The sequence below is a fragment of the Corynebacterium sp. AOP36-E1-14 genome (assembly GCF_052377495.1).
Taxonomy (GTDB): Bacteria; Actinomycetota; Actinomycetes; order Mycobacteriales; family Mycobacteriaceae; genus Corynebacterium.
The window spans coordinates 1-115,343 of sequence record NZ_JBQSWV010000005.1; the positions used below are offsets into that span (position 1 = coordinate 1).

Consider the following 115,343-nt stretch of genomic DNA (forward strand, 5'->3'; position numbering starts at 1 on the left):
GTTGCGGACTTGAAGAAGTCCCAGATCGCGCCGGGGCCGTCGTAGCGGGCACCGCCGGAGTTGCCCCAGTTGCCGGTGGAGGTGGGGAAGGAGTGCCCGCTGTGGTCCACGGCGATCAGCCGGACAGTGCTGTCGTCGGGAGAGCCACCGGGAGTGATACCTGAGGCGTCGCCCCAGGTCGTTACCTTGGCGTCTCCGTCCTGCACGGTGGTGGGTGAGCCGGTGTCCGCGATGCCGTTGCGCTGGGCGAACCATTCGGCACTGTCCTCGGCGGAGCGGACGTTCCCACGGCTCACGGCGTTGGCACCGGATCCGAGCACCACCTCGCCACCGTCGAAGGGGTTGATCGGGTCTTCGCGGCCCTGCAGGAACAGTATCGGCACCGGCTGGTGCTCATCGCTGCAGGTGAAGTTGTCGTCTGTGGGTACGTTGCCGTTCACTGAGGCCACGGCGCTGACCAGGTCGGGCGCCTCGTAGGCCAGGCGCTGGGCCATGTGCGCGCCGCTGGAGTACCCGATGGCGTACACGGGGGCAGCGACATCGGAGGCATCGGAGTCGCCGGAGTCGCCTGAATCCCCGTGGATCGTCTCGACCACGTGACGCATCAGGCCTACGTCGTCGAGATCCTGCTGCTTGGCGGGCCAGTCGCCGGCCGCGCGGCACTCGTTCCAGTTGTTGGCATACCCGTCGACGTAGGCCACGATGAACCCGTCGCGATCGGCGAGACGCTCCAGGTCCCGCCCGATCCCCGAACGGATGCCCGCGCCGGTGTCGCCGGTGCCGTGGATGACCAGCACCACCGGCAGCGGGGCCTCGTCTGATCGACCGGATCCACCGCTCTCCGGCGTGTAGACGTCCCAGGTGCGGTTGACCCCGTCGAGCGTGGCGGCGTGGGAGCTGTAGCCACCGTCGGAGGAGGCCTGCGGTGTCGTGCAGGACGTGAGCAGCAGGGCGCACGAGCCGACAACGGTGCCGACACTCGCTGTCACGGCGCGAAGGGTCACTCGTCGGCGGGTCATGGGCCCCAGTATGCCGAGCTTGGCGGGGACGCGGTGGCGCACCGAGCACCCGGAGCACCCCGGGTAACCCGCCGGACTCAATGTTTCTGGCATGTTTCAACTGGACCGCCCGTACTGCCCGTCCCGTGGATATTCAGGTCCAGTCGTCGGCACAGCAGGCTGGGGGAGTCCCGCACAACTGGGGCGGCGCGCCGGAGTGACCCTCCGCGCCCCCGCCGCCCGACGACGAGAGGCCAGGATCCCCATGGCACACCAGCAGCGCGCACCCCGCGCCTCCCGCGCACACCCCGCACATCTCACGGACCGGGGGTGCTGAGCATGTGCACCGCACTGCTGCTCACCGTCGGCATCGTGGCCGCGGTGATCCAGGCCGTCACCGGCTCGGGGTTCGCCCTGGTCGCCGCGCCCCTGGTCGTGCTCGTCGCGCCGAACCTGCTGCCCGGGCCGTTGCTCACGATCACCACGGTGCTGATGATCATCTCGGTGGCCACGTCGAAGCGGGCGAACCTGCGCAAGGACGCCCGCCTGCTCCTCCCCGCCGGGGTGGGCATCATCGTGGGAACGGTGGTCAGTGTGCCGTTCCTGGCGTGGATCGGGGAGCACCAGAAGGCGGTGAACGTGGTGGTGGCCCTGGGGGTGATCGTGGCGTTGCTGCCGCCGTTGCTCGGCAGGGTGATCACGACCTCTCCCACGCGCATGGGTGTGGGCGGGTTCGTGGCGGGCACGATGACGGCGACGGTGGCGTTGCCCGGCCCGCCGTTGCTGATGGTCTACCAGGCGCCGGACGCCCGCAGGTACCGCGAGGGTCTGGCGGTGATGTTCCTGGTCGCCTCGGTGTGTGGGCTGGTGGTGCTGGCCCCGACGACGGGACTGGCCCCGGACGGGTGGGACGGTATCGGCACGTTCGTCGTCGGCATCGTGATCGGTTCGGTGCTCGGCGTGGTGCTGGCCAGGCGTGCGCCGATGGGGCTGGTGACGATGCTCGGGCGGGTGGTGGCGTTCGTGGCGGCATGTCTGCTTCTGGTGTCGGGGTTATGCTGACCCGGTGCACAGCTTCACCGACGACTGGGCGGCCCTGGCCCACGTCACCCCGCTGCACGCGCGGGTGGGCGCGTTCCTGCGCCAGGGGCTCTCGCGGGGCGACTACCCGCTGAACCGCGCCCTGCCGTCGTCGCGTCAGCTCGCCGAGCAGCTGGGGGTCTCGCGCACCACGGTGCAGACCGCGTTGGAGCGCCTGGTGGACGACCGGCTGATCACGGCGAAGCCGCGCAGCGGCATGTACCCGGCCACCGCGCCCACCCTGCCACCGCCCGCGCCGGGGCGCGCAGCCGCGGACGACCCCGCAACCGCCCCCGCAGCGTCCTGCGTGGACTGGGACGAACTGTTCTACCGTGACGCCCCGCCGGTCACCCGGATCGTGGTGCCGGACCAGCGGCGCTACCCGTTCCCGTTCATGAGCGGGCAGGTGGAGGAGAACACGTTCCCCACCCGCTCGTGGCTCAAGGCGGTGAATGCGGCGATGTCGGGACGCAACCTGCACGTGGCACTCGGCGATCCCCGCGAGGGCGACGACCCGATGCTGGTCAACGCCCTGGTCGAGGAGGTGCTCGCCCCGCGTGGGGTGCGTGCCGGCCCGGACGAGGTGATGATCACCGCGGGCACGCAGCAGTCGCTGTCGTTGTTGTCGCTGGCGTTGGTCGGCCCCGGCGTGCGTGTCGCCTTCGAGAACCCCGGCTACGTCGACGCGTACCAGGTCTTCGCCGCCAGTGGGGCGCGCATGCAGCACATGCGCGTGGACCGGGAGGGCGCGGTGGCCCACGACGCCGCGGGTGCGCACCTGGTCTACCTCACGCCCAGCAGCCACCACCCGACGTCCGTGGCGCTGAGCCCGGAGCGTCGCCGCAGGTTCCTGGCGCTCGCCGAGTCGTCCGACGCGGTGGTCGTGGAGGACGACTACGACGCCGAGATCCGCCTGCAGGGTCCACCCCTGGCGCCGATGAAGTCCATCGACCGTTCCGGGCGCGTGGTGTACCTGGGCACGTTCTCGAAGTACCTCGCGCCGGGGCTGCGCATGGGCTACGTGGTCGCCGCCCCGGAGCTGATCGCCGCGTTGCGACGCTTCCGGCACTTCTCCACGAAGACGCCCTCGCCGATGCTGCAGCGCAGCCTGGCGTTGTTCGTGCGCTCCGGTGACTACGCCCGCCAGCTGCGCAGCTACCGGCTGCGGGTGCGGTCGAAGTACGAGCAGTTCCGCGAGGCGGTGGGCACCTACCTGCCGGACATGGCCGGGCAGCTGGTGGTGCCGCAGATGAACATGTGGATGCACGACCCGCAGGGGGCGGACACGGCCGACTGGTCGGTGCGTGCCCGCGGCAGGGGAGTGCTGGTCAGTCCCGGTGAGCTGTACTACGCGCCGGGTGCGGTGGTGCGCCGCGACGAGGTGCGCGTGGGCCTGGCCTCGATCTCGGAGGTGCGCATCGCCACGGGCGTGCGCGAGTTGGCCGCGGCGCGCGGGGGTCTGCGGTGACCCGACGCATCCTGCTGGTCAACCCGAACACCAACCAATCCACCACCGCGATGATGGCGCGGCGGCTGCGCGCCGCCCTCGGGCCGGACGCTGCGCTCGCCGAGGCTCCCGGCTGCGTGGTGACCGCCGTGACCGCTGCGCGCGGCCCGGCGATGATCACCACGCCGGACGCGCTGCAGGACGCCGCGGGGCATGTGGTCGACGCCGTGCGTGGTGCGCTGCAGGATGCTGCACAGGACGGTTCGCAGGACGGATCGAGCTTCGACGCGGTGCTGGTCGGCGCCTTCGGCGACCCGGGTGTGCGGGAGCTGCGCCACCTGCCGGCGTTGGACGGGGTGCTCGTCACCGGCATCGGCGAGGCCGCCCTGCTCGCCGCCACGGCCGCGGGAGGACGTTTCGCCATCGCGACGACCACCGGCGAGCTGGCGGGGTCGTTGGCAGAGCTGGTGGCACGGGTGGGGGTGGCGGAGTCGTACACGGGACTGGAGCTCACACGCACCGACCCGTTGGTGCTGGCGACCTCGCCACAGGCCAGCCGGTGTGAGCTGGCGGTGGCGGTGGAGCGCGCGGTGACGAAGGGGGCCGACCGTGTGGTGATCGGCGGCGGTCCGCTCAGCGACGTGGCCGCGGAGCTGGAGTCGACCTACCCGGGAGTGATCGTGGAACCGGTCGTCGCGGCGGCGCGGTTGATCCGCGGGGCGTGATCCCCGCCTATGTGTCTCCGACGTCCGCACGCCACCGGCGCAATCCCTGCATTTCGGTCCGATCTCTGACAGCGACCGGACCGAAATGCCGGGATTGCGCCGGGCAGCAGAGGTGTTGGAGCCACCACCTCCCAGGGCTTGACCGTCGTGGCGGCGCGGTTGATTCAGGGGGAATGGAACGCTTCCACCAGGTAGACTGAGTTGTCTATCTTCGGTGCATGACGACACACACCAGCGAGGACACGGCGAACAGCGGACCCGGCGAGTCAGACGAGTCGAACGAGGCCGTCAGGCAGGTCGCCAGGTTCGCCCTGTCGGAGGACTGGGCTGCCGTGGTCGCTGGGCTGGGGATCCTGGTCCTCGTGCTGGCCGGCGTGATCACCGAGAGTTGGCTGGTCCTGTGACCGCCACGGTCGGTGGCGTCGGTGAAGGCAGCATCGAGCGGGCAAACCTGCAGGACGGTCGGCGTCTCGAGTGGCGCTGGGCCGTCGCCGGGCTCGTCGTGGTCCTCGGCGGCGGGGCGCTGACCCGCTACCTCACCGAGAACGTCCCCGAATGGTCCGAGGGCACGGCGGTGGCGAAGCTCGGCGGGGCGGTCGAGTTCCCCGTCTACGCGATCCTGATCGGGCTGTCGCTCAACGCGGTGCTGTCCGCCCTGGGGGTGCGGGGGCGCCTCGCCGCGGGGTTCCGCACCGAGTTCTTCATCAAGACCGGGCTGGTGTTGCTCGGCGGCACCGTGGTGCTGTCGGTGATCCTGCGGGCCGCAGGGCCGGCGGTGCTCCAGGCACTGGTGCTGATCACCGGGGTGTTCTTCTTCACCTGGTGGGTCGCGGGCAGGCTGGGGGTGGACGATCACCTTCGTGCGCTGCTGGCTTCGGCGGTGTCGATCTGCGGGGTCAGCGCGGCGATCGCCGCGGCCGGGGCGGTGAAGGCGAAGAAGGAGCACCTGGCGTACACGGCGACACTGGTCATCGTGTTCGCCCTGCCGTCGATCTTTCTTCTCCCCTGGTTGGCGCAGGTACTGGGGTTGCCGGACGCGGTGGCGGGTGCCTGGATCGGCGGCAACATCGACACCACCGCCGCGGTGAGCGCGGCCGGTGCGTTGGCGGGGGAGGACGCCCTGCAGATCGCCTCGATCGTGAAGCTCACCCAGAACGCACTCATCGGATTCGTCGCCGTGGCTCTGACCGCGTGGTTCGCGGTGAAGGTTGATCGGGGAGAGGGCGCCCCGAGGTTGCGTGCCATCGACTTCTGGCACCGTTTCCCCAAGTTCGTGATCGGCTTCGTGGCGGCGTCGGTGATCGTCACGGTGGCCGCGGAGTTCCTCGACGAGGCGACGATGGAGGGTGTGGACGCCACCGTGAAGGGCTTCCGCGACTACTTCCTGATCCTGGCGTTCGTCTCCATCGGCCTGGAGTTCGAGGCACGCACCCTGAAGGAGGCGGGGGCCCGCCCGGTGGCGGTGTTCGGACTGGCCACCGTGTTCAACCTCGTGCTCGGCCTGCTGCTGGCCACGGTGCTGTTCGGCAGCTTCGAGGTGTGAGCGAGCGTCCGCGGTTGATCCACGGGGCGTGATCCCGCCTATGCACCTTCGACCTCCGCCGTGTCAGCGTTCCTCGGTGCTGTAGGCGACCTCGGCCACGGCGAGGTCCTGCCAACCCATGCCCACGGTCTTGAGGAGCACCGGGCCGGGGGCGTCCACGGGTCCGTCGTTGACCAGCTCGCTGAGCGTGTGCAGGTCATCGGTGCTGATCGTGGTGTTGTCGACGGCGATGCGCACATCACCGGCCTCGCGCATCGCAGTGTCCACGTCCTCGACGTACACCGTGGCCCGTGACAGCAGGACGTCGTCGGTCTCCCGGGCGTCCGGCTCGTGGGATCCCATCGCGACCACCAGGGCGTCGTCACGCACCAGGGAACCGTCGAAGAGCGGCGCCCTGGCACTGGTGCAGCACAGCACCAGGTCGGCCTGCGGGACATGGTCGGCCGGATCGGTGCCGGCGACGGCGCTGACACCGTCCTGCGTGAGTCGGGCGACCAGCTCGTCGACCTTGCTCTGGCGGCGACCCAGGACCGTGACGGAGTTGATCGGTCGCACCGCGGCGGTGGCGTGGACGTGGTTGTAGGCCTGCGGGCCCGTGCCGAACAGGACGACGTCCACCCCGTCACCGGTGCGCCCACGCCCGGGGGCGAGGTGGCGCACACCGACCGCGGAGAGCGCTGGGGTGCGGATCTCGGTCAGTGAACTGCCCTCCAGGACCGCGCTCGGCTCCAGGGTGGTGGCGTTGAACAGCAGGTAGAGGCCCTGGATCTTCGGCAGTCCGGCCGCGGGGTTGTCGGGTGCCACGCTGGCGACCTTCACCCCGGCGGAACCACGGGTCTGCGCGGGCATCAGCAGGAAGCTGCCGTGGTCGAGCGGGACGCTGCTGCGGGCGGGTGTGCCCGCGGGGTCGAGGCCGTCGCGCAGGGTCTGCTCGATCGCGTCGACGGCGGAGAGCATGGGGACGCGCTGACGGACCTCGTCGGCGGTGATGAACGGTAGCGGCATGCCGCCCAGTCAACCATCCGCCCGCCGTCCACGTGGCGGCCGGCCGCAGGAGAATGCCGGCGCGGTTGGCGGGGGAGTTTTACGTCGAGGGGCAAACATAACAATTATCCGGAACCTACAATTGCAATAAATGAGCGGTCGTAAATGGGGGAACAATTAACGTTTATCGCTAACTTTCGAACAGTGTTTATCCTGGTAGCTAGTTTGATTCACTATGCATATAAGTCTCCACATTGCGAACCTGGTGATCTATATTCGGTCCACTCCTCAACACTGGGGAGGTCCGAAAGGAGAGGAAATGCTCGACGCAATTCTGGAACTGGCTGTCGTTCCAATCAATCTAGCCCTTGGCTTGGCCACCATTGTCATTGGTGTCATTCCGGCGGCAATCATCGGAATCATCGGAAGCTGAGGGGACTGGCAATGACCACCACCATGAGCACCACCACCAAGAAGTTCGCCGTTTCGGCGTGCCTGACCATGACCGTCATGGCCGGCGGAGTCGCGACCGCGGCCGCCGACGACGTCTCGACACCCACCATCGGGTCCGCCGAAGGAATCATCTGGAACCCGAGCCACGACGAGGACCTCCGGAACTGGAACGTGTGCAGCGGTCCGGCAGCGTCGTGGGAATGGCTGCTGGCCAATTTCCGTGACCACGGTGCCGACATCCGCGAGTCGCTGTCGCCGAACAGTCTCGCCGAGCTGATCGGCCTGCCGATCAGGCTCCTCGTCCAGATCCCGGTGTACGCGATCCAGGACACCCTGTTCCACCTGCCCACCACGATCGGGGACATCCTGTCCTACTGCTCGTCCGCCCGCCCCATCACCTCCGGGTCGATCAGCGGTTCGTAGGACCGTAGGACGATCCCCCGGGACCAACCCACCTGTTGTCGACACCCCGAGCACGGCCGCACGGCCGGGTCTCGGGGTGTTTCAACCTCCAGAAGAAGGACAGGACATGTCAGACTACGACGTCACACGAAGGAACTTCGGGAAGCTCTCGGCCCTCGCGGCCGCCACAGTCATCTTCTCGCCCATGGGCCGTGCCGCGGCGGTGACCCGCGACCCGGAACTCATGTCGAACTTCCCCGAGGGGATCAAGCTCACCCAGGCGGTGTTCAGCAACTGGGACAACACCATCGTCACCGGCAAGATGTGGACCGCGGTGCCCGGGAGTGAGGACGACGTCCTCGCGCTGGCCAACTGGGCCGCGGCGAGCGGCGTGAACCTGCGTCCGTTCGGGTACCAGCACAGCTGGTCGCCGGTGGCGACCGTCGGACGTCCGCACCCGCGGACCGTCCTCGTCGACGTGCGCGAACTCGCCGGCGTCACCGCGACGACGGACTCCACGGTCACCGCGTGGTGCGGGACCAGGATGGACGACCTCCTGGAACGGATCCACGGGGTCGGAAGGACGCTGCTCTCCGTCCCCGCCCCGGGGGACATCACCGTGGTGGGTGCGGTGGCGGTCAACGGCCACGGCACGGGACTCTCCACCGTCGACGAGCCCCACACCGACGGCCGGACGCTGTCCACCATGAGCAACCTGATCACGCAACTGAGGTTCCTCGAGTGGGACCACGACACCGGGACCTACCGGGCGACCACGGTGAACAGGGACGATCCCCGATGCGCGGCGCTACTGACCTGCCTGGGGTCATGCTTCATCATCAGCGTGACGCTGCAGACCACCCCGGACGTCAACGTCCACTGCATCAACAGGACCGACATCGACATCGACGACATCCTGGCAGCACCGGAGGACGCGGGGGAGAACTCGTTGACCTCCCTGCTCGAGGTCAACGGACGGGTCGGGTTCATCTGGTACTGCTTCACCAGGACACCCTGGGTGCAGATCTGGCGGCGGGCGGACCAACGCCCCGCCGGGGCCAGGTGGGTCACCGGGCCGTACAACTACCCCTTCGCCGACACCCTCCCGGACGTCGCCGCGAACACCCTGGAGAAGATCGTCTCCGGGCAGGACCGGCTCGCACCGGCCTTCGGGAGCTTCATGTTGTCCGCCACCAAGGCCGGGCTGACGGCGACGGGGGCGCGCAACATGTGGGGGCCGAACAAGTGCTTCGTCCACTTCGTGCGGCCGACCACGCTGAAGGTCGCGGCCAGCAGCATCGGTGCCGTCGTCCCACGCAGCGAGCTCCAACGGGTCGCCCACGACTTCTCCGCGGTGTACACCAGCCTCCTGGACACCTACCGGGGTCAGCGGAAGTACCCGATCAACGGCGTCGTCGAACTCAGGGTCAGCGAGGTCGACGACCCCGCCCACAGCGTGGTCGCCGGCGCCGTGGCGTCCTCGCTCTCCGGCGCCTCCCGTGTACCGGGGAGTCCGGAGAAGGACACCGTGATCTGGTTGGACGTCCTGACCCTGCCGGGCACCCCGCACGCCGACGAGTTCTACGCCGAGCTGGAGGAGACCCTGCGCTCCCGAATCGGCGGCTACGCGACACTGCGGGGTGAATGGGCCAAACGGTGGGCGCACACCCCGGCCGGCCCCTGGACCAACAGCAGCCTCTCGGACCTCTACGTCGACTCATTGCCGGACGCCAGGGACGCCGTCGCCGAGCTGCGCGGCAACGACCCGAAGGGCGTCTTCGCCTCACCGTTCGTGACCACCCTTTTCGCCTGAAGAAAGTAGACCACCATGTTTCTCGATGCCGTGTACGGAATCGTCCTGTCCTCGCTCGACGCGATCGCCTCGTCGGTCCGGCTGGACTTCCCGACCTTGTCCGACAGTCTCGTCTCCCTCACCGGCGGCCTCGTGGCCCTCGGCTCGTCCGTCACCGCCCTCGGATCGACCGGGCTGAGCCTGTCGATCCTGGGCAGCTGACACCCCACCCCGCCGTACAACCGGAAGGACAACCATGAGAATTCGCCCGATCACCACAGTGACCACAGTGACCTCAGTGACCACCGTAACGGCCGCCGCCGTGCTGGCCGTCGGCCTCGTCGGCTGCTCCGCCCCCGAGGACGCAACCGCGGTGGCCGACGCCTCGACACAGCAGGTGTCGGCGGTCAAGGACTCCTCGAACCTCGACACCGTGACCACGTTCTACGAGGACTTCTTCAACGGGCACGACCCGGCGGCGGCCGACGTCATCGCGCAGGACTACATCCAGCACAATCCCGAGCTCCCCGACGGCCGCGCCCCGTTCGTCGACTTCTTCACCGACTACTTCGAGCAGAACCCCGCCTACCGCAGCGAGATCGTGCGCACCGCGGAGGACGGAGACCTGGTGTACCTCCACGTGCACTCCACCAACGGCCCCGACGACCGGGGCCAGGCAGTGGTCGACATCTTCCGCGTCGTCGACGGGGAGATCACGGAGCACTGGGACGTGATCCAGGACGTGCCGGCCACGTCAGCCAACTCCAACACCATGTTCTAGCGCGACCTGTCCTAGCGCCACGTGACGGAGGCCGGTCGCGTCCGGTCGGCGGAGGCGCCGGGGACGCCGCCGCCGTAGTCGAACCGCAGGCCGACCGGCACGCTCGGCCAGTCGGGGTCGGCGGGGGCGTGCGACAACACGCCGCGGGCGTAGTGGCGTCCTGCGACCAGCTCGCTCTGGATGACGGGGAGACGGCTGACCGGGGGGATCCCGCAGCCGTCGTCCACGCTGCCGACCACCTGGTTCCCGTTGAGGCCGTCCCGGCTCATGGGGACCATCATCGGTGTGGGGACCGCCGACGTGGCGTCCGGCAGCGCGGTGAGGACGACGGGGTCGTCGGTGAAGCGGGGGACCGCGCCGAGGTACACGATGTCGAAGGCGAAACACAGGTAGTGGTCGACGCTGTCACCGGCGAGGGGGTCGAGCAGGCTCACGCTCTCCCGGCCACGCGGGACGCCGTCGTGGGCGGTGATCGACCACACGAGCAGCCTGCCCTCCTCGTCCGCCGTGGCGACCGTCGCGGCGTCGCCGAACGCCAGCGACGAGCCGGGCGCGGTCAGCACGACCTCCCGGCCGTTGGGGTAGAGGTACACCGGCAGCGGCACCTCGTCCTGGGAGGGATTCTGGGAGGGTCCCTGCGTGGGGTCCTGACTGGATTCTTCGGACGGTGTCGCGGAGGCGGACTCACCGCCGCGGCCCGTGCCGCCGATCGTCGAGGGCGGGCGGACGTGCTTGCCGCCGCCGTTGCCGACGGGATCACTGTTCCCGTCGTTCCCGCCGCCGTCACCACCGCACGCGGACACGGAGAACAGCAGGGAGGCGACGAGACAGGTGGACACCACGCTGGTTCGCTTCACGGAACGTCCTTTCTTCATGAGCTCGGGGTCGGGTTCGGTGTCGGGGTGCGGCCCACGCCCCGTGTCGCGAACCGGCAGATCCGTGACACGATCTCCTCCAACGGGCCCCGGCCCCGCACCAGGGTCCAGACGACGGCGAAGAGAACCGCCCCCACGATCTGGACGATGAGGAGGGTGACCCTGTTGTCGCAGTCCGCGTCCAACGCGAACTTGAGGAACAGCAGGTGCGAGACGTAGATGGTCAGGGTCATCGAGCCGACGGCGATGAGGGGGGTGAGCAGTTCCCGCACACCACTGGCGATCAGGAGGAACACGCCGATCGCCAGCACCGCCAGCCCGGCCGCGGAGACGACGGACAACGTGGTGTTGGTATGGGGACCCGAGGTCGCCAACCACCACCACGTGTCCGTGGGGAGGCGTCCGTCCGGCCCGTAGTCCAGGACCTCCTGGATGTCGGTCGCGTCGTAGCCGTCCGTCAGTTCGTAGATGTTGCGGAACACCCGGCCGTAGTCGAGCAGGAACGTCGAGAGCAGGATGCCGAACGCGGCCGTACCGCCGCCGACGACGACCAGCCAGATGTGCGTGACCACGGAGCGCAGGTCCAGCCTGCCCAGGGTCATCCCGACGCAGATGTAGGCCATCCAGGTCACGGCCGGGTAGGTTCCACCGACCGTGAGGGTGATCAGCATGTCGAGCGGGCTATCGGCGACGTCCGTGAAGCTGGGGTTGAGCGTCGTGGTGTAGCCGCCCCACGCGGCCACCAGCCTGATGACCACCGGCCCGAGGGCGGTGAAGAGGAGGGCGAAGGCCAGGAGATGACGGATCCGCAGCCCCGTCAGCGCTATGGCCACCAGGAACATCAGGGCGTAGTAGGGGAGGATGTTGTACACGGGGACCCCCACCTGGTCGAGGAGGAGCCCGATAGCCAGGATGATGAGGGCGCGCACGGCCAGCGACACCCTGTCACGGCGCAGGCGCAGGCCCGTGTGCGGGTTGTTGGCCCCGGTGATGAGGGCGATGGTGACACCGGCGAGCACTCCGAAGAGCGCCGACGAATGCCCTGCGAACAGTCTCCACACCATCGTCGGCTCGCCGGTCAGCTCGTTGTAGGCCGGCATCGTGTGGACCGCGACCATCCCCAGGAGCGCGAAGCCCCGCGCCGCGTCCAGTCCTGTGATCCGGCGCGGGTCATCGACGGGTCCGAAGGCGGCCCGCCTGCTCCACCGTTGCGCGGATCCGTGGGACTCGCCCAGCGGCGGGGGAGGTGCGAAGGACGTGGGGTCCAGCTCGTGTTCACCGTCCCAGATGGGACGGACCCGCGCCGGGCCGGGCAGGGGCCGGACGCTGTCGGCGGCGGCCTCCTTCGGGACGCCCGGTGCGTCCGGCAGTGCTCCGTTGCCGGATGCGGGCACCAGGGATGCAGGTCGGCTGGGCCAGGTGTCGGGGCGGGCTCGTGCACCGCCTGTTTCGGGGGAGGTGTCCAAGGTATTTTCCTAACGGTTGACGTGGGTGACGGGATTGACGTGGGTGACGGGATTTCCGGCCCACACGGAGTCGGAGGGGATGGCGTCCCCACGCAGGACCAGGGAGCCGGGACGCACGGTCGTCCGGGCGCCGATCGAGGCCCCGGGGAGCAGGAAGCTGTTCGGTCCGAGAGTGGAGCCCGCGCCCAGGGAGACGTGGTCCAGGGACATCACGCGGTCGTGGAAGAGGTGGGTCTGCAGGACGGTGCCGCGGTTGACCGTCGCGTGGTCGTCGATGGAGATGATGTCGAACTCGGGGAGCCACCACGTCTCGCACCAGACCGCCCTGCCCACGCGGGTTCCCATGAGCCGGCACCACCAGTTGTAGAGCGGGGAGCCCAGGGAGACCCGGATGAGGGAGGGGACGGCGAGCATCTCGACGAAGTTGTCCACGAGTTCACTGCGCCACACGAAGGTCGAGTACAGCGTGCGTTCCCCTGCGGTGAACCGGCCCACGATGAGCCACTTCGCCAGCACCGGAACGAGGCAGGCCACCACGCCTGCGACGAGCACGATCGGCACCGACCACAGGCAGACCGTCCAGATCCCGGGCCAGCCGGGTTCCGACCGCATGTAGACCGTGGTCCCCGCCCAGACGATGAACAGGTCGAGGTAGGCGGCGATGACCGGTGGGACGAGGCGGAGGAATTCCACGCTGGCACGCGCGCCCCTGAGCCCCGGCCCCGGGTTGAAGGTCTTCGACAGGTCGGCCTCGACATGACGGCGGGGGATCTCCCTGGTCTGGCGGCCCAGCCACGAGGTCCCGCGCTCCGCCCGGTAGGGCGTCGAGGAGAGCACGGCGATCAACGACTTCTCCGGGAGGTCGTAGTCCGGCCCGACGATGCCGGAGTTGCCGACGAAGGACCCGTTGCCGAGGACGGTGGTCCCCACATGGATCCAGCCGGCACGGTGCCGCGAGGCGGTGCACATGGAGTGGTCGGCGAGGAAGCACCTGTCACCGATGGAGGTGAGGTGCGGGATCGTCTCGACCGTGGAGATCTCGTTGCCCTGGCCGACCCTCGCCCCGAGCAGTCGGAGGAATGCGGGCGTGTACCACGCCGCGTAGAGGAAGTAGGTCGAGGTGAGCGTCTTCTGCATCATCGTGTGGGTGAGCCACAACGCCCAGCCCGTGGTCGATTCGGTCGGGAAGTACCCGGGGCGGATGAGCAGCGAGGACAGCCGCACGGTCACGATGACCAGCGAGATCCACGTGAGGATGGTGAGCAGGGTGAACACCGGGACCCAGGCGGCGAAGGTGGGGAAGACGTCCTCGTAGCGGGTGCGTTCCACCACGTGCGGCAGAACCAGGAACGTCCCCGGCAGGATCGCCAGGAGCGGCAGCAACCCCATCCATGCGAGGCCGACCATGTAGAGGAGCCGGTGCGGCAGGCGCGAGAGTGTCCCCACCGCGCCGTCGCCGGCCGTGTCCTCGGGGCTCTGCTCCGGCCACGTGAGGCCCGCCTCCCCCCAGTCGGCCGGGGGTGAACCACCGTAGAGCCGGTGGGCGGGCACCCATCCAGCGACGGAGGAGCCTGCGAGGATCTCGCACCCGTCGCGCAGGTCGGCGCCGGGCCCCAGCCAACTCCGCATGCCGACCCGTACCTCGTCGCCGACCCGGATGACCCCGACATGGAGCGTGTCGCCGTCGAGCCAGTGGCCGTTGACGTCGACCTCGTGCTCCAGGATGGTGTCGTCGCCCACGGACAGCAGGCCGGTCACCGGCGGGAAGGTCTGGAGCTCCGTGCCGCGTCCGACACGGCAACCGAACAGGCGGAAGAGCACCGGCGTCACCGGTGTGCCCAGCAGCGGTTCCAGTTTGAGGTAGGTGAGGACGCGCTCGGCGGCCCATATCCTCAGGTGGACCAGCCCGCCGCGAGGGTAGGTGCCCGGCGTGATCCGGTGGGTGAGCAGACGTGCCACGACCGTCGCCTGGACGACCTTCCCCGGCAGCGAGAACAGGACGAGCCAACCGACGAGAAGTGGCGCCAGGGGCGGGTAGGGGACCCAGCCGGCCTCGAAGAAGAAGGCGAGGACCCAGATGACCAGGATGGAGCCGACGATGTAGCGGGCCGCGTTGAGGACGTAGATGCCGCAGACCACGAGGAACTGGACGACGCCGGACCACCAGGGCATTCCGGCCGGCATCGGCCGGGACTCGTTGCTCTCCCGGAGACCGGCCACGTAGTCCGCCATGCCCGTCAACGTGGAGTGGTCGTAGAGCGCCCCGATGTTGACGGCCGGGTGCGTGGCGCGCAGCGAGGTGGCGAGCTTGGCGATGGCCACGGAGGACCCGCCGAGGTCGAAGAAGTCCGAGTCGGCGTCCAGGGGTACCGGCCCCAGCAGGTCGGTCCACATCTGCCCGAGCGCGTGCAGTTCCGCCGGCAGCGTGGAGATCCCTCCGCCGTCGTCCGGCAGCGGCCAGGGCAAGGCCGAGCGGTCGACCTTCCCGGAGGTCTTCAGCGGCAGTTCCGCCACCGTGCACAGCGTGGGGGAGATGCCTCCGGGCAGTACGGCCCGCAGATGCTCCCGGGCGGCCCTGAGGTCGATCTGCTCACCGGTCTGCTGGTGCCGGTCGTCCGGGACGACGTAGCCGACGATGACGTCCGACCCCGCCGGGGTCGTCTGTTTGGCGGCCGCCGCCGCCCCCACACCCTCGATCGTCGCGAGCGCCCGGTCGATCTCGCCGAGTTCCATGCGGCGTCCGCCGAACTTGATCTGGTCGTCGGCACGGCCGGCGAAGACGAGCCCCTCGCGGTCGGCGACGACGAGGTCGCCGGTGCGGTAGGCGCGGTCCCAGCCGAGGGCGGGGAGCGGCGCGTAGACCTCGGCGTCCTTCACCGGGTCGAGGTAGCGGCCCAGTCCCACCCCGGCGACGACGAGTTCGCCGGACTCTCCCCAGCGCACCGGCTCACCGGTGGACGGGTCGACCACGGCGAGCCTCCACCCGGGTGTCGCCCTGCCGATACGTACCGGCTGACCGTCCTGGACCTCGTCCATCAGCTGGCCCGTCGATATGACCGTGGCCTCGGTGGGGCCGTAGGTGTTCCACAACTCCCTGCCGTCCCTGGCGAGCCGGTTCACGAGCTCGACGGGGAGGGCCTCGCCCCCGAAGATCAGCAGGCGGACGTTGTCGAGGGCGTCGACCGGCCAGAACGACGCCAGCGTGGGCACCGTCGACACCGCGCTGATCCGGTTGTTCGTGATCCAGGCTCCGAGGGAGTCGCCGGAACGCACCACGTCCCGCGGCGCGGCGACGAGGGCGGCGCCGTAGCGCCAGGCGAGCCACATCTCCTCACAGGAGGCGTCGAAGGCGACGGACAGCCCCGCCATGACCCGGTCACCCGGATGCAGGGGGTCGCGGGTCAGGTACATCCTGGCCTCGGCGTCGACGAGGGCCGCCGCGGCGCGGTGGGTGACGGCCACGCCCTTCGGTGTCCCCGTGGAGCCGGAGGTGAAGATGATCCAGGCGTCGTCGTCCACCGTGGGGGAGGACGGAGCGTCCGCTGTGAGCGTGGCCGGGCGCGGTTCCCGCGCCGTTTCTTGCGCGGGGTCCTGTGCCGGTTCCAGGGCGAGGCCGGCGCCGAAGACGGCGGCGACGTCGGCCTCGGCCCAGATCTTGCGTGCCCGCGCATCGGGGTCGTCCCAGTCCACCGGGACGTAGGCGGCTCCGGCCGCCAGGGTGGCGAGGATCGCCACGTAGAGGTCGGTCGTGCCGGACGGTACGCGCACACCAACCCGGTCCCCGGGCCGGATGCCTGCCCGGGTCAGCCGCTCGACCTGCTCGGCGATGCTGGCGGCCAGTTGCTCGTAGGTGAGTTCGGTGTCCCCGCCCACCAGGGCCAGGGCGTCGGGGTGGGCGACCGTGGTGCTGTTGAGGATGTCGATCAGCGTTCGCGGGGCCGGTGCCTGCGCGACACCGAAGATGGCGGACGACGGATGGTCGGTCGCGCTGTCATGGACCGGCCTGTGTACGTCCTGTGGTGAACTACGTTTCATTGATGTCCCTACCGTCGAGGATTCTTCCTTTTTCTCCCGTGACCGACTGGCGGGGCATCCGGGCGCCCGGATGTCCCTTTCTGAATGGCGAGGTGCATGGATCTGGCGGAAACGGACACAGATGGTTGGCACGACAAGTACGTTGTTAATTGACGTAAACTCGTCAGTTCCAGCGGGTCGGATGACCTCTGTTCTCATTCAGTTAGTCGGCGTTTTTCTGGAAGGACCGTTACATGTCCTTCGGTGGGCGCGACTATAGAAGTCATGTGACCGGACCCACCACTTTTGACGGTGGCTGATTTATGGCACGAGGGAAACGCTTATGGATATCGGGCAATTAAGATCAGCGCGAATGAAATTGAGCAGACCGGGAGTAATTCTGCGCATTCTGACGGATTCGCGCACGTCAACGAGAGGTATTTGCCAAGAAAATGCCCCCACGCTATATAGCCGAGCATTGCTGAAGTGTAGGGGTGGGTAACGAACGAATGTCGGCATCGTGAGGGTTTGTTTCCGTACTCACATCAAATAATTCTCGCGGAGGCGGCGGTGCCGGCGGTGCCGGTGCCGGGGTCAGGCGCCCAGTCCCGTCCACGTGGTGAAGTCGGGCAGCGTCATGTCGGCGGACGTGGAGTGGGCGACCAGGGTGAGGAACTCCCGCGCCGCCGGCGAGAGTGTGCGGGTGGTGTCCTGCAGCACGCCGATCGTCCTGGTGACCGGTTCGCCGCGGAAGGGGCGCAGGACCACGCCGGCGACACGGGTCATGGGGATCACGAAGCCGGGGACGGCGGAGATGCCGAGGTTCGCCGCGCACAGGCCCGTCACCGCCGAGATCGTCCCGGCGGTCACGGTCTGGGACGGGCGGATGCCACGGGCGGCGAGCTCGCGGTCGGTGATGCGTCGTACGGAGCTGGCCTCGGTGAAGGAGACGAAGGAGTCGCCGGCGAGGTCCTCCCAGTCGATGGCGTCCCGGTCGGCCAGGCGGTGGGTCACGGGCAGGATGCAGGCGAAGTGTTCCTCGGCGATGGGGGAGAAGCGGAAGTGGTCAGGGAGGCTGTCGAGCAGCTCGGGGTCCTCTGCGGTGATGGCCAGGTCCACCGTGCCGTAGCGGCACTGCTCGATGATGTTGGCGGCCATGAGGTCCTGCAGACTGACGCCCACGTTGGGGAAGGTGCGGCGGAAGCGGTCGATGAACGGCGGCAGCAGGGTGGCGGCGAGTGAGGGCAGTGTGGCCAGGCGCAGTTCCCCGCTGGGCCCGCGCAGGTAGCTGGCGAGGTTGTTGATCTCCCGGTCGTAGGTCTCCAGGACCACCCGGGCGGCGCGCAGGAACTCGGTGCCGGCGTCGGTGAGGGCGAAGCTGCGGGTGGTGCGGTCGAACAGGCGCGCGCCGGTGGCCTTCTCGACCTGGGAGACGGTGCGGCTCAGCGAGGACTGTGACTGCCCCAGGCGGTCGGCGGCGAGGGTGAATCCGCCCTGGTCGGCGACGCAGACGGTGGCGCGCATCTGCTCGACGGTGATGTCAGTTATCCGCATACCGCAAGAATCTATGCAAGATTATTGTTTGACGCAACTAAATGTGGCGGCTCATAATCGGATCATCCACGCGACCCAGGTCACAGGACGGCCATCTCGGCCGACCGACCTGACCAGGGTCCGCACCCCTTCCGCCGACAAAGGAGAGCCTCGTGCTTGCTCTGTACGGATTCCTCACCGTGGGGATCTTCCTGGCACTCACCCTGTTCACCCGCACCTCCGTGCTGGTGGGCCTGGTCCTCGTGCCGATCGTCTTCGCCGTGCTCGCCGGCCACGGCGGTGACCTGGGCGACTTCATCGGCGCGGGCCTGCTGCAGGTCGCCCCCATCGCGGTGATGATGACCTTCGCCATCCTCTTCTTCTCGGTGATGATGGAGGCGGGCCTGTTCGACCCGCTGATCCGCCGGATGGTCGCCTGGGCCAAGGGCGACCCGGTGAAGATCGCCATCGGCACCGCACTGGTCACCATGTGCGTGCATCTGGATGGCGACGGTGCCGCGACGTTCCTGATCACCCTGTCGGCCTTCCTGCCGATCTACCGTCGGATCGGGATGCGCCCGATCGCCCTCACCGCGATCGTCGCCCTCGGCGCGGGCCTGATGAACATGCTCCCCTGGGGCGGGCCGACCATCCGCGCGATGGCCGCCCTGGACATGGACGCCTCCGAGGTCTTCACCCCGATGATCATCCCCATGATCGCCGGCGGCGTGTGGGTGCTGGTGGCGACCTACATCATCGGACGCATGGAGCGGAAGCGCATCGGCACCATCCGGCTGGATGCTGACAACACAGCGCAGGACGTCCCGCAGGACGCAACGTCCGACGCAACGGCCGCCGCAGCGTCCGACGCTGTCGACCCCGTCGACCCCGGCGACGAGGCCGACCACGCCCGCCGCGACGCGGGCGTCCCGCGGTGGCGCATGGCGGTGAACCTGGTGCTCACCCTCACCCTCGTGGCGGTGCTGTTCACCCACGCCGTGCCGATGGAGGTGTGCTTCATCGTGGCGTTCACCCTCGCCGCCTGCGTGAACATCCCGAAGTGGAAGGACCAGCAGAAGCTCTTCCGTGACCACGGCGCCAACGTGGTGCTGGTGACCTCGATGGTCTTCGCCGCGGGCGTGTTCACCGGCATCCTCGGCAACTCCGGCATGATCGAGAACATGGCGCAGAGCCTCGCGGACGTGATCCCCGAGAGCTTCGGCAGCGTGCTGCCCGTGCTCGTCTCGGTCGTCTCGATGCCGCTGAGCCTGGTGTTCACCCCGGACGCCTTCTACTTCGGCGTCCTGCCGGTCTTCGCCCACACCGCCGAGGTCATGGGTGCCGACCCCGCGATGATCGCCCGCGGCGCGATCGCCGGGCAGATGACCACCGGCTTCCCGCTGAGCCCGCTGACGGCGTCCACGTTCATCCTCATCGGCATGGCGAAGGTGGAGCTGGGCAAGCACCAGCGGTTCACCTTCCTGTGGGCGTGGGGAACCACCATCGTGATCACCGTGACCGCGGTCATCACCGGCGCCCTGACGTTCTAGCCCTGACGTTCTAGCACTGACTTTCTAGGAGATACTTTCGATGAGAACCATCAGAATCGGTTCCGGCGCAGGGTTCGCCGGCGACCGCCTCGACCCGGCCGTGAAGCTCGCCAAGGACGCCGACCTCGACTACCTCGTCTTCGAGTGCCTCGGGGAGCGCACCGTCGCCGCCGGGCAGCTGCGTCGGTTGAGCGACCCGGACGCCGGCTACGACCCGTTGCTGGAGACACGGATGCGCGCCGTCCTGCCGCACACCGTCGCCCACGGCACCACCGTGGTCACCAACTCCGGTGCGGCGAACCCGGAGGCCGCCGCGCGGCTGATCGCCAAGGTCGCCGCCGAGGTCGTCCCGGAACGCACTGTGACGGTGGCCTACCTCACCGGCGACAGCGTCCTGCAGCAGGTGCGGTCAGAGGACCCGCAGGTGTGGGAGACCGGCGAGGCCCTGTCGGCAGAGACTACGGAGTCGGCGGGGCTGGTCTCCGCGCACGCCTACCTGGGCGTGGAGCAGGTCCTGCCCGCCTTCGACATTGGGGCGGACGTGGTGGTCACCGGGCGCCTGGCCGACCCGTCTCTGTTCCTGGCACCGATGGTGCACGAGTTCGGGTGGGACCTGGACGACTGGGCGCTCCTGGGTGCCGGCACCTTCGTGGGCCACCTGCTGGAGTGCGCCGGGCAGGTCACCGGCGGGTACTTCGCCGACCCGGTGACCAAACCGGTGCCCGGCATGGCCGACCTCGGGTTCCCCTTTGCAGATGTTGCTGAGGATGCTACCGCGGTACTCGGCAAGCTGACCGACACCGGCGGCATGCTCACCTGGCAGACCGTGCGTGAGCAGATGCTCTACGAGGTCGCCGACCCGGCGGCCTACCTCACCCCGGACGTGACCGCCGACTTCTCCGGCGTGAGCATCGAGGAGGTCGGGCAGGACGCCGTGCGTGTCAGCGGCGCCACGGGGCGCCCGCGGACCGGGACGTTGAAGGTCACCCTCGGCTTCCGCGGCGGCTGGTTCGGCGAGGGCCAGATCAGCTACGCCGGGCCGCGAGCCCGCGAGCGCGCGGACCTGGCGTGGGACATCGTGCGGCAGCGTCTGCATACGGTGCACGGCATCGACCCTGAGCAGGTCAGCGTGGAGTTCATCGGTACCGGTGCGGCGTTCCGGAACATGACCCCCGCTGCTTCCGAACCCCCGGAGGTGCGGGTGCGCGTGGCCGCGCGGGTGGACACCAGGGAGCAGGCACACGCCGTCGGTTGGGAGGTCGAGGCCCTGTACTGCGCCGGGCCCGCCGCCGGCGGGGGAGCGCGCAAGGGCCTCAGCGAAGTCCTGGCGATCCGCTCGACCCTGCTGCCGCGCGAACACATCGCCGCAGAAGTGAACACGGTGAGTACCGAGAGCATGATGAACACAGCGAAAGGAACCCTCTGATGACCGTCCTCGACACCTACGCCGACGCCCGCACGGGCGACAAGGGCGACACCCTCATCGTCGCCGTCCTGCCGCGCAGCAGCGCCGACCATGCATTCCTGCGCGACCGGCTCACCGCATCCGCGGTGGCGGAGCACTTCCGGTGTAGAACGGAGGATGTCACCGTGCGGGACGTCACCGCCGTGGAGTCCTTCGTCTGTGAACTGCGCGGCGTGCTCGGCGGCGGGGTCACCGGCTCGCCGGTACTCGACGGTCACGGTAAGACACTCAGCTACCACATGCTCACCCTCCCGATCGGAGAACTGGAGACCCGATGAACCACACATCAACCGGCCCGACCTCGAAGGTCGTCGCCACAGCGCAGGAGGCGGTGCGCGACGTGAGCGACGGCGCGCGCCTGGCCGTCGGCGGCTTCGGCCTCAACGGCATCCCCGACACCCTGATCTCCGCCCTCGTGGAGACCGGGGTGGGGGAGCTGGAGATCTACTCGAACAACTGCGGCGTCGACGACTGGGGCCTGGGCCTGCTGTTGAACAACCGGCAGGTGCGCCGCGTCGTGGCGTCCTACGTGGGGGAGAACAAGGAGTTCGCCCGCCAGTACCTCGCCGGGGAGCTGGAGGTCGAGCTCACCCCGCAGGGCACGCTCGCGGAGAAGCTGCGCGCGGCGGGTGTGGGCGTGCCGGCGTTCTACACGCCGGCGGGCGTGGGCACGCCCATCGCCGACGGCGGTCTGCCGTGGAAGTACCGGGAGGACGGCTCGGTCGCCGTGGCGTCCCCGCCGAAGGAGGTCCGCGAGTTCGGTGGGCGTCGCTTCGTGTTGGAGGAGGCGCTTCCTGCGGACGTCGCCCTGGTGCACGCGGAGGTGGGGGACACGGAGGGCAACCTCGTGTTCGCCAAGTCGGCGATGAACTTCAACCCGCTGTGCGCGATGGCTGGCACGATGACGATCGCCGAGGTGGAGCGTCTGGTCGAGCCCGGCGAGATCGACCCGGCGCAGGTGCACCTGCCCGGCATTTTCGTGCACCGAGTGGTGGAGACCGGGGAGCAGGACAAGCGGATCGAGAAGAGGACGGTGTCGGCATGAGCTGGACCAAGGAGCAGATGGCGGCGCGTGCCGCCCAGGAGCTGGAGAACGGCCAGTACGTGAACCTGGGCATCGGCATGCCCACGCTGATCCCGAACCACCTGCCGGAGGGGGTGCACGTGGTGCTGCACAGCGAGAACGGCATCCTGGGCACCGGGCCGTACCCCACGGAGGATCAAATGGACGCCGACCTTATCAACGCCGGCAAGGAGACGGTGACGGTGAACCCGGGTGCGGCCTTCTTCGACTCCTCGTTGTCCTTCGGCATGATCCGTGGCGGACACGTGGACGTGGCGGTGCTCGGCGGGATGGAGGTCTCGCGCCACGGTGACCTGGCGAACTGGATGGTGCCGGGCAAGATGGTGAAGGGCATGGGCGGGGCGATGGACCTGGTGCACGGTGCGCGCAAGGTGATCGTGCTGATGAACCATGTGGCGAAGGACGGTTCGCCGAAGATCCTGTCGGAGTGCACGCTGCCGCTGACCGGCCAGGGCGTGGTGGACCGCATCATCACGGACCTGGCGGTGATTGACGTGGTGCGCGACGGTGACGGTGGGTTCGGTGGACGCCTGGTGCTGCGCGAGACCGCGCCTGGGGTCAGCGTGGAGGATGTTGCGGCGGCGACCGGGGTGGAGCTGGAGGTCTCCTAGTACGGGCAATTCGCCTGGCCCCCGGAAAGCCGCCAAGAAGTACGAAGAAAGCGTTGTAGCACCCGCATAAATAATGCTTCGTCTGTTCGTGTCGCGTCTGGGTCTTTCCCGTTGATCAGCGGCCTAGTATCTAAGCTGGCCAGGGTAGCGAATTCGGATGTGTTGCAACCGAGTATTGCTGTCCGGGGCATCGATACTGGCACCGTCTATATCGGACGACAACACCGAAGGATATGATATGTGAACATCGGCCATCGAAATATCCAGTAAATCAATTTCCCAAGATCGTAATGCCGGGAAGTGATCACTTTTATTGCGAACGTGACTACGGCGATTCCATCTGTTCCTGTTCCGGTATTCCTTGACGCAGGATTTCCGTTACTTTCAGTAATGTCGGATACCGAAATCATCTACAGGAATATATTGATGGCAGTGCCCATGGCATGGGTTGTAGTGCTTGTGGCAACGGCAGTATCAGAGACTTCGCTGTGCCTATCTTGGCGGTGAATGCTTCCCGGTAGGAGGAAGAAATATGCATCCGGCGCCTATTCTCCTACTTTCGCTGACAGGGAAGATCGGTCGGCGATGAACGGTCTCTTCATCTCAACGCGATTGGGAAGAACGGGTGACCATACCGCCCAGAGGCGATACCCAGATGAATCATCTCGGTTAAGGGGCGATTTGAGAGATCGTCGGAAAATACCTGCCCAGGTACTCCCGCAGGCCGGGGTCCACCACATGGATGAAGGTGCCGTGGACCCCTCGGGTCATCAAAACGTAGTAGATGTTCGTGATGAACTCCAAGAGCATCTCGTCCGTGGTGGTCTTGCCGGCGAGCTTGTTGTTCCGCTTGCCGGTCTTGTCCCTATAGTCGTCCTTGCTGACTACGAGCTTCTCGGCCTCGAGGTCGTACTGCAGATCGCGGCCGATGATCACGCCGGCGAAGTTCAGATCATGGCCCTGGACGGTGTGGATAGACCCCGCCTCGTCCACGGACTTGGGGGAGTTGATCCAGTCCGTGATGGTCGAGTTCCAGCGCAGGTGCACGTCATTGGCCAGGTGGATGTCGTAGTCCTGTGAGTTCTTCTTGCTCACCCAGTCCCAGGCGTAGCCGGCGACCACGCGGGAGAGTCCGTGGGAGCTGTTCTTCCTGCAGATCAGCTCCACGAGTTCGCGTGGATCGTCGACCAGTCCGACCTCGTAGGGGCCGAAGTCGGATTGTGCCTGCGGAGGGTACGCGGAGAGCACCTGCTTGATGTAGTCGATGTAGTCGTTCCCGCCGACCGAGCGCATCTGGGAATGCAGCCTGTACTCGCGGCGGTGGTTTGCGTCCTGCGCGTCAATCAAGGCTCGCAGCACGGACGTCGACAGGTCGATCGGCTTCACGGTCTGCGACGTGTCCACCATCAGGATCGTGTTGTCGGAACGGGCGCGGATCCAGTCCAGCTGTGACGCCTCGGGCCGATCCCCGCCGAACAGGGACTCGTTGATCTCCCGGAACTCCTTGGTCAGCGTGCCGATCGATTGGGCGCCGAACTGGCTCAGCCGGTGGGCCTCGTCGACGACCAGCAGGTCGAAGCGGCGCTCGTCGAGCGCGACCTCCCGAGGACTGAGCACCATGTCCCCGGACAGCCCCGGAGTCGCCGAGAACACCCGGGTCAACGTCCTACGCAGATCCTGCATCGGCACCACCAGGCCGATACGGCGGTGGCGGAACAACGCGCGGACGTCCTCGAGGTAGAAGTCCTCGAAGACCGACTCCCGCTTCTCGTCACCGTCGTCGACGAACGACCCCAGGTCTGCCAGCAGCTTCATGAGGAATGTGGCGACGATGGTCTTTCCCGTCCCCGGGTCGCCCTGGACGACCGCCACCTGGTTGGTGCCGGCCGGGGAACCGAGGTCCTCCACCAGACCGTCCAGGATGTCGCTGACCACCGACATCTGGTCCTCGTTGAGCGACTTGAACGGCGAGTACTTGAACATCTCGGAGTTCTCGATCTCCCGGATCGACTTCGAGAAGATGCCCTTGGCCCGCAGCTGCTCGAAGATCTCCTTGAATCTCAGCTGGTAGTAGAAACGGTTGTAGTAGTTCTTCTCCTGCTGGCCGGCATTGCTGTTCAACGTCCGGTTCGACTCATCGCCGGAACTGAGGTTGATCAGGAACGACTCGAGGTCGAGGCACGAGGACTTGTTGAAGGTGTCGTCCACGATCACCTCGGCGACCTGGAGCCCGGCCTTCGCCTCGTTCTTGAGGTGGTCACCGAAGCGCTTGTCCATGTTCAACGACTCGCCGATGTACACCTCACCTGTGTCCTTGCGGGACGTGGCAGGCCGGTGCAGCACGTAGACGACCGGCCAGTCATGCATCAGGCGGTCCTGGTGCAGTTCCATGTGCCCGTCGATGGAGAATTCGTAGGTGCGGATGGAGTACGAGTGGGCGGCCAGCGGAGACCCCGGGGTGGTGGGTGCGCTCACTGGTCGACCTCCGCCTCTGCCTGCTCTGAGAGCAGATCCCGCAAGATCTCGCGTGTCTGCCGGTCAGGGGAGTAGATGACCGTCCCCCGCATCCCGCGGGTCAGCAGGACCTTATAGACGTGCCGGATGAGCACGTCGAAGTCGTGGTCCGAGAGGTCCTTCTTCGCCAGGTAGGGGTCGGCGTTAGCTGACCGGACGGTGACGAAGTCGCCGTCGCGCCACACAAGGTCCGGGCCGATGATCACCCCGGACCAGTCGAACTCGAAGCCCTGGGCGGTGTAGATGCAGCCGATCTGGTCGAAGCCGCCCTCGCCGGTGGCCCACCGGAAACCCGGAGGCGCATTCTTGATGCGCCGCTCGGCAGGACTGTTCCAGGGGCGCGACCAGTCGCCCAGACGCACATCGTCGACGAGCTCCTGGTCGCCCTTCTTCACCTTCGTCCAGGACCAGCAGAAGCCGGCGGCGATGCGGGCGGAGAAGCCACGGGACATCTTCTTCCGCAGGATCTCCTCCATCTCCTCAGGAGAGTCCGCCACCGTGACCGACACGTGGGAGTCAGGCGCCAGCACCGGCGGCTCGCCCGGGGGAAGGTTACGGACCTGGATGTTGTGGAGCTCGGCGAAGTCGATGTCGGGCAGCGGGTCGCTGTCGGTCTCGGCGAGATCGTCGTCGGGGAGCCCGGTGATGTCGAGGTCGGCGTCCAACCCGAGGATGCTCTCCACCCAGCGGGTGTAGCTGAGGCTGCCGCCGCACCGGAACTGCTCGGTGAGCCGCACGTGCACGACCTCGAGTCCCTTCTCCTCCGCGAAGCGGGTGATCTCGTAGAGCGAGCCGAGCTCGCCGGGGCGCACGACCTGGTTCTCGTCGAGCAGGAGCACCGGGGTGCGGGCCACGTCGATGAGCTCGTCGAGCTGCGGGCGGTTCTGCGCCCTCTGCGCAGCAGGGGTGTACCTGCCGGTGGACGTCTCACGGATGCGGTGAGCCTCGTCGGCGATGAGGACGTCCAGCATGTTCTTCTCGGCAGTCTGGAAGCTGTTGAAGTACAGGAAGAGCTTTTGTGTCGCGGTGCTGCGGTGCCCGGCGATCTTGCGCAGCGACTTGGTGAAGGCGCTGGATCCGGTGGCGTGCATGACCCGGCGACCGTCCCGGGCGAGTTCACCCAGCAGGGACAACGCGACCACTGACTTCCCGGTGCCCGGGCCGCCAGACACCACGATGACCCGCTTGCTGTCCGCCTGGTGGGCCTTCTTCACCTGGTGCAGCACGAGACGCACGGCATCGTGCTGGCGGTCGAGGAGAACGAACTCCTCGCGTTCCTGGATCTCTGCCGCAGCATGGTCGAGGAGTTGGCGTGACGGGGCGAACGAGGTGCTCATCAGCTCGTCGGCCGGGGCAGGGTCGCAGACGGGGGAGAGGCGGCTCTTGAGGTACTCGGAGAAGTCTGCGATCTCTGCGCCGGTGAAGAGCTTGGAGTCGGTGGTCGTGACCAGATCGTCCAGCTCGGCGATGTCCGCCCTCGACATGGCGTTGTGCAGGAATGCGGCGCCGTGGACGCGCTCCGGGTGACCGGCCAGGACCGTCGCGAAATCTGTGAGGTAGCTGCGGTAGTCGTCGACCTGCAGAACCGGGTGCGACCGAGGGGCACCAAGGAGCCCGGGACCGTCGACCAGTTCGGGGTTGCCCTCGAATGAGGTCGCGCTCGACCACTGCTTGAGCTCGATGACCACGTAGGAGGGCTCGCCGGTCGTCGGGTGCGTGCCGGCGAGCACCGCGTCCACCCGCTTCGAGATCAGCGGAAGCTGGTGCTCGAGGAGGACGGGCACCGCACCGAGGCCGGCGTCCGAAAGGACCCTGGCCAGCACCGGGATGCTGGCCTCCCAGGCGTTCAGCTCTGCGGTGTTCACCCCGCCGAGACCGCGGAAGTGGGCCTGTTGTGCCATGAGTTCGGACAGGGTCGAAGGGTCGGTGAACCGGTCAAGGATCTCGGAGGCGGAGGTCCGAAGCAGGGGCAAAACATTCTCCAGGCAGCACGAAACATCGTGCGACGTGGAGGCATGTCTGAATAGAAGCCTGTCGGGTCGCTCTTACCCGGTTCACACTACCTTGACGGTTCTGCGCCCGCGCAGGTTCATTCGACTTCGAAGCTTTCTGCCTGATCCTGGGGAAGGCGATAGCAGTACCTGGTTGCTGAGAGGTCGTCTTCCAACGGCTCCCAGGCGTGCAGGACATGGGCGCGGCCGCCGGTGGCGACGAAGTCCAGGCCCCCGTCGTCCTCCTCGTCCTTGGAAGGGCGGGCGTAGATGTTCGAGACCACGAAGAGTTCCGACGGATGCTCCCTGGCACTCGCGACCTCATTGACGGTCAACTCCACTTCGCCGGCGGCGCCCGTCGTCCCCTTCACCTCGACACGGAGGTATTCGTCGCCGCGGGTGCACTTGAGGTCGTAGGGTGCTCCGATCCGCTTCACCGTCCATCCCAGGTTCTCGTAGTGCTTCACTGCTTCGTCCTCGGCGTGGAGCTCGATCGCCTTGCGCTTCTTCGGGTTCTGCTGGCGTCCTGCTCCGGCGTTGTTCTTTGGGGACCTCTTGTAGAGAACGTCGAAGGGATCGATGTAGTCCACCTTGGTGTCAGGTCCGGACCCGATCGGCTCCTCCCGGCTGGCTGACCCGAGGAGTTCTGCGAGTTTCTGAGCATGCTCCGGTTGGACCTCGGCCACGATGGGACGGGATCCGTTGTTGATCGATAGGTGGAAGCAGTCATGGAGCTCCGGCGGAAAGTCCTCGATGGCGATGTCCTCCCGCGACCCCAGGGGAGTGATGGGGAAGCGGTAGGGGTATCGAATACCTTCGCTTCCGTCCTCGCCCGGCCAGTGCGGCGAGGCGGACGTGTACATAGGCCCGGTCACCTTGACGGCGAACGTGTTGCCGATGGTGCCGCGGTTGTAGATCTCCCGGCCGACCCATGGGTTGCTGGTCGTTCCCTTCGCGGTCTCGGGATCTCGGCGCTGATAACCCGTGGCGATGAGCAGCACATCGTGAGGGCGGGGAGCCGACGGGTCCGCGGAATCGAGCTCACGCCGTGAACCCCACGTTCCGCTGTCGAGCGCGAATTCGTAGTCCGCGGCGTTCTTTGGGGCGATGGGCACTGAAATAACTCCGACCCGGATCGGGGTCGGTGAGGCGACACGACGGTCCACACTGGTCTCCTGGAAGCACGAAATTCTCGTGCGACGTGGAGGCATGTCCGGGTGGAAGCCTGTCGGGTCGCTCTTGCGCCGACCACACTACCTGGGACCTGCAGGCGGTGGCGTCGGTTTCCTCGCTGCTGTTCGAACAGCGTGCTCGTTCGCGTCCGGGGCGCAGGATATACTTTCCCCTTGATGACTTCACAGACTCAGCTCAGTCCCTTCGCCGTGGTCGATGTCGAGACCACCGGTTTCAGCAACCGTGACCGCGTCCTCGAGGTGGCGGTGGTCCACGCGGACGCGGACGGTACCGTCACAGGCCGCTGGTCCACGCTGATCAACCCCCAGCGCGACATCCCGAACACCAGAATCCACGGTATCTCCGGCACCGACCTCATCGGCGCCCCGAGCTTCGCCGACATCGCCGGCGATCTCGCCGAGCAGCTGAGCGGGCGCATCTTCGTCGCGCACAACGCACCCTTCGACACCCGGCTGCTCGGCGCCGAGTTCGCCCGCCTGGGTATCACCGCTGCGCCTTTCGCCGAGTCGTATCTGTGCACCCAGAAGCTCACTGGCGCCGTGCTGCCGGCCTCCGGTCGTAGCTTGTCCACCGCACTCGCCGCCGCAGGTATCAACAACGCCCACGCCCACGCCGCTCTCGGGGACGCCGAAGCCACCGCCGAACTGCTCCAGCACTACCTGGGGACCCACCGCAGCACCGTGGAGGGCTTCCTCGGTGGTCTCAGGACCGTGGAGCTGCCGGTCGCCGAACTCAGCAGCGGGGCCGAGGTCGCGCTGTGCCCACGCACCGGCGTGGCGTCCGGCGTGCACGACGGGGTGTGGCTGAACCAGCTCTCCTCCGGCATCCCGCTGGCCGGCGACGCGAACGTGGATGAGTACCTGGACCTGCTGTCCACGGCGATGCTCGACCGGGTGCTGTCCGCCCACGAGGTCCAGCAACTCACCGACTGTGCCGCTGACCTTGGCATCAGCCGGGAGACCGCGGTGGACCTGCACACCGGGTTCATCCGCCAGCTCGCCGTCCTCGCCTGGGCCGACGGCACCGTCACCGAGGAGGAACACGACGACCTGCTGGCCGCGGCACGGGCACTCGGCGTTCCCGAAGATGAGATTTCTCGGTTCCTGGAATCGCCGGACGCCGCGGGCACGGTGGGCGCGGGCAGGGGAGCGCAGGCCCGTCCGGGACTGCACCTGGCGCCTGGTGACCGGGTGACCTTCACCGGTGCCACCGAGATCCCCCGCGAGGTGTGGGAGGCACGCGCCACCGAGGCCGGGCTGGACGTGGGAGGGGTAAAGAAGGCCTCGGCGCTACTCGTCGCCGCCGACCCGGACTCCTTCAGCCGCAAGGCCGCCAAGGCACGTGACCTGGGCATACCGGTGGTCTCCGAATCCGGGTTCGCCCGCCTGCTCGGGGAACTGGAGAACTCCGGCAGCGGGGAGATCAACCCACGCACCGTCCTGGAGGCCTCGCGCCACGATCGCCACCAGGACGACGAACCGGACACGGCAGAGTCCTTCGACGACGATGACGCCGAGACGGGGCTGTCCGGGCAGTTCTACGACGAGGACGACCAGGCCTTCAGCGAAATCCTCGGGGAGGCGGTCGACGTCGCCACCGGACTGCTGAGCTACCTGGCACGCACCCACGGCAGCCTGCGCGCGGCGGTGGAGCATGCCGGCATTTCCGCGGTCGACGGTGAACTGCCGTCCTACGTCGAGGACCTCCTGGCGCGCGCCGGCGACGAGGACGGCGCGTTGAGCATCGCGACGACCATGCGCAGAGGCACCGTCCAGGACGTCCTCGCACGTGCTTGGGCCGCCTGCGATGAGCGCGAACAACTGATCCTGCGCAAGCGCTTCGTCGCGCTGGATGCCGCCACCCTCGACGAACTCGGCTCGGAGTTCGGGGTGACACGCGAACGCGTCCGGCAGGTTGAGAAGAAGCTCATGACCCGCCTGCGGCCCATCGTCACCAGTGGGCCGGTCGCGGACCTTCTCGCCGGCATCCGTGTCCACGCGCACCCGGTGAACACGCTCGAGGCAGTCACCGGGGTCTTCCCCGAACTCGCCGTGACCCAGCCAGGCTGGGAGGTGCCGCTGTGGCAGATCCTCGACGCCTTCGACGACGACTTCCGGGTCGACGACAGTTGGGTGTGCTTCCCTGACCTTCCGACCGCCGCCCAGCGCACCGGCAACCTGGTGACCCCGATGGCGAACGAGGAGGGCGTGGCCCGGGTGGCGGACATCCTGGAGCGCTCCAGCCTGGACGACGAGAAGGTGCTGCGGGAATGGCTGCGCACCTGCGGCTTCCACATGGCGGGGGAGCACGTCTTCACCCGTGCCGGGTCGATCCCGGCGAGGGCCGCGGCCGTGCTGTCCATGGTTGGTGAGCCGATGGGTGCCATGGAGATCTACTCCGCGGGCAACGAGACCAAGTCCGAGCGATCCTTCCGCAACGGCCTCGGCGCCAGCGACGCCATCTCACGGGTGAGCATCGACCGGTGGGCGCTCACGAGGTGGGGGTTGGAGGAGTACACCGGCATCGCCGACCTCATCGGCCGGCGACTAGACGCCGCAGAGTCGCTAGAGTCCGCCGAGTCCTCAGAAGCCGGCGTTCCCATCGACGATCTTCTGGAGGAACTGCCCCGCAAATTCGGGGTGTCCGCACAGTCGGTGCGCACCTACGCAGCCACAGGGGAGTTCGAGTTGTCTGACGGCATCGTCCGTCGCCGTACCGAGCCGATGGTCAACACCGCGGAGCCGGAGGACTCCAATGCGGTGTACATGCGAGACGGACGCTGGTGCCACCTGATGACCGTGAACAAGGACCACCTCCGGGGTTCCGGGTTCATCGTGCCCAACGGCTTGACCGCGAGCTTGGGGCTGGAGTGGGGCGAGCCCCGGGAGATCCCTAGCGACTGGGGTGCGCAGCGGCTCACCTGGGGAAATATCGGCAACAGCGCCGTTGGTTCGATCAAGCGGATCCTCGACGACCAGCGCATCGGTCTGGGGCAGAGGGTATGGGTCGACCTGCACAACGGCGAGTTCTTCTCCGTCACACCGGGTCTGCCGGCGACCCTCGACTCCGGTGCAGGCATGGCCTGGCTCGCCGAGCACGTCGGCGCTGAGGCGTCCGCAAATGACGTGGACAACACCTCCGCCGTGGCGGTGGCACTGGGGCTGAAGGCTGATGCGCCCCGGCGCAAGATCCTCGCCAGGTTCCGCCACCGCTCCGACCACGAGGCGGTGGAGCTGCTCGAGCGGCTGTGGATGTGACCGGGGGCGGAGTCATCCCACGACATCCAGCCGGGTCAGGTAGGGAGCCACGCTCCCGTCGCTACAAGGAGTCCACGGCCCAGTCGATCCTGTCCCTTGAGGGCTTGGTCAGCCTGCCGAGCCCGAACACCGCCATGATCTCGCGCTGGAGCTTTTCACGGGAGTCGGGGTCGGGCTGAGCCAGCTGGGGCCAGTCAGAGAGTACGAGCTGCGCTGCGCACTGGATCTCCTTCAGCGGGATGTCCGGCAGGTTGCGTCGACCTTCGGACTGTCTGACATGGTTCCAACCGTCTGGTCCTGCCGCGGTCGGCCAGACGAAATCGTCGACGACACTTCCCTCGTTGTGTATCAGTTCCTCTGGAATGAGCTGGTCGATGACTGTGTTCACCTTCCTCGAGGTCTTTTGCCGGCCGAACCGCTTCGCGATCGCTGACCGGAGTAGATCGAGCTTGACGGGGGCTGAGTCAGCGATCATCCGGGAAACCTGCTCCACGAGTTCGGAACTCCGTGACTTGGAGAAGCCCTTCTCCAGTTCCTCGCGCTCACCAAATGGAGGTGAGACCGCCAGCGCTTCGTATGGGCGCGTCGTCGGAAGTGCAGGATCACCGCTGGATTCGATGGTGGGCCTGGGAGCAGGCTCGCGGTCGGTAGCCCTGGCATACGCGACTGTAGGTGCCGGTTCATCCGACTGACCGACGGCGGAATTGTCTGCGAACGGGTTTGCGGGGAGTTCCTGTCCGCCTTGGCGCCCGGACCACTGGACGGGAGTTTCTTCGTCATCGATGTCAGTGTCTGTACGTCCCAACAGGTCGTCGACCACGGCCTCGACGTCCGAAGCGTCTGCGCCTTCTGGGGATTCGGGGCCCGCGGCCTGGTCATCAGCCTCCAGTTCAGCCACTGCACGTTCGCGAGCCTCTGTCTCGGCTTGCTGCTCGGCAGCGATACGCGTCCGCTCCGCCTCTAGCGCTGCCTCCGCCTCCGCGATGATGCGGGCACGGTCTGCGTCTTGCTGGGCGATCTGTTCGCCGGCGGCACGAATCTCCGCATCAACCCGGTCGATGGCGGCGTCGCGGTCCTCGATCCATTCCGGGAGCCAGACACGGACCGTAGTGGCCCAATGCATGAGCTTCTCCAGAAGCGCGGGGGTGAGGTCACGGTCGGCGACGGTCGACATGTTGTTCCACTTGTCGCCGTCGGTGAGGACTGCTGCGTGCCACCGGTCGTCGTCGGCTGGGCGCGCCACCAGATCCAGGGTGTAGGACGACAGCCCGTAGTCGGTCTCGACCACCCAGCCGCGGTTGCGCAGGGCCGAGGCCAGGTCGTCGCGGATGGTGTTGACGTTCACCGATGCTGAAGAACTGTGCCGCGAACCGGGGGTGCCGTGCTTCTCCGCTGCCTCGAGGTAGCCACGAAGATCCCGGAGCCCTGCCGACTTCGTACGGTTCAGGTCGATCTCGGACGGTTGGAAGGAGCAGAGCAGCTCAACTTCCTTACGCGCCCGGGTCACCGCCACATTGAGTCGACGCTCGCCGCCGGTACGGGACAAGGGGCCGAAGTTCATCGGCATCGATCCTCCGTCGGTCTTCTTGGAGAATGCGGTGGAGAAGAGAATCACGTCGCGTTCATCGCCTTGGACGTTCTCGAGGTTCTTGACGAAGATCCCGTCCTGTCCGGGGACGAGGCGGCGTGAGACCAACGGGTCGCCACACTCGTCGAGGAGATCTTGGATGAGATCACGTTGCGGGACGTTGAAAGTCACCACGCCAAGAGACTCCTGGCTGGTCAGCGGATCATTGACACGCCTGACAATCGATTCCACGATGGTCCGTGCCTCCACAGGGTTGGTGCCCAAGGCGGCCCCTGTCTCCTTGACGTCCTCCTTACGGATGAACTGCCCACCAACCTGTTGCACGGATACCCCGGCGCCGGGGACACCGCCGGGGGAAGGAAGACTCGACAGATTCCCCTGGTAGTAGCGGTCGTTGGAAAAGGCGATGAGGGACTCGTCCTGGCTACGGTAGTGCCACGACAGCCACAGCTGAGGCAGTCCGGACTCGACCGCCTCGGAGAGGATCGACTCGAGGTCGTCCACGTCGGCCATCGCGTCGTTCTGTTTGTCGTCTTCGACTGGTAGGTCATCATCGTTCGCCGTCGACGTCTTCCCGATTCGTGTCGGGGGCATCTGCTTACTGTCGCCGACGATGATGGCGGACTTCGCCCGCCCCAGTGCGCCCATGGCCTGGTCGACGGTGACCTGCGAGGCCTCGTCGAAGATGACGGTGTCGAACGTCACGGAGCTGGAATCGACGAATGTCGCCAGTGACGCAGGACTGACGAAGAAGCAGGGGGTGGTGGCGAGGATCTCGTCCCCGAACTCTCCGAGCAGAGAACGGAAGGACTTCGCGTTGCGCTTCGCGTCCAACTGCCGCCTGAGCAGTGCGGCCTTCCCATCGAGTTGCCCGGCGATGTAGGGGCGCCGCCCCAGGAGGCGGGCGGGTAGCGCTCGGGTGGCCTCGTCCTGCACGCGTGCGATCGCGCGGTGCAGCTGGGACAGTTCTTCTTCACGCAGAGTCCGGTGGAAGGAGCTCAGGTTGAAGCGATGACTCCGCTCGGCGACGGAGGCGGTGGCGAGGCCCCGGTTCAGCGCCATTTCCAGGTCGCGGGGAGCCAGGTCGCCCTGCTCCACGATCGACACCAACTCCGTCAGCCCGATGCCGCGTAGCGGGCGGGCGACGTCCTCCCATTGGGCGGTACGGGTCGGCAGTGAAGAGCCCGAGTTCTCGATGTCCTCACCCCATGCGGAGGAGACCGACAGCCAGGCATCCACCCAGCCCGTTTCCCCTTGTGCCGTGATCCAGGTATCCACGGAGTGGGGAGTGGCGGAAAGGACCTTCGTCCATGCCTGCCAGGCACCGATGATGTCCGTGATCACCTCCGAAAGCGGTACCTCAATTCCCGCCGATCTGGCATGATCCTCGAGTGCCACGAGCTCGGGGTGTCGAGCGGAGTTGGTGATCGCGTGTCGCAGGTCATCGCCCCGTTGCCACAGATCGGCCGGGAGAGCGGGGTCGGCGGGGGTCCTGCCGGTCAGGGCTTCGGCGCCGGCAACCGCGCCGATTCGCCTATCGAGGTCTTCCGCAACCGCCCGCAACTGGGGGATCCGGCGAAGCTGTGGCTCCACGCGGTCGGGGGCGTAGGCGCCGTCGACATCGATCTCCATGACGGCAGGCGGGACCGCGACGGTCAGTGCGCGCCTGTAGGCCTCCATTCGCTTCTTCTTCCCGAGGAGCCCCTTTCTCGTGGCTTCCAGGCTCTGGAACACAACCGCCGGGTCCCCCGATCGGATGAAGGACGAGGAGAACAAGGCGGCTGCGGCCTGGAAATCTGCCGCGATCCTGTCCACCTCCCTGGCCAGCGCCGTGAGCTGGTCAGGGGTATTGGCGTACCTGCGCTGTTGTTCCCGACTGAGACGATCGGCGGCGGGGACCGACTCGACCTCGCGGAGCTGGTCAACTATTTTGTCGATGTCGTCACGTTGAACGACCCGGGCAAGCTCAGGAAGCTTGCTGAAGAGGCTCTGCGCCTGTTCAAGCTGCTTCCAAGCGGACATCAGTCCACCGGAGGTGGCAGGAACAGCCCCCACAAGGCTCCACCGTGAGGTGGCGCTGAAGTCGGTGACCTGTGCCTGGGATGCCAGGGACGAGACCATGGAACGGATTTCGACGAGGGGTGCCGCGGGCGTGGCCACGACGTGCTCGGGCACGGGAGCCGTTGGTCCCTCGCCGTCCACCGTCAGGGTCGAGACGGCAGACCACAGCGAATACCCGGCCCCGTTGGCGTCGTGGATCTGTCCCGGATACTCCGACAACGGTGCGAGCCGGGCCCTGAGATTGGCCACGGCTGCGTCCCAGAGATGCATGTCGTAGTGCATCTCGGCGTCGATGGCCTCCTTGAGCTGCTGACGTATCGCAGCTGGACGCTGTTCCGTACCGTGCAGATCCAGAGTGAATGGGCCGAGTCCGACTCTCGACAACCTGTCACGGACGACGTCCAGCGCGGCCTGCTTCTCCGCGACGAACAGCACCCGCTTTCCGAGGTTCATGCACTGGGCGATGAGGTTCGTGATCGTCTGCGACTTCCCGGTCCCCGGAGGTCCCTCCAAGACGAAGCTGTACCCGGCGGCCGCGGCCGTAATGGCACGGAGCTGGGCACCGTCGGCGGGAACGGGGAGGGCCAATTCGTCCTCTCTCACGACGACCCGTTCCGCCGGAACTCCTGTGGCTTTCTCCGCTGGGTCGGCGAAGTCGTTGCCGGCATGCATCGTCAGATGCTTGAAGACCGGGCGGTCCAGGAACGTCTCCCAGTTGTCCCGGAGGTCTTTCCACATGCCATAGGTCGAGAACTTCGCGATGATCAGCCGGGAGGACTCGACCACGGTGTAGGGGAGGTTCGCCTTGATGAGGGAGGCCGAGATGGCGGTCAAGGCGTGCGTGATGTCCAGCCCGGATTCATCGAGTTTCGGCCGGGCGAGGTCATCGATGGTGACGTTGTGTACCTGCCGGAGCCATTCGACCAGACTGTGGTTCGGGGTGGCCTCCTGGGTGGTGTCCACCTGGACCTGAAAGCGGGCGTTGCCCCGGCCTCCGACGATCTTCACCGGGATGAGGAACAACGGTGCCAGTGCGGTAGAACCTGCGGAGTTCTGGTGGACCATGGCGCCGAGGGTGAGGTACAGGTTCGAAGCCCCGGTCTCCTCGGTGTAGGTGCGCACCTGGCGGTTGAGGGTACGGAACCACGAGCTGTAGCGGGCGTCCGATAGATCGGCGTACACCCGATTCCGTGCCGTGAGGTCATCGGCGACCTGCTCTGAGGGCAGGTCCGTCACTTTCCTGATGCCTTGGAGACGGCGGTTGTCGCTGACGTCGTCGACAGGGTGGACGGCGATCTTCTGGCCGTCGTGGATCATGTCGTCCAGGTCTGCCAAGGTGCCTGGGGCAAGTGTGAAGTCAAGGACCTCGGGTCCCGTACGCATGTTCAGCAGGCGGTTGCGCAGAGACAGGTCGAGAAGCTCACGTTTCCACTTCTGAACGCGCGCGGGACTCGGGTCATCGGTGTCACTGTAGGCGCCGTCGTCTGAGTTCGTCCCGAGGTCGGGGAGGGTCCATGTCCCCGTCGTCGTGCTACCGACGGAACCGGTCACCGACCTGGTTTCCGTAGCAGTGGCGTCAGCCGTGGTTGCCGCGGCGGACGAACCGATCGAGCTGTCGCTGAACGGGTGGATTCCGTCCCGGTGGGAGCCGTAAACGTCGATGACGCCGTGGACGACAGTGTCCTCGAGGGTTTTCCGGGATCGTTCAACCACTTCCCGGAAGGCCGAGCCGGCGGATTTGTCATAGAAGACAGCATCGATCGGCAGAAGTCGACCGCTGCGGATGTAGTTGTTGATCACCGTGGGTTCTGTGATCACCGGGGTGGGCAAGGGATCCGCGGTCATCAGGACCCCGGCCATGGCATGTCCGGGAATCATGATGACGACCGGGTGCAGTCCGCATTGCTCAGCCACCGCTCCGAAAGCGACCGAGAGGTCGATGCAGGTTCCTAGTCTCGTGGTGAGAACTTCGGAGGACCTCCTGACCCTTTGGCCGGTCTGTTCGAAGGAGGCAGGGGGATTGATGTAGCGGATATCGTGACCCCGGAGTGCCTCGAAAACCGCTGCGGCGATCTCGGTGACGCGGACAGCTCCTGCCTGGTAGCCGTCTATCGACGAACTGCCGGTGTGCTCTTCCAACAGATCGCCGACCGTACTCAGCAGCGGGGTGACGCTAGCCGAGTTCGGTTGGACGAAGGCAGCCAGGGACTCGTAGTACAGCGGAGAGTTGAACCATTCGTCCGGCGCCAGGACCTGGAGGTCGACGGTCTCCTGGGCGAGTTCGTCGCCCAGCTTGACCGAGATCGTCAACTCGCCGCCACGCGCCTCGGTCGACTCGAGTGTCCTTGCCACGGGGACGCGGGTGAGGTCGTAGGGCTCCAGGAAATTGGTCGTTCCTGGGTCCATGGAGGGCAGGGTGATGGGGCCACTGGTGAAAAGCTGATCGCCGTCGACGCTTGCGTGCACGGAGATCTCTCCGACGGGTGTCGGATCCGCGAGCTCTTCGTCGGAGTCGACGAAGATGTGCTGGACGACGGGAATACGGTTGTTCGCGAGCGCGTAGTTGGTGACTCCCATGTAGTAGACGGAGACGGACACGCCGCCGACTGTGAGGTCGACGCGGTTGTAGAGCGAGGTGGAAGGCATCCGGGGTCTTTTCTGCTGTGGCGGAGCGCTGTATGGCGGCACAACGCCGGTCATGTTTTCCCATAGTGTATCTGTTGGGAAAAATAGTGGTTCCGGTGCCGGATTATCGACGCGACGCCGATTGAGGTGATTCTTGCGACCCGAACGAGGGGCACCGGGGTGTCGCCGTGCGGCGACAATTGCTATTGTCGTCGAATGACGACAGTGACTGTCCATCGTCCCGACGACCTCGGCCCGGAGCTCCGTGAAGTCCGCCTGGAGAAGGGGATCACCCAGTCCGCACTCGCCGAGAAGGCGAACGTGGGACGGCAGTGGCTGAACGCCTTCGAGTTGGGGGACAAGTGGACCGCCCCGTTGGACATGGTCTACCGGGTCCTCAGCACCCTCGAGGTGAGCGTGGTGATGGATCCCGAATCGGTCGCGGCACCTAACTCGTACGACGACTTCGTCGACATTGGCCTCATCGTCGACGGGCTGGCGAAGCCGTGAGTCCGAATGTCACCCGGCTGGTCGAGATGAATGGGCTTTTGCGCCGGGGGTTGCCCAGCCCCCACGAATTCCTCTCCGTCATCCGTTCTGGCGGACAGTCCGGGGTGGACAGGGGAGCGCTCGACGCGGCCAGGGCCGCCGGGGTCGCGACCACCGGCTGGTGTCCGGCCGGCGGTTGGGCGGAGGACCGTCCCAGCGCCCCAGGCCTGCTGGTGGACTACCCGGAACTGTCGGAAACCCTCTCGGCAGATCCCGCCCAGCGCACGGAATGGAACGTCCGCGACAGTGACGTGACGCTGATCCTCACCGGCACCGGTGCGTCCTCCCCGGGGACCGCGCTCACCGAGCGGCTCGCCGCCGGTTACGACCGGCCCTGTCTGGTGGTCGGCGCCGGGGGAGCGCAGGATGCAGTCACCTGGCTGCGCGGGTTGCGGGCGGCTGCGGGGAGGGCCCTGGTGCTCAACGTCGCCGGGCCGCGGGAGAGCGAGTGGGCGGGAGCTTACGCGACGTCGACCGGGCTGGTTCACGAGATTATTAATGCCGGTCAACCTCGGTGAGGGGACACAAGGTATGCTTCCCACAGTCTTAAACCCGTTATGTCGTCAACACCACGATGGAGAGCACCGTGACCGACTCCTCCAAGCCCTCGGACAACCCCTTCCCGGACTCGTCCGACAACTCCGACGCGCCGCAGGTGCCTGAGACCCCTGAGACCCCTGAGACTCCCGAGGCGCCCAAGGGCCGCTGGTCCGGCATGGAGACCCCTGAAACCCCCGAAGCCTCCGCCGACCAGCAGACCCAGGCCTACGGGCAGGGTTACGGCCAGGGTTACGGTCAGTCCTACGCTCAGGGCTACAGCCAGAGCTACGGCCAGGAGCAGTCGGTCCCGGGATACCCGGGCTACCCCGGCAGCGGCGATTCCCAGGCTGCCCAGCAGGCGCAGGGCGCCCCGGGCGTCCAGCCCTACCCGGGCGGACCCACCCAGCCCGGCGCCTACCCGGCCGGTGCGTCCTACCCGGCCGGCTACGCCGCGCCGCCGGTGTCGCGGAAGTCGAAGGTCGCCGCGGCACTGTTCGCGTTCTTCCTCGGCGGCTTCGGCGCCCACAACTTCTACATCGGCAACAAGGGCAGGGCCATCGCGCAGCTGGTCATCCTGCTCGTCTCGTGGGTGATCATGATCGGCGGCTACGGCCTCATCGTCGCCAGCAGCGAGACCTACACGACCATGACCGGCAGCGTGTACTACGACAACGACGAGACCCTGCTCGGCGCGGGTGTGCTGCTCATCCTCCTCAGCTCCGCGATGATGTTCGCGCTGTGGGTCTGGACCATGGTGGAGTTCGTCCTGATCCTCGTCGGCAGCGGACGCTACGCCCGCGACGCCGAGGGCTACCAGCTGTCCTGACTGAGGTCACCGGAGCTGGTCACCTGACCTGCGGCGCCGCTCACCCCAACGCGGGGAGCCCGTCCTTGTAGATCAGCCCGTGCACGCCGGTGGTGATGTCCACGACCTGCGACAGGGCGAAGTCGGAGGCGGCGGACAGGTAGGCGTAGGCCACGGCCCGCTCGATGCCGAGGTCGGTCTCCAGGAAGTCCAGGGCGTTGACCACCGCCCGGCGCATCGCCACGTTCAGGTCGCGGTCGGAGCCGTTGACCAGACCGTCAGGGTCGGAGAGGCCGATGGGGATCCAGGCGTCCCCGGTCTCGCCGAAGGGGTAGGAGAACGCGACCGAGGGGGTCGAGTGGTCGCCCTTCTTGCACACCGTGAGCCGGAACGTGGTGCGCAGCGAGCCCTCCATGGCGGTCAACGCGACCTCGCCGTCGCCCATGCCGTGGTGCGGGTCACCCGTGTAGAACAGGGCGCCGTCGGCGAAGACCGGCAGGTAGAGCGCCGAGCCCACCGCGAGGTGCCGGATGTCGATGTTGCCGCCGCCGAGCGTCGGGGGGATGGAGTTGCGGCTGTCGTCGGTGGGGCCGCCACCGTCGGTGGTGGCCACGCCCATCATCCCCATGAACGGGCGCAGCGGGAAGCTCAGCTCGAGCTCCCCGGAGGTCATGACACCGCGACCGTCGTGTGCGCGGGTGAACACCGAGACGTTCCCACCGGTGCCGTCGGCACCGACCGGCGGCATCACCTCGTCGAGGCTGATGCCGTCCGGGGCACCGCCGTCGGGGAGCTGACGCAACGCGCCCTTGCCGTGCCGGCTGGACACCACACCGTAGGGCACGCGCAGGGCCGTCTCCAGGGTCTCGACCTTGAGGACGTCGCCGGGTTCGGCGCCCTCGACGAAGATGGGGCCGGTGACCACGTGGGGGCCGTCCTTGTCGAAGTCGCGCGGTGTGCGGTCGTAGTTGGCGGCGATGTCTCGCGCGTCGTCGAGGACCTCGGCGCGGTCCACGCCCTGCTCACCGAACCAGGCGTCCGGGTCGCGTCCCTGGTCCTCCATGATCCCCTCGTGGCTGACGGTGTCCACGGTGACGGTCTGCCCCGAGCGCATGCGCAGCACCGGTTCACTGTCCGTGGACGGCAGGTAGCCCCACAGCACCTTGTCGACCTCCGAGGGCAGGTAGTGGTCGGCCTGCAGCGAGCCGGTGCCCGGCTGCAGGATCTCGCCGGACGCTCCGCCGGACGCCGTGCCGGATGCCGTGCCGGGGGACGCCGCGGCGCCCGGTGCGTCCTGCCCGCATGCGGTCAGGCCGGTCGCGGCGCCGGTGGCGCCCACGGCGCCGAGGGCCGAGGCGATCTGCAGGAAACGGCGGCGCCCGAAGGTGCGGGACAGGCGGTCGGCGGTGGTGGCGGGGGAGGGGGAACCAGGTGTAAACGTCATGTATACCGACGGTATCGGCGGGGTGTTGACACCGTATTTCACCGAGGTGTCCCCGGCATTGCGCTCCGCTCAGCCCACCGGCACCCACTCCGGGGGCACGTGCTGGGCGCGGTAGACGAGGAAGCTCTCGGTGTCGCTGCCGGGGGCGGCCGTTCCGGAGTAGGGGGACACGTACTCCCACACGATGCGTCCGTCCGGGGTGACGCGGAAGATCCGCCCGTGCATGCCTTCGGTGATCAACGTGGTGCCGTCGGGCAGGCGTTGGGCGTTGCTGACGAAGGCGCTGAAGAACTCCCACGGTTGGCGCCCGGAGTCCTCGGCGGTGTACTGCCACACGATCTGGCGGGTCAGCGGGTCGATCTCGAGCACGCGTGAGCCCGGGTAGATGCCCAACGCCGCCGGCGGGTACCCGGCGCCTCCCTGGTTGTCGAAGATGAGCAGGTTGCCGGCCCCGGGGAGTCCCTCGGCGATGAGGTGGGGATTGTGCTGCCCGGAGATCTGGTCCAGCGGGCGGGGGACGCTGCGGTGCAGGATGCGCTCGTGGTGGTCGCCGGGGGCGCTGTCGAAGTAGGGCCCGAGCCGCCACAGGATCCGGTCACCGCCGCCGGCCCGGTCGACGACGGCGACCACGTTCGCCTTGCGTGAGCTGATGATCACGTTGCCCGGGGTGAAGGGGGAGGCGGGGTCCCCGCCGTGCAGGTGGTTGGGGCCGATGACGTTGGCGGTGTTCAGCTCGGCGTAGCCCCACGGGGTGTCCGGGTGTCGCCGGGCGCTCGCCCGCAGGTCCGCCAGGCCACGGTCGTCGAGTTCGAGTTCGTCGACGTGGTCGCCGAGCAGCCAGCGCCACACGGTGTTCCCCCCGGGGTCGACCTCGACGAGCCCCTGGTCGCCCACGGTGTCGGGGCCGAGAGCCTCCACGACCCGGGGGACGGTGACCAGGTAGAGCCGGTTGCCGTTGTCGAGCACCTGCCAGTCGTGGTTCTGCCGGGCGGCACCGCCGGGAGTCTGCGTGCCCCATTCCCAGCGCACCTCGCCGTCCCACGAGACCTCGCCCACGGTGCGGTTCGGGTAGATGCCGCCGTGGTCCTCGGTGGCGGGGTCCAGGTGTGTGAGCTGCAGGCCGATCCGGCCCTTCTCCCCGCCGACCAGCGCGGGGTCGATCACGCGGGAAGGCACGCCGGGGTGGTCCCAGCTGCGCACGACCGTGCCCAGGTCGTCGATCAGGCGGGTCACGCCGTCGGGGGCGGCGAAGAGCACGTAGCCGTCGCCGGCGTAGGCGGGGTCGTGGACGGTCACTCCGGTGGTTCTGTGATGTGTCATGTGCCCGCAAGCTACACAGCGCGGGCAGCAGCGTGAACCGATTGGATCGTGGTGAGTGAAACGTTTCACACCACATCGGCCCGCCCCTACATTGGGCGGCGTCCCACCGGCAGACTGCAAGGAGAACGACCATGCCGAACACATCCCGGGGAACGCGCCGCCGCGCGACCCTGGCCGACGTCGCAGCCCACGCGGGCGCGTCCACCACGGCGGTGAGCTACGTGGTGAGCGGGAGCCCGCGCCCGGTGTCGGACGCCCTGCGCGCCCGTATCGAGGCCGCGCTCGTCGACCTCGACTACCGCCCCGACCGCACCGCCCGCGCACTGCGCACCGGCGCGGCCACCGCCATGCTCGGACTGCTCGTGCCCCACGTGACCATGCCCTTCTTCTCCCGCGTGGCCGACGCGGTCGAACGCGTGGCAGGACGTCACGACCACCTCGTGCTGTTCGCCAACACCGACTTCGACCCGGCGAAGGAGGCGGACGCCGCGTCCCGGCTGATCGACGCGGGCGTCTCCGGCATCATCGTGCTGGGCGAGGGCGACGCCGCGGCGACCGAGGCGGTCTGTGCCGCGGCCCGGGTCCCGGTGGTGTGGGTGAACAACACCCGCGGCCTGGACAGTTCCGGTGTGAGCGGCGGTGGTGTGGTCTCCGCCGACCATGCCCACGCCGGCGCGTTGGCGACCAGGCACGTCCTCGCCACCGGCGCCACGCGCCCGGTCTTCGTGGGCGGGTTCACCGACGAGGAGACCGGAGGGGTGCGACGCGACACGGTGCAGCGTCGCTACGACGGGTTCCGCACGGCACTCGGCGCGCAGGACGCCGCGGCGCCGCGCATCCCCACCGACCTCACGGCCGCGGACGCCTACCGGGCCGTCACCGACCACCTTCAGGCGTCCGGCACCGGTGCGCCGGTGGCGGACGCCTTCGTCGTCGGTACCTACGGTCAGGCGGGGGCCGTCCTGCGGGCGCTGACGGACGCAGGACGCGACGTCCCCGGTGGCGTCTCCGTCGTCACCTTCGACGGCGGACCGGTGACCGGACACGAGTTCTTCCCGCTCACCAGCGTCCGGCAGGACCTGGACGCCGTGGCGTCCAACGCCCTGGCGCTCATCCGGGGAGCAGGACGGGCAGACGGCCCGCCCGCCCCCGTGCGCTTCACCCTGGAGCAGGGCGCGACGACCGTGGTCCCGGGAGGTGACCGGTGAGTACACGACACATCAGCCGGCTCGTCCCCGCGGCGTGGTTCGCCGGTTCGCTGGCACTGTTTCTGCTGGCCTGGCAGCTCGCCGCCGTCGTCGTCGACGACGCGCAGATGTTCCCCGGCCCGTCCACCGTCGCCGCGGCCGCACGCGGGCTGTACTCCCACGGCTACCTCGCCGACAACGTGGTGCCGTCACTGACCCGAGTCGTCGTCGGATTCGCGCTGGGCGCCGGCGCGGGCGTGGTCCTCGGACTCGCGACCGGAAGGATCGCCCTGGTCAGCAGGCTGCTCGGCCCGATTCTGGTGCTGCTGCGTCCGGTGCCCGCCATCGCGCTGGTACCGGTGGCGATCGTGTGGCTGGGCATCGGCGAGGAGTCGAAGTACGCCGTCATCGCCTACGCCGTGGGGCTGACCGTGTGGCTGAACACCCATGCCGGCGCGCTCGCGGTCCCGCAGACCTACCTTCGTGCCGCGACCTCCCTGGGGGTCGGACGGGTACGGCAGTTCCTGGTGGTCGTGCTGCCCGCGGCCTCCCCGTCGATCGTCACGGGACTGCGACTCGGAGCCTCGGTGGCATTCATCAGCCTGATCGCCGCGGAACTGACCGGTGCGTCCTCCGGGATCGGCTTCCAGCTCCAGGAGTCCCGCCAGTACCTCGCCACCGACGCCATGTTCGTGGGACTGGTCACCCTCGGCGTGCTCGGCGCCGCGGTGGACCTGCTGATCAGCACGACCGGACGACAGCTGCTGCGGTGGGAGCGCTCATGAACGCCCCGGGAGCCGTGGAGATCACCGGAGTCTCGAAGCAGTTCACCGCGACCTCCGGACTCGCGGAGACGACACTGTCGCTGGCGCCGGGGTCCTTCCACAGCCTCGTGGGGCCCAGCGGGTGCGGCAAGTCCACGTTGCTGAACATCGCCGCCGGTTTCACCGCACCGGACGCCGGGCAGGTCACGCTCGACGGACGGGTGGTGCGCAGTGCCGGGGCGGACATCGGGGTGGTCTTCCAGCAGTACGCCCTGTTCCCCTGGCTGAGCGCCCGGGCCAACGTCGAGGTCGCGTTGCGGCCGCTGGTGCCGGGGCGTCTACACCGTCGGGCCGTCGCCGAGGAGTACCTGGACAGCGTGCGTATGGCCGGGCACGCCGACAGCTACCCGTCCCGGCTCTCCGGGGGCATGCAGCAGCGTGTCGCCCTGGCACGGGCGCTCGCGGCGGAGCCAGCCCTGCTGCTGATGGACGAACCCTTCGGCGCCCTCGACGCCACGACCCGCCGCCACACCCAGGAACTGCTCACCTCGGTGTGGGCCGAGCGCAGGACCACGGTCCTGTTCGTCACCCACGACGTCGACGAGGCGTTGCTGCTCAGCGACACGGTGCACGTGATGTCCCCGTCCCCGGGGACCGTCGTGGCCGACCACGTCGTGACCACACCCCGCCCGCGTGACGCCACCAACCCCGGTGACGACCACGCCAGCCTGCGCAGGACGATCCTGCGCACCATCGACCACTCGGTCAGAGAGAACCTGAGGACACCATGCTGAACACGTCACCGCACCGGCCACGCCGGGCGCTTCTGGCCCTGGCCACCCTGGCCACCGTGGCCTCCCTCGCAGGGACGTCCGCCTGCTCGGGTGGATCGCAGGACGACTCGCCGGACGGTGCCGACGTCTCGCTCGGCTGGTCCGCGGGCTGGACGGCCCCGCAGATCGCCGTGGCGGGGGAGGAGGGCTACTGGCAGGACCACGGGCTCGACGTCGCCACGACCCCCTTCGACAGCGGCAGGGACGCCCTCGAGGCACTGCTCGGCGGGGGCGTCGACGCCGCCGTCCTCACCGAGTTCCCGCTGGCGGCAGCCGCGCTGCGCGACCAGGACGTGACCGCGGTCGCGGCGCTGAGCAGCTACGACAACTACCGGGTCATCGGGAACAGGAGTTCCGGTGTCGAGGACATCGGCTCGCTCGACGGCAAGAAGGTCGGGGTCACGCTGGGCACCAACATGAACTTCATCCTCGACGAACTGCTCGCCGAGAACGACGTCGACGCCGAGATCGTCAACATCGGGCCGGCGGACTTCGCCACCTCCCTGGCGAATGGCGACATCGACGCCGGGCTGATGTTCGACACCTTCTACGAGCCGACCCGTACGGCCCTCGGCGACGACTACGTGGAGATCGAGGTGCCGCCGGAGCTCTACACCGGCACCATGCTGCAGGTGGTCTCCGACACCCTGCTCCGCGAGGCGCCGGGGAAGGTGGACGGCCTGGTCGACGCCGTCGGTGACGCCACCGCCACGATCGCCGACGACCCGGAGGGTTCCCGCGCGATCCTGGCGGAGAGCCTCGTCGGATCCGGCGGCGGCGGAAGCGGCGTTGTGGACGAGGCCACCGTGAGGGAGCGCTGGGACGAGTACGACTACGCCCCCTCGGACTCCTCCGCACTGCGCGACCTGATGGTCAGGGAAGGCGAGTGGATCCGGGAGAGTGGTGGCTCGGACAGTGGTGGTCAGGAAGGTGGCGGCGAGGACGTGGGGGAGAAGGTGGACGGCGTCCTCGACCCCGGGAGGCTCTAGTTCAGGGGGTGGCATTACCCCCATTAATGTCACGGTCCGGTAACGATTGGTTATGCTTTGAGACGAGACACCGTAAACGGCATTTACTGTACACACCACGAAAGGTAGATTCTCATGGATCTCAGCATCGTCAGCTCCCTCGGCGACGGCATCTCCACCCTCCTGCACGGCCTCTGGCAGGGCTTCAAGCAGGTCCTGGACTCCGTCGGCGGATCCGCCGCGGGCATCGAGGGCACCATCGGCAGCGGCGAGCACAACCAGGACGTCTCCGGCTCCATCGCCGACGTCATCGGCAGCGCCGGCGGTTCCTCGAACTAGGTTCGCGCCGCCACCGCAACGGGCAACCCCACAGGATGGTCACACCACCCTGTGGGGTTACCCGCTGCGTAGGGGAGGCGCGGCGGCCACGCGTCCTGCCCTCTAAGACCCCTGCGACGCCCAGCGGAAGCCCCGGTTCAGCAGCCTCATCACCGCCCGGTACGCCCACGGCATGTTCACCTGCGCCCACCGGCCCACCCGGATGTCGGCACTGGTGTAGACCATGTAGCGGCCCTTGCGCGTGCCGTCCACGATCCTGTCCGCGGCCTCGGCGGGGCTCGCGGCATGCCCCTGGAAGAGCTTCGTCACCTTCGCCACCCGCTTGGCGGACTTGTCAACCCCGTCGATGTCGATGGTGCGCACCAGCGGTGTGTCCACCGCACCCGGTACGGCCACGTGCACGCTCACCCCGTGTGGCGCCAGGTCGAATCGAAGTACCTCGCACATGCCCAGCACCCCGCCCTTGGACGCGGCGTAGGCCGCGTGCCACGGCAGGCCGATGAAGCCGGCTGCGGAGGACACGCAGCACAGCCGGCGCGGACGCGCGTGGCGTCCGGTACCGATCTTCCCTGCCTCGGCCATCGCCGGGGCCAGCGCCTCGACCACGTGCACCGTACCCATCAGGTTCACGTCGATGACCTTGACCCACTTGTCGTGCGGCAGGGTGCGCGGATCGCCCCAGATCGCGATGCCGGCGACGTGGAACACCTCGTCCGGCGCGCCGAACTCCCCGGTGATCCGCGACGCCCATGCGCGCACCTCGTCGATGTCGGTGAGATCGAGCACCTGGTCGTCGAGCAGGGCGCCGGGGCGGATGCCGGTGACGTCGCGCGCCGTGGCGTCCAACCCTGTCTCGTCCCGGTCGACCAGGGCCACCTCGTGGCCCTCGCGCGCCAGGCGCAACGCCACCTCGCGTCCTATCCCGGACGCTGCTCCGGTCACCACACACCGCATCGTCGGGCCTCCTGTGAAGTCGAGGGTTTCGGCTGCAAACCTACCGCCGAACCTACCGCCGAACCTACCGCAGCTCCAGACCCAGCACCGCGTTCTCCACCAGCTCGCTCAGCGAGGGGTGCGGCCAGTACTGCTTCGTGGCGAACTCCTGCAGGTCCAGGTCGAACTCGATGGCGGTGACCAGCAGCTGGATCAGCGTGGCGGCCTGCGGGCCCATGATGTGGGCGCCGAGCAGGCGGTGCGAGTCGGCGTCGGCGATGAGCTTGCAGAACCCGGTGGTGTCCTCCATCGCCCAGCCGTAGGCCACGTCGGAGTACTCCTGCACCTTCACCGTGACGGTACGGCCGTTGTCGGACGCCCAGGCGCGTGCCTCGTCCTCGCTCATGCCCACGTACCCGATCTGCGGGTGGGAGAAGATGCCGCCGGGCACGTTGTCGTGCTTGAACGCCTCGAGCCCGGCAGGATCGGCGGCAGGTGCAGCGACGTTGTGGAACACCGCGCGGGCCTCCTGGTTCGCCACGTGCTTGAGCTGCAGCTCGTTGGCGGCGTCGCCCAGCGCCCACACCCCGGCGGCGGACGTGCGCCCGTAGTCGTCGACGAGGATCCGTCCGTCCTCGGCCAGTTCCACACCGCCGGCCGACGCATTGAGCAGGTCGCCGTTCGGCACCCGGCCCTGGGCGAGGAGCAGCTCGTCGGCGGCGATCTCGCGGCCGTCGTCCAGCGTGAGGGTGACCAGGCCGCCGTCGGCGCGTGCGTCGGTGACGGTGCGTCCCAGCACGTTCGTCCACTGTGAGCCGGACGCCTCGGTGAAGCGCGAGGACACCGTCTCGTCGAAGCGGCGCAGCAGACGCTCGGAGCGGTTGACGACCGTCACGTCCACCCCCAGCGCGGAGAAGACGTGGGCGAACTCCACGGCGATGATGCCGCCGCCGAGGATCACCATCGTGCGCGGCAGGTTCTCCATGCGCATCACGTCGATGTTCGTGCGGTAGGGCACGCCGGACGCCTCGATCACCGGCGGCACCCACGTGCGCGTGCCGGTCGCCAGGATCACCTGGTCGCCGGTGATCGTCCGGGCGTCCTGCCCCTCGCCGATGCGCAGGGTGCGCTCGCCGGTGAAGGACGCAATGTCGCTGAACAGGGTGATGTTCGGCGTCTCCTCGCCGCGGCGGTACTGCTCGCCGCCGCGGGAGATCGGGTCGATACGCCGACCGAAGACGCGCTCCTTCAGAGCCTCCCAGTCGACCCGCCAGCCGGCGACCGGTGCCGGGGCGTCCGCGGCACCGCCGACGGGGTAGAGGTTATAGCGCGAGGCGTCCGACAGCTCGCGGGCGACGTCGGCGGCGTAGACGTACATCTTCGTCGGGATGCAGCCGACGTTGATGCAGGTCCCGCCGAAGATGCCCTTCTCCACGATGGCGATCCGGCGGTCGTTGAGCTCCTCGGGGATGGAGTTGCCCGAGCCGGTGCCCACGATGATCAGGTCGAAGTGTTCTGGAGTCTCAGTCATTCCCCCGATGGTACGCAGCGGCGCGTGACCGCTCCCGGGGACGCCTGCTTGTCTCGTGCTTGTCGCGCGGATGGTGGGCGGATGTTGCGCGATCACCCTTCCAGGTAGGCGATCGGCCCGAAACCCTTCCTGGGCGGGCGACTATTTCACAGTTCCGCTACTCCGCTACTCCACAGTTCCGCTACTCCGCGGCGCCGGGGAGCCAGGCGTCCACCGCGGCGAAGGCGTCGGCTCGTACCGCGGGGGAGGACAGGAAGATGTCGTGCATCGCCCCGGGCACCACGCGCACCTCGCAGGACGGGTCGACCAGCGGTGCGGCGGCCACCATCTGCGCCGGACGCAGCACGGTGTCGGTCACGTACGAGCTCGGCTCCGGCACCTTCGCGCCCGAACCGCCAGCCCCGCCGGACGCACCGGACGCACCGGACGTGTCCGCCACCATGCGGCCGGCGCCGTGCGCGTCGGAGCACAGCAGCAGCGTGGGCACCCCGGTGGAGAACCCGCCGGTGTGCAGCTTGTTGATCTCCTTGCTCACCCCGACCAGCCAGCTGACCTGCTTGGGACGCGGCGAGGTCGGCTTGTACTCCAGGTCGTAGTCCCATTCGCCGTTGCGCGAGACGTGCAGGCTGTAGCCGTAGCTGGGGTTGATGCCCCCGGGCACGTGCCACGTCGGCCAGATGCCGGAGACCAGCGGGAAGAGCCGCCGGATGATGAAGTTCGTCGCGGCGTCGAACTGCAGGTCCAGCCACGGGCTGTTGAGCACGACGGCGTCCACGCTGTCGTGCAGGACGCCGCGGGCCTCGTCGCCGAGACGGGCGGCGGCGTGCAGCCGGGCGACGAACATCGTCACGTCCAGCCCGCCGGTGGAGTGGCCCACCAGGGTGGTGCTGCCGTGGCCGGCGCTGAGCATCGAGAGCGCCACGGCGAGGTCCTCGTCGTAGAGGGACTGTGAACTCACGTGGTGCCAGGTCTGGCCCTCGCGGTGGGAGCGTCCGCACTTGCGCAGGTCGATGCCGTAGACGGCGTAGCCGAGTCCGTGGAAGTGTTCGGCGACGTGGGTCTGGAAGAAGTAGTCGGTCATGCCGTGGACGAACAGCACCGCCGGACGCTCCCCCCATTCCGGTGTGTCCTGCGGGCGGTACCGGACGAGGGTGGCGCACACGGTGCCTGGTTCGCCCCCACGTCCGGCGGAGGTCTCCTCGTCCGGGTCGATCCCGAAATCGACGGTGTGGCGGGAGTACCCGTCGCCCAGGAGATCGGGCTCGAAGGCCAGTTCATGGACGCTTTGTCCGAGGGGCCGGGACAGGACGCTGGCGAGATTCTGGTGGCTGAGGGCGTTCACGGAAGGCAAGTCTAGTGCCCCTCGGGTGCGGCCCGTCGTGGCGTGCGGGGGCAGGACCGGTCCCGGCGCCGGCGGTGGGGGCGGGTTGTACGGGCGAGCGACCCGGGACGTATCATCGCACCATTGTGGACGCCGCGTGTGGTTTATGGGACTGCCCTTGGGGCAGCCCGGACGATCACCGGGTTGCGGCGAACAAGCAGCGATGAAAAGGATTGAGCTTAACGTGTCACCTTCCCAGAATGATCACGTCGACGTCGCCCTCATCGGCGCCGGTGTCATCTCCACCACCCTGTCCGTGATGCTGCGTCAGCTCCAGCCCGACTGGAGCCAGCTGATCATCGAGCGCATGGACGTCCCCGGGGCAGAGTCCTCCTCGCCGTGGAACAACGCCGGCACCGGCCACTCGGCCCTGTGCGAGCTCAACTACACGCCCGAGGTCAACGGCAAGATCGACATCTCCAAGGCCGTGGGCATCAACGAGAAGTTCCAGGCCTCCCGCCAGTTCTGGTCCTACCTCGTGGAGAACGGCACCCTGGGCGAGCCCAGCGAGTGGATCAACAAGACCCCGCACACCTCCTTCGGCCACGGCGCGGCACAGGTGGACTACATCAAGGCCCGCTACGAGGCCCTGAAGGACCACCCGCTGTTCCCGAACATGCACTACACCGACTCGGAGGAGGTCTTCTCCGAGAAGCTTCCGCTGATGGCCGACGGCCGTGACTTCCACGAGCCGGTCGCGATCTCCTGGACGGACGCCGGCACGGACATCAACTACGGTGCCCTGACCCGCCAGTACCTCGACGCCGTCACGGCCGAGGGCGTGGAGGTGCGCTACGGCAACGAGGTCACCAACATCACCCGCGAGGGCTCCGGCTGGAAGATCGCCGTGAAGAACCTGCACAACGGCGACAAGTCCACCGTGCACGCGAACTTCGTGTTCGTCGGCGCCGGCGGAATGGCCCTGCCGCTGCTGCAGAAGGCCGGCATTCCGGAGATCCGCGGCTACGCCGGTTTCCCGATCTCCGGCGAGTGGCTGCGCTGCACCAACGAGGAGCTCATCGAGCAGCACTCGGCGAAGGTGTACGGCAAGGCCGCCAAGGGCGCCCCGCCGATGTCGGTGCCGCACCTGGACACCCGCATCATCGACGGCAAGAAGGGCCTGCTGTTCGGCCCGTACGCCGGCTGGACGCCGAAGTTCCTGAAGAACGGTTCGCTGCTGGACCTGTTCAAGTCCCTGCGCCCGGGCAACATCCCGTCCTACCTGGGTGTCGCCGCCCAGGAGATGGGGCTCACGAAGTACCTCGTCGAGGAGCTGCTGAAGGACCAGGCCGCCCGCGTGGAGTCGCTGCGCGAGTACATGCCCAACGTCGACGGCAAGGACTGGGAGCTGGTCACCGCCGGTCAGCGCGTCCAGGTCATCAAGCCGATCGGTGCGCCGAAGTTCGGTTCGCTGGAGTTCGGCACCGCGCTGATCAACTCCGGTGACGGCTCGATCGCCGGCCTGATGGGTGCCTCCCCGGGCGCCTCCATCGCCCCCTCGGCGATGATCGAGGTGCTGGAGCGCTGCTTCGGCAACCGCATGGCAGACTGGGCCCCGAAGCTCAAGGAGATGATCCCCTCCTACGGCGGACGCATCTCCAAGGACACCGCGCTGTTCAACGAGCAGTGGGAGCGCAGCCAGAAGACCCTGAAGCTCGGCGACTAGCAGGGGACTAGACTGCACGACCATGAGTCTTGTGTTGACCGGTGTGCCGGTGCTCGTGGTGGACGGCCCGGACGCGGCCGTCACCGCCGAGCTGCTTCGTGACCAGGGGGCCGTCCCCACGGTGGGACGTGCCGGGGACGTACCGGGGGACGCGCATTTCGCGCTGGTGCGCGTACCCGCGGCCACCGCGCAGGACGCAGCGTCCGACGCCGTCGCCTGGGCCGCCGCACACGGCGTCCCGGTGGACGACCGGCGGGCGGGGGAGACCACCGTCGCGAGTGCCGGCGCTGAAGGCACAGTCACGCTCGTCGGCGGTGGCCCGGGGGACGCCGACCTGGTCACCGTCGCCGGTGTACGCGCGGTGCAGGAGGCCGACGTCGTCCTGGCCGACCACCTCGGCGCGGTGACGCTGGCAGAGGAAGCCGCCGAGCGCGGTGCGGAGGTCATCGACGTGGCCAAGATCCCGTACTCCCGCCAGGTCTCCCAGGACCGCATCAACGAGCTCATGGTCGAGCGCGCGCTGGCCGGTCACCGGGTGGTGCGTCTCAAGGGCGGGGACCCCTACATCTTCGGGCGTGGCCACGAGGAGGTGCAGGCCTGCGTGGACGCCGGTGTGCCCGTGCGGGTGATCCCCGGGGTGACCTCGGTGACCTCCGCGCCGGCGGCGGCCGGGCTCTCCCTGACCCACCGCGGCCTGAACCACGACGTCACGGTCGTGTCCGGCCACGTGCCGCCGGGGCACCCGAAGTCGCTGGTGAACTGGCCGGCGGTCGCGGGGCTGACCGGCACGCTGGTGCTGATCATGGCCGTGCGCAACGCCGGGGCGATCGCCGCGGAACTGGTGGCCCGCGGGCGCGACGCGTCAACGCCGGCGGTCGTGGTGGAGAACGCCTCGACCCCGCAGCAGCGCGTCACCACCGCGACCCTGGACACCCTGGGCTCGACCATCGAGGAGCAGGGACTCGGCTCGCCTGCGATCATCGTCATCGGCGAGGCCGCGGCCCGGCGCATCGACGAAGCGGCGCAGTCCAGCTGATCCGCCGCACGGAAGTGTTACCACTCTCCGGCCGCGAGCGGTCACACCACCAGCGTCAGCGAGTCGGCCGGAGCCTTCCCGGCGCTGTTCGCCTGGTTGACCTCGACGGTCAGCCCGGCGTTGCGGGCGATCTCGGCGACACCCTCCACGTCCCCCGGGGTGGTCAGATCCACGTCCGCCGACGCCAGCTCGCGGGCCAGCAGGCCCTTGTAGTGCTTGTTGAAGTGGCTGACGACCTTGCGTGAGCCGTCCTCCCGCACGGACTCCACCCGCACCGTCACCGCACCGGGCAGGCGTCCGAGCTGGCGGTAGCCGCCGGAGCGCAGGTCCACCACCGTGCCGGGCACCTGCCGCAGCGCCTCGGTCACCGCCGAACCCCAGCGTGCCTTCATCGTCGGCGGCGTGGCCGGGGCGTCCTGCCCCTCGCGGGTCGGCAACTTCGTGCCGGACGAGAGCCGGTAGTGCGGCACCGGGTCGTCCGCGGAGAGCACACCGAAGAGCGCCGACCCCACCCCCAGGCGGGCCCTGGCGGGCACCGAAAGGGTGGTCACGTCGAGGGCGTCGTAGAGCACGCCGGTGTAGCGCCGGATGGCCGGGACGGTGGGGGCGGACAGCAGCCGGGTGTTGGCCTCCGCCTCGCCGCGCAGGGTCTCCGAAATACCGAGAACGTCCAGCGCAGCGTCCGGTTCCAGGGCGGAGAGGTCGGCGATGTTGCGGCGCCGGATCTCGTTCAGTGAGGGAAATGAGAGGGAGTCGAGATCCAGGGCCGGGCCGTCGCCGCCGGACGCCTTCGTTTCGGACGGGGGGAGCAGGATAAACATGCGGTACACCCTAGCGATACACACATACTGCTTTGAACTAGAGTACCGGTCATGATCACCCGGATGTCGTCCCTTTTCCTGCGCACCCTGCGCGACGACCCTGCGGACGCAGAGGTCCCCAGCCACAAGCTTCTGGTGCGTGCCGGGTATATCCGCCGGGCGGCTCCGGGCGTGTACTCCTGGCTGCCGCTGGGCCTGCGGGTGCTGCGCAACGTGGAGAAGGTCGTCCGTGAGGAGATGGCCGCCATCGGCGCCCAGGAGATCAGCCTGCCGGCGCTGCTGCCGCGTGAGGCCTACGAGGCGTCGGGACGCTGGGAGGAGTTCGGCAACTCGCTGTTCCGTCTCAAGGACCGCAAGGGGCAGGACTACCTGCTGGGCCCGACCCACGAGGAGCTGTTCACCTCGTTGGTGAAGGGGGAGTACAACTCCTACAAGGACTTCCCGGTCACCCTGTACCAGATCCAGAACAAGTACCGCGACGAGGAGCGTCCGCGTGCCGGCATCCTGCGCGGCCGTGAGTTCATCATGAAGGACTCCTACTCCTTCACCATGGATGATGAGGGCCTTGAGCAGGCCTACCAGGCGCACCGTCGCGCCTACCAGGCGGTCTTCGACCGGCTGGGCGTGGAGTACGCGATCTGTGCGGCCACGTCCGGCGCGATGGGTGGCTCGGCCTCCGAGGAGTTCCTGGCGATCTCCCCGAACGGCGAGGACACCTTCGTGCGCGCCACCGACGGCGACTACGCCGCCAACGTCGAGGCCGTCGTGACCCCGCACCCGCAGGAGCGTGAGGTGGACGGGCTGCCCGAGGCCACGGTGTACGAGACACCGGACGCCCCGACGATGGACTCGCTCGTGCAGTGGGCACGCACCGAGGGCATCACGGTCGACGGTCGGGAGGTGCAGCTCACCGACACGCTCAAGTGCCTGCTGGTCAAGGTCACCGAGCCCGGCGGCGAGCCGGAGCTCACCGGTGTCCTGCTGCCCGGTGACCGCGAGGCCGACATGAAGCGCCTGGAGGCCTCGCTGGAGCCGGCGACGGTGGAGCTCGCCGACGACAAGGACTTCGCCGCCAACCCCTTCCTGGCCAAGGGCTACGTCGGCCCGCGGGGCCTGGCGGACAACGACGTGCGCGTGCTCGCCGACCCGCGCATCGTGACCGGCACGTCCTGGATCACCGGGGCGGACAAGGCCAACCACCACGTGGTCAACATGGTCGCCGGACGCGACTTCACCCCGGACGGCTACGTCGAGGCCGCCAACGTGCGCGAGGGCGACGAGGCACCGGAGGGCATGGGCACGCTCACCCTGGAGCGCGGCATCGAGATCGGCCACATCTTCCAGCTCGGCCGCAAGTACACCGAGGCCTTCGACGTGCAGATCCTGGACGTCAACGGCAAGCGCTCGGTGCCCACGATGGGCTCCTACGGCCTGGGCGTCTCCCGGCTGATCGCGGTGCTCGCCGAGCAGATGCACGACGACAAGGGTCTGCGCTGGCCCAGCGAGGTCGCCCCCTACGACGTGCACGTGGTCATCGCCAACAAGGACGCCGCCGCCGGCGAGGCCGCCGAGAACCTGACCGCCAAGCTGGCCGAGGCCGGCCTGGAGGTGCTGTTCGACGACCGCCCGAAGGTCAGCCCCGGCGTGAAGTTCAAGGACGCCGAGCTGCTGGGCGTGCCCCTGGTGTTCGTGGTCGGCCGCGGTTTCGCCGAGGGCACCGTGGAACTGCGCAACCGGCTCACCGGCGACGTGGACAACATCGCCTACACCACCGCGGTGGACCTCTTCCTGGAGCGCCGCGGCTAGACGTCCCGCCCGTCCGGGCCCTCCCACCTTGAGCCCTCAGGTCGCTCGCGCGGCCCTGGGGCGACCTGTACGCTCAAGGTGCACACAGCACGCCACGAGTCGTGAGGAGGTGAGAGTCTCGGACAGGAATACGTCACACGTTTCCCGCCTCGCGGGGAGCCGGAAGATGGACCCGGAGCAGCTTCAGGAGCACCTGAAGCTACGCACCAGGGCCCGACGGATCCCCGACAAGAAGAAGCAGAACGAGCGAAGGGCCTGCCGGAACACCCGGCGGGCCCTTCCCGCGTCTGTGACCGCCTGTGCGGAGCCGGCTACCGGGACCGCCTACTCGCCGCGCACGCTGACGTCGAGCGGATCCTGGCCCAGGGCGTCCTCCAGGGCGGCCTCCGCACGTGCGGACATGGCGCACAGGGTGGCGACCAGGGCACGGTCGGCGTCGTCGACCTCGTCCACGGCATCGCGCAGGGCGACCGTGACGGCGTGGACGGCCTCGAGCAGGGTGCCCGCGGCCGAGGACGAGTCCGTGGGCGGGGTGAAGTCGTCCGGGGTGCTGTAGCCGACGTCGGCGGCGACCCCGGAGGCAGCGGTGAGCTCGTCGCGCACGGTGCGCATCCGGCTGGCCACGGTGGTGACCGTGGAGCGGTTGGACCCGGCGACCGGCAGTACCACGCCGGAGAGATACACCGCCTGGTTGACCAGTTCGGTGGCCGGGGCCAGCGCCTGCGCGGTCTGCTCGGAGACCTCGCCGTCTTCACCGATACCGCCGAAGCCGAGGTCGAGGAGCTCCTGGTCGATGGCGCTGCCACCGGCGGTGGAGTCGTCGAGGGTGGCCAGTGCGGCGAAGAGCCCGGTGAGCAGGACGGCCCGGCCGCGTTCGGCGTCGTCGTCCGGGGCGGTGTCGCTGTCGGCGTCCTCGCGTTCGATGAGCCGCAGCATCAACTCACGGACGTCGTTGACGTCCGTCGCCTCCCCGGTGCTTCCCCCGGTCGGCTCGCAGCCCTCGGGCGGCTGCCCGTCACGGTCGGTGCCGCACAGTCGCACGATCTCGTCGTTGAGGGCGTCGACCTGTTCGGTGAAGATCGCCGTCCCCCCGGCGGCGTCGGTGCCCTCCAACTCGCCCAGCTGGGCCACGAGCGACTCCAGGCCCTGGTCGGGGCGGGGCGGTTCGCTGGAGCAGGCGGTCAGCGCGCCACCGGTGGCCCCGATGGCCAACGTCGCGGCGACGGCGACGACAGGTCGGACGAGGCGCCCGGGGTGTCGGGCGGGGGACGGGGTGGGATCGCTGGCGTGCACGGTCCCATAGTGCCATCCCGCACCGGTGATAGTCTTCACGGCATGGCTTTCCCTTCTGAACAGGACCTCGCCGAGGTCATCTCCCCGTTGGCCGCGCAGCTCGGCCTCGACCTCGAATCGATCACCGTGACCAGGGCGGGGGCGAAGTCGGCGGTGCGTGTCGCCGTCGACGCCGACGACCGTCCGGACCTCGACCAGCTCGAGGAGCTCAGTCGGGAGGTCTCGGCGGAGTTCGACGCGCGTGAGACGTCCGGCGCGCTGCGCTTCGGCCCGGGGTACACCTTCGAGGTGACCACCCCGGGGCTGGACACGCCGCTGACGCAGCTGCGGCACTTCCGTCGCAACGTCGGACGACTGGTGTCAGTGGGCGGCGAGGCCGCGCGCGTCGCCGCGGTGGAGCAGGAAGACGACACCGTGTGGCTGGTCCTGGACGGCGAGGGCAAGAAGGCCGCCCCCCGCGTCGAGCCCCGCGGATTGGCCTCGGTGGCCGGTGCTTTGGTAGAAGTTGAGTTTTCCGAGCCCCCGGCGGACCAACGTGAGCTGGTGGGCCTTGATCCCGAGAAGTACCGTGCGCTGCACGCGCAGAAGGACGACAAGTGAAAATTGACCTGAGTGCCCTGACCGCCCTGGAGAACATCGAGCACGTGCGCCGCAGCGCGTTGCTGGGGGCGATCTCCGCGGCCCTGCTGGACTCCTACCGGGAGCTGACCAAGGTGGACGGGCCGGCCCGTGTCGAGATCGACCGGACCGACGGCACCGTCACGGTGCTGCGTGTGGAGCGTGACGAGGACGGCAACGTCACCGGGCAGTTCGACGACACCCCGGAGGACTTCGGCCGGGCGGCGGCCAAGGCCGTGCGCGACGCGATCCGTGGTCAGATCAACATCGCCCGGGCGGACTCCACGTACACCCGCTACGCGGATCTGGAGGGCACGGTGGTCTCCGGTGTCGTCAACCGTGACGCCCGCGCCAACGACCGCGGCATCACCGTGGTCCACCTGGGTACCGAGGCCGACGGGCAGGACGGCCTGATCCTGGCCGCCGAGCACATGCCCGGCGAGAAGCTGGAGCACGGCGACCGGGTGAAGTGCTTCGTCACCGCGGTGAACAAGGGGCAGCGTGGGGTGCAGATCCTGCTGTCGCGCACGCACCCGGAGCTGGTGCGTGGCCTGTTCGCCCTCGAGGTCCCGGAGGTCGCCGACGGGTCGGTGGACATCACCGCGATCGCCCGTGAGGCCGGCCACCGCTCGAAGATCGCCGTGACCTCCACGGTCAACGGCCTCAACGCCAAGGGTGCCTGCATCGGCCCGCGCGGCCAGCGTGTCACCGCGATCATGGAGGCGCTCGGCGGGGAGAAGATCGACATCGTCGACCACTCCGACAAGCCGGACGTGTACGTGGGCAACGCCCTGGCACCGTCGAAGGTGGTGCGTGTGGACGTCACCGACCACGACATGCAGGTCGCCCGCGCGATCGTGCCGGACCACCAGCTGTCGCTGGCGATCGGCAAGGAGGGCCAGAACGCCCGCCTGGCCGCCCGGCTAACCGGCTGGAAGATCGACATCCGCCCCGAGTCCGACCCCGACGGCGGCGAGGAGGGCGACCGTGGCGTCCGGCAGGACCGTGCCGACAGTGCCGACGGTGCCGACCGTGACGCGGATGAGCAGAGCGGGAACCAGCCCGGCGACCCGGTGGCGCAGGTCTGACACGCCTGTAATTCAGCGTCCGCACAGGTGGGGGACGTGCGGGGCACCCCGTCGTCGTGGCGGTTGGCCCCGCGGGGCTGTCGCACGTTAGACTGTGTATCGGTCTGACGGCGAGGAGAATAGAGGTTGCACGTGTCTGATCGTGTCACCACCGCCTCGTCGGATGCGGGTCCCCAGCGGACCTGCATCGCCACCCGTGCCGTCCGTCCCGCGTCCGCGCTCCTGCGCTGTGTCGCGGTGAGGGACGTCACCGGTGGGGGAGAGGGCACGACTCGTGTCGTGCCCGATCCCGGACGGCGCCTGCCGGGCCGTGGTGCGTGGATCACCGCGGACGTCAAGGCGTACGAGACCGCCGTACAGCGCCGGGCTTTTGTCCGGGCGCTGAAAGTGTCCGCCGACGTGGACACGACCCCTGTACTGGAGTTCCTGAACACCCGCCCCCGTGGTGGACGTGGGAACGTGCCGGGGCCGTCGACGGGTCGGCAGTCACCGCATCTGACCACCAGCCCGGTGGCCGAGAAGGAAAAGGAAACCGATTACTGATGAGCGCACGATGAAGCAGCATCAGCGATGAGTGTCCAACTGACCTGGAGTCGTACGTAGTCGACCTCGTGGAGTGAAGATCCACGGGCCACCGGCCTGCGACTCCGACATAACGAAGGAGAGCAGTGCCCGGAAAGCTACGTGTCCATGAGCTGGCTAAGCAGCTCGGAACGACAAGCAAGGAACTTCTCGCCACGCTCAAGGAGCAGGGTGAGTTCGTGAAGTCGGCGTCCTCGACGGTGGAACCGCCGGTCGTCAAGAAGATGAAGAACCACTACGGCGCGTCCGCCGAGTCCAAGCAGGACGGCGCCGACGGCGCAGCCCTGCCGGACCTGAGCGGTCAGCCGACCGCCCAGGCGTCCGGCGACGCCGCAGCGGCGAAGCCGGGGCCCGCAACCTCGGCGAAGCCCGGTGCCGCAAAGCCCGGCGCCAAGCCGGGTCCCGCGACCTCGGCGAAGCCCGGTGCCGCAAAGCCCGGTGCGAAGCCTGCCGCGAAGCCCACCCCTGCCCAGGCACGTCCGGCCACCCCGGCCGACGAGGCTCCTGCGCAGGACACGTCTGCAGCCACCACCCCGGCCGCGACGCCTGCCGACGCCAAGACCGACGCCAAGCCTGCCGCGAAGCCGGCGGCAGAGCGTCCGAAGCCGGGTGCGGCGAAGCCCGCCCCCAAGCCCGCCGCGAAGTCCGCCGAGGCGACGCCCGCCTCCGCGCAGGACGCCGCGTCGTCCAAGCCGGGCCCGCGCCCGGGGCCGAAGCCGGGCGGTGCCCGTCCGGGTGCCAAGCCGGGCCCGAAGCCCGGTGGACGCGCCCCGCGCGTGGCCAACAACCCCTTCTCCTCCGGCACGGAGCGTCCCGCACCGCGCCCGCAGGCAGGTCAGGGTGGCCAGGGCGGTCAGGGCTCCAAGTCCGACATGCCTCGTCCCGGTGGTTCCACCGGTCGTCCGGCACCGCGTCCGGGCGGTAGCGGCGCAGCGAAGCCGGGTGGGCGTCGTCCCAGTCCCGCCTCGATGCCCAGCCACCCGAGCCCCGGGCAGATGCCGGCGAAGGCCAGCACCGGTGGCGGCGGCGGTCGTGGCCGTGGCGGCCAGGGCAGCACCGGATCCGGTGGACCCGGTGGTCCCCGCGGTGCACGCGGCGGACGTCGTGGCGGTACCGCAGGTGCCTTCGGCCGTCCCGGTGGCGCACCGCGTCGCGGACGTAAGTCGAAGCGGCAGAAGCGTAACGAGTACGAGGCGATGCAGGCCCCGAGCGTGGTCGGTGGCGTCAAGCTGCCGAACGGCAAGGGCGCGAAGATTCGCCTGCGCCGTGGCGCGTCGCTGTCCGACTTCGCCGAGAAGATCAACGCCGATCCGGCCGCACTGGTCCAGGCGATGTTCAACCTCGGCGAGATGGTCACCGCGACCGCCTCTGTCCCGGACGACACGCTGAAGCTGCTCGGTGACGAGATGGCGTACTCCGTGGAGGTCGTCTCCCCGGAGGACGAGGACCGTGAGCTGCTGAAGTCCTTCGACCTGCAGTTCGGTGAGGACGTCGGTGGTCGTGAGGACCTCCAGCACCGTCCCCCGGTGGTCACCGTCATGGGTCACGTCGACCACGGTAAGACCCGCCTGCTCGACACGGTCCGCAAGACCAACGTCGGTGGCGGCGAGGCCGGCGGCATCACCCAGCACATCGGTGCCTACCAGGTGCCGGTCGAGGTCAACGGTGACGAGCGTCTGCTCACACTGCTGGACACCCCCGGTCACGAGGCGTTCACCGCCATGCGTGCCCGTGGTGCCAAGGCGACGGACATCGCGATCCTCGTGGTCGCCGCGGACGACGGCGTGATGCCGCAGACGGTCGAGGCGATCAACCACGCCAAGGCCGCCGACGTCCCGGTCGTGGTCGCGGTGAACAAGATCGACAAGGAGGGCGCGTCCCCGGAGAAGATCCGTGGCCAGCTCACCGAGTACGGTCTGGTCCCCGAGGAGTACGGCGGCGACACCATGTTCGTCGACATCTCGGCCAAGCAGGGCACGAACATCGAGGACCTCCTCGAGGCCGTCGTCCTGACCGCCGACGCCTCGCTCGAGCTCGTCGCCAACCCGGACATGCCCGCCCAGGGTGTCGCCATCGAGGCGCACCTGGACCGCGGTCGTGGCCCGGTCGCCAACGTCATCATCCAGCGCGGTACGCTGCGCGTCGGTGACTCCATCGTCGTCGGTGACGCCCACGGTCGTGTGCGCCGCATGGTCGACGAGCACGGCGACGACGTCAAGGCCGCAGGCCCGTCGATGCCGGTGCAGGTCCTGGGCCTCACCAGCGTCTCCGGTGCAGGCGACAACCTGCTCGCCGTGGACGACGACCGGACCGCCCGGCAGATCGCCGACCAGCGCAACGCCCGTCGCCGCAACGCGATGCAGGCCCGGTCCCGCAAGCGGATCAGCCTGGAGGACCTGGACAAGGTGCTCAAGGAGACCAGCCAGCTCAACCTCATCCTCAAGGGCGACAACGCCGGTACGGTCGAGGCGCTGGAGGACTCCCTGCTGCAGATCGAGGTCGACGACGAGGTCAGCCTGAACATCATCGACCGCGGTGTGGGTGCTGTCACCCAGACCAACGTCGACCTGGCTGCCGCGTCCGACGCGATCATCATCGGCTTCAACGTCCGTGCGGAGGGCAAGGCCACCGAGGTCGCCAACTCCGAGGGCGTGGAGATCCGGTACTACTCGGTCATCTACGACGCCATCGACGAGGTGGAGCAGGCTCTCAAGGGCATGCTCAAGCCGGTCTACGAGGAGCGCGAGGTCGGTACCGCCGAGATCCGTCAGCTGTTCAAGGCCTCCGCCGTCGGCCTCATCGCCGGTTCGATGGTCCAGACGGGCAAGATGCGCCGCAACGCGCAGATCCGCCTGATCCGCGACGGCAACGTGGTGACCGAGAAGGCCACCATCGAGTCCCTGCGCCGCGAGAAGGACGACGTCACCGAGGTCAGCCACGGTTACGAGTGCGGTATGGTCCTGTCCTACCCGGACATCCAGGTCGGCGACACGATCCAGGCCTACGAGCTGGTCGAGGTCCCGCGCGAGGACGTCAAGAAGGACAAGAAGGACGGCAAGTAGAGTCAGCCGCAGCCTTCGGGCCTGCCGGGAGCCCTGATCCCCGGCGCACCACCGGCCCCGTCCCGTCGAGGTGACTCACCCATGAGTCCCCCGCGGGGCGGGGTCGGGTCGTGTCTGCCGTGCCACCGACTAGAATCAACCCGTAAGAAGTCCACCGGACCCACAGCGTCCAGGAAGAAGGGGAGCCCCAGATGGCTGACCACGCCCGCGCCGCCCGTATGGCGAAGCGCATCATGACCATCGTCGCCTCGGCGATCGAGCGCGACGTGAAGGACCCGCGGCTGGAGTTCGTCACCGTGACGGACTGCCGGGTCACCGGCGACCTGCACGACGCCACGGTGTTCTACACCGTGCGCGGACGCACCGTCGACGAGGAGCCGGACACCGCCGCGGCCGCCGAGGCGCTGCACCGCGCCCGCGGCCAGCTGCGCAAGATCGTCGGCGACCAGCTGTCGGTGCGCTTCACCCCCACGCTGCGCTTCGAACTCGACACCGTGCCGGAGGCCTCGGCGCACCTGGAGGAGCTGCTCGCGAAGGCCCGCGACATCGACTCGCGTGTGCGCGCGCAGGCCGAAGGCGCCACCCCGGCCGGCGAGGCGGACCCCTACAAGTCGGCCGACGAGCCGGAGGAGTGAGCACCACCCCACCCGGCTCGGCCAACGACGTGAGGGCGGACACCCGGACCATCCTCGGTCTGGCGTGGCCCGCCCTCGCGGTGTTGGCGGCCACCCCGCTGTACCTGTTGTGGGACACCGCCGTCGTCGGACGCCTCGGCGCGTCCGAACTCGCCGCCCTGGCGGCCGGCGCGACGGTACTCGCGCAGGTCACCGTCCAGCTGACGTTCCTGTCCTACGGGACGACGGCGCGGGCGGCGCGGAGGCACGGTGCCGGGGACACCCCCGGCGCCGTGTCCGAGGGCATCCAGGCGTCCTGGGTGGCGGTGGCCGTCGGCGCGGTGCTGGCGGTGCTGGTGGCGGTCTTCGCCACCCCGGTGACCGCGGCGCTGACCGGTGGCGGTGAGGGGTCTCCCGTCGCCGCCGAGGCGGCGCGCTGGTTGCGCGTGACCTCGCTGTCGGTGATCCCGGCGCTGCTGACCATGGCCGGCAACGGTTGGCTGCGCGGGGTGGCGAACACCCGCGCCCCGTTGTACTTCACCCTGGCCGGCGTGCTGCCGATGGTCGTCACGGTGCCGTGGGCGGTCGACCGTTTCGGTCTGGTCGGCTCGGCGTACGCCAACGTGCTCGGCGAGGTGATCACGGCGTCCTGCTTCGTGGTGTGCCTGGTGCGCACCTGGCGCCGCGAGGGCGACGGGCGGCCGGTCACCCCGAGCTGGGCGGTGATCCGTCCGCAGCTGTCGATGGGACGCGACCTGATCCTGCGCTCGATGAGTTTCCAGGTGGCGTTCCTGTCCGCCGCGGCAGTGGCCGGACGGATGGGGGAGTCGTCCCTGGCGGCCCACCAGGTGATGCTGCAGCTGTGGAACTTCCTGACGCTGGTGCTGGACTCGGTGGCGGTGGCCGCGCAGGCCCTCGTCGGTGCCGCGCTGGGCTCGGCCTCGGTGCGGACCGCCTGGCGGGTGGGCAACCAGGTGCTGCGGTTCTCCGTGGGTGCCGGTCTGGTGCTCGCCGGGCTGCTGGCGGCCGGGGCGCACGTCATCCCCCGGTTGTTCACCACGGACGACACGGTGCTCTCCACGATGTGGGGGCCGTGGTGGATCCTGGTGGCGATGGTCGCTCTCGGCGGAGTCGTCTTCGCCATCGACGGTGTGCTGCTGGGCGCGGGGGACGTAGCGTTCCTGCGGACCGCGTCGATAGTTTCGGTACTGGTGGGTTTCCTGCCCGGCGTGTGGTTGTCCTTCGCCTTCGACCTCGGGCTGACCGGGGTGTGGTGCGGGCTGCTGGCCTTCATCGTGATCCGGTTGGCCGCGGTGGTGTGGCGCTACCGCAGCGGGCGGTGGACCCGGGCACCGGGAGTGACGTAAGAGACTGAAGTGACTAGAGTGGTCAGGGTGATTGGCGTGGAGGACGAGACGGACGGCAACCCCGACGGCAAACCCGGAGCGAACCCGGGCGGGCGCACGCGTACGCTCTGGGCCGTCTCGGACCTGCACGTGGCCGCCCGCGGCAACCGCGAACTGGTCGACGAGACCGTGCGCCCGCGTCATCCCGGCGACTGGTTGATCGTCGCCGGCGACGTCGCCGAACGCACCTCCACGATCCTGGACGTGCTGCGCGAACTCTCCGAACGCTTCGCCCAGGTCATCTGGGTGCCCGGCAACCACGAACTGTTCTCCCGCGCCGCCGACGAGGTCCACGCCGAGGAGAAGTACGAGGAGCTCGTGAAGGGCTGCCAGGCGATGGGCGTGCTCACCCCGGAGGACCCCTACCCGCGCTTCGCCGGGCGCACGGTGGTGCCCATGTTCACCCTCTACGACCACTCCTGGCGCGACCCGCTGGTCAGCGTGGAGTCCGCGCTGTCGGCGGCGGAGGGCAACGGGGTGGTGTTCACCGACCAGGTCGCCATCGCACCCTATGTGGACGTTCCGCTCTGGTGCCAGCGTCGGCTGGGTTACACTGTGCGGCGACTGTCGAAGGTCTCGGGGCCGACGGTGCTGGTCAACCACTGGCCGCTGGTGCGTGAGGTGACCTCGCGTCTGCGGCTGCCGGAGGTGGCGTTGTGGTCGGGAAGCCGGCACACGCAGGACTGGCCGGTACGTTTCGGTGCCGAGACCGTCGTCTACGGGCACCTGCACATCCCGGTCGTGACCGAGGTGGACGGTGTCCGTCATGTCGAGGTGTCGCTGGGCTACCCCCGGGAGCGCGAGCGGACCCTCGAACAGCGCCGCGAACGGGACCTCTGGCCGTACCCGGTGCTGACCGACAACACCGGAGAGGAAGCGGGATGATCATCGCAGCCCCCTACGTCGCCGTGGGCCTCGGCGACTCCGACCGCGCCCCGGTGGTGCCCCGGGACATCGTCCCGCCGGACGCCGGCCTGGTGGAGTACCACCCCGGCGACCTCATCGACCTGGCCCACTACGAGGAACTGGACGACGACGAGCGCCGCATCGTCGGCGCCGCGGTGGACTCGCGCAGGTCCGAGTTCGGCGACGGTCGCTGGTGCGCCCACCGCGCGCTGCGCGGACTCGGCGTGGACGGCCCGATCCTGCGCGGCGACAAGGGGATGCCGCTGTTCCCGGACCACGTCACCGGCACGATCTCGCACACCCGCGGGCTGCGCGTGGCACTCGTGGCGCGCACCGACCGGTGGCGCAGTCTCGGGCTGGACGTCGAGGTCGCCCAACGCCTGCCGGACGGCGTGCTGTCCGCGGTGAGTTCCGCGCGCGAACGCCGCTCACTGCAGCGCGCCGCGCAGCGCGCCCCGGGACGCTCGCTGGGCACCGTGCTGTTCAGTGCCAAGGAGGCGGTGTACAAGGCATGGTTCCCCGTGGTGGGACGCTTCCTGGACTTCGACGAGGTCGAGCTGCAGCTCGACGTCGCCGACACCTTCGGCGCCGCCGCCTCGTCCGCCGCCTCGTCCCCTGAGGTCGGCGGCCGCTGGCACGCCCGGGTGCTCTCGCAGCCCACCCCGCTGCCCTCCCTGAGCGGTCACTGGGTGATCCGCGACGGCTACGTGGTCACCGTCTGCGCGATCCCCAACTGACCGGGGTCTTCCAACTGACCGGTACGGATCAGTAGTAGCCGCCCTGGCGGAAGTCCCAGGAGTTGAACTGGTCGGCGAGGATCAGCACGATCTCGTCGTTGTAGATGCCCTTGCGGATCAGGGTGGGGCAGGGGGTCACGCCGCGCTCACCGTTCTGCTCGGGGACCAGGGTGCCGTCGTCGTCGACCATGGAGACCATCACACCCTGCTCGTAGCGGGTGTCGATGCTCTTGTCCGGCTGGATCGAGGCCACGTAGTCGTTGCCCTCGATGATCAGGTCGGCCTCGCCGGCGATCTCGTCGCCGATGCCCTCGATCAGGCCACGGTTGCCCTGGCCGGACGGGTTGGCGGAGGAGGCGAAGACCAGGCGGCGGTCCTTCTCCCACAGCTCACGGGCGATGTTCTCGCCGGGGGTGCCGAACTTCAGGACGAAGCAGCTGGTGTTGCGGGTGTCCGAGGCCAGCTCGCCGGCGCCCTCGGGCATGTACTTGTCCTGCGCACCGTCCTTCCACGGCAGGATGCAGCCCATGAGGATGTCGCGCTCGGCGCAGGTCCGGTAGAAGTTCTCGATCTCCGGGGTCAGCTGGGCGAGCTCCTTGAGCTGCTCCAGCGAACCGCACAGCACCACGCCGGGCTTGTTGCGCTTACGGTGCTTGACAGCGAACTTGCGCTCCAGGCCCTCGCGGTCGCTGGTGGCGATGATGTAGCCGACCTTGGTCGGGGTGACCACGATGTGGCCCGGCGTGCGGAGCAGGTCGACGGCCTCCTGCTGCAGTCCGCCGTTCCACTGGATCTGGCGGGAGTTCTCGTTCTCTGCCATGGCTTCCTCTCTGACGTCCAACTGTTTGGCTGTATCTTCACCGCACCCCCGCCCGTCTCACTGGTCGGGAGAGTCAGTCTCACACTCTGGCATTGTAGAGTACCGGCGTGAGACGCGCTGAATCGGGGGCCGAATGGTGTCGCGCTCAGTCCATGCCCGCCGGACGCGCCACGAACACGCTGGCCGCGCGCCGTCCCTTCTCCTCCAGCAGCGCGATCGCCCGGCCGTCCGGCGTGACCGCGGCGTACACCCCCTTGGTGCCCTCCGGCTCCAGCCACTTGCCCAGCGACAACGCCACACCCTCGTCGGCGCTGACCTCGCGCACGGGGAAGCAGGTCGACATCGCCGCGTCGAGCCCCAGGGACAGCTCCGGGGCGGCGTCGGTGGTGTCGCGCACCTGCAGCAGGGCGTCCAGCGTCCGGGCGTCCCGGATGTCGAACGGGCCCACGCTGGTGCGACGCAGCGCGCTGAGGTGCCCGCCCACGCCCAGCGCCTCGCCCACGTCGCGGGCGATGGAGCGGATGTAGGTGCCCGAGGAGCAGTGCACGGAGACGTCCACCTCGCAAGCACCGTCGGGTGCGCCGAGGCGCACGTCGGTGACGTCGAGGGAGTGCACGGTGACCGGACGCTCCGGCAGCACCACGTCCACCCCCTCGCGCACCAGCTCGTGGGCGCGACGCCCGTTGACCTTGATCGAACTGACACTGCTGGGGCGCTGCATGATCTCACCGGTCTGCGCGGCGAAGGCCTCGCGCACACGCTGCTCGGTCAGCGACGCCAGGGCGTCCGGCGCGGCGGTGGTCAGCACGTCACCCTCCACGTCGTCGGTGACCGTCGAGGCGCCGAGGCGCACCGTGGCCTCGTAACGCTTGTCGTGGGTGACCACGTGGGCGAGAAACTTCGTACCGCGTTCCACCCCGATGACCAGCACGCCGGTGGCCATCGGGTCCAGTGTCCCGGAGTGGCCCACCCGCCGGGTGCCGAATACTCGGCGACAGCGGGCGACCACGTCATGGCTGGTCATTCCGGCGGGTTTGTCCACGACGACGAGGCCGGAGCGGGCGATGAGCCCCACGGCCGATTCACTTCCAGGCATGGAGCACAGTCTATGTGGTGGGCCACGATGTCGTAGTGTTGTGCCCGTGGATATCTGGAATGGACTGGACGAGGTTCCCTCGGACCTCCAGGGAAGCGTCGTGACGATCGGTGTCTTCGACGGGGTGCACCGCGGGCACCAGAAACTCATCGGCACCGCCGTGGACAAGGCTCGCGAGCTCGACGTCCCCGCGCTGATGATGACCTTCGACCCGCACCCCACGGTGATCTTTCTGCCGAAGAACGTGCCGCCGCTGCTGGCGACCGTGGAACAGCGCGCCGTCAGTGCCGCCCGCTACGGCATCGACGGCATGGTCGTGGTCGCCTTCGACGACGAGATCATCTCCTGGAGCCCCGAGGAGTACTTCCGCAACGTCATCGTGGACCGCTTCAAGGCTCGCGCCGTGGTGGTGGGGGAGAACTTCACCTTCGGCAGCCAGGCGTCCGGCACCGCCGAGACGATGAAGGAGCTCGGGGAACGCTACGGCGTGGAGGTCGTCGTGCACGGGCTGCTGCGCGACGGTGACGAGGACGGTGACGAGGACGGTGACGAGGACGGGGGAGACGACGGCCACACCGTGTGCTCGTCCTGGATCCGCGAACGCCTCGCCGCCGGCGACGTCGCCTCCGCCGCCGGCGCGATCGGCCGCAACTTCACCGTGCGTGGCGTGGTCACCCGCGGTGCAGGACGTGGCGGGGCCGCGTTGGGGTTCCCGACCGCCAACCTCTACTTCCCGGACAGCCAGGCGCTGCCCTCCGACGGCGTCTACGCCGGCGACCTGCGCATCCTGCCGACGCAGAAGGATCCCGCCGGCGCGCTCGTCGGCGACATGCCGGTCGACGTGCACCTGCCCGCGGCGATCTCCGTGGGCACCAACCCCACCTTCGGCGACGAGACCCGCAGCGTGGAGGCCTTCGTCCTGGACCGCGACGCCGACCTGTACGGACGCAAGGTCACCGTCAGCTTCATCGAGCACATCCGTGGCCAGGAGACCTACGACGGGCTGGACGAACTGGTCACCGCCATCGGCAACGACGTCGCCGCCACCCGACGATTGGTCCCGGCCGAGCGCGGATGATAGTGTCGGTCGGTCTGTGACTGTGGTTCGCGGTAGTCACAACGGCGTGTCGAACGTCTACTTTTTGCGCGGACTGAAACAACAATCAGGAGAATCACCATGGCTCTGACCAAGGACCAGAAGGCTGACACCCTCAAGGAGTTCGGTCTCCACGAGACCGACACCGGCTCCCCCGAGGCGCAGGTCGCGCTGATGACCGTGCGTATTCGTCAGCTCACTGAGCACCTCAAGTTCCACAAGCACGACCACCACTCCCGCCGCGGCCTGCTGCTGCTGGTCGGTCGTCGCAAGCGACTGCTGAAGTACCTGCAGGAGAACAACGTCGAGCGTTACCGTTCCCTGATCGAGCGCCTGGGCCTGCGTCGCTAGTCGACCTCTCCCAGTGACCCCGCGGATTCATTCCGCGGGGTTTTCGCGTGTGGTGACGGGGGCGGCCGGCGCAATCCCTGCATTTCGGTTCCCTCGCTGCCACGGTCGGTGCAGATGTGCAGACTTTACGCAGGACCATCCCCCGGGGGCAGGGGAGTGCCGTAGTGTTCGTGTGCAGAACGACACGGTACCGGGGAGGGTGACCATGGGTGGGGTGGGGAAGGATCATGCGGTGTGGAGCACCGCGCAACTGTCGGCGCGGGGACTCACACGCCACGGGATTGCGACGAAGGTGGCGAACGGGGAGTTGATCCGGCTCGCCCGCGGGTACTACGCGGCCGGGGACGTCTCCGAGATGCAGGTGCTGCAGGCCCTCGCCGCCGGGCACGACGGCCTGGTGTTCCGCGGGACCACGGCCGGCGCGATCTACGGGGGGGGTGCGAGAAGATGAGCTGGCCGGCGCAGGCCTACCTTCCGCGCGGCGGGGCCCGCAGCGGAGGAGCGCTGTTGGACGTCCGGACCCGCGCGCGTCCCCGGACGCGGCGCGTCGAGGGGCTCGACGTGATCACGCCGGTGCAGACCGCGGTCGAGCTGATGCAGGACGTCCCGGCGCAGCATCTCGGTGAGATGCTCGCGCGTGCGTACCCGGGGGTGAAGGGAAACGACGTCCTGGCGTCCGACATCGCTGCGCTGTCGCGCAGCCGCCGGGGCGCGGTGGCAGGGCTGCTCGACGGGGTCGTCACCGGCACCGCCAGCAACCGGGAGGCCAGGGTGCTCGTCGAGATCGACAGCTTCGCCTTCCACGGTGCCGGTGGGGCGAAGGCGGGTGAACGCACCTTCGTCGTCGACCGGTGGAAGGGGAACATGGCGACGAGGTGGGGGTGGGCGCTGTTGCGCTACACCGACCGGTGTATCGGCGGTGCGCTTGCGCATGTGGTGGACGAGCCGGAGCAGCGAATCATGCCTGACGTGGTGTAAGGTGATCTGCGGCAATTGTCCAGGATTTCCGAATCACGAAAGACCGCTCCCACCGTCGGCACCGATGATCGACACCGGGAACATCAAAGACGTAGAAGGCAGACACACCAACGTGACTTCCCAGAACGAGAACGACACCCAGGCCAAGAAGGCCCCGGCGAAGAAGGCACCGGCCAAGAAGGCCCCCGCCAAGAAGACCCCCGCGAAGGCCAGCGCGGGCACCACCGCCACCTCGAAGGCGCCGGCCAAGAAGGCCCCCGCAAAGAAGGCTCCGGAGAAGAAGGCCACCAAGCCCGCCCCGACGCACACCGCGGAGCTCATCGACCCGGACTCCGGCGTCTGGGAGTCCACCGCCACCATCGACAACGGTGACTTCGGTACCCGCACGGTCTCCTTCGAGACCGGGCTGCTGGCCCGTCAGGCCGACGGTGCGGTCACCGCATACCTCGACGACGACACCATGATGCTGTCGACCACCACCGCCTCGAAGAAGCCGAAGGAGAACCTCGACTTCTTCCCGCTGACGGTGGACGTCGAGGAGCGCATGTACGCCGCCGGACGCATCCCCGGCAGCTTCTTCCGCCGCGAGGGTCGCCCCGGCTCCGAGGCCGTGCTGGCCTGCCGCCTGATCGACCGCCCGCTGCGTCCGACCTTCGCCAAGGGCATCCGCAACGAGGTCCAGGTCGTGGTGACCGTCATGTCGCTGGACCCCGACGACATGTACGACGTCGTCGCCATCAACGCCGCCTCCGCCTCCACGCAGCTCTCCGGCCTGCCGGTCTCCGGCCCGGTCGGTGGCGTGCGCATGGCTCTCGTCGTCGACGAGGACCACGCCGAGGGCCAGTGGGTCGCCTTCCCGAACCGTCAGCAGCAGGAGAAGGCCGTCTTCGAGCTCGTCGTCGCCGGACGCGTCGTCGAGCCGGTCCGTACGGGCCGCAGCCGCCGCAAGCCCGCCCCGGGCGAGAACGTCGCCATCATGATGGTCGAGGCCGGCGCGACCGACAACGTCGTCGAGCGCGTCGCCGAGGGTGCCCCGGCACCGACCGAGGCCATCGTCGCCCAGGGTATCGACGCCGCGCGCCCGTTCATCGCGGAGCTGTGCGGTGCACAGGCCGCACTGGCCGACGCCGTCGACACCCAGGCCCGCAACTTCGAGCTCTTCCCGCCCTTCGGCGAGGACGTCTTCGCCGCCGTGGAGTCCGAGTCCGCCACCAAGCTGGCCGGCATCATGGCCATCGCCGACAAGGCCGAGCGCGACGAGCAGCTCTCCGCCGACATGGCGGAGGTCGTCGACGCCCTCGAGCCGCAGTTCGAGGGACGCTCCTCCGAGATCCGCAACGCCCACAACGAGGTCACCCGTCAGCTGGTGCGCAGCCGCATCCTGACCGACGGTTTCCGCATCGACGGCCGCGACGCGACCGCCATCCGCGACCTCGGCGTGATGATCGACCTCGTCCCGCGCGCACACGGCTCCGCCCTGTTCGAGCGTGGCGAGACCCAGATCCTGGGTGTCACCACCCTGGACATGCTGAAGATGGAGCAGACCATCGACAGCCTCAGCCCGGTGGACTCCAAGCGCTACATCCACCACTACAACTTCCCGCCGTACTCCACCGGTGAGACCGGACGCGTCGGCTCGCCGAAGCGCCGCGAGATCGGCCACGGCGCGCTCGCCGAGCGTGCCCTGCTGCCGGTGATCCCGTCCCGCGAGGAGTTCCCCTACGCCATCCGCCAGGTCTCCGAGGCGCTGAGCTCCAACGGCTCGACCTCGATGGGCTCGGTCTGCGCCTCGACGCTGTCGCTGTACAACGCCGGCGTGCCGCTGAAGGCCCCGGTGGCGGGTATCGCCATGGGCCTGGTCACCGGTGAGGTCGACGGCAAGGACACCCACGTGACCCTGACCGACATCCTCGGAGCCGAGGACGCCTTCGGCGACATGGACTTCAAGGTCGCCGGCACCGCCGACTACGTCACCGCCCTGCAGCTCGACACGAAGGTCGACGGCATCCCCACCGACGTCCTCGTCGCCGCGCTGTCGCAGGCACGTGGTGCGCGCCTGGAGATCCTGTCCACCATGGGCGAGGCCATCGCCGGCCCGGAGGAGATGAGCGAGTTCGCCCCGCGCATCACCACCGTGAGCATCCCGCAGAACAAGATCGGTGAGCTGATCGGGCCGAAGGGCAAGACGATCAACCAGATCACCGAGGAGACCGGCGCCAACATCTCCATCGAGGACGACGGCACCGTGTTCATCTCCGCCGCCGACGGCAAGGCCGCCGAGGCAGCGCTGGACAAGGTCAACTCCATCGCCAACCCGCAGCTGCCGAAGGTCGGCGACCGCTACCTGGGCACCGTGGTGAAGACCACCGCCTTCGGCGCGTTCGTCTCCCTGCTGCCGGGCCGCGACGGCCTCGTCCACATCTCCAACCTCGGCGGCGACCGCCGGGTGGAGAAGGTCGAGGACGAGGTCTCCGTGGGCCAGTCCCTCGAGGTCGAGATCGCCGACATCGACAACCGGGGCAAGATCTCCCTGGTCCTCGTCGACGCCGAATAGGCACCCCGGCACACCCCGGCACACCACTGCCAGCCACACACCGAACAACCCAGGAGGATATGCACATGACGAAGGTCGGAGTTCTCGGAGCACACGGACGGGTCGGCACCGCCGTCGTCGCCGCCGTGGAGAAGACCGAGGGGCTGGAGCTCTCCGCGGCCCTGGACCACGGTGACGACCTCGAGGCCCTGGTCACCAGCGGCACCGAGATCGTCGTCGACTTCACGGTCCCCGACGCCGTCATGGGCAACCTGGAGTTCTGTGTGGGCCACGGCATCCACGCCGTGGTCGGCACCACCGGCTGGACCCCGGAGCGTTATGACACGCTGCGCGGCTGGCTGGCGGACAACCCGTCCACCGGTGTGCTCGTGGCACCGAACTTCGCCATCTCGGCGGTGCTGACGATGAAGCTGGCGGAGATCGCCGCGCCGTACTTCGACTCCGCCGAGGTCATCGAACTGCACCACCCGAACAAGAAGGACGCCCCGTCCGGCACGGCGGTGCACACCGCCGAGGGCATCGCCCGCGCCCGGCAGGCCGCCGGTCTCGGCGCGCAGCCGGACGCCACGGACCAGGAGCTCGACGGTGCCCGTGGCGCCGACGTCGACGGCGTGCCGGTGCACGCGGTGCGTATGACGGGCATGGTCGCCCACGAACAGGTGATCCTGGGTGCGGCCGGTCAGACCCTGACCATCAAGCAGGACTCCTACGACCGTGAGTCCTTCGTCCCGGGCGTGCTGCTGGGCCTGGACAAGGTGCCGTCCACCCCGGGGCTGACCATCGGGCTGGAGAAGTTCCTCGGCCTCGACACCCTCGGCGTCCCGGCCGAGTAGCGGGCGGGGAGCAGAGGACCGATGTCCACCAGCGCGGAATTCTCCGCACGCCTGATCTCCCAGACCACGTTCACCCCGCCGCAGGACGTGCCCTGGGAGCCGTCGCCCACCGGCGGTGACGCCTCGAACCTCGTGGAGTTCGCCGGACGCGCCTGCTACGAGACGTGGGACCGTCCGAACCCGCACACCGCGGCGAACGACGCCTACGTCCGGCACATCCTGGACGTCGGGCACCTGAGCCTGCTGGAGCACGCCTCGGCGGGGGTGTACCTGCGTGGGGTGTCCCGCTCGTGTGCGCACGAGATCATGCGCCACCGTCACTTCTCCTTCAGCCAGCTCTCGCAGCGCTACGTGCCGCAGGAGCAGTCCGCGGTGGTGGTGCCCGACGTCATCGCCGAGGACCCGGAGGTCGCCGAGCTGCTGCTGCACGCCACCGACGTGGCGCGCGACGCCTACGACGAGCTCCTCGAGGCCCTCGAGGAGCGTGCCTCGGGAGAGACCAACTCGGTGCTGCGTGCCAAACAGGCGCGTCAGGCGGCGCGTGCGGTGCTGCCCAACGCCACCGAGACGCGTTTCGTGATGACGGGCAACATGCGCTCCTGGCGCCACTTCATCGGCATGCGCGCCGCCGAGCACGCCGATCCGGAGATCCGCCGGGTGGCGGTGGAGTGCCTGGGGCTGCTCAGGACGGTCAGCCCGGAGATCTTCGACGATTTCACGGTGACCGAACTTCGCGACGGCACGACCATGGCGACCAGCCCTTACGTGGCCGACATCTGAGCGCCACGGCGCGCCGGAGGGGGTCCTGGTACACATCAGGGCCCGTGGGCGGTAACCTATGCTGACATGAGCACAGGTATGACAGCGACAACAGGCGCCGAGATCTTCGGCACGGTCTCTGTGGCGATGGTGACGCCCTTCACGAAGGACGGCAGCATCGACCTGGACGCCGGCGTATCCCTGGCGGGACACCTGGTGGACCAGGGTTGCGACGCTCTTGTTCTGAGCGGCACCACGGGTGAGTCACCCACGGTCCGCCCCTCGGAGAAGATCGACCTGCTCAAGGCAGTCCGTGCCGAACTCGGCGACAGCGTGAAGCTCGTCGCCGGCAGCGGAACCTACAGCACCGCGGAGTCCGTGGAGCTGTCGAAGGCGTCCGCCGACGCTGGCGCGGACGGTCTGCTCGTGGTCACCCCGTACTACTCCCGTCCGAGTCAGGAAGGGCTCTACCAGCACTTCAGCACGGTTGCTGATGCGGTGGACACCCCTATCTGCCTCTACGACATCCCGTCCCGCACCGTGGTCCCGATCGAGTCCGACACGATTCGTCGACTCGCCGACCACCCCAACATCCAGGCGGTGAAGGACGCCAAGGGCGACCTGCCCGCGGCGATGCAGCTGCTGGAGGAGACGGACCTGGCGTGGTACTCAGGGGATGACCCGTTGAACGTGCCGTGGCTCGCCGTGGGGGCGACCGGCGTGATTTCCGTCATCGGACACGTCGCGGCCCCGCAGCTGCGCGCACTCCGCGACGCCGTCGACGCCGGTGACATCACCGGCGCCCGGACGATCGCCAACCGCCTGACCCCGCTGACCCGTGCCCAGGCCCGGCTCGGAGGGGTGGCTTTCGCCAAGGCGGCACTCAAACTTCAAGGAATCGAGGTGGGCGCACCGCGCCTCCCGATCATCGAACCCACGCCGGACGAGTACGACCGGCTGGCAGAGGACCTGCGTGACGCAGGAATTTAAGGACAACATGACTGAGAATCGTTCCCGGGCACGCAAGGTGACCCGGAAGGCCGCTCCGCCGAGCGCTGACACCAGCGCAGCGGACGTGAGCACCACCTTCAACGACGGTGGCCAGGCCAAGGCCGCAGCGGCCGAGCAGGCCAGCACCGCCGAGCAGGGTGGCAACACCGAGCAGGCGGGCTCCGCCGAGCAGGGTGGCAACAACAACGGTGGCGGCAACCGCACCCGTTCGCGCCGTTCCCGCGGCCGTGGCAACTCCGGCAACGCCAACTCCGGCAACGGTGGCGGCAACAACAACGGCGGCGGCAACGGTGGAAACGGTGGCGGCAACAACCGCAACCGTGGCAACGGTGGAGGCAACCGCAACAACAACAGCGGCAACAACCGCAACCGTGGCAACCGTGGTGGAAACAACGGCGGCAACAACGGTGGAAACCAGGGCGGCGGCCGCCGTGGCACCGTGCAGACGATGCAGGGTGCCGACCTCACCCAGCGTCTGCCCAAGCCGCCGGCAGCGCCGAAGGACGGCATGCGCATCATCGCGCTCGGCGGTATCTCCGAGATCGGCCGCAACATGACCGTCTTCGAGTACCACAACCGCATCATCATCATCGACTGCGGCGTGCTCTTCCCGTCCTCCGGTGAGCCGGGCGTGGACCTGATCCTGCCGGACTTCTCCTACCTGGACGACAAGTGGGACCGCGTCGAGGCCCTGGTGGTCACCCACGGTCACGAGGACCACATCGGTGCGATCCCGTGGCTGCTCAAGCAGAAGGCCGACCTGCCGATCCTCGGCTCGCGGTTCACCTGCGCCCTCATCGCGGCGAAGTGCCAGGAGCACCGTCTGCGTCCGAAGCTGATCGAGGTCGACGACACCTCCCACGAGAACCGTGGCCCCTTCGACATCCGCTTCTTCAACGTCGGCCACTCCATCCCGGAGTGCCTCGGTGTCGCCCTGAAGACCGGCGCCGGCATGATCGTGCACACCGGTGACGTGAAGCTGGACCAGACCCCGGCCGACGGACGTCCCACCGACCTGCCGGCACTGTCGCGCTTCGGCGACGAGGGCATCGACCTGTTCCTGTGCGACTCCACCAACGCGACCACCCCCGGTGTGTCGCCGTCGGAGGCGGCGATCGGCCCGAACCTGCGCCGTATCGTCACCGAGGCCAAGCAGCGCGTGATCATCGCGTCCTTCGCGTCCAACGTCGCCCGCGTGCAGATGGCGGTCGACGCCGCCGTCGCCGCCGGCCGCAAGGTCGCCTTCAACGGCCGTTCGATGATCCGCAACATGGAGATCGCCGAGCGTCTCGGCCTGTTGACCGCCCCGCGCGGCACCATCGTCCAGATGGACGAGGCCGCCCGCATGGCACCGCACAAGGTCGTGCTGATCACTACCGGTAGCCAGGGTGAGCCGATGGCCGCGCTGTCGCGCATGGCGCGTCGCGAGCACCGGCAGATCACCGTGCGTCCGGGCGACCTGATCGTCCTGTCCTCGTCGCTGGTCCCCGGCAACGAGGAGGCCGTCTTCGGCGTCATCAACATGCTCTCGCAGATCGGCGCCGAGGTCATCACCGGCAAGGACGCCATGGTGCACACCTCCGGCCACGGCTACTCCGGCGAGCTGCTGTTCCTGTACAACGCCGCCCGTCCGCGCAACGCGATGCCGGTGCACGGCGAGTGGCGCCACCTGCGCGCCAACCGCGAGCTGGCCATCTCCACGGGTGTCGCCCGCGACCACACCGTGCTCGCGCAGAACGGCGTGGTCGTCGACCTGGTCAACGGTCAGGCCTCCGTGGTCGGCCAGATCCAGGTCGGCAACCTCTACGTCGACGGCGTCACCATGGGTGACGTGGGAGCCGAGGAGCTCGAGGACCGCACCGCGATGTCCGAGGGCGGCCTGATCTCCGTGACCGTGGTCGTGGACAACCGCACCGGCCGTCCGCTGGAGGATCCGCAGGTCCAGGCCCGCGGCTTCTCCGACGCGTCGAAGGACATGATGCGTCAGGTCGCCGAGCTGGTCGACAACGTGATGCTCGACCAGTCCGGCTCCGGCGAGACCGACCCGTACCGTATGGCGCATACGCTGCGCCGCAAGGTCGCGAAGTTCGTCAAGGACAAGTGGAAGCGCGAGCCGTTCATCGTGCCCACCGTGGTCCCGATGACGAGCGAGATCGTCGAAGAGCTCGACCCGGAGGACCACGTCCCCTCCCTGTAGTCCGGTGGAGCCGGCTCGACCGGTACAACCGGTACTCCGCACACGGTCCGCCCGGACCCGGCGTAGCATCGTGAGACATGACAGTCTCCCACGATGAACGCCTGGCCCTGGCGGACCTTCTGCTGTCCCTGGGCCCCGATGAGCCCACGCTGTGCGAGGGGTGGGCGACCCGTGACCTCGCCGTGCACCTGGTGCTGCGCGAGTACCGTCCGGACGCGATGGCCGGGATGTTCCTGCCGCCGCTGTCCGGGCACCTGGATTCGATGACCTCCCGCTACGAGGGGCGTCCCTTCGAGGAGCTCGTGGAGCTCTACCGCGACGGCCCGCCCGTGTGGAACCCGATGCGGCTGGGCGACCGGTTCATCAACCTGGGCGAGAACTTCGTCCACCACGAGGACGCCCGCCGTGGGGGAGGGGAGTGGACCCCGCGTGACCTGCCCGCGGGCACGAGGGACACGCTGTGGCGCGCGGTGTCGCAGATGGCACGCGGGCTGATCCGCAGCTCCGGGGTGTCGGTCACGCTGGTGCGTACCGACGGTGCCGGGGAGTCGGTGACCGTGGGAAACACGTCCCCCGGGGTGACCGTGACCGGTGAGGCCGGCGAGCTTCTCCTGTGGATTTACGGCAGGATTAAGGCCTGTGACGTGACCGTGGAGGGCAATGAGGAGGACGTGCGCCGGGTCAGCCTGTAAGTAGGGTTTCGTCGGTCGCCCGGCAAATGTCACGGATGTGACGCGTGTTGCGACTGTTAATGGTGGGGTCGCCGGGCTAAACTGGCGCGCATGTCAACGACCAGTCGCACGCGTACCTCTCCCGGGACCTCCTCCCGGCGCTCCACTGGGCGTTCCACCCGTCCGTCCGGCAACGCACCCAAGCGCGCCGCGACGCAGACCAGACGGATGCCGTCCTACGACACGACCGACTTCGAACGAACCGGCGGCGCGTTCAGCGCCGTGGGGTCGTCGGTGGGGTCGATGTTCGGCGGCATGTCCCGCGGTATCGGTGGGCTCGCACGCAAGTTGTCGGTGAAGACGCCCGACGCCCCGGACGACGCCTACGGCGATGACGGCGGCCAGGGCGGCCACGACGCCGCCGAACTGCCCACGACCGTGATCGACAGGGCCTCCGGCGGCAGGAGGAAGTCCGGCACAAAGAAAGCTGGCACCAAGAAGAAGACCGCACCGAAGGGAGTGGACAGGCACGTGGAGGACGACAGGACGGCGTCCGGCGCAGGTAGCGACGTGACCGAGGACGACGACCGGGACCAGCTCGGCGACGCGCCGCGCGAACGCGTGGGAGGCGGCGCCGACGGCCCGGCCCTCGGCGCCCTCGCCCTCGCGCTCATCGTCGCCGGGACGTCCTGGTTCGGCGTCGGCGGCACCGTCGGCGGCGGCATCGACTTCGTGCTGACCTACCTCATCGGTGCCGCCGCCCTGCTGGTCCCGGTGCTGCTGGCAGCCACGGCCTGGATCCTCATGGTCGGCGTCGACACCACCCAGCACTCCCGGCTGCGCCTCGGCGCTGGCATCGGAATCATCGTGCTGGCAGTCCTCGGCATCATCCACATCCTCGCCGGACAGCCCGGCACCGTGGAGGGACGGGCGTCCGCCGGCGGCATCGTGGGCCAGTTCGTCGGCACACCCATGGCCGTGGGTTTCAGTGAGTACGTCGCGGTCCCGCTGCTGCTGATGGTCATCGTCTACGGCGGCCTGCAGCTCACCGGCATGACCGTGCGCCAGCTCGTGTCCTCGCTCGCCGGCTGGCTCGGCTACCGTGCCCGCAGCCGGGCCGGTTCCCGGGGGGACTATGACGACTACGGCGACGAGGACTACGACGAGTACGCCTCCGTCGACCGCGAACTCGACGACGCCGTGCGCCAGGACCGCGCCCCGCGTTCCACCTCCGCGATGAGCAGGACGCGACGCGCCCCTGCGTCCGCCGAGTCCCGCGCGGCCCGCCGCCCGTCGCCGATGGACAATTACCCGGTGGACTCCAACTCCAGCTCCAGTTCCGACGACCAGGCGACCCTGGTGTTCCGGGGCAAGAGCCCGCAGGAGCTGGCGGACCCGGGTGCCCCGGTCGAGGACGACGACCTCCAGGCGCCCACCGTCGGTGGTGCGGCACCGGCCACCCGTGGCTCGCGCCCGGCCGCGACCTCGGGTATCGACGACGACCTCTTCGGCGAGGACTCATCCTCCGCAGCTTCTGCTGCCCCCGTCGCGAAGACGCCCGCACCCAAGACCCCTGCGCCGGCGAGCTCGGTGCCCGCGGTGGCGCCGGTGGCGGCACCCGCGGCTGCGGCGGCTGGCGCAGCTGGCGCTGCTGCGGCGGCTGGAGCCGGTGCGACCCGCACCGCGCCTGCGGCGTCCGGGCAGTCCGCCGCGGACGACCGCGAGGAGACCCGCCGCCGTATCCTCGCGCGCTCCGGCGCCGACCCGGACGCCGCGAGCGCGTCGGCGGCGTCCGGTGCGTCCGGAACGTCCGGGGTCGAGGAGACCCCGCCCGTGGCCGACGTGACCTCGGCCGAGTACCTCCTGCCGTCCACCGAACTGCTGGTTCCCGGTGAGGCCGCCAAGACCCACAGCGAGGCCAACGACCGGATGATCGAGGCGATCACCGAGGTCTTCGCCGAGTTCAAGATCGACGCCCAGGTCACCGGTTTCTCCCGCGGACCCACCGTGACCCGCTACGAGATCGAGCTCGGCCCGGGTGTGAAGGTCTCCAAGATCACCAATCTGCAGTCCAACCTCGCCTACGCCGCGGCCACCGACAACGTGCGGCTGCTCACCCCGATCCCCGGCAAGTCCGCCGTGGGTATCGAGGTGCCCAACAGCGACCGCGAGATGGTCCGCCTCGGCGACGTGCTCAACGCCCCCAACGTCCACGACGACCCCGACCCGATGCTCATCGGGCTGGGCAAGGACATCGAGGGCACCTTCGTGGCGCACTCGATCCAGAAGATGCCGCACCTGCTCGTCGCCGGTTCCACCGGTTCCGGTAAGTCCGCCTTCGTCAACTCCCTGCTGGTGTCCGTACTGACGCGCGCGACACCGGAGGACGTGCGCCTGATCCTCATCGACCCGAAGATGGTGGAGCTGACCCCCTACGAGGGCATCCCGCACCTGGTGACCCCGATCATCACGCAGCCGAAGAAGGCCGCCGCCGCCCTGACCTGGCTGGTCGAGGAGATGGAGCAGCGCTACATGGACATGAAGTCCACGCGCGTGCGCCACATCAAGGACTTCAACCGCAAGGTGAAGTCCGGTGAGATCACCACGCCCGCCGGCTCCGAGCGCGAGTACCACCCGTACCCGTACATCGTCTGCGTCGTCGACGAGCTCGCCGACCTGATGATGACCGCGCCCAAGGAGATCGAGGACGCGATCGTGCGCATCACCCAGAAGGCCCGTGCCGCGGGCATCCACCTGGTGCTCGCCACGCAGCGTCCCTCCGTGGACGTGGTCACCGGCCTGATCAAGACCAACGTGCCCTCCCGCCTGGCCTTCGCGACGTCGTCGCTCACCGACTCCCGCGTGATCCTGGACCAGGGTGGTGCGGAGAAGCTCATCGGCATGGGCGACGGGCTGTTCATCCCGCAGGGTGCGGGCAAGCCGCTGCGCATGCAGGGCGCGTTCGTCACCGATGAGGAGGTCCAGGCCGTGGTCGACGCGGCCAAGGACCAGGCCGAGCCCGACTACACCGACGGCGTCACCGAGGACAAGGCCGCTGAGGCGAAGAAGGACATCGATCCGGACATCGGCAACGACCTGGAGGACCTGCTGCAGGCCGTGGAGCTCGTGGTCACCAGTCAGTTCGGCTCGACCTCGATGCTGCAGCGCAAGCTGCGCATCGGCTTCGCCAAGGCAGGACGCCTGATGGACCTCATGGAGACCCACGGGGTCGTCGGCCCGTCCGAGGGGTCCAAGGCCCGCGACGTGCTGGTCAAGCCCGAGGAGCTGGACACCATCGTCTGGATGCTCAAGGGTGCAGACCCGGCCGAGGCTCCGAAGGACGCCCAGGGCGAGGCCGATGCCTGGGGCGACGAGTACGGCGAGGACGACTACGCGCAGGATGACTACGCCGCCGTCCCCACCGCCGATACCGCCGCCGCCGGCAGTGCCGGCAGTGCGCCGGCCGGTGACACCCCGGGCGGCTACCCGGACCAGGACAGCGACCCCACCGGGGAGATCCCCGTGGTCCAGGCGCAGGACGAGCCGCGCGTGGTGCGCGCCGACCCGTCCGGTACCGCCGGCGTGTTCTAGGGCTCCTCGTCCCGCGTCGTCGGGAGGGACCCCCGGGGCGGGCTTCTGGTATAGTCCTGAGACGTCAGGAGGGGAGTACCCCGCCCACGGCACTGATCGTCAACACGGCGACCGTCATCGGTCCCCGGTCGTGCCGGCCACCAGGAGTGACACTGCTGGTGGTGGGGGAGACCTCCGGTCCACCTAGCCGACCGGAGGTTTCGACCCGTCATGGAAGTTAACGCCCTCACCTGGATCATCACCATCGTGGTGATCGTAGGATTCTTCGTCTTCGACTTCTACGCCCACGTGCGTACCCCCCACGCCCCCACCATCAAGGAATCTGCCTGGTGGAGCCTGTTCTACGTCGCCCTGGCCTGCTGCTTCGGGGTGTTCCTCTGGTTCACCTGGGGTGAGCCCGGCGACCCCCACGTCCACGGGGTGGAGTTCTTCACCGGCTACGTCACGGAGAAGGCGTTGAGTGTGGACAACCTCTTCATCTTCGCCCTGATCATGGGCACGTTCAAGGTGCCGCGGGAGTACCAGCAGAAGGTGCTGCTGATCGGCATCGCCCTGGCGCTGGTCTTCCGCGGTATCTTCATCGCCTTCGGTGCCGCCGCCATCGACGCCTGGTCGGACGTGTTCTACATCTTCGGCATCTGGCTGCTGTGGACGGCGTTCAGCGTGGTCCGCGACGAGGTCTCCGACAAGCCGGAGAAGGACCCCAGCGACATGAAGCTGATAAAGACGCTGAACAAGGCCGTTCCCGTGGCCGACGAGTACCACGGTGACAAGCTGTTTGTGCGTCGGCTCGGCAAGTTCGCCGTGACGCCCCTGCTGGTCTGCCTGGTGGCGATCGGCATGACGGACCTGATGTTCGCACTGGACTCCATCCCGGCGATCTACGGCATCACCCAGGAGCCCTACATCGTGTTCACCACCAACGCCTTCGCGTTGCTGGGTCTGCGCCAGATGTACTTCCTGCTGGACGGACTGCTCGACCGCCTGGTGTACCTGCCCTACGGCCTGGGCGTGATCCTGGCCTTCATCGGTGCAAAGCTGATCCTGCACGCCCTGCACGAGAACGGCCTGCCGTTCATCAACGGTGGCGAGCCGGTGCTGGGTGCCCCCGAGGTGGAGACGGTGACGTCGCTGATCGTTATCGTCGGCGTCCTGGCCGTGACGGTGATCGCCAGCCTGCTGAAGTCGCGCCACGACGCGGGCAAGGACGACGGCGAGGCGGACGGCGAGGCGGACGCGACCGAGGAAGACTCCGGGACCTCCGTAGAGTCCGCTGGCAACCGCTGATGTCGGGCCCCGTCGGTGTTACCCCCGACGGCCGTACTGGGTAGGATGTGAAGGGTGCAAGAGACTCAGCACGAGATGCAGAACAGTGACGATCGCGGCCCCCACGGCACCATGACCGGTGCGCGGCGGTCGCAGTTCGGTCGCGCCGTCCACCGGTTCAACCTCCCCAACGTCCTGACCACCGTGCGGATCATCCTGATCCCGGTGTTCGTGTGGCTGCTCATCGCGGCAGGGCCGTTGCAGGGCGAGCGGGACCTCGACCACGCCCTGCGGTGGTGGGCCCTGGTTGCCTTCTGCGTGCTGATGGCGACCGACCAGCTGGACGGGTTCCTCGCTCGGCGCTACGAGGTGATCACCGACTACGGCAAGCTCGCCGACCCCATCGCCGACAAGGCGTTGATGATCTCGGCGATGGTCTCGCTGAACATCCTCGGCGACCTGTGGTGGTGGGTCACGGTGGTGATCGTGGTCCGCGAGCTGGGTATCACGGTGTGGCGCATGGTCCTGGCCCGTCGGGGCAAGGTCGTGCCGGCCTCCAAGGGCGGCAAGTTGAAGACGGTCCTGCAGACGCTCGCGGTCGCCATGGTGATCGCCCCGCTGCCGGAGTGGACGAACTGGCTGACGTACCCGCTCGTGGGCCTGGCCGTGCTGGTGACTGTGGTCACCGGGGTGCAGTACCTGCTGGATTCGCGTAACCGTGCCGGTGCCGACGGTGCCCCAGGTGCCGCACATGCCTGAGGCAGGGGGCTCGGCGCTGCCGGGGATCCTGGCGCGTCGACTGGTGACCGCCGCGACGTCCGCCGGGTTCACGGTGGCCACCGCGGAGTCCCTGACGGCAGGGGCGATCGCCTCGACGGTGGCGGACATCCCCGGCGCCTCGGCGGTGCTGCGTGGAGGTCTCGTGGTCTACGCCACCGACCTCAAGGCCAGCCTGGCCGGCGTGGATGAGGAATTGCTCGACGCCAGGGGACCGGTGGACCCGGACGTCGCCCGGCAGCTCGCCCGCGGCGCGGCCACCCGTTGTGGTGCCGACATCGGCCTCGGTGTGACGGGCGTGGCAGGGCCGGACAGTCAGGACGGACACCCGGTCGGTGAGGTCTACGTGGCAGTGTGGTTCGCCCCTCGTGCCGGGGAGGAGGCCATCGACCACGTCGTGTCACTGACGGAGGCCGACCTCGGCTCCCCGGGACCCACGGGGCCCTCGCGGCGCGACGTGCGCGCCGCCGCCGCGTCCCGCGCGCTCTCCCTCGCGATTGACGCGGTGGACGCACTGGACGCGCTCAGCGCGGTCGCCGACGATCTCTGAGACGCTCCGGCCCGTCCGGCTCGTCGCGAAGGCAGGACGCCGCGGTCGTCGTAGTCTAGACTTGGCGGGAACAAAAACGGACCCCCAACCGTTGGAGACGGTAATGGCAAAGCACACTTCGGTACTCGAGAAAGAAAGACCCGACGTCGACCTGGCGGGCGTGGACGCAGTGTCCACGACGCTCGCCGAACCCCTCCTGCGTGAGGCCCTCGGCGCGACGTTGCGCGGCTTCCGTGAGGACTCCCACCGCACGCTGCGGGAACTGGCCGTGGCCGCCAACGTGAGCCCCGGCTACCTCTCCGAGCTGGAGCGGGGCCGCAAGGAGGTCTCCTCGGAGCTGTTGGCGAGTGTGTGCGTGGCCCTGGGGATCCGGGTGTCCCAGGTGATCATCGAGGCCGCTGCGATGATGGCGTTCGACGCGGCTGCGGCGGAACTGACCGCCGCCACCCCGGTCGAGCCGGTGTCCGCCGCCGCGCGCTGATATACTTTCGTGGTTGACATCTAGCTGTCACGCACCGACCCTGCGACCTCATCGCCCCGTCCGAAGGAGACGTTCAGACTCATGGCAAACCCGTTCTCTAAGGCCTGGAAGTACCTCATGGCGCTGTTCGACTCGAAGATCGAGGAGAACGCCGACCCGAAGGTGCAGATCGAGCAGGCCATCCGTGAGGCGCAGAACCAGCACCGTCAGTTGTCGCAGCAGGCGGCGGCCGTCATCGGCAACCAGCGTCAGCTGGAGATGAAGCTGAACCGTCAGCTCGCGGAGATCGAGAAGCTCCAGTCCAACACCAAGCAGGCGTTGACGTTGTCGGACAAGGCCCGGTCCGAGGGCGACAACCAGAAGGCCGTGGAGTACGAGAACGCCGCCGAGGCCTTCGCCGCCCAGCTCGTCACCGCCGAGCAGTCGGTCGAGGACATGAAGCAGCTGCACGACCAGTCGCTGCAGCAGGCGGACCAGGCCAAGAAGGCCGTGGAGCGCAATTCGATGCAGCTGCAGCAGAAGGTGTCCGAGCGCACCAAGCTGCTCAGCCAGCTCGAGCAGGCGAAGATGCAGGAGAAGGTTGCGGACTCGCTGCAGTCCATGGACCGGGCCGCCAGTGCGGACTCGCCGAACCTGGACCAGGTCCGCGAGAAGATCGAACGCCGTTACTCCAACGCCCTCGGCCAGGCCGAGCTGGCGGAGAACTCCGTGCAGGGCCGGATGGCAGAGGTCGAGCAGGCCGGCGTGCACATGGCCGGTCACTCCCGCCTGGAGCAGCTGCGTGCGGAGATGGGTGGCGGAAACTCCGGACAGAACGCCGTGTCCGGCTCGGGCTCGCAGCAGGCGATCAACCAGGGGCAAACCCAGGCACAGTCGGTGAATAACGACGCCGTCGCACAGAAGATGCGCGAGCTCCGGGGGGAGTAGGCTTCGTCACATGGTGACCCCGCCCGACGACAGCTCCCGTAGGGAGGCACGCGGGGAGGCCCGTGGCGACGGGGGACATGCGCTGCGGGCCTCGACCGTGGACAGGGAGCGCGTCCTCGCTGAATTGTCCGAGGCAACCGCCCGCGGGCAGATCGACCTGGGGGAGTTTGACGAACGTTGCGCGGCCGCGTGGAGCGTTGGTTCGCGCGCGGACCTCGCCGCACTGCTCGACGACCTCGTCGTCGATCCGATGGCCGTCGTCGCGGGCACGTCCCGCCGCAACGCGGGCGCCTCGCCCGTCCGTCCGCCGGGGTCGGCACTCGCCACGTCCGGCGACGCCAGGGTCACCGGGGTACCGGGCTCGGCGTGGTCGGTCGCGGTGATGTCCGGGGTGGACAAGAAGGGGGAGTGGGCCTGTGCTCGGGCCCACCGGGTGGTCGTCGTGATGGGAGGCGCGCTGCTTGACCTGAGGAATGCCGTCTTCGAGTCCCCGGAGACCGTCGTCACCGTCACCGCGGTGATGGGCGGCGTGCAGATCCTGGTCCCGGAGGACGTCCGGGTGGTCGAGCACGGGTTCGGGTTGATGGGTGGCTTCGGCAGCGCTCGGTCCAGGTCGGTCCGACTACGCGAACGTGATCTGCCGCCCGACGCACCCGTGGTGCGGGTGCGCGGCATCGCCGTGATGGGTGGTGTCGAGGTCAAGACGGTGCCGCGGCGGGCCGCCGGGGAGATCTCGGCGCCGTAGTGGTGGGGGCCGTCAGTCCGCCGCGCCGCGCGCACGCAGTGCGTCGGCAATGGAACGGGCACGCAGGATCGTCCTGACCACGACGGGCACGCCGAAGGCGGTCAGCGACACCGCTGCGGAGCGTGACCCTCGGGCACGCCGGGCGTCCAGCACGTCGTTGACCGCCTGGACCTGCAGAGGGATCAGTCGCAGCGTGAGGGTGAGCGCCAGGCTCACCTGGTCGACCGGGACGCCGAACCGGGCGAAGGGGGCGAGCATCCGCTCGAAGGTGGCCATCATCTCCGACACCCGGGTGGTGAGGGTGAGCACCACCGCCCCGCCGACGGCGGAGAACAGGACGGTGACCATGGTCGCCGCCTGCTGGACGTCGGTGCGCCACCACAGCATCAACCCGAGGAACACCAGTAACGGCAGTGCGCCGCTGAGCTGACGTACCAGCAGCCGTGGGGGGATGCGGGCGATGAGTGCCACGAGGAGGACCAGGGCGATGCAGACAGTTCCCCCTACCCAGGAGTCGACCAGCACGGCGGAGGCCACGAGGAAGACGCTGAGCACGGCCAGCTTCACCCCGGGCGCTGCGCGGTGGACCGGGGACGTCCCCGGCGAGTAGACGCCGAGGGGCACACGGGAGGGGCTGATCACCGGCAGCCCACCTCCGACATCCGGCGGACGTAGGCGGCGATCACGTCGTCCGGGGCACCGTCGTCGACGATCCTGCCGTCGTCGACGCAGATCGTCCGCTCGGCGTCGGCGGCGAGCTCCAGGTCATGGGTGACGGTGATGACCTGCTGCTCCAGGGAGTCCAGGGTGCGGCGCAACCGGTTGCGGTTGACCAGGTCGAGCAGGCAGGACGGCTCGTCGGCGACGACGACCTGTGGCGACAGTGCGGTGATCGAGGCGAGCGCGAGCATCTGCTTCTCGCCGCCGGACAGCAGGTGCGGGGACTGCTCGTCCTTGCCCTCCAGCCCCACCGCACGCAGGGACTCGGCGACCCGTTCGGCGATCTGCGTACGGGACAACCCGGAACCGCGCAGTGAGAAGGCGACGTCCTCGGCCACGCTGGGCATGATGATCTGGTTGTCGGGGTCGGAGAAGAGGAAACCCACGGCACCGCGTACCTTGCGCCCGCGGCGTCCGACGGGGACGCCGTCGACCTCCACCGTCCCGGAGGTGGCGGGGGTCAGGCCGTTGATCATCCTGATCAGGGTCGACTTGCCGGAGCCGTTGGCGCCGATGACGCTGACACGTTGCTCGGTGAGATCCAGGGTCACCGGGTGCAGGAGCGTGGATCCGTCGACGACGACGCCGGCCCTGTCGTAGGTGACGGTCATGCGGCGGCCCCGGACCTGTCCCGTCGGCGTGCGGACGGTGCGAGGTCGGGGACGGCCCGCAGGACGGCGGCGGCGATGAGGGCCGCGACCACCATCTTGACGATGTCACCCGGGATGAACGGTGCGTTGGAGACCAGTGCGCCGGTGAAGTCCATCCCCGCGCGCAGCATCAGGCCGATGCTGCCGCACAGGTACTGCACGCAGACACCGACGAGTCCGGCGACGATGAAGACACCGACGCGTGCGGCATGGCGACGCGGTGCGAGCTGGGCGATGGCGCCGATGACGACGGCGGAGACGACGTAACCGACGATGTAGCCCACCGTGGGGCCGGCGACGGCGGCCAACGCGGGCTTCCAGCCGGCCATGTTCGGCACGCCGAGGAAGCCGACGGAGATGAAGAGCAGCACGGCGAGGCCGCCGCGCTTCCAGCCGAGGATCATCGCCGTCAGGGCGACGCCCATGTTCTGCAGCACGATCGGGACACCGAGGGAGCCGACCGGGATCGTCACCGCGCCGAGCACGATGATCAGGGCGGCGAAGGTCGCCATCAGGGCGATGTCGGTGGCCGTGGACCGTCGACCGCCCCGATTGTTCGGGGCGGCTGAATCGGCCGAGTCGGCGGTGTCGGCCGGGCGGGTTGATGAGTTCGCCATGTGAAGAACTCTAGCCCGTGGCTTGTACGCCGTTCAAGACCGGGGTGGGACGGGTGCGTCTGTTAGCGTATGGGCCATGCGACGTACGGAGTTCGACCGGTTGGTCCAGGGAGAGTTCGGCGACTCGTTCGGTAGCTGGATCGCCGGGAGCCACGTCCTCGCGGGGCTCGGGGAGACGCCCGCCGAACTGATCGAACAGGGGCACGATCTCAGGGAGGTCTGGCTGTCGCTGTGCGACGACTTCGAGGTCCCCTCCGAGCGTCGGCTCGGTGAGGACCTGTGACGGCACCTGTGTGCGGGGAGGGGTGGGCCACCGCAATGTCGGGGCGTGTCGACTTCTCTCGAACACAGGTTCGTGTATTGTCTGTAGTGTCCACTCGGTGCGGTAGAAATAGTCAGTGACGCCGACGGCCTCCCCAGGGAACCCCGGGAGGTGCCTGGCGAGTCTCTCCTGTACGGGGACTTCTGTACCGGTAGAGGTCTCAGGGTGAGGTCCACGGGGCGCTGCACACCGGCAGCGCCGAGAACGAGAACGGAAATGAGGGCACATGGCCACCAAGAAGAAGAGCGGGAACGGCAACGCAGGTGCTGACCGCCAGAAGGCACTCGACCTGGCGATGTCGCAGATCGAGAAGGACTTCGGCAAGGGCGCGGTGATGCGTCTCGGCGACGACAACCGTCCCCCGATCCAGGTGATCTCCTCGGGAAACATCGCGATCAACGTGGCTCTGGGCCTCGGCGGTTTCCCGCGTGGACGTGTCGTCGAGATCTACGGCCCGGAGTCCTCGGGTAAGACGACCGTGGCGCTGCACGCCATCGCCGAGGCGCAGAAGGCCGGCGGCATCGCCGCCTTCGTCGACGCCGAGCACGCCCTGGACCCGGACTACGCGAAGAAGCTGGGCGTGGACACGGACAACCTCCTGGTCTCGCAGCCGGACACCGGTGAGCAGGCCCTCGAGATCGCCGACATGCTCGTGCGTTCCGGCGCCATCGACATCATCGTCGTCGACTCCGTGGCCGCGCTGACCCCGAAGGCCGAGATCGACGGCGACATGGGTGACAGCCACGTCGGTCTGCAGGCCCGGCTGATGAGCCAGGCGCTGCGCAAGATGACCGGTGCACTGCACCAGACGAGCACGACCGCCATCTTCATCAACCAGCTGCGCGAGAAGATCGGCGTGATGTTCGGCTCCCCGGAGACCACCACCGGTGGTAAGGCCCTGAAGTTCTACGCCTCGGTGCGCTGTGACGTGCGCCGTATCCAGACGTTGAAGGACGGGCAGGACGCGGTGGGTAACCGCACCAAGATGAAGATCGTGAAGAACAAGGTCTCCCCGCCGTTCAAGATCGCCGAGTTCGACATCCTCTACGGTGAGGGTGTCTCGCGAGAGGGCTCGATCATCGACCTGGGCGTGGACAACGGGCTCGTGAAGAAGTCGGGCTCCTGGTACACCTACAAGGGCGACCAGCTGGGCCAGGGCAAGGAGAAGGCCCGCGAGTTCCTCAAGGCCAACCCGGACCTGTCCTCCGAGATCGAGGACGGCATCATGCGTACCCTCCAGGTCGGCCCCTACGCCGCAGCCAAGGGTACCGAGGCCCCCGAGGCGGAGACGGAGTCCGCCGCCATGGACGTCCCGGGCATCGAGGACCCGGACAACGTGCCGATCAGCGTGGTCCCCACGTTCGATGACGAGGAAGACGACTAGACGGGAGTACTCCGGTGTCTGCGTCCGACTCCAGCACGTCCGACTCCAGCGCGTCCGACCGGATCGAGCAGCTGCAGGCTGCCATCGCCGCGGTGCAGCGTGGCGAGACCGGTGAGGAGATCATCGACGAGAGTCTCGAGGAGCGTCTCGCACCGCTGAAGTCGAAGGCCACCCGGCTGATCAGCCACCGTGACCGCTCGGTCTCCGAACTCAGGGGACGCCTCGCCGAGACCTCGGGCGCGGACGGGGAGACCGTCGACCCCGACCTGGTGGAGCTCGTCGTCGAGCGGTGCATCGCCAACGGCATGGTCGACGACGCCCGCTTCGCCAACGAGTGGGTACGCCAGCGTCAGCACAACCAGCGCAAGTCCGTCAGCGTGCTGCGCCGCGAACTCGTGACGAAAGGCGTGGCAGGCCACCTCATCGAGGAAGCGCTGTCACAGGTCGACGAAGCCGACCAGGAGGCCATCCTCGACAACCTGGTGACGAAGAAGGCGGGCACCGTGACCACGGTGCCCGCCGACCGTCGGGACTACGAGCGACACCTGCGACGAATCGTCGGGGTGGCCGCCAGGCGGGGATTCCCGGAGGGCAGGAGCCTCACCCGGGCCCGCCGTGCCCTCGACCTGAGGATCGAGGAACTCGGGGGAGAGGACCGCTAGTCGGTGGTCGACCTCAGGTCCTTGTGACCTTCGGCATGCCAGTCGACATTCACCGAGTCCTTGGTCTCGAGCCCCTGGTCCTTCTGGTGGGGGACCTTGGCCGCGATGTTGCGGCGGGCGCGACCGGCACGCAGCTGCTGCTCCATGCGCTCGGCCAACTTCGAGAGCCCGAAGTTGATGATGATCATGATCGCCGCCACCACGAGCAGTGCCGGGAGCATCGCGCCGTAGAACTCACCGAGCTGACGGCCGGAACGCACGACCTCGACGAAGTTCACGCCGTAACCAAGCGCGGAGTCCTTCAGTGCGATGACCATCTGCGAGACGATCGCCGGCAGCATGGCCGCCACCGCCTGGGGGAGCAGGATCTTGCGCATCATCTGACCCCAAGACAGGCCCAGCGCGGAGGCCGCCTCGGACTGGCCCTTGGGCAGCGACTCGATGCCGGAACGCAGGATCTCGGCGATCACCGACCCGTTGTACAGGGTCAGCGAAGTCACGACGGCCGCGAAGCCCAGGTAGGTCGACGGGAAGACGGCGTAGTGGCCGAAGAAGGCGTAGGTGAAGATCATCAGCACGAGCACCGGGATCGAGCGGAAGAACTCGACCACCACACCGGCGAACCAGCGCACCGGGGCGATCGTGGACAGTCGGGCGATACCGAACACCGCGCCGAAGACCAGGGACAGGACGATCGAGAGGATCGCCGAGGCGAAGGTCCAGAACAGACCCGGCAGGATGTAGGTCGTCCAGGTGTTGCCGTAGAAGAAGATCTCCCACTTGGCCTTGTCGAGCTGTCCGCCGTCATTGAGCTTCACCAGCACGAAGGCCAGGATCAGCAGCAGGAGGACCACGGTGACGACCGTGAGCACCCGGTTGAACCGGACCGCCTTGGGGCCGGGGGCGTCGTAGAGGACTGTTGCACGTGTGGACATCAGCGCTTCACCGCCCAACGCTTGCCGGCCCAGCCGAAGAACAGGCCGGTCGGGAGGGTGAGGACGATGAAGCCGGCGGCAATGATGCCGGCGATGATGAACAGGTCACTGGCGTAGTTCTCCGTCATGGTCTTCATCAGCAGTGAGGCTTCACCCACGCCGATGACCGACGCGATGGTCGTGTTCTTGATCAGGGCGATCAACGTGTTGCCCAGCGGGACGATGGCCCCGCGGAAGGCCTGGGGCAGCACGACGTGCCGGAAGTTCTGGGTGAAGCTCAGCCCCAGGGAGCGCGCCGCCTCGGCCTGGCCGAAGGGCACGGTGTTGATGCCGGAACGCAGCGACTCGGCCACGAAGGTCGAGGTGTAGAGGATGAACGCCAGGACCGCCAGGCGGAAGTTCTGTTGTTCGATGAAGTTGGGGCTGGAGTTCGAGGCCAGCAGCAGGTTCAGCTGGTAGTAGAGCCCCAGCGACATGATCAGTGCGATCAGTGTGAGCGGGGTGTTTCGCACGGTGTTGATGTAGACCGTGGCGACCGTACGCAGGATGCCGACCGGGCAGACCCTCATCGCGGTGAGGATCGTTCCCAGGATCAACGCACCGATGGCAGACCAGAACGCGAGTTTGATCGTCATCCAGAAGACGGACAACAGTTGTGGGCCCATCTCGGCCCAGAGATCGGGATTCATGTCGGTACCTCCCTTCCTTTCAGGTGTGGTTCTAGTCTTCGGTGAACGAGAGGTCGCCGATGTCGGGCTTCGACCCGATCTCGAAGTCCTCGCCCAGGTTGTCCTTGACGATCTGGTCGAAGGCGCCGGAGTCGTACATCTCCTCCAGGGCCTCGTTGACCGCCTCGCGGTCGGCGCCGTCGCCCTTGGGCAGGCCGATGCCGTAGTGCTCGTCGGTCCAGAAGGAGCCGTCCGGGTTCTGCAGCTGGATCACGCGGAAGTCGTCGTCGTAGCGCTCCTTGTAGCGCTGGGCGAAGCCGGCGAGGATCGTCGCGTCGGTCGTCAGGGCGTCCACCACGCCCTGCTTCACACCCTCGGCGCAGGCGGCGTAGGTGTCGAACTCCTGGAGCTGCACACCGGGCAGGGCCTCCTTGACCTTCTGCGCGGGGGTGGAGCCGGAGACCGAGCACAGCCGCATGCCGTCCTTGACGTCCTCCAGTCCGGTGATGCCGGTCTCGGCCTCGATCAGCAGGCCCTGGTGGGTGACCATGTAGGGGCCGGCGAAGTCGACGGCGGCGAGGCGTCCGGCGTTGATGGAGTAGGTGGCGGCGATCATGTTGACCTCGCCGTTGTTGATCAGGGTCTCGCGCTGGGAGGACGGCGTCTCGCGCCACTCCATCTCGGGGACGTCCCACCCGTTCTTGTCGGCGATGAACTCGACGACGTAGCGGGAGACGTCGACGTCCATGCCGACGAACTCCTTGTCCGGCGTGCGCTCGCCGAGTCCGGGCTGGTCGAACTTGGTGCCCAGGGTCACGCTGCCGTTCTCGATGTCGTCAAGCAGGGAACGCGGCTCGGAGCTCCCGCAGGAGGTCATGGTGGCGGCACCGGCGACGACGAGGACCGCGGCGGTGACCCGTCGCAGCAGGCCGGCCCGCCGCGGGGCGACCGACCGGGGTTTTCTGTTCTCGGTTTTCATCTTCCTCCCCTCCCTAGTGCCCGACGATCTTCGCCAGGAAGTCCTTGGCCCGGTCGGACTCGGGATTGGTGAAGAAGGTCTCCGGGTCGGTGTCCTCGACGATGGCGCCGTCGGCCATGAACAGGATCCGGTCGGCGGCGCGGCGGGCGAAGCCCATCTCGTGGGTGACCACGACCATGGTCATGCCCTCGGCGGCGAGGCCGGCCATCACGTCGAGGACCTCGTTGATCATCTCGGGGTCCAGGGCGGAGGTCGGCTCATCGAAGAGCATGACCTTCGGCTCCATCGCCAGGGCGCGGGCGATGGCCACGCGCTGCTGCTGCCCGCCGGAGAGCTGGGCGGGGTACTTGTCGGCCTGCACGGCGATGCCGACGCGGTCCAGGAGGCGGTCGGCGGCCTTCGATGCGTCTGACTTGGAGGTCTTTCGCACCTTCACCGGTGCCAGGGTGACGTTGTCGCGGATCGTCATGTGGCTGAACAGGTTGAAGGACTGGAAGACCATGCCGACCTCGGAACGCAGCCGGGCCAGGTCCTTACCCTCCTCGGGGAGGAGTTCGCCGTCGATCCGGATCTCCCCGGTGTCGATGGTCTCCAACCGGTTGATCGTCCGGCACAGGGTCGACTTGCCGGAACCGGACGGCCCCAGCACCACCACGACCTGGCCTGAGGGGATGTCCAGGTTGATGTCCTTCAGGGCCTGGAAGTCTCCGAAATACTTGTTCACCCCGGTGAGGGTGATCATGCTCGATGCATTCTCTTGAACTGTCATGCGAGAAGTCTAGTGTTAGTTGCGCCATGACGGGGAACCCGCTGAGGCTTGTATCACGTTACGATTCCGTTAATACCGGCGAATGTGCAGTTCCCGGGCCGTTGACGCGGGTGTTCTTAGGGCCTGGCGGGGGTGCTGCACTACACTCGGGGACCGTGGTTGAATCCCGTAGTACTGCAGAAATGACCCGGCCTGACAACCGGAACAACCGAACGTACGAGGTCCGCACCTTCGGTTGCCAGATGAACGTCCACGACTCGGAGCGACTCTCCGGACTGCTCGAGGACTCCGGCTACGTGCCGGTGCGTGGTGGCTCGACGCCGGACGTCGTGGTGTTCAACACCTGCGCGGTCCGGGAGAACGCCGACAACCGGCTCTACGGCACGCTCGGCCAGCTCAAGGAGGTCAAGGACGGCCATCCGGGCATGCAGATCGCGGTCGGCGGCTGCATGGCGCAGAAGGACAAGCAGACCGTCGTCGACAAGGCCCCGTGGGTGGACGTGGTCTTCGGTACGCACAACATGGGGTCGCTGCCCACCCTGCTGTCGCGCAGCGAGCACAACCGGCGCGCCGAGGTGGAGATCGTCGACTCGCTGGAACAGTTCCCCTCCGTGCTGCCGGCCAAGCGTGAGTCGACCTACGCCGGCTGGGTGAGTGTGTCGGTGGGCTGCAACAACACCTGCACGTTCTGCATCGTGCCCTCGCTGCGCGGTGCGGAGCAGGACCGTCGCCCGGGCGACGTCCTGGCGGAGGTCGAGGCCCTGGTCGCCCAGGGTGTCACCGAGGTCACGCTGCTCGGGCAGAACGTCAACGCCTACGGGGTGAACTTCTCCGACCCCTCCGTCGAACGTGACCGCAGCGCCTTCTCGAAGCTGCTGCGCGCCTGCGGTGAGATCGAGGGCCTCGAGCGTCTGCGCTTCACCAGCCCCCACCCGGCGGAGTTCACCGACGACGTCATCGACGCGATGGTCGAGACCCCGGTGGTCTGCCCGCAGCTGCACATGCCGCTGCAGTCGGGCTCCGACCGGATCCTCAAGGCCATGCGCCGGTCCTACCGCTCGAAGAAGTTCCTCGGCATCCTCGACAAGGTCCGTGAGCGCATGCCGGACGCGGCGATCACCACCGACCTCATCGTCGGTTTCCCCGGTGAGACCGAGGAGGACTTCCAGGAGACCCTGCGGGTCGTCGAGGAGTCCCGCTTCACCAGCGCCTACACCTTCCAGTACTCCCCGCGCCCGGGGACGCCGGCGGCGTCCCTGTCCGACCAGATCCCCAAGTCGGTGGTGCAGGACCGCTACGAGCGTCTCGAACGGCTCCAGGAGCGCATCAGCGGCGAGGACAACGCCGCCCAGGTCGGCCGGCGCGTCGAATTGCTCGTGCAGGACGGTGGGGGACGCAAGAACGCCCGCACGCAGCGCATGTCCGGACGCTCCCGCGACGGGCGGCTCGTCCACTTCGCCCCGGGCGACGAGGCCGTGCGTCCCGGGGACGTCGTGGAGGTCACCGTGACCTCCTCGGCACCGCACTTCCTCATCGCCGACTCCGGTGTGCACTCGCACCGTCGGACGAAGGCGGGGGACATGGCGGAGGCCGGTTCCGTGCCCACCACGGGCCCGGTCGGGCAGGCGGGAGCCGGCGTCGGCCTCGGCCTGCCGGGGATCGGAAGGCCGTCGGCACCCGCCGCTCCGGCGACATCGGGAGTTCAGGACGGAGGCTGCGGTTGTGAGTAGGAAGACTGACGGAGTGAAGAGGGCCCAGGAGCCGGAGAGCCGCGAGGCGCTGAACAAGCGCCGCGTGGAGGCCCTCAACAAGCACGTCGAGGAGCTGGAGCGCAGCGCCGGCGGAGATCTCGCCGTGGCGGAGCGTCGCGCGTCCGGAACCATCGTGCTGGGGTCGTCGCTGCCGGTGCTGGTGTTCGGGGCGGTGGTCGTCCTCGTCTCGCTCTTCCTCCCGCACTCCGGGGAGGTCCACGGTTACGACGTGCTGCTGTTCTCCGACCTGGCGCAGACGTTCGTCACCACGCTGCCGGAGCGGGTCTACGCCTGGCTCGCGCTCGTCGGTGGTGTGCTGCTGACCCTGGGTACGGTGATCTCCCGCTCCGCGCTGGTCACCTGGGTGAACTGGACGCTGACCGGTATCGGCTGGGTCTACGGTGTCCTGGCGATCGGGATGCGGCAGTCCCGTCCGCCGACAGAGCCGGGCGACGGCCCCGGGATCGGTCTGATCCTCGGGTTCATCGCGATGGTGCTCATCTTCATCACCCTGTCGAGCCGGTTGCTGCGCCGTGGTGCGGTGCAGAAGGCCATCGCCGCCCGCCGCCGTGAGGAGGCCGGGCGTGACGAGGAGTCGCGGGCGGCCCAGCTCGTGCTGCGCACCGGCCTGGAGCCCCAGCAGGAGGCCGAGGTCGTCGACGACCGACGCGACAAGGTCCGCGCCAGGCGTCAACGCCACGACGTGGCCAAGGACACCGGGGACACCGAAGACTAGCCCCAACCAGCGAGCAACCCCGGAGGTCGGTGTGACCGACCTCCGGGGTTGCTGCGTGCGTGGGGGAGACCCGTCCCACGGGAACCGGGCAGGAGCTGTGCCTAGTCCTGTCCGGAGTCGGCGGCGGCCTCTGCCGCGGTCGCCGCCCACGAGCGCCACTGCTCGGCCTGGCCGCGCAGGTCCTCGGCCTTCTTGTGGCGTCCGGCCTTCTCGGCGGCCTCGGCGTCCGCGGTGAGCTGGTCGACCCGGGCCTGGAACTGGGCCACGCGTGCCTCGGCCTCGGGGTCGGTCTGGCGCCACTGACGCTCGGCGAAGTCACTGACGCGGGACTCCAGGGCACCGAGCTTCTCGTCGAACTCCTTGACCCGGTCGCGCGGCACGTAGCCGACCTCGTCCCACTTCTCCTGCAGCTCGCGCAGCACTTCGCGGGCCCGGTCGAGGTCAACCTGCGGGTCGATGCGGCCGTCGTACTCGTCGAGGAGGGCCTGCTTGGTTTCGGCGTTGCCGGCGAACTGCTCGTCCTTGCGGCGGTTGTCCTCGTCGCGGGCGCCGAAGAAGACGTCCTGCGCGCCGCGGAACCGGGCCCACAGCCGGTCGTCGTCGGCGCGGCGGGCACGTCCGGCGGCCTTCCATTCGGCCATCAGGTCGCGGTAGGCCCGGGCGGTCTCGTTCCAGTCCGTGGAGTTCTGCAGTGCCTCGGCGCGTTTGACCAGGTCCTCCTTGCGACGCCGGACGCTGTCGCGCTGGCGGTCGAGGTCGGCGAAGTGGCCGTCGCGGCGTTCCTTGAACGTCCCGCGGGCCGCGCGCAGCCGGCTGGCCAGGGCCTTGTCGGCGGCCCTGTCACCGCCGGCGGCGTTCCACTGGTCGCCGATGGCGCGCAGCCGGTCGCCGTCGGCCTTCCAGTCCTCGCCGTCGGCGGCGATGCGCTCGGCCTCGGCGACGAGTTCCCCGCGACGCTCGGCCAGGCGTTCCTCCACCTGGCCGGCGGTGGTGACGATCTCGGTGAGTCGACGGTCCAGCCGCGCGAGGTCCCCCAGGACACCGGCGTCGGCCAGGCCGTCCTGCAGGCGGGTCGCGTCGGTACGCACGCGGGCGAACTCCTCCGGGTGGGTGCCCAGACGCGCGGCGAGGACCTCCACCTCGGTGGCGAGGTCGGCGAAGCGGCGGGCGTAGTGGGCAAGTCCCTCCTCGACGCTGCCGGCCTTCCACTCGCCGATACGGCGCTCCGCGCCGTCCACCGTCAGCCACACGACCCCGTCGTCGTCGATGCGTCCGTGCGCCGCGGCGTCCTTCGTGGACGGGGCGACGGTGGTGCCGGCAGAGGCGGCGCCGGGCCGGGCACCTGGCTTGGGTCCGGGCGTGGCACCGGGCCGGGCACCTGGCTTGGGTCCGGGCTTGGGGACGTTCATCGGGGGTCCTTCGGTCGGTGGAGTGGGCTACCTGACATTATGGCAGACCCGCCGTAGACTGCTCCGACATGAGTGCAGCACAACCACGCCCCCGCCCGGTGGCGATCGTGGGGCCCACCGGGTCGGGGAAGTCGGAGACGGCGTTGGCGCTGGCGGAGGCCGTCGACGGGGAGGTCGTCAACATCGACTCCATGCAGCTCTACCGCGGCATGGACATCGGCACGGCGAAGCTGCCGCCGGAGCAACGACGGGGGATCCCGCACCACCAGTTCGACGTCCTGGACGTCACCGAGACCGCCTCGGTCGCGCGCTACCGCGACGCCGCCATCGCCGACGTCGAGGACGTGGCCGCCCGGGGACGGGTCCCGGTGATCGTCGGTGGGTCGATGATGTACCTGCAGGCACTCCTGGACGAGTGGGAGCTCCCGCCCACCGATGCGGCGGTGCGTGCCCGGTGGGAGCGTGAACTCGACCGGGTGGGGGTTGAGTCGTTGCACGGTCAGCTCGCGGAGAAGGACCCGCAGGCCGCGGACACGATCGAGGCACGGGACTCCCGGCGTACCGTGCGGGCCCTGGAGGTCATCGAACTCACCGGGCGCCCCTTCGCCGCGTCCCTGCCGCCGAGTGACCGGCCGACGCGCTGGGACACGGTGATCATCGGTCTGGCCGCGCAGGCGGACTGGCTGAACCCCCGTCTGGAGACGCGCGTCCACCAGATGTTCGACCTCGGGCTCGTCGACGAGGTCCGTGGCCTGGTGGCGCAGGGCCTGGTGCGTGACTCCACCGCGGGTAAGGCGATCGGCTACGCGCAGGTGCTCGACCACCTCGCCGGCGAACTCACGTTGGACGAGGCCGTGGAGCGCACGGTGAGCGGGACGCGCCGTTACGCCCGGCGGCAGCGGGCCTGGTTCAAGCGGGACCCGCGTATCCGCTGGTTCGACGCTGCCGACCCGGACGTCACCCGCCAGGTCGTGCACGAGATCGTGCGGTAGTTCATGCGGTAGATCGTGGCCGAGTGCTACGGCGACTAGACTCTGCGGCATGGTTGAGCGCAGGCAGATCGAGTTAATCAAGGGTCACGGCACCGGCAATGACTTCATCCTGGTCCCGGACCCGGAGGCGACGGTGGACCTCAGCGAGGAGCTCGTGCAGTCGCTCGCCGACCGTCACCGCGGCATCGGGGCGGACGGGGTGATCCGCATCGCCACCACCGGTGCGCTGCTGGCCGCCGGGGTGTTGGAGCAGCGTCCCGAGGGGGTGCGCGACGGCGACTGGTTCATGGACTACCGCAACGCCGACGGTTCGGTGGCGGAGATGTGCGGCAACGGTGTGCGGGTGTTCGCCCACGCCCTGAGCGCGTTGTCGCTGGTCGGCGAGGACGACCGCTCGGCCGACGGCACCGTGCCGGTCGGCACGCGGGCCGGACGCCGCGACGTGCGAATCCATTCGGTGGACGACACCGACGCCGAGGTCAGCGTGGACATGGGGGTGCCGCGGGTGACCGGGCGTTCCAGCGCCACGCTCGCCGGGGCGTCCTACGAGGGTGTCGGCGTGGACATGGGCAACCCGCACCTGGCGTGCGTGGTGCCCGGGCTGACGCCGGACGCGCTGGCCGCGCTGCCGGTCGACCAGGCACCCGGCTACGACGAGGGTGTCTTCCCCGACGGGGTGAACCTGGAGCTGGTCACCGCGTTGCAGGACGACACGGTGCACATGCGCGTGCACGAACGGGGTGTGGGGGAGACGCTGTCCTGCGGCACCGGGACGGTGGCCGCCGCTGTGGCCGCCGTGGCTGCTGTGGACGCTGCAGATCGGTCGGGTGAGGACGGTGCGTGGTCACGGACGGTGCGCGTGGTCATCCCCGGCGGGGAGGTCGCGGTGACGGTGGGGCAGGACGCAGAGGGCAACCAGGTGCCCGCGGTGCTGCGCGGGCCCTCGCGGCTGGTGTTCACCACCTCGGTCACCGTGGAGCGCGGCTAGGGTTATCCGGGGTAACCCCGTCAGTACCGGGAATGCACCGAGTCCTGACGGGCGCGCTCCCACAGCCGTTGCAGGCTGAGCGCGCGCTGGTCGGTCTCGTGCAGCAGCTCGGTCAGGGTTGCCACGGTGGACAGTGACGTCGTCTGCTCCGGCAGGTGGCGCAGGAAACGTTCGCACGACGCGGCCGCGGCGTGGAACCGTGCCACGCTGGAGACCTCGGACCGTGCCGCGCACAGTTCGGGGCGGTGCAGCTGCCGGTCGCGGACCCGTGCGGGGTCGTTGGAGAACCGGAACTCGTCCCAGTCGTCCAGGATCGTGGCGATGTCGGTGGCGGAGAGGTCGATCGAGCGTTTCAGCGCGGCGATCTCGCGCTCGGAGTCCTGACGGACCACGGCGACGGCGGCGACCACCACCAGGATCACGGTGATGAGCACGCCCAAGCGGCCGAGTGTGCTGATCAGCAGCCACGACAGGGCTCCCACGACCACCACCCCGGCGAGCGCCTTGGAGATGCTTCTAGCCACAGGATCCTCCGCAGCCTCCTGACCCGCAGCCGCATCCGCCAGAGGAGCAGGACGCCGGGTCCACGGCGGTGGTCGTGAACTGGACGTTGCCGGAGAGGATCGTGCCGACCGGCAGATCGTCCTCCTCCCCCGCGGGCACCACGACCGTGAACGCGAAGGGGGCGTTCACCGTGCACACCCAGAAGGACTGGCCGGTCAGCGCGGCGGTACGACGCTCCGCGGCGGCGACCTCCACGGCGATGGACGCGCCGGCGTGCGGGGCGACCGCACCGGAGTTCAGGTCCGACAGGCCCGTGGACTCCACCGAACCGACGCGCAGGACGCCCGCGCGTGCGGCCTCGTCCCGCGTGCGGTAGACCGCGAGGTCCGCGGCGAGCGCGGTGATCTGCACCGGCTGATAGGTCAGCGTCCCCTCCTCGGACAGCAGCGGGCCCTGGGCGACGGTCGCGGTGAGCGAGGCCGTCACCGGGGCGCCCTCGGCGCGGACCTGCAGCATGGGGGAGTCGGCGACGATGTCGAGCACACCGACGATGTCGTCGACCATGCTGAGGTGCGCGGAGGTCTCCGCACCCCCGCTGAAGCTGGCGAAGGAACCGTAGGGCGGCACGGCGAGGATCACCAGGCGGGCACCGCTGGGGTCGTCGTACTGCAGGACCTGGCCGTCGCGGACCTCCCCGGTGACCCGGAGAGCCCCCGTCCCGTACGCCGCCTCCAGGGCGTCCTGCCAGCGGCTGAACTCCAACCCCACGCTTCTCAGTTCCGGAATCATGGGTGCGACTCTACTCCGTGGCCCCGAATCGTGGAAAGATGGTGGGCAATGACAAGCAACCAACAGAATCCTGAGACGCCGGAACCGGCTGAGACGTCCGTCGGCGAGCTCGATCTCGAGCAACGCTCCAGCCTGCGGCGCCTGACCCGCGGCACCAACGTCCACTCCACCGAGCAGGACGACGGCTACGACGTCGAGTACCGCAAGCTGCGCCTGGAGCGCGTGGTGCTCGTCGGGGTGTGGACCGAGGGCAACACCGCCCAGATCGAGGCCCGTCTCGCCGAGCTCGCCGCCCTGGCGGAGACCGCGGGCTCGGAAATCACCGACATGCTCTACCAGCGCCGCGACAAGCCGGACGCCGGCACCTACGTCGGCTCCGGCAAGGTCGAGGAGCTGCGCCAGATCGTGGTGGAGACCAACGCCGACACCGTCGTCGCCGACGGCGAGCTCAGCCCCGGGCAGATGATCGCCCTGGAGAAGGCGCTCGACGTCAAGGTCATCGACCGGACGATGCTCATCCTCGACATCTTCGCCCAGCACGCCAAGTCCAAGGAGGGCAAGGCCCAGGTCGCCCTGGCGCAGCTGGAGTACCTGATCACCCGCGTCCGTGGCTGGGGTGGCGCACTGTCGCGCCAGGCCGGTGGCCGGGCGGGCTCCAACGGCGGTGTGGGTCTGCGTGGCCCCGGTGAGACGAAGATCGAGGCGGACCGTCGTCGTCTGCGCAGCGAGATGGCGCGCCTGCGCCGCGAGATCCAGGGCATGAAGAAGTCCCGCGACGTGCAGCGTGGCCGCCGCGACGCCTCGGCGATGGCCCAGGTCGCTATCGCCGGGTACACCAACGCCGGCAAGTCCTCGCTGCTCAACGCGCTGACCGGAGCGGGGGTGCTCGTGGAGGACGCCCTGTTCGCCACCCTGGACCCCACGACCCGGCGGGCCGAGCTGGCCGACGGGCGTGCGGTGATGTTCTCCGACACCGTCGGGTTCATCCGCTTCCTGCCCACCCAGCTCGTCGAGGCGTTCCGCTCGACCCTGGAGGAGGTCATGGCCGCCGACGTCGTGCTGCACGTCGTCGACGGCTCCGACCCCTTCCCGATGGAGCAGATCGCCGCGGTGAACAAGGTCATCGGCGAGATCGCCGAGGACACCGGCGAGTCCGCGCCCCCGGAGATCCTGGTGATCAACAAGGTCGACCAGGCCGACCCGCTGGTGCTCGCAGAGCTGCGCAGCCGGTTGGACGACGTGCTCTTCGTCTCCGCGCACACCGGGGAGGGGATCGCCGCCCTGGAGAGCCGGCTGGAACTGTTCCTGAATTCCCGGGACGAGCACGTGGTCCTGCAGGTCCCCTTCGACCGGGGGGAGGTCGTCTCCCGCCTGCACGAGTACGGCACGGTGCTCAACCAGGAGTACACCGAGCTCGGCACCCGCGTGGAGGTCCGCCTTCCCGGGGTGATCGCCGCGGAACTGGCGGACCTGCGTATCGCGGACGACAGGGCGACAGAATAAGCTCGTCCGAATGGACGAGATGCAGGAGAAGAAGTCAGCGCCCGGCGGGGAACCTGAACGGGGGAAGCTGTTCGGGTGGACGCTCCACGGGGACGGCCGCACGATCCGCCCCGGGGCGGTCGTCGCCCCCGAGGAGCGGCTGACGTGGCCACGGACCGTGGGCATCGGTATGCAGCACGTGATCGCCATGTTCGGCGCCACGCTGCTGGTGCCCGCACTCACCGGCTTCCCGGTGAACACCACCCTGCTGTTCTCCGGTATCGGCACGATCCTGTTCCTGCTGATCACCCGCAACCGGGTGCCGTCCTACCTGGGCAGCTCCTTCGCCTTCATCGCCCCGCTGACCGCCACCCAGGCGGAGGGCTTCGCCGCCCAGCTCGGCGGGGTGATGGTCGCCGGAATCGTGCTGATCCTGGTCGGTGTCCTGGTCAAGGCCGCCGGACGGCGCGTGCTGGACGCGGTCATGCCCCCGGCGGTCACCGGTGCGATCGTCGCGCTGATCGGCCTGAACCTGGCCCCGGCGGCGACGGCGAACTTCCAGGAGCAGCCCCTTGTCGCCGCGGTGACCCTGTTCGCCGTCCTGGTGATCACCGTCGCCGGACGCGGTATGGTCGGCCGGCTGGCGATCCTCATCGGTGTCGTCGTCGGCTGGGTGTTCGCCGTGGTCACCGGCAACATCTCCGACGACGCCGGCGAGGTCATCTCCGACGCCGCGTGGTTCGGTCTGCCGGACTTCCACACCCCCGAGTTCCACGTCAGTGCGGTCCTGCTGACCCTGCCCGTCGTGGTGGTGCTCATCGCCGAGAACGTCGGACACGTCAAGGCCGTGGCAGGGATGACCAAGCGCAACCTGGACGACCAGGCCGGGCCCGCACTGATCGGTGACGGTCTGGCGACCACCCTGGCCGGCGGCTTCGGCGGGTCCGGCACCACGACCTACGCCGAGAACATCGGGGTGATGGCGGCGACGAAGGTGTACTCCACCGCCGCCTACTGGGTGGCCGCGGTCACCGCGATGGTGCTGGCCTTCGTCCCGAAGTTCGGTGCCGTGATCAACACCATCCCCTCCGGCGTGCTCGGCGGGGCCACGATGGTGCTCTACGGCATGATCGGCCTGCTGGGTATCCGCATCTGGCAGGACAACAACGTCAACCTGACCAACCCGGTGAACCTGTCCGCCGCGGCCGTGGCCCTGATCGCCGGCATCGGCAACCTCACCCTGCAGATCGGCTCGCTCGAGCTCGAGGGCATCGCCTGGGGCTCGGTGGGCATCATCGTGGGCTACCCGCTGCTGCGGTGGCTGTTCGAGAACGTCGGGGAGGGACGCGAACCCGCCGTGCGGGACTACCTCTCCCACAACTAGAGGCCGCGCCAGACAGAACCGGCCCCGACACCTGCCGTGCAGGTGTCGGGGCCGGACTCGACTGCGGTGACGGGTGCCCCCGTCGACGCTGTTCCTACTCTTCGTCGAGGTTCTTGGTGATCAGCGCGGCGATCGCCTCCACGGCCTCGGCGTTGTCGGACGAGACGGTCACCTCGTCACCGTGCTCGGCACCCAGGGCCATGATCATCAGCGAGGAGGATGCGTCCGACGGTTCCTCGTCGTCCTCCCCGGGCAGGGAGAGCAGGATCTCGTCGTCGTAGTTGGCAGCCGCCTCCGCGATGATGGTGGCGGGACGTGCGTGCAGGCCCACGGTGGAGCCGACGGTGACGGTAGTGGAGGCCATGGTTGTGAATGTCCTTATCAGGTCGTCGATCATGATGGTCGGGCGCTGACCGCCGGCAGTGCCCGGCGTGTGGTGCCCTCCCTGACAGCGTAGCCGAACTGTGCCGGATCGCGCCGTCACGACCGTCCCGCCTCTTATGCCGTGACGACGTTGACGTCCTCGGAGGAGAAGGCCTCTAGATACTGGCGCGGCGCGGCGTCGTCGGTCACCAGCACGTCGATCTCCGGCACGTTGGCGAAACTGACGAGGTAGTCGCGGCCGAACTTCGTGGAGTCGCACATCGCGACGACCCGGTCGGAGTTGGCGATCATCGCGCGCTTCACGGCGGCCTCCTCGGCGTCCGCGGTCGACAGGCCGTGGTCCATGGACAGGGCGTTGGTGCCGATGAAGGCGAGGTCGGCGTGGTGGACACCGATGGTGCGCAACGCGATGTCACCGACCACAGCCTGGGTGATGGGGCGGATGTGACCACCGATGAGCTGGACGTCCGACAGGCCCGCCGCCGACAGGCGGACGGCGAGGGGGAGGAAGTTGGTGAGCACCGTCAACCCCCGGTAGGGGTTGTCGTCGGGGCGTCCTGCCTCGGCGATGGCGTGCGCCAGCATCGCGGTGGTGGTGCCGGCGTCGAGGAACACCGTGCCGGTGCGCGGCAGGAGGTCGGCCGCGGCGCGTCCGATCCTGATCTTGGCCTCGGTCGAGGTGGTGCTGCGCAGCTCGATGGGGGTCTCACGGGTCTGGAAGGTGTTGGTGGGAACGGCGCCGCCGTGGACGCGGTGCAGTGCACCGTCGTTGTCGAGTACCGTGAGGTCACGGCGGATGGTTTCAGGGGTGACCGCGAACCGCTCTGCGAGCTCCACGACGGTGACACGCCCGTTGACCGCGGTCAGTGACGCGATCTGGCGGCGACGTTCCTCAGAGTTCATGATGTGCATTGTATGGGGTGGCGCAGGGATGAACGCCGATTCGGGGGTGGGTATGGCCCGGCGGGTGACCCCGGGGGGTGGGTGAAAGAGGGTATCGTGGTCGGCGAACCTGTCCATCACGTTCGTACCTCGACCCCGCGGGGTCGGACCCTCGGTAAAAGACCTCGGTAGATGACCTTGGTAGTTGCATCGACGTCCACCAGGTCGTGCGATCTGAAAATTTGTGGGAGACCAGACACTATGGCAGACACGAATCCCCCGGCAGCCCCCTCGGACGGCGAGCCCGTCGTCCTGAAGGGCAAGTCCGTAGTTCCCGGAACCGTCTTCGCACCGGTCACGTGGGTCACCGACCGTCCGGAGCTGCCCGGCCCGGACAAGACGGTCGGGGACGCCGACCGTGAGGCGGAGTACCAGGCCTTCGTCGACGCGGTGGACACCGTCTCGGAGCGCCTGACCTCCCGCGCGCAGACCGTGGAGGGCAATGCCCGCCAGGTGCTCGAGGCGACGGTGGCGATCGCCAAGGACCGTGCCTGGGCGAAGAAGGTCAAGAAGTCCGTCAACGGAGGTCAGACGAACCTGTACGCGGTCCGTCAGGCCACCGACGACTTCGTGGAGATGTTCCTGAAGGCCGGCGGTGTGATGGCCGAGCGTGTGACCGACCTGATGGACGTGCGCGACCGTGTCATCGCCGAGCTGCGGGGGGAGCCCGAACCCGGCATTCCGGACGTCGACACCCCCCACATCCTGTTCGCCGACGACCTCGCCCCGGCCGACACCGCCACGCTGGACCCTGAGCTGATCATCGCCGTGGTCACCGAGAAGGGTGGTGCGACGAGCCACACCGCGATCATCGCCCGCCAGCTCGACCTGCCGTGCATCGTCGCGGTGGGGAGTAACCTGCGCGGCGTGAGTGCCGGCACCGAGGTACTGGTGGACGGTGCGGCGGGGACCGTGGAGACCGGCGTGGACCCGGCGGAGGTGGAGAAACGGGTCACCGCCGCCGCCGAGCTGGCCTCGAAGGTCCGTGGCTGGCACGGCCCGGCACAGACCGCCGACGGCCACCGGGTGCAGCTGCTGGCCAACGTTCAGGACGGCGCGGCCGCCCGCCAGGCCGCGGAGTCCGTGGCCGAGGGGATCGGGTTGTTCCGTACCGAGCTCGGCTTCCTCAGCGAGACCACCGAGCCGTCCGTGGAGGAGCAGGCGCGGCGCTACGCCGAGGTCCTCTCCGCGTTCCCGGAGGGCAAGGTCGTGATCCGGACGCTCGACGCCGGCTCGGACAAGCCGGTGCCCTACGTGATGGCGGAGACCGAGGAGAACCCCGCCCTCGGCGTGCGCGGTCTGCGGATCGCGCGGACGAACCAGAAGCTCCTCGAGCGTCAGCTCGACGGCATCGCGTTGGCGCTGAAGCTGTCCGGCCGTGAGGACTCCGCGGCCCAGACCTGGGTGATGGCGCCGATGGTCGCCACCGTCTACGAGGCGAAGTGGTTCGCCGAGCTGTGCCACGAGCGTGGCCTCGTGGCAGGCGCGATGATCGAGGTTCCGGCGGCTGCGCTGATGGCGGACAAGATGATGCCCTACCTGGACTTCGTGTCCATCGGCACCAACGACCTGACCCAGTACACGATGGCGGCGGACCGCATGTCGGCGTCGCTGGCACACCTGACCGACCCGTGGCAGCCCGCGGTGCTGCGCCTGGTCCACACCACCTGCCGCGCTGGTGCGGTGACCAAGACGGCCGTGGGGGTCTGTGGTGAGGCTGCCGCGGACCCGGTGCTGGGCTGCGTGCTCGCCGGTCTCGGTGTGACCTCGCTGTCCGCGGCACCGCCCGCACTCGCCGCGGTGGGTGCACAGCTGGGCGAGGTGGACTTCGCGGTGTGCCGCGAGATGGCCGCCGCCGCGCTGGACGCCGACGGTGCCGAGGAGGCCAAGGCCGCCGCCGCAGCCGTGCTGGGGCTCTAGCGCACCCTGTACCCACGCGAAACCCCCGGAGACCTCTGACGGAGACTGTCCGGGGGTTTCGCCTATCTGCGTGGGGTTTGCGGGGTGCCTAGATCTTTCGCAGCACCGCGACCACACGACCGAGGATGTCGGCGTTGTCACCCGGGATGGGTTCGAACAGGTCGTTGTGGGGGAGCAGCCAGACGCCGGCGTCGTCCTTCTGGAACTCCTTGACCGTCGCCTCCCCGTCGATCATCGCGGCGACGAAGTCACCGAGTTCGGCGACCTTCTGGGAGCGCACGGCGACCCAGTCGCCGTTGAAGATGCCCGCGTCGCGCATGGACTCACCGACAACCTGGAGCAGGAACAGCTCCCCGCCGCCGACGAGTTCCTGGGGGAGAGGGAAGTGGGCCTCGACGTGCTCCTCGGCCAGGATGGGCGAACCGGCGGCGATCTGGCCGACGACGGGGACGAAGGACGGTTCCGGCATCCCCGCAGGACCGCCGGCGTTGGCGGGCTTCGGCCCCGGACGGTTGTCGACCTCGTCCTCGAAGTCCCTGATGTCGACCGCGCGCGGCTTGTTGTCCTCGCGGCGCAGGTACCCCTTACGCTCGAGCTCGCGCAGGTGGTAGGACACCGAAGAGGTCGAGTTCAACCCGACCGCGTCGCAGATCTCGCGGATGCTCGGCGGGTATCCGCGGAACCGGGTCGCGTCCTTGATCACGTCCATGATGCGCCGTTGACGGTCGGAAAGCTTCTCCCTCCCCTTTGCGTCGAGCGCGGCACCTGCCTCGGTGACCTTCGCCCGCTTTCGCTTGCCTGCCGTGGTTCCCACGGAGGACTTCTGCTTCTCTGACATCTGACCCACTCCTGGACTCGTTGTACCGGTCGTGTCCCCGACCTTACATGACCGAACGGACATCGTTGGTCAGGGTGTTCGAAAAATTCGGGAAGGCTGTGGACATCATCGAACACCCGTGCTACCTTCGGGTGCAGATACAGAACTTCGAACACACGGACGAAGAATGTGCCGTCGGAATCAGTCGATGTCCGTCCGCGGTGCTGTCATGGTCCTTGTCTGAAGCCGGGAATCCGGTCTGCTTCCACGGAAAGAGGGTTGTCATGAGCACGATGTCGGTTGAAAGTCGTCGGTCCGGTCTCCGCCGTCCCGTCTATCGGCGTCCGGAGTGGTCCGGGTCGGAGATGGATGGTTTCTCGAACACCTGGGGGGAAGGATCGGTCCGGACCCCCTCGGTCGTGCAACGGCAGCGGTACCTCCGTCAGGGCAGAATTGCTGAACGTCCGTTCGAGCCGACCTCCCGGTACGCAAGAATGCGGCGTCGTGCGTCGATGGTCGTGGGTTCCCCGGGCATGACCGTGTTGTCGCTGGCCACACTGGTGGCTTTCCTCGCCGTCTCGCCGGCGGTCACCGGCCCGCAGGAGGACACCGTGACCCCGACCGGGACGACCACCGTCACGGTGAGCGAGGGCCAGAGTCTGGCGGAGATCGCCGAGCAGCACGTGCACGGGGCCAGCGTCGGCGATGCGGTGGCGAGGATCGCCTCGCTCAACGACGTCAGCGAGCTGGGTGGCGACGGCGACCACGGGGACTCCCGGGTGAGCAACCGGGACGTGGTCATCCCGGTCTACTGACCGGCCCCGTCGGCCGACGGTGGTTCCGCCCGGGGGCGGGGGTAGCATGTGGGAACACCTACCGTCCTGACGACCTCCGCAAGGGAGAACACCGTGCTCTGTCCAGCCTGCCGTTCCGAGGACTCCCGGGTCGTGGACTCCCGCACGGTGGAATCAGGCTCCGCTATCCGCCGCCGCCGCGAATGCCTCTCCTGCAAGACCCGGTTCACCACCCTGGAACGTTCCGTGCTGCTGGTCACCAAACGAAGTGGCGTCACCGAGGAGTTCCGCCGCGACAAGGTGATCAGGGGAGTCGGTCGCGCCTGCCAGGGCCTCGAGGTCTCCGGGGACGACCTGAAGATCCTGGCCCACGACGTCGAGCAGTCACTGCGTGCCTCCCACGGCTCGCAGGTCGCCGCCGACGACATCGGCCTGGCGATCCTGGAGCCCCTTCGCAACCTCAACGAGGTCGCCTACCTCCGGTTCGCCTCGGTCTACAAGTCCTTCCGGTCGACCGAGGATTTCGAGAAGGAGATCCGGGCGCTCCAGGAGCGGCGAAGCGACGCGACCGGGTAGCCCTCCCCCGGGGCTACCTGATCTTCGCCAGTGCCTTACGCACCCGGGCGACACTCGCCGGACGCGACGTACCCAGGTTCTGGGCGTACAGCGACACCCGGAACTCCTCGACCAGCCAGAGGACATCCTTGAACTGCGACGAGGCCGCCCGAATCGCCGGCAGGCGGCGCCGGGCCTCCTCGACCGCCTCGAGGCACTCCCTGACCTGGTCGTCGAGGTCCTCCTCCCGGTCCGGGTCAGACTCCATCATCTCCAGGCGCGACTGCATCGCTGCAACGTACCGGGGTACGTGACGAAGATGTTCCACGCCGTTCTTGGCCACCTGGTGGGGTCCGAGGAAGAACTCCAGCTGCGCCTTCATGTCCTCGATGGCAGCCCCGTCCCACGCCGAGAGCTCCTGCGACATGTCCGCCACGGCAAGGACCGCCGGGGTGATCGCCACGAAGATCTGGCGGACCAGTCCCGGGCCGCGGTCCCTCGCGGCGCTGACCGCCTCGGCGCACCGTTCCGGATCGCGGATCACCGGACCGTACTGTTCGAGCAGGTTTCGACAGGCCAGTACCCGGCAGTCGTCCACCAGAGCGTCCGCGCCGCCGTGCGGATAGGTATCCACCGCCACACGCTGGCGCAACTGCAGTCCCTTGACCATCTGCTTCGTGGAGACCTGGCAGGCCGCCACCATCATCTCCAGGACCGTGGAGAACTGCTGGCCCGCCGCCGCCTGCGGGGTGGGGAAGGCCTTCAGCACGACGCCGTCCTTGCCCGCCGAGACCAGCGCGGGGTAGGCCGACGTGGTCTGGCCGTCCACCACGGTCTCGACGGACTCGGGGATGACCCCGATGCCGTCGCTGCTCCAGCTCGCGGAACGGGCGAGCACACCACCGGTACCCCCTGCACCGTTTCCGCCGCGTCGTCCCCGGCCCTTCTTCTTCGTCGGGCCATGGGACGCGGAGTCCTGCGGGGTGGGGGCGGCGCCCCCGGACGCGCCGTTCGACCCGCGGGAGGAGCGTGCCGTGGCGGAGGCGATGGACTGGGTGATCTCGCCGGCCAGGTCGTCCTGCAGTTCACCGAGGTCCTTCGAGGTCGCGATGACCTTGCCCCGACGGTCCACCGCGGCATAGGTCATCCGCAGGTGGCCCGGGACCCGGTCCCAGTCGAAGTCGGAGGGGCTGATCCCCGTGCCGCCGAGCGAGCGCAACGCATCAGCCAACGCCTGGTCGACGGGGCCGTCATAGGGGGTCATGCGCTCCAGCGCGGCCCGGGCGAACTGCCCGGCCGGCACGACCGAGGTGCGTAACGGCTTGGGGAGCGTGCGGATCAGTGCGATGCACAGTTCCTCGCGCATGCCTGACACCAGCCACCGGGTGTCGGTGTCGGTGACACCGGCGAGCAACGGTAACGGGATGCGCATCGTGATGCCGTCGGCTGGATCGCCGGGACTGAAGACGTACGTGAGGTCGAACTGCATCGCCCCCTGGCGCCACGTGTCCGGGAACTCCCGGGCCTCTGCCGCGGCACCGTCGGAGCCGATGAGCGCCTCCGGGGTCATGTCGAGCAGGTGTGGGTCGTTTTGCCGGGCCTTCTTCCACCAGGAGTCGAAGTGGGCGGCCGACACCACCGAGGACGGGAGGCGGGCATCGTAGAAGCTGTAGAGGGTGTCGTCGTCGACGACGATGTCCCGGCGTCGTGCCTTGTCCTCGAGCTGCCCGACCTCGTCCAGCAGCTCACTGTTGTGGCGGAAGAAGCGGTGGTTGCTGCGCCAGTCTCCCTCCACGAGCGCGTGGCGGATGAACATGTCGCGCGCTGCCTCCGGATCGGTCTTCGACAGGTTGACCCGGCGGTCGGCGATGACCGGCAGGCCGAGCATCGACGCCTTCTCGATGGCCAGAGCCGCACCCTGCTTGCTGGACCAGAACGGCTCCGCGTAGGAGTAGCGCATCAGGTGTGGGGCGACCTCCTCGAGCCACTCGGGGACGACCGGGGCGACCGTGCGGGCGAACACCTGGGAGGTCTCCACCAGTTCAGCGGCCATGACCCACTGCGGCGGTTTCTTCGACAGATGCGAGGACGGGTGGATCACGAATGTGGTGTTGCGGGTGCCGGTGAACTGGCGGGAGTTGCCCTGGCGCATACCGACGTTGGTCAGCAGACCCGTCAGCAGCGACTTGTGGACCTCGGTCTCGTCGACGGACGTCGCCTCGCGCTTCCCGAGACCACTCGTGGCCGTCTCGGCGTCCTGGTCGCCGAGGTCGAAGGTCAGCTCACGGAAGTGGCGCACGTTGGGGATCTTCCACCGCAGCTCCTGGATGACCGTGAGCAGCTGACGGACCAGATCCATCCACTCCAGGACGCGGACGTAGTGGATGAACTCGTCGCGGCAGAGCCGGCGGAACTTGTTGCCGGAGAGCTCCCGGCGCTGGGCCTGGAGGTAGTTCCAGAGCTTCAGCACCGAGATGAAGTCGGAGTTCGCGGCGAACCGGGCGTGGAGCTGGTCGGCGCGGGCCTGGTGCTCGGCAGGACGTTCGCGGACGTCCTGGATGCTCAGTGCCGCCACGATGACGGCGACCTGTTCCAGAACGCCGTTGGCGTGGGCGGCCGACAACATGCGCGCCAGACGGGGATCGGTGGGGATGCGCGCCATGTCGCGCCCGATGTCGGTGAGAGTCGGGCCGCCGTCCTTGCCCTTCTCCTTCTCTTTGTCCTTCTCCTTGGGCTCGTTGGCCAGTGCGCCGAGTTCGCGCAACAGCTGGACGCCGTCGCGCACCGACTTGGAGTCCGGAGGCTGGAGGAAGGGGAACTCCCGGATGTCGCCGAGGTCCAGGGCGGTCATCGACAGGATCACGCTGGCGAGGTGGGTACGCAGGATCTCCGGGTCGGTGAACTCGGGCCGTGCCTCGAAGTTCTCCTCGGAGTACAGGCGCACGGCGATGCCGTCGGAGGTACGTCCGCAACGGCCCGATCGCTGTTTCGCCGACGCCTGGCTGATCTCCTCGACGGGCAGGCGCTGCACCTTCGTGCGGTGCGAGTAACGCGAGATCCGGGCGTAGCCGGTGTCGATCACGTACTTGATCCCCGGCACCGTCAGCGACGTCTCGGCGATGTTCGTGGCGAGGACGATCCGACGCCGTGACCCGGTACTGAAGACCCGGTGCTGTTCTGCAGAGGAGAGACGTCCGTACAGGGGCAGGACGTCGACCCCGCGCCACTGCTGGTCCGACAGCGCGTCCGCGGCGTCGCGGATCTCCCGCTCCCCGGAGAAGAAGCAGAGGATGTCGCCGGGCCCCTCGGCGATGAGTTCGCGGGCGGCGTCGAGAAGACCGTCCAACGGGTCCGTCTCGATCTCACGCACCCCACCGCCGGACTCGGTGCGGTCCTCGGTACGGGTGAGCGGGCGGTAGCGCACTTCGACGGGGAAGGTGCGTCCGGACACCTCGATGACCGGGGCAGGGTTGCCGTCGGCGTCGGCGAAGTGGCGGGCGAAGGACTCCGGGTCGATCGTCGCCGAGGTGATGATGACCTTGAGGTCGGGTCGCTTCGGGAGGATCTCGCGCAGGTAACCGAGCAGGAAGTCGATGTTGAGGCTGCGCTCGTGCGCCTCGTCCACGATGATCGTGTCGTAGGCGCGCAGCATCCGGTCGCGTTGGATCTCGGCGAGCAGGATACCGTCGGTCATCAACTTCACCGCGGTGGAGTCGTTGACGTGGTCGTCGAACCGGATCTTGTAGCCCACACGGCTACCGGGTTCGCCGACCTTCTCACCCAACTCGTCGGCGATACGGTCGGCGACACTGCGCGCGGCGATACGTCGCGGCTGGGTGTGACCGATTCGACGGGTCTCGCCCCGGCCGAGCTCCAGGCACATCTTCGGCAGCTGGGTCGTCTTGCCGGAACCGGTCTCACCGGCGACGATCACGACCTGGTTGTCGCGCACGGCCTCCATGATCTCGTCGCGGCGCGTGGAGACGGGCAGGGACTCCGGGAAGTTGAGGTTCTGCGTCAGGTTCGCCCGTGGGGTCTGGCGCGGGGGACGGCCGGAACCTCGTCCCGACCCTCGTCCCCGTCCCTTACCGCGTCCGCGCTTCCTGCCCGAACGTGGGGTGCCACTTGCGTTCTTGTCCTCGGAAACCACCCGGTGATCCTACCACTGACATGACTGCGGCCCCGCCCCCTGTCACCAGGGGGCGGGGCCGCGGCAGAGCGGAGGATCCGCAGGCGGACTGATGCGTCCTAGCGTGCGTCCTCGATCTCGATCGCCTGGGCGACGCCCTGGACGACGGCGGCGACCTTGACCGCCTCGAAGACCTGCTCCTTGGTCAGTCCCTCGTCGCGCACGGTCTTCTCGTGAGCGATGGTGCAGTGGTCACATCCGTTGATGGTGGACACGGCGAGGGAGAAGAGCTCGAAGTCGACCTTCTCGATGCCCGGCTTGCTGATGACGTTCATCCGCAGGCCCATCCGGACCTGGGCGTAGTCGTCACCGAGCCAGCCACGGGCGCGGTAGGCGACGTTGTTCATCGCCATGATCGAGGCGGCGGCCAGCGCGGCGTCGTACGCCTCGTCGGAGAGGTGCGCCTTGGCCTCGTCGGAGATCTCGGAGAGAACCTGGTCGTTGCGCGACGCGGCGGCCGCGGCAACGAAGGTGCCCCAGAGCTGCTGCTCGGTGAGCTCGGTCGAGCGGGCGAGGGAGCTGAGGTTGAGCTTCAGGTCCTTGGCGTAGTCGGGGAGACCCGACTTCAGGTTGTCGATCGACATATTAGTTCAGCGCCTCCTGGACGACGTCCATCTTGTTGATGTTCTTGGTCGGGTCGTTGGCCTGCCAGTTGCAGGCGCAGACCTCCTCGGACTGCAGGGCGTCGAGCACACGCAGGACCTCGTCGACGTTGCGGCCGACGGCGTCCGGGGTGACGGAGACGAACTGGATCACGTTGTCCGGGTCGACGATGTAGGTCGCGCGGTCGGCCACGCCGCCGGCGTTCTCCACGCCCAGGGCGCGGATCAGGTCGTGGCGGACGTCAGCGAACATCGGGAAGGGGACACCCTTGAGCTCCGGGTGGGTCGCGCGCCAGTTGAAGTGCGCGAACTCGTTGTCCGTGGAGCCACCGAGGATCTGGGTGTCGCGGTCCTGGAACTCCTCATCGAGCTTGCCGAATGCAGCGATCTCGGTGGGGCAGACGAAGGTGAAGTCCTTCGGGTAGAAGAAGACG

The 115,343-nt window shown here is 68.5% G+C and carries 98 protein-coding genes (1 of these 98 running past the window's edge); 63 read left to right on the plus strand and 35 right to left on the minus strand.

All coding sequences use genetic code 11. The features are described 5' to 3' along the window. Window positions 1-989 (minus strand): alpha/beta hydrolase family esterase (locus ACT3TD_RS03520; RefSeq protein ID WP_444614697.1); only part of this gene is annotated, 989 nt, incomplete at its 3' end. 348 nt (window positions 990-1,337) lie between these two features. On the opposite strand from ACT3TD_RS03520, the gene ACT3TD_RS03525 reads away from it, so the two are divergent. The 5 genes from ACT3TD_RS03525 (at window position 1,338) to ACT3TD_RS03545 (ending at window position 5,793) form a co-directional block, all read left to right on the plus strand. After that, entirely contained in the window at window positions 1,338-2,060 is a 723-nt protein-coding gene (locus ACT3TD_RS03525) for a sulfite exporter TauE/SafE family protein (protein WP_301443607.1), read from the plus strand. A 4-nt stretch (window positions 2,061-2,064) separates the two neighbouring features. Further along, a complete protein-coding gene (locus tag ACT3TD_RS03530) occupies window positions 2,065-3,546 on the plus strand; it encodes an aminotransferase-like domain-containing protein (RefSeq protein ID WP_301443606.1) in 1,482 nt (493 codons plus the stop codon). Next, window positions 3,543-4,250 (plus strand): aspartate/glutamate racemase family protein, encoded by a 708-nt coding sequence (locus ACT3TD_RS03535; RefSeq protein ID WP_301443605.1) that lies wholly within the window; start codon window positions 3,543-3,545, stop codon window positions 4,248-4,250. The genes ACT3TD_RS03530 and ACT3TD_RS03535 overlap by 4 nt, the downstream gene beginning before the upstream one ends. Window positions 4,251-4,468: 218 nt before the next feature. Further along, window positions 4,469-4,654: a hypothetical protein gene (locus tag ACT3TD_RS03540; RefSeq protein ID WP_301443604.1), complete on the plus strand. Its 186-nt coding sequence runs from the start codon at window positions 4,469-4,471 to the stop codon at window positions 4,652-4,654. A 47-nt stretch (window positions 4,655-4,701) separates the two neighbouring features. Beyond that, complete coding sequence (locus ACT3TD_RS03545; RefSeq protein ID WP_441578756.1) at window positions 4,702-5,793, plus strand: YeiH family protein; 1,092 nt, start codon at window positions 4,702-4,704, stop codon at window positions 5,791-5,793. A 63-nt stretch (window positions 5,794-5,856) separates the two neighbouring features. Here the strand turns inward: ACT3TD_RS03545 and ACT3TD_RS03550 are convergent, their stop codons facing one another. After that, entirely contained in the window at window positions 5,857-6,798 is a 942-nt protein-coding gene (locus ACT3TD_RS03550; RefSeq protein ID WP_441578706.1) for an ornithine cyclodeaminase family protein, read from the minus strand. 435 nt (window positions 6,799-7,233) lie between these two features. On the opposite strand from ACT3TD_RS03550, the gene ACT3TD_RS03555 reads away from it, so the two are divergent. The 4 genes from ACT3TD_RS03555 (at window position 7,234) to ACT3TD_RS03570 (ending at window position 10,205) form a co-directional block, all read left to right on the plus strand. Beyond that, complete coding sequence (locus ACT3TD_RS03555; protein WP_441578707.1) at window positions 7,234-7,653, plus strand: hypothetical protein; 420 nt, start codon at window positions 7,234-7,236, stop codon at window positions 7,651-7,653. A 106-nt stretch (window positions 7,654-7,759) separates the two neighbouring features. Next, a complete protein-coding gene (locus ACT3TD_RS03560) occupies window positions 7,760-9,445 on the plus strand; it encodes a cholesterol oxidase substrate-binding domain-containing protein (protein WP_301444067.1) in 1,686 nt (561 codons plus the stop codon). A gap of 15 nt (window positions 9,446-9,460) precedes the next feature. Next, the gene (locus ACT3TD_RS03565) at window positions 9,461-9,646 is read left to right on the plus strand and encodes a hypothetical protein (protein ID WP_301444066.1); all 186 of its coding nucleotides are present in this window, start codon (window positions 9,461-9,463) and stop codon (window positions 9,644-9,646) included. A gap of 76 nt (window positions 9,647-9,722) precedes the next feature. After that, window positions 9,723-10,205, plus strand: a complete 483-nt coding sequence (locus ACT3TD_RS03570; RefSeq protein ID WP_301444065.1) for a nuclear transport factor 2 family protein — start codon at window positions 9,723-9,725, stop codon at window positions 10,203-10,205. Between the two features lie 11 nt (window positions 10,206-10,216). Here the strand turns inward: ACT3TD_RS03570 and ACT3TD_RS03575 are convergent, their stop codons facing one another. The 4 genes from ACT3TD_RS03575 to ACT3TD_RS03590 all read right to left on the minus strand — a co-directional run bounded on the left by ACT3TD_RS03575 (window position 10,217) and on the right by ACT3TD_RS03590 (window position 18,114). Continuing rightward, window positions 10,217-11,062 carry a hypothetical protein gene (locus tag ACT3TD_RS03575; RefSeq protein ID WP_441578708.1) on the minus strand — a complete coding sequence of 282 codons (846 nt, stop codon included), beginning with the start codon at window positions 11,060-11,062 and terminating at the stop codon, window positions 10,217-10,219. Window positions 11,063-11,076: 14 nt separating this feature from the next. Next, entirely contained in the window at window positions 11,077-12,546 is a 1,470-nt protein-coding gene (locus tag ACT3TD_RS03580) for a heparan-alpha-glucosaminide N-acetyltransferase domain-containing protein (RefSeq protein ID WP_441578709.1), read from the minus strand. 9 nt (window positions 12,547-12,555) lie between these two features. Beyond that, entirely contained in the window at window positions 12,556-16,581 is a 4,026-nt protein-coding gene (locus ACT3TD_RS03585) for a Pls/PosA family non-ribosomal peptide synthetase (RefSeq protein ID WP_444637968.1), read from the minus strand. A gap of 573 nt (window positions 16,582-17,154) precedes the next feature. Continuing rightward, entirely contained in the window at window positions 17,155-18,114 is a 960-nt protein-coding gene (locus tag ACT3TD_RS03590; protein WP_301443681.1) for a LysR family transcriptional regulator, read from the minus strand. A gap of 152 nt (window positions 18,115-18,266) precedes the next feature. Between ACT3TD_RS03590 and ACT3TD_RS03595 the strand changes: the two genes are divergently transcribed. From ACT3TD_RS03595 to ACT3TD_RS03615, 5 genes are read left to right on the plus strand one after another with little or no spacing between them, the layout of a single operon-like run. After that, entirely contained in the window at window positions 18,267-19,643 is a 1,377-nt protein-coding gene (locus ACT3TD_RS03595) for a CitMHS family transporter (RefSeq protein ID WP_441578711.1), read from the plus strand. A gap of 40 nt (window positions 19,644-19,683) precedes the next feature. Next, window positions 19,684-21,069 (plus strand): acyclic terpene utilization AtuA family protein, encoded by a 1,386-nt coding sequence (locus ACT3TD_RS03600; protein WP_441578712.1) that lies wholly within the window; start codon window positions 19,684-19,686, stop codon window positions 21,067-21,069. Then, window positions 21,069-21,386, plus strand: a complete 318-nt coding sequence (locus ACT3TD_RS03605; RefSeq protein WP_301443678.1) for an AtuA-related protein — start codon at window positions 21,069-21,071, stop codon at window positions 21,384-21,386. Before ACT3TD_RS03600 ends, ACT3TD_RS03605 begins: the two co-directional genes overlap by 1 nt. Beyond that, entirely contained in the window at window positions 21,383-22,153 is a 771-nt protein-coding gene (locus ACT3TD_RS03610) for a CoA transferase subunit A (RefSeq protein WP_301443677.1), read from the plus strand. Before ACT3TD_RS03605 ends, ACT3TD_RS03610 begins: the two co-directional genes overlap by 4 nt. After that, window positions 22,150-22,803 carry a CoA transferase subunit B gene (locus ACT3TD_RS03615; protein WP_441578713.1) on the plus strand — a complete coding sequence of 218 codons (654 nt, stop codon included), beginning with the start codon at window positions 22,150-22,152 and terminating at the stop codon, window positions 22,801-22,803. Before ACT3TD_RS03610 ends, ACT3TD_RS03615 begins: the two co-directional genes overlap by 4 nt. 669 nt (window positions 22,804-23,472) lie before the next feature. On the opposite strand, the gene ACT3TD_RS03620 is transcribed toward ACT3TD_RS03615, so the two are convergent. The 3 genes from ACT3TD_RS03620 to ACT3TD_RS03630 form a co-directional block, all read right to left on the minus strand. Then, complete coding sequence (locus ACT3TD_RS03620) at window positions 23,473-25,278, minus strand: DNA/RNA helicase domain-containing protein (protein WP_301444094.1); 1,806 nt, start codon at window positions 25,276-25,278, stop codon at window positions 23,473-23,475. Further along, window positions 25,275-27,218 carry a DUF2075 domain-containing protein gene (locus tag ACT3TD_RS03625; protein ID WP_444637969.1) on the minus strand — a complete coding sequence of 648 codons (1,944 nt, stop codon included), beginning with the start codon at window positions 27,216-27,218 and terminating at the stop codon, window positions 25,275-25,277. Before ACT3TD_RS03625 ends, ACT3TD_RS03620 begins: the two co-directional genes overlap by 4 nt. A 188-nt stretch (window positions 27,219-27,406) precedes the next feature. Further along, the gene (locus tag ACT3TD_RS03630; protein WP_441578715.1) at window positions 27,407-28,474 is read right to left on the minus strand and encodes a DUF3883 domain-containing protein; all 1,068 of its coding nucleotides are present in this window, start codon (window positions 28,472-28,474) and stop codon (window positions 27,407-27,409) included. A 183-nt stretch (window positions 28,475-28,657) separates the two neighbouring features. Here ACT3TD_RS03630 and ACT3TD_RS03635 point away from each other — a divergent pair, with 183 nt between their 5' ends. Further along, the gene (locus tag ACT3TD_RS03635) at window positions 28,658-31,759 is read left to right on the plus strand and encodes an exonuclease domain-containing protein (RefSeq protein ID WP_441578716.1); all 3,102 of its coding nucleotides are present in this window, start codon (window positions 28,658-28,660) and stop codon (window positions 31,757-31,759) included. Window positions 31,760-31,820: 61 nt separating this feature from the next. Here ACT3TD_RS03635 and ACT3TD_RS03640 read toward each other — a convergent pair whose 3' ends face one another. Next, complete coding sequence (locus tag ACT3TD_RS03640; RefSeq protein WP_444614699.1) at window positions 31,821-38,108, minus strand: DUF4011 domain-containing protein; 6,288 nt, start codon at window positions 38,106-38,108, stop codon at window positions 31,821-31,823. Window positions 38,109-38,249: 141 nt separating this feature from the next. On the opposite strand from ACT3TD_RS03640, the gene ACT3TD_RS03645 reads away from it, so the two are divergent. The 3 genes from ACT3TD_RS03645 (at window position 38,250) to ACT3TD_RS03655 (ending at window position 39,948) form a co-directional block, all read left to right on the plus strand. Then, window positions 38,250-38,543 (plus strand): helix-turn-helix domain-containing protein, encoded by a 294-nt coding sequence (locus tag ACT3TD_RS03645; RefSeq protein ID WP_301443100.1) that lies wholly within the window; start codon window positions 38,250-38,252, stop codon window positions 38,541-38,543. Between the two features lie 26 nt (window positions 38,544-38,569). Next, window positions 38,570-39,100: a putative molybdenum carrier protein gene (locus ACT3TD_RS03650; protein WP_441578757.1), complete on the plus strand. Its 531-nt coding sequence runs from the start codon at window positions 38,570-38,572 to the stop codon at window positions 39,098-39,100. Between the two features lie 68 nt (window positions 39,101-39,168). Continuing rightward, complete coding sequence (locus ACT3TD_RS03655) at window positions 39,169-39,948, plus strand: TM2 domain-containing protein (protein ID WP_441578718.1); 780 nt, start codon at window positions 39,169-39,171, stop codon at window positions 39,946-39,948. Between the two features lie 40 nt (window positions 39,949-39,988). Here the strand turns inward: ACT3TD_RS03655 and ACT3TD_RS03660 are convergent, their stop codons facing one another. Both ACT3TD_RS03660 and ACT3TD_RS03665 read right to left on the minus strand, forming a co-directional pair. Then, a complete protein-coding gene (locus tag ACT3TD_RS03660) occupies window positions 39,989-41,371 on the minus strand; it encodes an acetamidase/formamidase family protein (RefSeq protein WP_441578719.1) in 1,383 nt (460 codons plus the stop codon). Window positions 41,372-41,440: 69 nt separating this feature from the next. Further along, window positions 41,441-42,691, minus strand: coding sequence for an aryl-sulfate sulfotransferase (locus ACT3TD_RS03665; protein WP_441578720.1), 1,251 nt, complete (start codon window positions 42,689-42,691; stop codon window positions 41,441-41,443). 131 nt (window positions 42,692-42,822) lie between these two features. Between ACT3TD_RS03665 and ACT3TD_RS03670 the strand changes: the two genes are divergently transcribed. The 5 genes from ACT3TD_RS03670 to ACT3TD_RS03690 all read left to right on the plus strand — a co-directional run bounded on the left by ACT3TD_RS03670 (window position 42,823) and on the right by ACT3TD_RS03690 (window position 46,782). Then, window positions 42,823-43,899 (plus strand): LacI family DNA-binding transcriptional regulator, encoded by a 1,077-nt coding sequence (locus tag ACT3TD_RS03670; RefSeq protein WP_441582265.1) that lies wholly within the window; start codon window positions 42,823-42,825, stop codon window positions 43,897-43,899. Further along, window positions 43,896-44,663: an ABC transporter permease gene (locus ACT3TD_RS03675; protein WP_441578722.1), complete on the plus strand. Its 768-nt coding sequence runs from the start codon at window positions 43,896-43,898 to the stop codon at window positions 44,661-44,663. Before ACT3TD_RS03670 ends, ACT3TD_RS03675 begins: the two co-directional genes overlap by 4 nt. Continuing rightward, window positions 44,660-45,436, plus strand: coding sequence for an ABC transporter ATP-binding protein (locus tag ACT3TD_RS03680; RefSeq protein WP_301442900.1), 777 nt, complete (start codon window positions 44,660-44,662; stop codon window positions 45,434-45,436). Before ACT3TD_RS03675 ends, ACT3TD_RS03680 begins: the two co-directional genes overlap by 4 nt. After that, entirely contained in the window at window positions 45,430-46,464 is a 1,035-nt protein-coding gene (locus ACT3TD_RS03685; RefSeq protein WP_444614700.1) for an ABC transporter substrate-binding protein, read from the plus strand. The genes ACT3TD_RS03680 and ACT3TD_RS03685 overlap by 7 nt, the downstream gene beginning before the upstream one ends. Before the next feature lie 114 nt (window positions 46,465-46,578). Further along, entirely contained in the window at window positions 46,579-46,782 is a 204-nt protein-coding gene (locus ACT3TD_RS03690) for a hypothetical protein (protein WP_301442902.1), read from the plus strand. Window positions 46,783-46,884: 102 nt separating this feature from the next. Here the strand turns inward: ACT3TD_RS03690 and ACT3TD_RS03695 are convergent, their stop codons facing one another. From ACT3TD_RS03695 to ACT3TD_RS03705, 3 genes are all read right to left on the minus strand, one after another. After that, entirely contained in the window at window positions 46,885-47,736 is an 852-nt protein-coding gene (locus tag ACT3TD_RS03695; protein WP_441578724.1) for an SDR family oxidoreductase, read from the minus strand. A gap of 64 nt (window positions 47,737-47,800) precedes the next feature. Next, window positions 47,801-49,246 (minus strand): mycothione reductase, encoded by a 1,446-nt coding sequence (mtr, locus tag ACT3TD_RS03700; RefSeq protein ID WP_441582264.1) that lies wholly within the window; start codon window positions 49,244-49,246, stop codon window positions 47,801-47,803. A gap of 181 nt (window positions 49,247-49,427) precedes the next feature. Further along, complete coding sequence (locus ACT3TD_RS03705) at window positions 49,428-50,588, minus strand: alpha/beta hydrolase (protein ID WP_441578726.1); 1,161 nt, start codon at window positions 50,586-50,588, stop codon at window positions 49,428-49,430. 202 nt (window positions 50,589-50,790) lie between these two features. Between ACT3TD_RS03705 and mqo the strand changes: the two genes are divergently transcribed. Both mqo and cobA read left to right on the plus strand, forming a co-directional pair. Beyond that, window positions 50,791-52,293 (plus strand): malate dehydrogenase (quinone), encoded by a 1,503-nt coding sequence (gene mqo / locus ACT3TD_RS03710; protein ID WP_444614701.1) that lies wholly within the window; start codon window positions 50,791-50,793, stop codon window positions 52,291-52,293. A 22-nt stretch (window positions 52,294-52,315) separates the two neighbouring features. Next, a complete protein-coding gene (cobA, locus tag ACT3TD_RS03715; RefSeq protein ID WP_441578728.1) occupies window positions 52,316-53,329 on the plus strand; it encodes a uroporphyrinogen-III C-methyltransferase in 1,014 nt (337 codons plus the stop codon). 41 nt (window positions 53,330-53,370) lie between these two features. Here cobA and yaaA read toward each other — a convergent pair whose 3' ends face one another. Continuing rightward, entirely contained in the window at window positions 53,371-54,150 is a 780-nt protein-coding gene (gene yaaA / locus ACT3TD_RS03720; RefSeq protein ID WP_441578729.1) for a peroxide stress protein YaaA, read from the minus strand. A gap of 51 nt (window positions 54,151-54,201) precedes the next feature. On the opposite strand from yaaA, the gene ACT3TD_RS03725 reads away from it, so the two are divergent. Continuing rightward, window positions 54,202-55,956 carry a proline--tRNA ligase gene (locus tag ACT3TD_RS03725; protein WP_301443741.1) on the plus strand — a complete coding sequence of 585 codons (1,755 nt, stop codon included), beginning with the start codon at window positions 54,202-54,204 and terminating at the stop codon, window positions 55,954-55,956. Between the two features lie 324 nt (window positions 55,957-56,280). On the opposite strand, the gene ACT3TD_RS03730 is transcribed toward ACT3TD_RS03725, so the two are convergent. Next, a complete protein-coding gene (locus ACT3TD_RS03730; RefSeq protein ID WP_441578730.1) occupies window positions 56,281-57,249 on the minus strand; it encodes a hypothetical protein in 969 nt (322 codons plus the stop codon). Window positions 57,250-57,291: 42 nt separating this feature from the next. On the opposite strand from ACT3TD_RS03730, the gene rimP reads away from it, so the two are divergent. From rimP to ACT3TD_RS03770, 8 genes are all read left to right on the plus strand, one after another. Beyond that, complete coding sequence (gene rimP / locus ACT3TD_RS03735; RefSeq protein WP_301444236.1) at window positions 57,292-57,849, plus strand: ribosome maturation factor RimP; 558 nt, start codon at window positions 57,292-57,294, stop codon at window positions 57,847-57,849. After that, window positions 57,846-58,955: a transcription termination factor NusA gene (gene nusA, locus ACT3TD_RS03740; protein ID WP_301444237.1), complete on the plus strand. Its 1,110-nt coding sequence runs from the start codon at window positions 57,846-57,848 to the stop codon at window positions 58,953-58,955. Before rimP ends, nusA begins: the two co-directional genes overlap by 4 nt. Before the next feature lie 132 nt (window positions 58,956-59,087). Further along, window positions 59,088-59,498: a YlxR family protein gene (locus ACT3TD_RS03745; RefSeq protein ID WP_441578732.1), complete on the plus strand. Its 411-nt coding sequence runs from the start codon at window positions 59,088-59,090 to the stop codon at window positions 59,496-59,498. Window positions 59,499-59,623: 125 nt separating this feature from the next. Next, window positions 59,624-62,599, plus strand: a complete 2,976-nt coding sequence (infB, locus tag ACT3TD_RS03750) for a translation initiation factor IF-2 (protein WP_444614702.1) — start codon at window positions 59,624-59,626, stop codon at window positions 62,597-62,599. Window positions 62,600-62,790: 191 nt separating this feature from the next. Beyond that, complete coding sequence (gene rbfA, locus ACT3TD_RS03755; RefSeq protein ID WP_301443632.1) at window positions 62,791-63,234, plus strand: 30S ribosome-binding factor RbfA; 444 nt, start codon at window positions 62,791-62,793, stop codon at window positions 63,232-63,234. After that, entirely contained in the window at window positions 63,231-64,580 is a 1,350-nt protein-coding gene (locus tag ACT3TD_RS03760) for an MATE family efflux transporter (protein ID WP_441578734.1), read from the plus strand. Before rbfA ends, ACT3TD_RS03760 begins: the two co-directional genes overlap by 4 nt. Before the next feature lie 36 nt (window positions 64,581-64,616). Beyond that, a complete protein-coding gene (locus ACT3TD_RS03765; protein WP_441578735.1) occupies window positions 64,617-65,504 on the plus strand; it encodes a metallophosphoesterase family protein in 888 nt (295 codons plus the stop codon). Further along, window positions 65,501-66,262, plus strand: coding sequence for a 4'-phosphopantetheinyl transferase family protein (locus ACT3TD_RS03770; RefSeq protein ID WP_441578736.1), 762 nt, complete (start codon window positions 65,501-65,503; stop codon window positions 66,260-66,262). The genes ACT3TD_RS03765 and ACT3TD_RS03770 overlap by 4 nt, the downstream gene beginning before the upstream one ends. Window positions 66,263-66,290: 28 nt before the next feature. On the opposite strand, the gene ACT3TD_RS03775 is transcribed toward ACT3TD_RS03770, so the two are convergent. Both ACT3TD_RS03775 and truB read right to left on the minus strand, forming a co-directional pair. Continuing rightward, window positions 66,291-67,082 (minus strand): L-threonylcarbamoyladenylate synthase, encoded by a 792-nt coding sequence (locus tag ACT3TD_RS03775; RefSeq protein WP_301444024.1) that lies wholly within the window; start codon window positions 67,080-67,082, stop codon window positions 66,291-66,293. 145 nt (window positions 67,083-67,227) lie between these two features. Continuing rightward, window positions 67,228-68,178, minus strand: coding sequence for a tRNA pseudouridine(55) synthase TruB (gene truB, locus ACT3TD_RS03780; RefSeq protein WP_441578737.1), 951 nt, complete (start codon window positions 68,176-68,178; stop codon window positions 67,228-67,230). Window positions 68,179-68,224: 46 nt separating this feature from the next. Between truB and ACT3TD_RS03785 the strand changes: the two genes are divergently transcribed. The 17 genes from ACT3TD_RS03785 to ACT3TD_RS03865 all read left to right on the plus strand — a co-directional run bounded on the left by ACT3TD_RS03785 (window position 68,225) and on the right by ACT3TD_RS03865 (window position 86,965). After that, a complete protein-coding gene (locus ACT3TD_RS03785) occupies window positions 68,225-69,256 on the plus strand; it encodes a bifunctional riboflavin kinase/FAD synthetase (RefSeq protein ID WP_441578738.1) in 1,032 nt (343 codons plus the stop codon). A 99-nt stretch (window positions 69,257-69,355) separates the two neighbouring features. Next, complete coding sequence (gene rpsO / locus ACT3TD_RS03790) at window positions 69,356-69,625, plus strand: 30S ribosomal protein S15 (protein ID WP_441578739.1); 270 nt, start codon at window positions 69,356-69,358, stop codon at window positions 69,623-69,625. A 292-nt stretch (window positions 69,626-69,917) separates the two neighbouring features. Beyond that, window positions 69,918-70,076: a hypothetical protein gene (locus tag ACT3TD_RS03795; protein WP_441578740.1), complete on the plus strand. Its 159-nt coding sequence runs from the start codon at window positions 69,918-69,920 to the stop codon at window positions 70,074-70,076. Then, on the plus strand, window positions 70,073-70,603 hold the full coding sequence (locus tag ACT3TD_RS03800; protein WP_441578741.1) for a hypothetical protein: 531 nt from the start codon (window positions 70,073-70,075) through the stop codon (window positions 70,601-70,603). Before ACT3TD_RS03795 ends, ACT3TD_RS03800 begins: the two co-directional genes overlap by 4 nt. A 319-nt stretch (window positions 70,604-70,922) precedes the next feature. Beyond that, on the plus strand, window positions 70,923-73,157 hold the full coding sequence (locus ACT3TD_RS03805; protein WP_441582091.1) for a polyribonucleotide nucleotidyltransferase: 2,235 nt from the start codon (window positions 70,923-70,925) through the stop codon (window positions 73,155-73,157). A 65-nt stretch (window positions 73,158-73,222) separates the two neighbouring features. Further along, window positions 73,223-73,990: a 4-hydroxy-tetrahydrodipicolinate reductase gene (dapB, locus tag ACT3TD_RS03810; RefSeq protein WP_441582087.1), complete on the plus strand. Its 768-nt coding sequence runs from the start codon at window positions 73,223-73,225 to the stop codon at window positions 73,988-73,990. Window positions 73,991-74,011: 21 nt separating this feature from the next. Next, on the plus strand, window positions 74,012-74,770 hold the full coding sequence (gene thyX / locus ACT3TD_RS03815; protein ID WP_301444239.1) for an FAD-dependent thymidylate synthase: 759 nt from the start codon (window positions 74,012-74,014) through the stop codon (window positions 74,768-74,770). 66 nt (window positions 74,771-74,836) lie between these two features. Beyond that, window positions 74,837-75,739, plus strand: coding sequence for a 4-hydroxy-tetrahydrodipicolinate synthase (dapA, locus tag ACT3TD_RS03820; protein ID WP_301444238.1), 903 nt, complete (start codon window positions 74,837-74,839; stop codon window positions 75,737-75,739). A gap of 7 nt (window positions 75,740-75,746) precedes the next feature. Further along, on the plus strand, window positions 75,747-77,957 hold the full coding sequence (locus ACT3TD_RS03825; protein WP_444614703.1) for a ribonuclease J: 2,211 nt from the start codon (window positions 75,747-75,749) through the stop codon (window positions 77,955-77,957). A gap of 77 nt (window positions 77,958-78,034) precedes the next feature. Continuing rightward, entirely contained in the window at window positions 78,035-78,649 is a 615-nt protein-coding gene (locus tag ACT3TD_RS03830) for a TIGR03085 family metal-binding protein (protein ID WP_441578744.1), read from the plus strand. Window positions 78,650-78,739: 90 nt separating this feature from the next. Next, on the plus strand, window positions 78,740-82,219 hold the full coding sequence (locus ACT3TD_RS03835; protein ID WP_441578745.1) for a DNA translocase FtsK 4TM domain-containing protein: 3,480 nt from the start codon (window positions 78,740-78,742) through the stop codon (window positions 82,217-82,219). A gap of 210 nt (window positions 82,220-82,429) precedes the next feature. Continuing rightward, window positions 82,430-83,506, plus strand: a complete 1,077-nt coding sequence (locus ACT3TD_RS03840; protein WP_444614704.1) for a TerC family protein — start codon at window positions 82,430-82,432, stop codon at window positions 83,504-83,506. A 111-nt stretch (window positions 83,507-83,617) separates the two neighbouring features. Then, window positions 83,618-84,244, plus strand: coding sequence for a CDP-diacylglycerol--glycerol-3-phosphate 3-phosphatidyltransferase (gene pgsA / locus ACT3TD_RS03845; RefSeq protein WP_301443442.1), 627 nt, complete (start codon window positions 83,618-83,620; stop codon window positions 84,242-84,244). Continuing rightward, entirely contained in the window at window positions 84,237-84,812 is a 576-nt protein-coding gene (locus ACT3TD_RS03850; protein ID WP_441578747.1) for a CinA family protein, read from the plus strand. Before pgsA ends, ACT3TD_RS03850 begins: the two co-directional genes overlap by 8 nt. Window positions 84,813-84,915: 103 nt before the next feature. Beyond that, the gene (locus ACT3TD_RS03855) at window positions 84,916-85,293 is read left to right on the plus strand and encodes a helix-turn-helix domain-containing protein (RefSeq protein ID WP_301443439.1); all 378 of its coding nucleotides are present in this window, start codon (window positions 84,916-84,918) and stop codon (window positions 85,291-85,293) included. Window positions 85,294-85,374: 81 nt separating this feature from the next. Then, window positions 85,375-86,220, plus strand: coding sequence for a PspA/IM30 family protein (locus tag ACT3TD_RS03860; RefSeq protein WP_441578748.1), 846 nt, complete (start codon window positions 85,375-85,377; stop codon window positions 86,218-86,220). 10 nt (window positions 86,221-86,230) lie between these two features. Next, complete coding sequence (locus tag ACT3TD_RS03865; RefSeq protein WP_441578749.1) at window positions 86,231-86,965, plus strand: DUF1707 SHOCT-like domain-containing protein; 735 nt, start codon at window positions 86,231-86,233, stop codon at window positions 86,963-86,965. Window positions 86,966-86,977: 12 nt separating this feature from the next. Here the strand turns inward: ACT3TD_RS03865 and ACT3TD_RS03870 are convergent, their stop codons facing one another. From ACT3TD_RS03870 to ACT3TD_RS03880, 3 genes are read right to left on the minus strand one after another with little or no spacing between them, the layout of a single operon-like run. After that, window positions 86,978-87,607 carry an energy-coupling factor transporter transmembrane component T family protein gene (locus ACT3TD_RS03870; RefSeq protein WP_441578750.1) on the minus strand — a complete coding sequence of 210 codons (630 nt, stop codon included), beginning with the start codon at window positions 87,605-87,607 and terminating at the stop codon, window positions 86,978-86,980. Beyond that, window positions 87,604-88,296: an energy-coupling factor ABC transporter ATP-binding protein gene (locus tag ACT3TD_RS03875; protein WP_301443435.1), complete on the minus strand. Its 693-nt coding sequence runs from the start codon at window positions 88,294-88,296 to the stop codon at window positions 87,604-87,606. Before ACT3TD_RS03875 ends, ACT3TD_RS03870 begins: the two co-directional genes overlap by 4 nt. After that, window positions 88,293-88,847 (minus strand): biotin transporter BioY, encoded by a 555-nt coding sequence (locus ACT3TD_RS03880; RefSeq protein WP_301443441.1) that lies wholly within the window; start codon window positions 88,845-88,847, stop codon window positions 88,293-88,295. The genes ACT3TD_RS03875 and ACT3TD_RS03880 overlap by 4 nt, the downstream gene beginning before the upstream one ends. A 181-nt stretch (window positions 88,848-89,028) precedes the next feature. Here ACT3TD_RS03880 and ACT3TD_RS03885 point away from each other — a divergent pair, with 181 nt between their 5' ends. The 3 genes from ACT3TD_RS03885 (at window position 89,029) to ACT3TD_RS03895 (ending at window position 91,320) form a co-directional block, all read left to right on the plus strand. Further along, on the plus strand, window positions 89,029-89,235 hold the full coding sequence (locus ACT3TD_RS03885) for a DUF3046 domain-containing protein (protein ID WP_301443434.1): 207 nt from the start codon (window positions 89,029-89,031) through the stop codon (window positions 89,233-89,235). A gap of 265 nt (window positions 89,236-89,500) precedes the next feature. Further along, window positions 89,501-90,658 carry a recombinase RecA gene (gene recA, locus ACT3TD_RS03890; RefSeq protein ID WP_441578751.1) on the plus strand — a complete coding sequence of 386 codons (1,158 nt, stop codon included), beginning with the start codon at window positions 89,501-89,503 and terminating at the stop codon, window positions 90,656-90,658. Window positions 90,659-90,672: 14 nt separating this feature from the next. After that, on the plus strand, window positions 90,673-91,320 hold the full coding sequence (locus ACT3TD_RS03895) for a regulatory protein RecX (RefSeq protein WP_441578752.1): 648 nt from the start codon (window positions 90,673-90,675) through the stop codon (window positions 91,318-91,320). Here the strand turns inward: ACT3TD_RS03895 and ACT3TD_RS03900 are convergent. From ACT3TD_RS03900 to gluA, 4 genes are read right to left on the minus strand one after another with little or no spacing between them, the layout of a single operon-like run. Then, the gene (locus tag ACT3TD_RS03900; protein WP_301443266.1) at window positions 91,317-92,255 is read right to left on the minus strand and encodes an amino acid ABC transporter permease; all 939 of its coding nucleotides are present in this window, start codon (window positions 92,253-92,255) and stop codon (window positions 91,317-91,319) included. The genes ACT3TD_RS03895 and ACT3TD_RS03900 overlap by 4 nt on opposite strands. Continuing rightward, window positions 92,255-92,944 carry an amino acid ABC transporter permease gene (locus tag ACT3TD_RS03905; protein ID WP_301443265.1) on the minus strand — a complete coding sequence of 230 codons (690 nt, stop codon included), beginning with the start codon at window positions 92,942-92,944 and terminating at the stop codon, window positions 92,255-92,257. Before ACT3TD_RS03905 ends, ACT3TD_RS03900 begins: the two co-directional genes overlap by 1 nt. A gap of 31 nt (window positions 92,945-92,975) precedes the next feature. Continuing rightward, the gene (locus ACT3TD_RS03910) at window positions 92,976-93,902 is read right to left on the minus strand and encodes a glutamate ABC transporter substrate-binding protein (protein WP_441588167.1); all 927 of its coding nucleotides are present in this window, start codon (window positions 93,900-93,902) and stop codon (window positions 92,976-92,978) included. Between the two features lie 13 nt (window positions 93,903-93,915). Next, window positions 93,916-94,644, minus strand: coding sequence for a glutamate ABC transporter ATP-binding protein GluA (gene gluA, locus ACT3TD_RS03915; protein WP_301443268.1), 729 nt, complete (start codon window positions 94,642-94,644; stop codon window positions 93,916-93,918). A 209-nt stretch (window positions 94,645-94,853) separates the two neighbouring features. Here gluA and miaB point away from each other — a divergent pair, with 209 nt between their 5' ends. Both miaB and ACT3TD_RS03925 read left to right on the plus strand, forming a co-directional pair. Next, on the plus strand, window positions 94,854-96,401 hold the full coding sequence (gene miaB / locus ACT3TD_RS03920; RefSeq protein ID WP_301443263.1) for a tRNA (N6-isopentenyl adenosine(37)-C2)-methylthiotransferase MiaB: 1,548 nt from the start codon (window positions 94,854-94,856) through the stop codon (window positions 96,399-96,401). A gap of 13 nt (window positions 96,402-96,414) precedes the next feature. Beyond that, complete coding sequence (locus ACT3TD_RS03925) at window positions 96,415-97,158, plus strand: Rv2732c family membrane protein (RefSeq protein WP_301443262.1); 744 nt, start codon at window positions 96,415-96,417, stop codon at window positions 97,156-97,158. Window positions 97,159-97,259: 101 nt separating this feature from the next. Here the strand turns inward: ACT3TD_RS03925 and ACT3TD_RS03930 are convergent, their stop codons facing one another. After that, entirely contained in the window at window positions 97,260-98,567 is a 1,308-nt protein-coding gene (locus ACT3TD_RS03930; RefSeq protein ID WP_441582080.1) for a DUF349 domain-containing protein, read from the minus strand. 68 nt (window positions 98,568-98,635) lie between these two features. Between ACT3TD_RS03930 and miaA the strand changes: the two genes are divergently transcribed. Both miaA and dapF read left to right on the plus strand, forming a co-directional pair. After that, window positions 98,636-99,559 (plus strand): tRNA (adenosine(37)-N6)-dimethylallyltransferase MiaA, encoded by a 924-nt coding sequence (miaA, locus tag ACT3TD_RS03935; protein ID WP_441579563.1) that lies wholly within the window; start codon window positions 98,636-98,638, stop codon window positions 99,557-99,559. A gap of 49 nt (window positions 99,560-99,608) precedes the next feature. After that, window positions 99,609-100,547 carry a diaminopimelate epimerase gene (gene dapF / locus ACT3TD_RS03940; protein WP_301443576.1) on the plus strand — a complete coding sequence of 313 codons (939 nt, stop codon included), beginning with the start codon at window positions 99,609-99,611 and terminating at the stop codon, window positions 100,545-100,547. A 20-nt stretch (window positions 100,548-100,567) separates the two neighbouring features. Here the strand turns inward: dapF and ACT3TD_RS03945 are convergent, their stop codons facing one another. Together ACT3TD_RS03945 and ACT3TD_RS03950 are read right to left on the minus strand one after the other, a co-directional pair. Next, window positions 100,568-101,071: a hypothetical protein gene (locus ACT3TD_RS03945; protein ID WP_301443575.1), complete on the minus strand. Its 504-nt coding sequence runs from the start codon at window positions 101,069-101,071 to the stop codon at window positions 100,568-100,570. Beyond that, window positions 101,064-101,840 carry a hypothetical protein gene (locus tag ACT3TD_RS03950; RefSeq protein ID WP_301443574.1) on the minus strand — a complete coding sequence of 259 codons (777 nt, stop codon included), beginning with the start codon at window positions 101,838-101,840 and terminating at the stop codon, window positions 101,064-101,066. Before ACT3TD_RS03950 ends, ACT3TD_RS03945 begins: the two co-directional genes overlap by 8 nt. Before the next feature lie 48 nt (window positions 101,841-101,888). On the opposite strand from ACT3TD_RS03950, the gene hflX reads away from it, so the two are divergent. Together hflX and ACT3TD_RS03960 are read left to right on the plus strand one after the other, a co-directional pair. Continuing rightward, window positions 101,889-103,343 carry a GTPase HflX gene (hflX, locus tag ACT3TD_RS03955; protein WP_301443573.1) on the plus strand — a complete coding sequence of 485 codons (1,455 nt, stop codon included), beginning with the start codon at window positions 101,889-101,891 and terminating at the stop codon, window positions 103,341-103,343. A gap of 19 nt (window positions 103,344-103,362) precedes the next feature. Continuing rightward, on the plus strand, window positions 103,363-104,706 hold the full coding sequence (locus tag ACT3TD_RS03960) for a uracil-xanthine permease family protein (RefSeq protein WP_301443578.1): 1,344 nt from the start codon (window positions 103,363-103,365) through the stop codon (window positions 104,704-104,706). 94 nt (window positions 104,707-104,800) lie between these two features. Here ACT3TD_RS03960 and ACT3TD_RS03965 read toward each other — a convergent pair whose 3' ends face one another. Continuing rightward, the gene (locus ACT3TD_RS03965) at window positions 104,801-105,070 is read right to left on the minus strand and encodes an HPr family phosphocarrier protein (RefSeq protein ID WP_441579562.1); all 270 of its coding nucleotides are present in this window, start codon (window positions 105,068-105,070) and stop codon (window positions 104,801-104,803) included. A 134-nt stretch (window positions 105,071-105,204) separates the two neighbouring features. After that, complete coding sequence (locus tag ACT3TD_RS03970; RefSeq protein WP_441579561.1) at window positions 105,205-105,993, minus strand: DeoR/GlpR family DNA-binding transcription regulator; 789 nt, start codon at window positions 105,991-105,993, stop codon at window positions 105,205-105,207. 240 nt (window positions 105,994-106,233) lie between these two features. On the opposite strand from ACT3TD_RS03970, the gene ptsP reads away from it, so the two are divergent. After that, window positions 106,234-107,952, plus strand: coding sequence for a phosphoenolpyruvate--protein phosphotransferase (gene ptsP, locus ACT3TD_RS03975; protein WP_301442363.1), 1,719 nt, complete (start codon window positions 106,234-106,236; stop codon window positions 107,950-107,952). A gap of 88 nt (window positions 107,953-108,040) precedes the next feature. Here the strand turns inward: ptsP and lexA are convergent, their stop codons facing one another. After that, a complete protein-coding gene (gene lexA, locus ACT3TD_RS03980) occupies window positions 108,041-108,790 on the minus strand; it encodes a transcriptional repressor LexA (protein ID WP_301442364.1) in 750 nt (249 codons plus the stop codon). A 512-nt stretch (window positions 108,791-109,302) separates the two neighbouring features. Between lexA and ACT3TD_RS03985 the strand changes: the two genes are divergently transcribed. Together ACT3TD_RS03985 and nrdR are read left to right on the plus strand one after the other, a co-directional pair. Beyond that, window positions 109,303-109,584, plus strand: coding sequence for a hypothetical protein (locus ACT3TD_RS03985; protein ID WP_301442365.1), 282 nt, complete (start codon window positions 109,303-109,305; stop codon window positions 109,582-109,584). Window positions 109,585-109,677: 93 nt separating this feature from the next. After that, window positions 109,678-110,139, plus strand: coding sequence for a transcriptional regulator NrdR (gene nrdR / locus ACT3TD_RS03990; RefSeq protein ID WP_301442366.1), 462 nt, complete (start codon window positions 109,678-109,680; stop codon window positions 110,137-110,139). A gap of 13 nt (window positions 110,140-110,152) precedes the next feature. Here the strand turns inward: nrdR and hrpA are convergent, their stop codons facing one another. From hrpA to ACT3TD_RS04005, 3 genes are all read right to left on the minus strand, one after another. Further along, window positions 110,153-114,268 (minus strand): ATP-dependent RNA helicase HrpA, encoded by a 4,116-nt coding sequence (hrpA, locus tag ACT3TD_RS03995; protein ID WP_301442367.1) that lies wholly within the window; start codon window positions 114,266-114,268, stop codon window positions 110,153-110,155. 98 nt (window positions 114,269-114,366) lie between these two features. Further along, a complete protein-coding gene (locus tag ACT3TD_RS04000) occupies window positions 114,367-114,891 on the minus strand; it encodes a carboxymuconolactone decarboxylase family protein (RefSeq protein ID WP_301442368.1) in 525 nt (174 codons plus the stop codon). Window position 114,892: 1 nt separating this feature from the next. Next, window positions 114,893-115,343, minus strand: partial view of a peroxiredoxin gene (locus ACT3TD_RS04005; RefSeq protein WP_301442369.1) — the 3' portion only. Its footprint extends 146 nt past the window's final position; 451 of the gene's 597 nt are visible here — the last part of the coding sequence; the start codon falls outside the window, past its right edge; it ends in the stop codon at window positions 114,893-114,895.

Coding starts and splice junctions, on each gene's coding strand:
- ACT3TD_RS03525 (WP_301443607.1), top strand. CDS start 1,338: ATGTGCACCGCACTGCTGCTCACCGTCGGCATCGTGGCCGCGGTGATC.
- ACT3TD_RS03540 (WP_301443604.1), top strand. CDS start 4,469: ATGACGACACACACCAGCGAGGACACGGCGAACAGCGGACCCGGCGAG.
- ACT3TD_RS03550 (WP_441578706.1), bottom strand. CDS start 6,798: ATGCCGCTACCGTTCATCACCGCCGACGAGGTCCGTCAGCGCGTCCCC.
- ACT3TD_RS03555 (WP_441578707.1), top strand. CDS start 7,234: ATGAGCACCACCACCAAGAAGTTCGCCGTTTCGGCGTGCCTGACCATG.
- ACT3TD_RS03560 (WP_301444067.1), top strand. CDS start 7,760: ATGTCAGACTACGACGTCACACGAAGGAACTTCGGGAAGCTCTCGGCC.
- ACT3TD_RS03565 (WP_301444066.1), top strand. CDS start 9,461: ATGTTTCTCGATGCCGTGTACGGAATCGTCCTGTCCTCGCTCGACGCG.
- ACT3TD_RS03585 (WP_444637968.1), bottom strand. CDS start 16,581: ATGAAACGTAGTTCACCACAGGACGTACACAGGCCGGTCCATGACAGC.
- ACT3TD_RS03590 (WP_301443681.1), bottom strand. CDS start 18,114: ATGCGGATAACTGACATCACCGTCGAGCAGATGCGCGCCACCGTCTGC.
- ACT3TD_RS03600 (WP_441578712.1), top strand. CDS start 19,684: ATGAGAACCATCAGAATCGGTTCCGGCGCAGGGTTCGCCGGCGACCGC.
- ACT3TD_RS03605 (WP_301443678.1), top strand. CDS start 21,069: ATGACCGTCCTCGACACCTACGCCGACGCCCGCACGGGCGACAAGGGC.
- ACT3TD_RS03610 (WP_301443677.1), top strand. CDS start 21,383: ATGAACCACACATCAACCGGCCCGACCTCGAAGGTCGTCGCCACAGCG.
- ACT3TD_RS03615 (WP_441578713.1), top strand. CDS start 22,150: ATGAGCTGGACCAAGGAGCAGATGGCGGCGCGTGCCGCCCAGGAGCTG.
- ACT3TD_RS03625 (WP_444637969.1), bottom strand. CDS start 27,218: ATGGCACAACAGGCCCACTTCCGCGGTCTCGGCGGGGTGAACACCGCA.
- ACT3TD_RS03635 (WP_441578716.1), top strand. CDS start 28,658: ATGACTTCACAGACTCAGCTCAGTCCCTTCGCCGTGGTCGATGTCGAG.
- ACT3TD_RS03640 (WP_444614699.1), bottom strand. CDS start 38,108: ATGACCGGCGTTGTGCCGCCATACAGCGCTCCGCCACAGCAGAAAAGA.
- ACT3TD_RS03645 (WP_301443100.1), top strand. CDS start 38,250: ATGACGACAGTGACTGTCCATCGTCCCGACGACCTCGGCCCGGAGCTC.
- ACT3TD_RS03650 (WP_441578757.1), top strand. CDS start 38,570: ATGAATGGGCTTTTGCGCCGGGGGTTGCCCAGCCCCCACGAATTCCTC.
- ACT3TD_RS03660 (WP_441578719.1), bottom strand. CDS start 41,371: ATGACGTTTACACCTGGTTCCCCCTCCCCCGCCACCACCGCCGACCGC.
- ACT3TD_RS03665 (WP_441578720.1), bottom strand. CDS start 42,691: ATGACACATCACAGAACCACCGGAGTGACCGTCCACGACCCCGCCTAC.
- ACT3TD_RS03670 (WP_441582265.1), top strand. CDS start 42,823: ATGCCGAACACATCCCGGGGAACGCGCCGCCGCGCGACCCTGGCCGAC.
- ACT3TD_RS03680 (WP_301442900.1), top strand. CDS start 44,660: ATGAACGCCCCGGGAGCCGTGGAGATCACCGGAGTCTCGAAGCAGTTC.
- ACT3TD_RS03685 (WP_444614700.1), top strand. CDS start 45,430: ATGCTGAACACGTCACCGCACCGGCCACGCCGGGCGCTTCTGGCCCTG.
- ACT3TD_RS03690 (WP_301442902.1), top strand. CDS start 46,579: ATGGATCTCAGCATCGTCAGCTCCCTCGGCGACGGCATCTCCACCCTC.
- ACT3TD_RS03695 (WP_441578724.1), bottom strand. CDS start 47,736: ATGCGGTGTGTGGTGACCGGAGCAGCGTCCGGGATAGGACGCGAGGTG.
- mtr (WP_441582264.1), bottom strand. CDS start 49,246: ATGACTGAGACTCCAGAACACTTCGACCTGATCATCGTGGGCACCGGC.
- mqo (WP_444614701.1), top strand. CDS start 50,791: ATGAAAAGGATTGAGCTTAACGTGTCACCTTCCCAGAATGATCACGTC.
- cobA (WP_441578728.1), top strand. CDS start 52,316: ATGAGTCTTGTGTTGACCGGTGTGCCGGTGCTCGTGGTGGACGGCCCG.
- yaaA (WP_441578729.1), bottom strand. CDS start 54,150: ATGTTTATCCTGCTCCCCCCGTCCGAAACGAAGGCGTCCGGCGGCGAC.
- ACT3TD_RS03725 (WP_301443741.1), top strand. CDS start 54,202: ATGATCACCCGGATGTCGTCCCTTTTCCTGCGCACCCTGCGCGACGAC.
- rimP (WP_301444236.1), top strand. CDS start 57,292: ATGGCTTTCCCTTCTGAACAGGACCTCGCCGAGGTCATCTCCCCGTTG.
- rbfA (WP_301443632.1), top strand. CDS start 62,791: ATGGCTGACCACGCCCGCGCCGCCCGTATGGCGAAGCGCATCATGACC.
- ACT3TD_RS03770 (WP_441578736.1), top strand. CDS start 65,501: ATGATCATCGCAGCCCCCTACGTCGCCGTGGGCCTCGGCGACTCCGAC.
- ACT3TD_RS03775 (WP_301444024.1), bottom strand. CDS start 67,082: ATGGCAGAGAACGAGAACTCCCGCCAGATCCAGTGGAACGGCGGACTG.
- truB (WP_441578737.1), bottom strand. CDS start 68,178: ATGCCTGGAAGTGAATCGGCCGTGGGGCTCATCGCCCGCTCCGGCCTC.
- rpsO (WP_441578739.1), top strand. CDS start 69,356: ATGGCTCTGACCAAGGACCAGAAGGCTGACACCCTCAAGGAGTTCGGT.
- ACT3TD_RS03800 (WP_441578741.1), top strand. CDS start 70,073: ATGAGCTGGCCGGCGCAGGCCTACCTTCCGCGCGGCGGGGCCCGCAGC.
- dapB (WP_441582087.1), top strand. CDS start 73,223: ATGACGAAGGTCGGAGTTCTCGGAGCACACGGACGGGTCGGCACCGCC.
- thyX (WP_301444239.1), top strand. CDS start 74,012: ATGTCCACCAGCGCGGAATTCTCCGCACGCCTGATCTCCCAGACCACG.
- dapA (WP_301444238.1), top strand. CDS start 74,837: ATGAGCACAGGTATGACAGCGACAACAGGCGCCGAGATCTTCGGCACG.
- ACT3TD_RS03825 (WP_444614703.1), top strand. CDS start 75,747: ATGACTGAGAATCGTTCCCGGGCACGCAAGGTGACCCGGAAGGCCGCT.
- ACT3TD_RS03830 (WP_441578744.1), top strand. CDS start 78,035: ATGACAGTCTCCCACGATGAACGCCTGGCCCTGGCGGACCTTCTGCTG.
- ACT3TD_RS03835 (WP_441578745.1), top strand. CDS start 78,740: ATGTCAACGACCAGTCGCACGCGTACCTCTCCCGGGACCTCCTCCCGG.
- ACT3TD_RS03840 (WP_444614704.1), top strand. CDS start 82,430: ATGGAAGTTAACGCCCTCACCTGGATCATCACCATCGTGGTGATCGTA.
- pgsA (WP_301443442.1), top strand. CDS start 83,618: ATGACCGGTGCGCGGCGGTCGCAGTTCGGTCGCGCCGTCCACCGGTTC.
- ACT3TD_RS03850 (WP_441578747.1), top strand. CDS start 84,237: ATGCCTGAGGCAGGGGGCTCGGCGCTGCCGGGGATCCTGGCGCGTCGA.
- ACT3TD_RS03855 (WP_301443439.1), top strand. CDS start 84,916: ATGGCAAAGCACACTTCGGTACTCGAGAAAGAAAGACCCGACGTCGAC.
- ACT3TD_RS03860 (WP_441578748.1), top strand. CDS start 85,375: ATGGCAAACCCGTTCTCTAAGGCCTGGAAGTACCTCATGGCGCTGTTC.
- ACT3TD_RS03865 (WP_441578749.1), top strand. CDS start 86,231: ATGGTGACCCCGCCCGACGACAGCTCCCGTAGGGAGGCACGCGGGGAG.
- ACT3TD_RS03875 (WP_301443435.1), bottom strand. CDS start 88,296: ATGACCGTCACCTACGACAGGGCCGGCGTCGTCGTCGACGGATCCACG.
- ACT3TD_RS03880 (WP_301443441.1), bottom strand. CDS start 88,847: ATGGCGACCTTCGCCGCCCTGATCATCGTGCTCGGCGCGGTGACGATC.
- ACT3TD_RS03885 (WP_301443434.1), top strand. CDS start 89,029: ATGCGACGTACGGAGTTCGACCGGTTGGTCCAGGGAGAGTTCGGCGAC.
- recA (WP_441578751.1), top strand. CDS start 89,501: ATGGCCACCAAGAAGAAGAGCGGGAACGGCAACGCAGGTGCTGACCGC.
- ACT3TD_RS03900 (WP_301443266.1), bottom strand. CDS start 92,255: ATGTCCACACGTGCAACAGTCCTCTACGACGCCCCCGGCCCCAAGGCG.
- ACT3TD_RS03905 (WP_301443265.1), bottom strand. CDS start 92,944: ATGAATCCCGATCTCTGGGCCGAGATGGGCCCACAACTGTTGTCCGTC.
- ACT3TD_RS03910 (WP_441588167.1), bottom strand. CDS start 93,902: ATGAAAACCGAGAACAGAAAACCCCGGTCGGTCGCCCCGCGGCGGGCC.
- gluA (WP_301443268.1), bottom strand. CDS start 94,644: ATGATCACCCTCACCGGGGTGAACAAGTATTTCGGAGACTTCCAGGCC.
- miaB (WP_301443263.1), top strand. CDS start 94,854: ATGACCCGGCCTGACAACCGGAACAACCGAACGTACGAGGTCCGCACC.
- ACT3TD_RS03930 (WP_441582080.1), bottom strand. CDS start 98,567: ATGAACGTCCCCAAGCCCGGACCCAAGCCAGGTGCCCGGCCCGGTGCC.
- miaA (WP_441579563.1), top strand. CDS start 98,636: ATGAGTGCAGCACAACCACGCCCCCGCCCGGTGGCGATCGTGGGGCCC.
- dapF (WP_301443576.1), top strand. CDS start 99,609: ATGGTTGAGCGCAGGCAGATCGAGTTAATCAAGGGTCACGGCACCGGC.
- ACT3TD_RS03950 (WP_301443574.1), bottom strand. CDS start 101,840: ATGATTCCGGAACTGAGAAGCGTGGGGTTGGAGTTCAGCCGCTGGCAG.
- hflX (WP_301443573.1), top strand. CDS start 101,889: ATGACAAGCAACCAACAGAATCCTGAGACGCCGGAACCGGCTGAGACG.
- ACT3TD_RS03960 (WP_301443578.1), top strand. CDS start 103,363: ATGCAGGAGAAGAAGTCAGCGCCCGGCGGGGAACCTGAACGGGGGAAG.
- ACT3TD_RS03965 (WP_441579562.1), bottom strand. CDS start 105,070: ATGGCCTCCACTACCGTCACCGTCGGCTCCACCGTGGGCCTGCACGCA.
- ACT3TD_RS03970 (WP_441579561.1), bottom strand. CDS start 105,993: ATGAACTCTGAGGAACGTCGCCGCCAGATCGCGTCACTGACCGCGGTC.
- ptsP (WP_301442363.1), top strand. CDS start 106,234: ATGGCAGACACGAATCCCCCGGCAGCCCCCTCGGACGGCGAGCCCGTC.
- lexA (WP_301442364.1), bottom strand. CDS start 108,790: ATGTCAGAGAAGCAGAAGTCCTCCGTGGGAACCACGGCAGGCAAGCGA.
- ACT3TD_RS03985 (WP_301442365.1), top strand. CDS start 109,303: ATGACCGTGTTGTCGCTGGCCACACTGGTGGCTTTCCTCGCCGTCTCG.
- ACT3TD_RS04000 (WP_301442368.1), bottom strand. CDS start 114,891: ATGTCGATCGACAACCTGAAGTCGGGTCTCCCCGACTACGCCAAGGAC.